This is a genomic window from Actinoallomurus sp. NPDC052274 (genome assembly GCF_040679475.1).
GTDB classification, from domain to species: Bacteria; Actinomycetota; Actinomycetes; order Streptosporangiales; family Streptosporangiaceae; genus Actinoallomurus; species Actinoallomurus liliacearum.
This window is the reverse complement of sequence record NZ_JBFAUT010000020.1, coordinates 1-111860: the sequence shown is the minus strand read 5'-3', so window position 1 is coordinate 111860 and position 111860 is coordinate 1. Positions and strand designations below refer to the sequence as shown.

The following is a 111860-nucleotide window of genomic DNA, read 5'->3' as shown; positions in this document are numbered from 1 at the left end:
TCAGACGTGGTCTTCTGGGGGCCGTTGGGTCGCAGCGAGGGAATCGGGGCGGTCGAGCGGTTCGTGCTGGACATCCGACACCACCCGGCGGGGACCGGCACGATGGCGCGCTGCTCAGCGGTGGACATGCCTGACGAATGGGCCCGGTACCAGTGGGTCTTCACCACGCCTGATGGAGGCCCCCGCCTGGCGGGAACGGATGTCGTCCATCTGCGACGGAGCCTCATCGACCAGGTCATCGTCTTCGCGGGGGAGATCGAGCCGTTCGCCTCCTGAGTCATCCTTCTGTCGCTGTCCATTTCCTGAACTTGTCCCCGTCGGCGTTCGGGGGCTGCTGTTCGCGGTTGGTCAGGCCGCGGTGTTGAGGGGGCGTCCGCCCCAGCGAAACCCCGCGACGTCGGCGATCATCCCCGGGATACTGGTCGCCCATGGATGAGGTCGAAGTCGTCGTCGCCCATTCCGAGCGCGCGACCCTGCGCGTCGGCGATGTGTTTCTGAAGGTGGACGCCAATCAGGCGCGCGTCGACGTCGAGGTCGAGGCGATGTCCCTCGCGCCGGTCCCGACCCCGGAGGTCCTGTGGCGCAAGCCGCCCGTGCTCGCGATCGCCGCACTCCCAGGGACGACGCTAGGACGCCTCGGCGGGCCGTCGACCGGGTCGCCGACGGCATGGGCCGCGGCGGGCGCCGCCATCCGGAAGTTGCACGATGCGCCGCTGCCGCCGCGGCCCGGCCGGGCTGGCCGGAGCATCATCGCGCTGGTGGCGGAGCTCGACGACGAGTGCGAGTGGCTCGTGACGAACGGCGTCCTGCCCGCAGACCTGGTCACCCGCAACCGCCAGGTCGCCGAGGCCGCGCTCCGGCCGTGGACTCCGGCGTTCACTCACGGCGACCTACAGATCGCGCACGTCTTCGTCGACGGCGACGAGGTCACGGGCATCATCGACTGGTCCGAGGCGGGCCAGGGTGATGCCTTGTACGACCTGGCCACCTTCACGCTCGGACACGAGGAGCACCTTGACGACGTCATTGCCGGCTACTGCACCGACATCGACCTCGACGTGATCCACGCGTGGTGGTCGTTGCGAAGCCTGCTGGCGGTTCGCTGGCTGGTCGAACGCGGTTTCGACCCGTTCGCGCCGGGTTGCGAGGTCGACGTGCTGAGATCCCGCATGTGAGGCTGCGCGGGCCCGGTACTGCTGCGAATGCGTTCTGGCGCATCGAGAAGGCCATCCCCCGGGCGATCGCCTGTCCATACAGCAGCGCGATCGTTCCTTCCACGACCCAGCGGTACACCCCCAGGCCGCCATGCCGGGCGAGGTGCGGGGTGATCTGGAACCGACGGACCTTGTCCCGGTAGACCTCGTGGTCGTAGCCGCGGTCGGCGTACAGGTGCTTCGCGCGGCGCAGTGGCTGACCGCGCTTGCCGCGGATCGGCGGGACGGCCTGGATAAGCGGCATCAGTTGGGTGACGTCGTTGCGGTTGCGCCCACGGCCCGCTGTTCCGCGCCTCCATCAACGGCAGCGGCGGGCCGCTGTCCAACGATGCGTGGCCTGTCCGTACGGAGGTGAGGCGAGCAGCAGCGCCACCCTTCGGACAGGAGAGCGGTCGCGTTCCGGGCGTCGCCGGTGATGACCGCGCCGGTCCCGGCAGCGCCCTGGTCGCGGGCGTAGTCGAGGTTGGCGCGGGCCGAGTGGGCCCAGCGGGTTCGCATTCGATCCCGATCGCGTCCCGTTCCAGGTGGACGGCTTCGACCAGGGTGGTGCCGATGCCGCACATCGGGTCCAGGACGAGTTCACCGGGGCGGGTGTAGGAGATGATGGCGGTGGCGGCCAGGGTGGGCAGCATCTTGGCCGGGTGCGAGGTGGCAGCGCCAACGATCGTTCGGGCAGGACAAGCGCGAAGCCGAGGACTTTGCGTTGAAGGTCGAGCACGACAGGTGCGCACGCGTGTTCGTCGACCCCAAAGAAGGCGAGATCCTCTTCAGGGCGTATGCCCTGGAGTGGCTCAGGCATCGAATCATTGCGGACAGCAGCAACGGAGCGGGAGACCGGACACGGCGGCTACAGCGTGCGGATCGGCGCACCATTCAGGAAGGCGGCGATGTCCTCCACCGCGTGCGAGTAGAAGACCCGGTAGCTCTGTTCGGTGACGTAACCCATGTGCGGTGACAGGAGCGTGCGCGGTGCGGAGCGCAGCCAGTGGTCTTCCGGCAGCGGTTCGATGTCGAACACGTCGAGGCCGGCCCCGGCGATCCAGCCTTCTTCCAGCGCTCTCCGGAGGGCGTCCTGGTCCACCAGCCCGGCGCGTGCGGTGTTGACGAAGAACGCGCTGGGCTGCATCGCCCGCAGCTCGGCATCCCCGACGAGGCCTTGGGTACGGTCGCTCAGCGCCATGTGCAGCGACACGATGTCCGCCGAGCCGAACAACTCGCGCCTGTCCGCCAGAGTCACCTCGTGCTCGGCGGCCCGCTCCGCCGTCAGGTTCGGGCTCCACGCGATGACGTTCATGCCGAAGGCCAGGCCGACCCGGGCCACCCGCGCGCCCAGTCGGCCGAGCCCCACGACGCCGAGCGTACGACCGTCCAGATCGAGGCCGACGGCCTCCTGCCAGCGCCCCGCCCGGATCCGGGCATCGTCGGCCGCGACGCTCCGTACGAGACCGAGGATCAGGGCCCAGGTGAGCTCAGCCGTGCTTCCGGCGCTGCCATGGGTGCCGGAGACGACGACACCGAGTTCCCGCGCCGTGTCCAGGTCGATCGAGGCATTGCGCATACCCGTCGTGACCAGCAGCCGCAGCCGTGGTAGCCGGGCGAGCACGTCGCGCGGGAACGGCGTGCGCTCGCGCATCGCCACGATCACCTCAAACTGTTCTAGCGCGGCCACCAGGGCGTCGGGGTCGGCGATGTGTTCCGCGAAGAACCGCGTCGAGACGCCAGGCAGCGCCTCCCAGTCCGCCATGGAGGCGGCCACCCGCTGATAGTCGTCCAGAACGGCGACCCGAACTTCACTCACGCGGTGCTGGTCCGGCGTGCAATTGCATCACTCCATGATCGTTGGTTCGTAAAATCTGGGATGGTGGGCCACAGGTTTAGGCTCACCAGTAGCGAATCCGTCCGGTGATGGCTGGCCGGCTTGTCGAACCGGGATCACCGTGAAATACACGCCGTCGTAGTCGTCATGGGTCGACATGCCCACCGTGAGGGCGCGTTCCGGACCGGCCGGACCGGCCATCGGGCACCACCGGTAACGATCACCAGGGGTGTTTCATTCGGTGACCGTGGCGATGAACGCGGAGAGGTTTGCGACGGTCCGCTCGATCTTCTCCTCCAGGGTGAGCGACTCGTGGAGCCGCGCGCCGGCACCGGCGTCCTTCTTGCCCCGCACGTACAGCGGGCAGGCGAGGTCGCTGCATATGTAGGCGCCTGTGGAGTTGCCCTGCTGTCCGGCCTTGCCTGCCTTCCGGGCGACCATCAGGGAAACGCCACCGGTGTGAGTCGTCACGCACAGCGAGCACATGCTGCGCCGCATTTGCCAGGAGGCGGGGCTCGGGCAGCGCAGGGCGAGCGCCACCAGGCGGCCGTCCAGCTCGGTGGCGAGGTAGGCACGGTCGGGGGCCTGGGGGTCTCTCCAGCCGAGGAAGTCCAGGTCGTCCCAGGGGCGCTCGGCCAAGTCGCGGGGGACGGGCAGGCGCTTCGCCTCGCCCTTGGTGCAGTTCACGAACGCGGTACGGATCTCTTGCTCGGTCAGCGACCTCATGGACGGTAGGCTAATTTGCCTAAAGCCATTAGGCAACTGCATAATCCTTGTCGGTGGCTGGGATAAGGATCTCGGCATCGTGGAGGGGGATCATGGTTCGAGTGGGGCTGACACCGGAACGCCTGACCCGGGCAGGGGCGGAACTGGCCGACGAGGTCGGCTTCGACCAGGTGACCGTCTCGGCGCTCGCCCGGCGCTTCGATGTCAAGGTCTCGAGTCTGTACTCGCACGTGAAGAGCTCCCAGGACCTCAAGACCAGGATCGCCCTGTTCGCTCTGGAGGAACTCGCCGACCGGGTCGCCGACGCCGTGGCCGGGCGTGCCGGCAAGGACGCCCTGGTCGCCTTCGCGGACGCCTACCGCGATTACGCCCGGGAGCACCCCGGCCGCTACGCCGCCGCCCGGCTCAGGCTCGATCCCGAGACGGCGGCCGCCAGTGCCGGCGTTCGGCACGCACAGATGACGCGGGCGATCCTGCGCGGCTACGACCTGACGGAGCCGGACCAGACGCACGCGGTCCGGATGCTGGGCGGCGTCTTCCACGGCTACGTCAGCCTGGAGATGGCCGGAGGCTTCAGCCATACCGCCGTCGACTCGCAGGAATCCTGGTCCTGGATCGTGGATTCCCTCGACGTCCTGCTGCGCAACTGGACCGCACACCGGCCATCAGATTGGGCGCGCCGCGCGTCCGAACAATCCGGATCAACAGGTTGAGGCAGTGAACACCGAGCACGATTCGATCATCACCACACCCGTCACCGCCGACATGCTGCGCGGCGCCCTCGACGTGGAGCGCACGGCGCACGGGATACTGCCGCACCGGCTGCCCCTTTGGGCTCGTCGGCAGATCCCGGACGACCAACTGGCCGTGGCCGAGGCCCAGCCGTCCGGCGTGCGGCTGGTCTTCCGCACCCGGGCCACCACCATCGAGTTGGAGACGCTGCCCACCAAGCGGGTCTACCGGGGTTTCCCGGCCCCGGCGGACGGCGTGTACGACCTGCTGGTCGACGGCCGTCTCGCCGCCCAGGCCACGGTGCCGGGCGGCAATCTCCGCACGATCGACATGGTGACCCAGTCCGCCGAACTGCGCGAAGGGCTTCCCGGCATCGCCCGGTTCACCGATCTGCCCGCGCGTGACAAGGCCATCGAGATCTGGCTCCCGCATACGGAGATCACCGAGGTGATCGCCCTGCGCACCGATGCCCCGGTCGAGCCGGCGCGGGGCGACGGGCGCAGGGTGTGGCTGCACCACGGCAGTTCCATCAGCCACGGCTCGAACGCGGCCCACCCGACCGCCATCTGGCCGGCTCTGGCCGCTGCCCAGGGCGGAGTGGAACTGGTCAACCTGGGCTTCGGCGGCAGCGCGCTGCTCGACCCGTTCACCGCCCGCGCGATGCGGGACACCCCTGCGGACCTGATTAGCATCAAGATCGGCATCAATGTCGTCAACAGCGACGTGATGCGCCTGCGCGCCTTCACCCCTGCGGTACACGGCTTCCTCGACACCATCCGCGAGGGGCACCCGACCACGCCACTGCTGGTCGTGTCCCCCGTCCTGTGCCCGGTCCAGGAGGACACCCCCGGCCCCCTCATGCCCGACTTCAATGGCGGGATCTTGCGGTTCAAGGCCACGGGCGACCCAGCCGAACGCGCCGCCGGGCGCCTGACACTCAACGTCATCCGCGACGAACTCGCCCGGATCGTCCAACAGCGGGCGGTCGGCGACCCGAACCTGCACTACCTGGACGGCCGCGACCTGTACGGCGAGAAGGACTACGCCGAACTGCCGTTGCCCGACGAGATCCACCCCGACCCGGCAGGACACCAACGTATCGCCGAGAACTTCGCGCGGCTCGCATTCGGCACCGGCGGTATGACCGGCGCACCGTTCGACTGCTGATGAGGGGGCCTTGACCGCCGGCATGCCGATCCAGCCATGACAGCCGGGGCGGCCTTGAAGGCACCGGGACGGTGGCGAGGGCGGTCCAGGCGGATGCGGACCTGAACCGGGTGGGAGAAGGTGGCGATCAGGTTCTTACCTGCCGGCTCGACCGCCACCGCAAGAACAGAAGATGGGAGGGCGGACGCGATCGCGTCCGCCCTCCCATCCGTCTACCGGCTCGAGATCCGATAGACGCCGCCTCTGGCGGTGTCGAAGGAGATGATCCCGTCGGCGATCGTGAACCGGACCGGCCGCCCGTGTCCGTCGGTGACCGAGACCCGTTCACCCGGCCAGGGGTCGGCGAGCTTGAAAGGCAGGCCCGCGTCGCTGGTGACGTCCGTCTCCTCGACGACGCCGTGCCGCCGAGCGCTGGAGATCTCGAACGCGCCCGGCTGTCGCAGCCGGTAGAAGGCGGCGTCCCTGCCGGCCGGCCACTCCGGGAACAGAACCGTGATCCCACGGTCGGTCTGTACCAACAGGTCGTTGACCGCCTCGGTCGTGCCGGACTTCTCGATTCCGTGGTACGGGTCGGCGACGCGCAGATTGGCGACCATGCTCTCGCGGAGCTGCGCGTCCAGCCTGTCGACCAGGGACTGCGCCGGATAGCCGACCCGTGCCGCCTGGGTGAACACCTTGACGAAGCTGTTCGCCTGTCCCCACGAGTTCATCACGTCGATGGTGTCGATCGCGATGTCGCGCTCCGCGGCGGGTCCGTTGATGCCGAGCACCCCGCCCGGGTGGATGAACTCCAGGTTGACGGTGTTGTCGCCGGGCCGGATGTCCCGGGTGTCGCCGCCCTGCATGGAGCCCGCGTCGACCAGCGAGTACACCGTGGTGCCGTCGTGCACGGATGTGGGCTGGGGCGCCAGGTGGTCCAGGATGTACTGCCACTTCTTCCGCTTGTCCGGGTCGAGGCCGAGGTCCCGGCTGCCCGAGATCAGTGTGGACAGCACGGACTTCAGCAGCCCGACGTCGGAGGAGGAATCACGCCCCCACGCGTTCTCCTGCGGTCCGCTCCACAGCACGTACCGCTTGGACCGGTCGTCCCACTCCAGGTAGTGCTCGAAGAACTCGGCGACCTCCGAGAGGAACGGGTACGCCTTCTGCCGCAGGAACGCGCGGTCCTGCGTGTACTCGTAGTACGAGACGAACTGGGAGGCGGCGAACAGCGAGCCGACGACCTGCTGGAGATACTGGTCGTCGGTCGTTGAGCCGAACGGGCCGATGCCGACGGGGAACAGCAGCCCACCCGGAACCCCGCCACTGGGGAACCGCTTGCCGATGTAGTCGGGCTTGACCCGGGTGAGATCGTGCTGGGCCCGCCGCCGGGCTTCAGGGACATAGGCCAGCATCGCGTCGAAGTACGGCTGTGCCAGTTCGGGCCGGTTGCTGGAGTACACGCCGTAGAACGGGCCGGCCATGTTGTAGTTCATGTGATAATCGCCGTTGAACGACGGGAAATCGGTCGTCGTCCAGATGCCGTACAGGCCGGGCGCGGTGTGCCCGGGGCGGCTGGCCGAGCCGATGAAGTACTGGGCCGCGTAGTAGTACTTCTCCAGGACGGCGTCGGGAACGTCGATGCCGGACTGCTGCCAGTAGGTCTTCCACCAGGCCACGTCCTGGTCACGCAGCCGGTCGACGCTCCGGGCGTTCTGACCGGCGGCCAGTTCGACCGCTTTGTCCTGCGGATTCTGGACGTTCTGGCCGCCACCGGTGACCGCTGTGACGATGCGCACCGTCTGCCCGGGCGCGATGGTGAAGGTGGTCGCCGCGGTCGAGCCGGAGGCCGACGGCGGGTCGACCGACCGCGCGCCGAGGATCCGGGTGGCCATCGCGGCGCGAGAGGTCCAGTGGGCGCCGGGCGCGGTCGCCCGTGCGGCCCACATCGTCGCGTTCTCCACTCCTGCGGTGCCGGTATAGGTGGAGTTGGCGTTGCCGGCGGCACCCGCCCAGGTGGACGACTGCAGCTTGACCGGAGCCTTGGCCTTCGAGGTGACCGAGGTGACCAGGTAGTCGGCCCCGGGCGCGACCCAGGTCGTCAGGTCGGGGGGGGGCACCGTCGATGGTCATGGAGGTGGTGACCTTCGCGTCGAGGATGTGCTCCTCCTCGTGGAACGCGCCGCTCGCCGGTGGCGCCTCCGGGTCCTGCTGCGTCTTGGGAAGCGGGTACAACGAGATCTGCCCGAACCGGGCGCGCGGATTGTCGATCGAGTCCTGGCTCGTCTCCTGCGTGGGCTTGGTGGCGAGGAACCGCAGATGGCGGGTCTTGAAGGGCGGGACGTCCCGGTCGATGACCGCGGCGGTGTTGTCGGTGATGCCGTTGACGTCGGTCCAGGTCGTACCGTCGTCGCTGCGCTGCAGGGTGACGTCCCTGGTGGTGTGGTCGTCATTGCCCGGACGGGCGGCCGAGTCGTTCTTGATCAGGTAGCGGGCGATGGTCTGCTCCGCGCCGAGGTCCAGCGCGATCCACTGGGGCTTGCCGACCTCGGAGCGCGCGCCGGGCCGCGTCAGGCGGACCGCAGCAGTTCGTGGAGCCGGGTCGTGTCGATGACGTGGGCCCGGGACGGGAACACCTTGTTCACCAGCACCTCGTGGGTTTCGATGTCGGGGTCGGCGACGCCGTCCGACAGGACGTAGACGCGATAGTCGCGGTCGGCGGCGTCGATGAGGGTGGAGAGGACGACGCCGCTGGTGCTGATGCCGGAGAGCACCAGGGTGTCGATGCCGCGATCGCGCAGTCGCTGGTCGAGGTCGGTGGTGGAGATCCCCCCGAAGCGGACCTTGCGTACCACGATGTCGCCCTCTTGGGGAGCGACACGCTCGTTGAGCTGGGTGGTGGAGTCCTGGTGGTGCATCATCTTGGCTGCGGCGACCGCGGCGAAGGTCTTGTTGGTCTCCGGGACGGCTGCCCAGTCGTCCTCGGTGAAGGCGACGCGGACGTACCCGATGGTGCAACCGGCGGCGCGGACCTCGGCGATGGCGTTGTCGACCCGCTCGAGCAGCGCGTCGCGGTCGGGGATGTGGGCGACGATCCCGTTCTGGAAGTCCATCGCCAGCAGGGCGGTCCGCTTGGGATCGATCGCCGGAACCGCAGTGGTGCTCACGCGTTGTTCTCCTTGGGTGGTGTTCCTGGTTGAGTGATTCTCGGTGCCGGTGCGCTGGTCGATATCGCGGCGGCCCATCAGCCGGCGGTCCAGGACCGTCAGCAGAAGGACCACGACACCCGCCCCGACCAGCACGACGCCGAGGGCGTGCAGGCCGTGGTCGCCGACCTCGCCGCGGAAGACGATGCCGGTGGCGACGGCCGAGACGATGGTTCCGAGGTACCCGAAGGTCCGGAACAGACCGGAGGCGGTGCCGATCTCCTCCGGCGAGGCCGAGAGGTAGAGGGCGGTCTGATTGCCGACCGTGGTGGCGGCGGAGGTGACGCCGAAGATCAGTGACACCGATACGATCGCGACCACCGGGCTGTGCGAGGTGAGCAGCACGATGCCGATGGACCCGACGAGCATGGTCGCCGCCGAGGCGATCAGCGGACCGCGCACCAGGTTGCGGCTGGCGAGCGGGCGCGACAGCAGCGCGGAGACCGCACCCATCGGCAGCAGCAGCAGTCCGGCGTCCTCGGCGGAGATCCCGCGTGCCGCCTCCATCCACTGCGTCATCCCGTACATCACGGTGTAGACGCCGAGCAGGGTGAACGCCTGCCGCAGGTAGGTCCGGCCGAGGGCGCCGTTGGCGGCGAGCCCGCGAAGGTCGAAGAACGGCCGGGTCGCCCGAAGCTCCCACCACACCGTCGGCACGGCGACCACGACGAAAACGGCGAGCGTGTACCAGTCGGCGCGCGGCAGCCTCATCAGGAAGATGATCAGCGAGGTCATCGCCGCGGCGAAGCCGAGGATCCCGGGCAGGTCGATCCGGTCGGCGACCTCGCGGAAGCCGCGCCGTCCGCCCTCGCGTACCGGGTCCTTGGGCACCCAACGCGCGGCCATCGCCATCGCGAGCGCGGTGACCGGGATGTTGATCAGGAACGCCCAGCGCCAGCCCGCGGCGCCGACCAACAGGCCGCCGATCGGCGGGCCGACGGCCGCCGTGGCCATGCCGGCGATCGCGATACCACCGAGCACGCCGCCCGGCGGCGCCTTCAGCCCGGCGTCCGCCGCACGGCGCCGGATCAGCACCATCGCCGACGGGAACCCCGCCGAGGTGCCGATGCCGACGAGCACGCGGGCGACGGTCAGCATCGCCAGGTTCTGCCCGAAGCCGCCGACCAAGCCGCCGAGCAGCACCAGGAGAATGCCGCCGAGGAAGACCCGGCGCGGGCCGAGCACCTCCGCCAGCTTGCCCGCCGTGGGCTGCGCGATGGCGCTGGTCAGATACAGCGAGGTGACCAGCACGGAGGCGCTCCCCACCGAAACGTGCAGGCCGGTGGCGATGGGCACCAGCGCGGTCGCGATGATGGAGCTGTTGATCGGGTTGAGGCTGGAGCCCACGTAGAGCGGCGCGGTGAAGGTCCAGGCGAAGGGATCGCGTTCGCGGTCGGGTGCCGGCGAGTCCGCCCGAGCGGGCCTGGGCTTCACGCTCCGCCGCCCAGATCCGCCGCGGCGAGACGTTCCAGCAGTTCGATGGCCTTCTCCAGGTCCTCAAGCTCCTCGGGGGCGACGACTTGGTCGATGGCTCGCGCCAGGAAGGACTCGCGGCCGGCCAGCAGCGAGGTGATGAGCTCGGTGGCGGAGGGATCAGCGCTGATCAGGGTCTTGCGGCGGTCCTGCGGGTCCGGCTCGCCGCGGACCAGCCTGGCGGCCTTGAGCACCGCCAGGCTCTGCGCGATGGACTGCGGGCTGACGTGCTCCAGCGTGGCGAGACGGGCCGCGGTGATCGGGCCCTTGTCCACCACGCTGCGCAGCACCGAGAGCTGGGTGATGGTCAGCCCGAGGGAGTACATTCCCGACTCGGTGCGCAGGCGTCCCCGCAGGCGCTTGACCGCGTGGTCGAGACGCTGCGCCGTCGCCGCTGACCGCGTTGTCCCGAGATCTTCCTCCATGGCCGCCACGTTAGCAGTTAGCCAAGCAACTTTGCCAAGTTGCTTGGCTAATTGCCCGTTGCGGCCAGACCTCCTCTCACGTTGTCAGACGTGTAATCATGTCTCCATGTCTCGATCGGGTCTCTCGACGGTCACGGTGGTCGACGCGCTGGTGGAGGCGCTGCGGGGGCAGATCCTCGACGGGCAGTGGCCTCCGGCGGCGCCGGTCGCCGAGGTGGAGGTGGCGCGGCGTTTCCAGGTGTCGCGGCCGACGGCCAAAGCGGCGGTGCGCACGCTCGTGTTCGAGGGCCTGCTTCGACAGGACTCGCACCATGCGGCCGTTGTGCCAGCCCTCTCCGCCCAGGACATCGAGGATCTGTACTTCGTCCGCATTCCGCTGGAGCTGGCCATGGTCGAGCGCCTCAGCCGGGCGAACGATGTCCGACTGGACGACGCGGAGAACGCGATCTCCGCCTTGGAGAGGTTGCCCGATGACGCGGTGACCAGCTCGTTCGTGGCCGCGGACCTGGCGTTCCACCGCGCCTTGGCCGCGGCGACCGGCAGCCGGCGCCTCGAACGCTCCTACAACGCGCTGGCGGGGGAGGTCCACCTGTGCATGATGCAGACGCGGCAGGCCCTCGGTCGTACGCTGATCGCCCGCGAGCATCGCCGGATCCTCCAGGCGATCCGTCGTGGAGACGGGCCCAGCGCGGTGGAGGCCGCCCGGCGGCATCTGGCCGGCGCACGGGATGCGCTGCTGACGCGGGCGGACCGGACGGTCTGAGGGAGTAGCCGACTCCGGGCGTGCGGCGGCCGCCGGGTGCGGGTATCCGGTCGTCGCCGCACGCCGCGTTCGGAACGTCAGGCCTGCCGAGTCCGCTGGCGCTGCCGGCCCAGACCGTCGATCTCCAGTTCGACGACGTCACCCGCCTTCAGGTAGTCGGCGGTGGCCGATCCCATCGCGACGCCGGCCGGCGTTCCGGTGTTGATGAGGTCGCCCGGCCGCAGGACCATGAACTGGCTGAGGTACCAGACGAGATGGTCGACTCCGAAGATCATGTCGGCGGTGGTGCCGTCCTGGCGCAGTTCGCCGTTCACCCACAGCTTGAGACGGAGATCCTGCGGATCGGCGACCTCGTCCGCGCTGAGTATCCACGGGCCCAGCGGATTGAAGGTCTCGCAGTTCTTACCCTTGTCCCACTGGCCGCCGCGTTCGAGCTGGAACTCCCGCTCCGACACGTCGTTGCTGATCGCGTACCCGGCGATGCAGGCGCGGGCCTGCTCGACCGAGTCGAGGTAGCGCGCGGTGGTGCCGATGACGACCGCGAGCTCCACCTCCCAGTCGGTCTTCTTCGAACCGCGCGGAATCAGCACGTCATCGTCGGGACCGACGACGGTGTCCGCCGTCTTGAGGAAGACGATCGGCTCCTCGGGCGGGGTGGCGCCGGTCTCGCGCGCGTGATCGGCGTAGTTGAGCCCGATGCAGATGATCTTCCCGACCCGATCGAGCGGAGGGCCGAACCGCCCCGGCTCGACCACCGGCAGCGTGTCGACGTCGAGCCGTTCCGGAGAGCTCACGAGCTCCATGTCGATGCTGTCGGTGAGCGGAGTCAGATCGTGCCAGAGTCCGTCGGAGCCGGACACGATGGGCCGCTCGGCTCCCGGCTCACCCGTACGCGCGAATCTCATGGTCAGTGTGGTCCTTTCGTTGAGAGAGCGAGGAACTCGGTCAGGTGTACCGCGCGGACACGTGAGCGGTGTCGGCGCAGTGCCTGGCGAAGCTGACGCAGGCACCCGGGGTTGACCGCGACCACCATGTCGACGCCGGCGGCCTCGATCTCGGCCACCTTGGCCTTCGCCAGGGTCCGGGATTCGCGTGGGCGGACCAGTGAGTACGTCCCGGCGGCGCCGCAGCAGGTGGCCGCCGAGGGCAGCTCGACATAGTCCGCGACACTCTGCAACAGTCGCCGCGGTTCACGCCACACGCCGAGGCCGTTGCGAAGGTGACAGGAGTCCTGCAATGTCACCCGGGCGGGCCGACCGTCGATCAGGACCGGCTGGAACCGCCGGTCCTGGACGTATTCGGAGAACTCCCGTACCCGCTCCCGCCCGATCACCGAGGCGAGATGGGCGGCGCATCCGCCCGAGGTCGTGACGATGGTGCCCGGTAGGTCGTGTCCGAGGCGGCGGGCCAACGCCGCGCCCCGTTCGGGTTCTCCGTTGTGCGCGTGCAGCGCGCCGCAGCAGCCTTGGTCCGGATCGGCGGCGAGGCCCGGTGCCAGCGCGAGCGCGGCACGGCTGACACGTGGGAACAGCGTCCGCTCGACGCAGCCGAGCATCAGCTGATCGGCGTCGTGGGCCTTCCGGCGGGCGGCCCGCCGGAGGATCCCGGCGAGTCGGTGGGCCGGGCGCAGCCTCACCAGCAGGACGAGGGCGCGCACGATCAGCGGACGGCGGCGTCCCTGCCACTGCGCGCCGCGCCACTGTTCGAGCAGTTGGCCGTACTCGACACCGGCGGGACAGACCGGCTCGCAGGCGCGGCAGCCGAGGCAGAGGGAGGACTGCTCGGCCAGGGTGGGATCGTCGGGGTCGAGCCGCCCGGCGTCGAGCGCTCGCATGAGGGTGATCCGGCCGCGGGGGGAGGAGGCCTCGTCACCGGTCATCGCGTAGGTGGGGCACGCCGGGAGGCAGAACCCGCAGGAGATGCAGCGGCTCAGCCGGTCGGCGTCGAAGAGGGCGGCCACTTATGATCCCAACTTTCCGGGGTTGAGGATGCCCGCCGGGTCGAAGGCGGACTTGATCCGGCGCAGCAGTGCCGTCTGCGCCGGTCCGAGCCGTTCGGCCAGATAGGGCAGTTTCGCCGCGCCGACGCCGTGCTCGCCGGTGATCGTCCCGCCGAGCGCGATCGCGGCTCGGAAGATCTCGCCGAAGGCGCGTTCGGCACGCGCGATGGCCTCGGTGTCCTCGGCGGAGGGCAGCACGCACGTCGGGTGGAGGTTGCCGTCACCGGCATGCCCGAATGTCGCGATCACGACATCGTGCCGGTGCGCGATGTCGTCGATGCGGGCGACCATCTCGGCGAGACGGGGCCGGGGCACGCTCGCGTCCTCGAGGATCGTCAGGGAGCCGAGCCGAGACAGCGCCGGAAGGGTGCAGCGGCGGGCGGCCAGCAGCGACTCGGCCTCGGCGACGCCACCGATCTCGACGGACAGGGCGCCGCTGTCGAGACACGCCTGCCGCATCCGCGCGAGGCTCGTGGCCACCTGATCGTCTCCGCCGTCGTCGCCGAAGAGCAGCATCGCGCCGGCCGTCGCGTGCAGCCCGAGGTGGGCGTAGGCGTCGACGGCGTCCATGCACCGTCGGTCGAGGAACTCCAGCGTCGCGGGCAGAACGCCGCGTGCGATGATCTCGCTGACGGCACGGCCCGCCGTCGCGAGGTCGGCGAAGTAGGCCAGTCCGGTTCCCGTCGTCGCGGGCGAGGGCAGCAGCGCGACGGTGGCCTCGGTGATGATGCCGAGGGTTCCCTCCGAGCCCGTGAGCAGCCGGGTGAGGTCGTATCCCGCGACGTCCTTCCACAGCCGGCCACCGGTGGCGACGATCTCACCGGTTCCGAGCACCGCGGTGAGGCCGAGGACGTAATCGCGGGTGACGCCGTACTTCAGGCCGCGCAGTCCGCCGGCGCAGGTGGCGATGTTGCCGCCGATCGTGGAGACGGTGTGGCTGCCCGGGTCGGGTGGATAGAACAGGCCGTGCTCGCCTGCCGCCTTCGCCAGTGCCGCGGTCGTCACGCCGGGCTGGACCCGCGCCAGTAGCTCTGCCGGGGCGAGCTCGTCGATGCGCCGCATCCGGGCCGTGGTCAAGACGATGCCGCCCTGTTGGGCCGAGGTGGCGGCGCACAGATTCGACCCGGAGCCTCGCGGAATGATCGGGAGGCGATGCTCGCCGGCGATGCGGACGATCTCGGCGATCTGCAGCGCGTCGTCGGGCTCGACGACCGCCTGTGGGTAGGCGTGGAACAGCGGCGTCGCATCCCGCGCGTACGCCTCGAGCACCCCGGGGTCGGTGCGCACGTTCTCGTCGCCGACGGCCGAGCGGAGCTGCCGCAGGACATTCGTGGAAAGAGATCGATCACTGAACATTGTCAGACATGTAAGCATGGCAGCATGTCGTCGTCCAGAGTCGGGAACGATCGACGCGGCAACGGACCCCGTCGTCTGCGCACCCCGCGACTATGGTGAACGGCGGTGGGAGGTGCCCATGACCGATCTGGAGCTCACCTGGCTGCGCTCCTGGCTGGAGGTCGTCGACTCCGGCGGCTTCGCCCGAGCGGCTGCGCGCATCCACTTGTCGCAACCCCGCATCTCGGCGCACGTCGCGAGCCTGGAGAAGGCACTGGGATGCCCTCTGATCGAGCGGCGTACCCGCCCGCTGACCTTGACCGACGAAGGCAAGCGGCTGCTTCCCCGGGCACGGTCGATCATCGCCGCCGTCGACGACACGGTGTCGGACATGCGGTCGACGACGTCGGTCGCGGGCCGGCTGACGATCGCCAGCTTCGCGAGCGCGAGCTCGGAGTTCCTGCCGCAGCTGCTGAAGCGGTTGCGTGAGAGGAACCCGCTGATCGAGGTGGGAGTTCTCGACGGCGACGTGCAGGTGATCGAGTCGACGCTGTCGGTACGGCGGGCCGCGGTCGCGATCCGGCCGTACCGGCCGGAACCCGCGGATCACGCTCTGGTCCGGCGGCCGCTGTGGCGGGAGCCCTTCGTGGTCCTGGCCCCCTCGCTCATCCCATCCTGGCGCAGGAGTCCATCGGCCTCGAAGAGATCGCCCGGTACCCCGTCATCACGATCGGCGATCCGCTGGACACACCCATCCTGGGGTACGAGGCGTCGCTGGCCATGCACGCCGGCCGGCTGGAGCCCGAGGTCGGGATCGTCTCGCACCAGCCGACCACGCTGACCGCCATGGTGCGCGCGGGACTCGGCCTCGGGCTGGTCAACCTGCTCGCGGCGACCATGGCTCGCCGCGACGGGCTCGAGACACGCCTGGTCGACGACCCCCACCTGTACCGCGACGTGGGTCTGTGGTGGCACTCCGAACGGCCGCTGAGCCGGGTCGCGCAGGCATTCATCGATCTCGCCGTCGCGAGCGAGCGGCCTCCCGGCACGCTTCCCATCCCTGACTGAGCCGTTCCGGGCCGAGTTCTGCCGTTGCCCGTGGGCGGCGCCGCCACCGTCGCCCGGCGTTATTCGTGTTGCGAATTCCTTGTATCCACAAGTCGTCGTTGTTACGGGCGCGTTTCCGGTGGCTGAATGTGTGCCGAACCCGAACCCTCAGGTCGGCGTTCGCCGCAGTTCAGGAAGGATACGGGATGGGATTGGACGACTCTGCCGACGCGTTCGGCGTGCTCTCGCCGGCGTTGGCCGACCTGCCGCGTGGTGACCCCGGCGCGGTCATCACATCCGTGGAGACCTATGCGCTGGCCGTCCCCCTCAAGCAGCCGATCGCCGATTCCACGGCGGGGCTGCGGTCCTGGATCGTCCCCGTGGTCGAGATCCGCACGGCCGACGGACGTGTCGGAACGGGCATCTCCGGGGTGCACTGCGCTCCAGAACTGCTGTGCGATGTCATCAGCCGCTACTACGCGCCCTCGTTGCTGGGAGCCGCGTCCGAGGACATCATCGGAACCTGGAAGCGGTTGTACTGGCTGCCCACCCACTGGCTCGGCCGGGCCGGCGTGGTGCACATGGCACTGGCGATGGTCGACATCGCGTTGTGGGATCTCGCGGCGCAACGGGCCGGGGTGCCGCTGTGGCGGCTGCTGGGCGGCAGCGCTGAGGCGATCGAGACCTACAACACCGACGGAGGCTGGCTGAACTACCCGGTCGACACGCTGGTGCGGGATCTGACCTCGCTGATCGACCGCGGCTGGCGTCGAGTGAAGATCAAGGTCGGCAAGCCCGACTGGCGGGAGGACGCCCATCGGGTACCTCATCTTCGAGAACCAGCAGGGGCAGGGCACCAAGGCGCCGGACCTGATGCAGAACCTGCTCACCCGCGGCGTCGACGGCATCATCATGCAGCCGGCCGACGCGAACGTCGCAGTTCCGCTCGTCAGGCAGGCGCAGGCCGCGAAGGCTCCGGTGCTCGGCTGGGCGATCCCGTTCGGGGCCGGAGCGACCGCCCCGTACGTCGGGCTGGAGGAGAAGACGGAGACCGAGGCCGCCGGCAGGGCCGCCGCCCAGTACGTCCAGCGGAACTTCCCGGGACAGCCCGTCAAAGTGCTGATCGTCACGATCACCGGGGTCTCCAGTTGCGCGAACGACCGCATGGGGCCATTCGAGAAGGGCGTCAAGTCCGTCGCGCCGGACGCCCAGAGCAACATCCTGAGACGGCAGCGTCTCGAACGGCGCCAGCAGAGCCGAGCCCACAACTAGCGAACGGAGGAGACCGCACATGGCCGCCACCCCACGACAAGTGTCCGAGTCCTACTGGCGCGCGGAAGAGAGCCGGGACATCGCGCGCATCCTGTCCCACTTCCACGAGGACGCCGTCTTCCATCCCGTATCCGGTCCGCTCCACGGTCACGCGGAGATCCGCACCTTCTACGATGCGATGGGTGACACCTTCCCCGGTCTGGAAGTCACCATCACCCACGAGATCGGCTTCGGTGACGAGGCATGCCTCGAATGGGAAGCGGTCCGCATCGACCACGACGGCGCGCGGATCCCGATTCGAGGCGTCAACGTCGTGCGGGTACGCGACGGCAGATTCGACTCGGTCCGCGCCTACTTCGACCCCACGCAGTTCCCGACGCCAGGAGGCGGCCGATGATCGACCTGCACACGACCGTACAGATCGGCGACACGGGGCTGCGGGTGCCACGGATCGGCCTCGGAACCGCCTCACTCGGCAACTTCCTGCGCCCGGTCAGCGACGAAGACGCCACGGCCGTCATCGCGCAGGCACTGGATCGCGGCATCCGTTACCTCGACACCGCCCCGCTGTACGGACACGGCCTCGCCGAACAGCGTGTCCGAGCGCGATCACCGGCATTCCCCGGGACGAGCTCGTGATCTCCACCAAGGTCGGCAGGCTCCTGCGCGAAGGCGCTCCCCGCGATGAGAGCCAGTACTTCAACGGGGAACCCTTCTACAAGGACGTCCCGTCCGCCGGGCCCGTGTGGGACTTCAGTGAGAACGGCGTCCGCCGGTCCGTCGAAGAGAGCATGCAGCGGGTCGGGGTGGACCGGTTCGACATCCTCCACCTGCACGACCCCGACGAGCACTTCGAGCAGGCGAGCACCACCGGGTACAAGGCGCTGAGCGAGCTCCGGGCCGCCGGCCGGGTTCAGGCGATCGGCGCGGGTATGAACCGCACCCCGGTCCTGACGGAACTCGTCCGTGAGTGCGACCTCGACGTCATCCTCCTCGCCGGGCGATACACGTTGCTCGACGAGAGCGGGATGGACGAGCTTCTTCCCACGTGCGCGCGGCGCAGCACCTCGGTCGTCGCCGGGGGAGTGTTCAACAGCGGCATCCTCATCGACCCGGAGCCGGGCACGACCTTCGACTACGTCCCCGCGCCCCCGGAGGTCATCGACCGCGCGCGCCGCATCCGCGGTATCTGCGACCGCCACGACGTTCCCATGGCCGCCGCCGTGCGGTTCCCGCTCGCCCACCCGCAGGTGTGCAGCGTGCTCCTCGGACCCAGATCACTCGACGAGCTCGACATGGACCTGGGGCTGCTGTCGGTCGACATCCCCTCGGCCCTCTGGGCCGACCTGCGCGCTGCGGACCTGATCCGGCCCGACGCACCCTGCCCAGAGTAGAGAGGCTCATCCGATGGATGATCGCACCGAGCGCATCGACGCCCATCACCACTTCTGGGATCCGCGCCGTTACACCTACCCGTGGATGGCCGGCCCGGAGATGGACCCCGTACGGAGAGCGTTCGGGCCGCGCGACATGCAGCCCCTGCTCGACGCCGCCGACATCACCGGGACCGTTCTCGTCCAGACCGTGTCGGACGAGAACGAGACCCGGGAGTTCCTGCACCTCGCGGCGTCGACACCGTTCGTCCGCGGAGTCGTCGGCTGGGTCGACCTCACCACGCCGGCCGTGGGAGACGCCCTGGACGCCCTCCTCACGGGCGATGGCGGCCGGTTCCTCGTCGGTATCCGCCACCAGGTACATGACGAGCCCGACCCGAACTGGTTGTGCCGTGACGACGTGCGCCGGGGCCTGCGCGCCGTGGCCGAGCGTGGTCTCGGCTACGACCTTCTGGTGCGGGCGCGGGAGCTCCCGGCGGCGGTCGAGACGGTCAGGGCGCTGCCGGAGCTGAACTTCGTCGTCGACCACATCGCCAAACCGGCGATCGCCGCGGGCGCCGACGAGCTATGGGCCGAGTGGATGCCGGTTCTCGCGCGATGCCCCAACGTGACGGTGAAGCTCTCCGGCATGATCACTGAGGCTGACTGGAGTTCCTGGACGGCCGATGATCTCCGGCCGTTCGTCACTCGTGTTCACGAGTGGTTCGGCGCGGACCGCCTCATGTTCGGATCCGACTGGCCCGTCTGCCTGCTCGCCGGCACGTACGAGTCCGTCATCGAGGGGCTGACCGCCGCCATCGGCACGTTGAGCGCGGCCGAGACCGCCGCGATCTTCGGCGGCACGGCTCACGCCTTCTACCGGCTGGGAGACCGGCCCAAGGACTGACGGGATGAGGCCGGACCCTCGGGGCCCGGCCTCATCCTGCCTTTTGCCGAGAGTTCGACGAAGAGGGCGCGGAAGTCGCCATGGCGGATGAGCACCCGCAAGGGGGCACGGCCCGGAGGCCATCCTCGGGCGACCTTCTCGGACCGCGACGCCGCGGCGTCCCCCTTACGCCGAGGCCCGCACCTCGATCAGCATGGCCTGTTCGGGGTTGAGCGTGGGCATGGGAACGCCGGTCCGGCAGAGGACCGCGCCGGGAAGTGCGGTCCACCCGTCCATCGCCTGGGCGACCCATGCCGGCGGCGCCGCCTGATGCGCGGAGGGGTGCCCGACGTCGGTCCGGATCCGTACGCGGTAGTCGCCGGCCGGGTCCAGGCCCGGCAGCCGCACCCGGCCTGACTGCGCCTCGGGGGACGTGACTAGGCGGGCCCAGCAGTACAGCGCGCTCGTCCGGTCGCGCGCGACCACGCCGTGCAGGATCGTCGCGTCCTCACCGGTGTCCGCGCGGACCACCCGGCCATGGTGCAGCAGCGGGCGGAACTCCCGATACAGGGCCGCCCATGACGCCAGCCGCTCCAGCTCCTCCGGGGAGCATCGCGTGAGGTCCGTCTCGATGCCGGCGTGCCCGAACAGCGCGGTGATCAGGCGGAACGAGTCCGTGGTCACCCGTCGCGTGGTGTGCGCCTCCGCAGCACCGACATGCGCGCCGACGAGCTCCGGCGGCAGCAGCTGGCCGGTCCAGCGCTGGATCGCCTGGCGTTCGACCGGGTCATTGCAGTCGGAGGCCCAGACACGGTCGGTGCGCGCGAGGATCCCCAGGTCGACCCGCCCGCCGCCACCCGCACACGACTCGATCTCCAATGCCGGAGGCCTCTCCTTGAGGGCGTCGAGCAGGCGGTACAGCGCCACGGTCTGCGCGTGCACCGCGGGTCGGTCGGTACCGGCGCCGTCACGGAACACCGCCTCGTGCAGGTCGCGATTGTGATCCCACTTCAAGTAGTCGATCGCGTACCGGCCGACGAGCGCGTCGACGCGTTCCAGGACGTAGGACCACGCCCGCTCGTCGGCGAGGTTCAGCACGTACTGGTGCCGGGCCGACGGGCCGAGACCGGCGGACGAGCCGAGGACCCAGTCGGGGTGCTCGCGGGCCACCCGGGACTCGAGATTGATCATCTCGGGCTCGAACCAGAGACCGAACTGCATGCCGAGCCCGTGGACGTGGTCGACCAGCGGCGCCAGCCCGTGCGGCCAGACCTTCTCGTCCACGAACCAGTCCCCGAGACCGGCGGTGTCGTCGCGCCGGCCCCGGAACCAGCCGTCGTCGACGAGCGGAGCGAGCGAATCGGGGATTCGGTCTCTCCCCCCGACGAAGGAGGGCTCATGAGCGCCGTCGCCGTGGTGACCGGCGCCGCCTCCGGCATTGGACGTGCCACCGCCGTGCGTCTCGCCCAAGAGGGCTACGAGGTCGCGATGATGGACCTGGACGCCGCCGGGCTGGCCAAGACGCATGCGTGGATCCAGGAGTCCGGTGGGCGGGCGCACCCCTTCCCGGTGGACCTGTGCGACCCGCTGGACGTCGGCGCGGTGACCCGGGAGATCGCGGTGACGGTCGGCGCCCCGCAGGTGCTGGTCAACGTGGCCGGCATCGGCGTGGCCGCGACCGTGCTGGAGACGAGCGACGAGGATTGGAACCGCGTCCTGGCGGTGAACCTCACCGGGCCCTTCCTCACCACACGGGCGACGCTGCCGTTGATGATCGACCGCGGCAGCGGGGTGATCGTCAACATCGCCTCAGTGGGCGGTCAGGTCGGCCTGGCCCGCCGCGCGGCGTACTGCGCGTCGAAGGCCGGGGTGGTCGGGCTCACCCGCGCGATCGCCGTGGACCACGCCCGCGAGGGAATCCGCTGCGTGGCGATCTGTCCCGGTACGGTGGAGACAGAATGGATCGCGAAGATCTTGGCGAACGCGCCGGATCCGGTCGCCGCGCGTGAGGCGATGGCGGAACGGCAGCTCGACGGCCGGATGGGATCGCCGGAGGAGGTCGCGGCCATGGTCGCCTTCGTCGCGGGCCCGGACGGCCGGTTCGTCAACGGAGCCGCTCTCGTCCTCGACGGCGGGATGACGGCGGCGTGAGCGCGCAGGCGGTCACCGGCGCATCACCGGGTCGGAGGGCGCCCTGGAGGCGCCGGTCGGGTCATCCTCGGGCGGCGTGACAGGCAGATTCTCCGTTATTCAATGGCAGCCACCGGGTCATCGGACCGACAGCGCGGACCCGCGAAGGGGGGACCTACGTGAACAAGCCCGAGACGCTCGTCGCGATGGCACAGGGACCAGCGGACCGATGAGCGCCGCGCCGTTCTCCGCCGATCGCGGTCTCGTCGTGCCGGAGGCGCCCGACATCCTGGGACGGCCGCTCATCGGCAACCCGGCCGGCAACGAGGAGGACGGCGGCGGGTTCGATCTGCGCCACACGCTCGGCGAGGCGGCCGGGCGGGCCGACGTCGCGTACCTGACCGACCAGCCGACCACCCTGGTCGCGCTGGTCCGCTCCGCCTTCGGCATCGGCGTGATCAACCGCCTCGCACTGCGGACCACCAGCACCGAAGGACTGGCCGTCCGCACCATCGACTCTCCCGCCGCCTGCCGGGAGGTCGCCCTGTTCTGGACGCGGCGGCGCGCGGACGCTCCCGGCGTCAAGGCGTTCTTGGACGCTCATGGACGAGCACCGCTGCCGCCCGGCGTCCAGGCGATCCCTGGGAACTAGCGGGGGAGCCGCAGCCCGGACATGCCTCCGTCGACCGCCAGGGACATCCCGGTGGTGGCGCCGGCGGACGGGCCGGCGAGGTAGAGCACGGCGGCGGCGACCTCCTCCGCCGTCACCAGGCGGCCGGTGGGTTGCCGCGCCGCCAGCCGGGCCTTCTCCGCGGACGGATCGTCGGCCTTCGCGAGCAACCGGGCCACCCACGGGGTGTCGACGGTACCGGGCGCGACGCAGGTGACGCGGATCCCCGCATCGATCAGGTCGGCCGCCATCGCCAGGGTCAGCGCGTGCACCGCGCCTTTCGACGCGGAGTACAGTGCGCGCCGCACCAGACCGGCCGTTGCCGCGATCGAGGAGATGTTGACGATCGCGGCGTGTCGACTGCGCCGCAGGTACGGCAGCGCCGCCCGGGAAGCCCGCGCGATTCCGGTGACGTTGATGTCGAGGACGCGCGCCCACTCGGCGTCGTCGTTCGCGGTGACGTCGCCGACGGCGCTGACGCCGGCACAGTTGATGAGGATGTCGACGGCGCCGAACGCGTCGGCGACCTCCTCGACCGCGGCGTCGAGCGACGCGCCGTCGGCGACGTCGGCCCGGACCGCGCGCACCCCGTCGGTCGACGCCGGCGGGTCGAGGTCCAGGACGCCGACACGGGCGCCCGCCGCACGCAGCGCCGACGCGCAGGCCGCGCCGATCCCCGATCCACCACCGGTGACGATCGCGACCAGGCCGTCGAATTCCGTCATTTCACTCTCCACGTTCATGAGGGGAAACCGAGTTGCTCGCGTAGGACGTCCAGCGCGCGATCGAACGAGGCACGGTCGAGGACGGCCCCCGCGTACGGGCCGCTCTCGATCGGCTCGGTGAAGAAACGCTCGGGCAGCGTGTCCTGCTCAGGGCCGAGGCCGCGCAGGCGGTTGACGCGGCGCTGCAGCGACAAGCGCCGCGCCCCGAGTCCGAGCACATCCGGGCGTTCTCCGGTGACCGCCTCGACGAGGTCCTCGACGTCTCGCAATCCGAGCGGCCGGGTCGGTGTCGCGGCGAACAGGCAGACGCCCAGCGCGTCGAGGCCGCTCCACAGGCGCATCAGGACCGCGGTACCGGCGGGATCCAGGCGCCCGAGCAGCCGGGGTGCCTCGACGCCGACGCGGCGAATTTCCGGGAAGCAGGCCGGCATCCCGCGCTCGGGGTCGAAGTCGAGATCGTGCTCGAGGATGTCGTAACGCGGCCCGACCGGCGCCACGGCGTACCCGAGACCGAGATTCGGCTGTACCCGCGGATCGAACGGCGGTAGCTCCACTCCCTTGACGACCATCGGCGCGTCCGCGGTCACGCGGAGCCGCGCCGCGCCGTCACCCGGCCCGGCGCCGTCGTCACGCCCGAGGGCGAGGCGTTCCACGGTGTCCGGGATCGCGTCGGGCGGGATGCCGGCGGCGGCGAGGGTCCCGGCCAGCGACACCGGGTCGAGGCCGAGCTGCAGGCAGCGCGCGTTGAGCGTCCACGGATCCGGGCCGCCCGCGCCGGGGCCGAGCGCGGCCAGTGACTCCTGGTGGACCGCCGCCCCGGCGTAGACCTTGACGCAGTCGGTCGGGCAGCCGGGACACGCGGCGACCCGTTCCAGCGCCGGCGCGGCCGTCGGGTCGACACCGCCGGCGGTACGCGTGTCGGTGAAGTTCGCGACGTTCGCGTACCCCGGCTCACCCCGCCAGACCGCGAACCCGGGTGCGCCGCGCTGCCAGGCGGTCAGGGTGTTCTCCGGGACGGCGTCCGCGTACGCCGCCGCGATCCGGGTGAGCGCGTCCGGGTCGGCGACGTACGGCACGGACCCGCCGACGCAGACGACGGCCTTGACCCGCTTCCCGCCGAGCAGGGCACCGAACCCGTGCCGTGGCAGCGGATGGTCGCGACACGTGACCACCGTCGCGTACCGGACGCCGTGCTCGCCCGCGGGACCGATGACCGCGACCACCGCGTCCGTACCGTGGCGGCGGGTCAGCGCATCGGTCGCCGCACCGGTCTCCATGCCCCACAGGCCGCCGGCCGGGACGAGTGTGACGGTCCCGTCCTGGACGAGCACCGTCACCGGCTCGGGTGCCCGGCCGTGCAGCACGATGCCGGTCAGGCCGGTCCGGCGCAGTCCGGCCGCGAACGGGCCCTCCGCCCGCGTGTCGGCGATTCCGCCGGACAGCGGCGACAGGCCGATCGCGGTGATCCGGGACAGCCCGGGCCCGGCCACGCCGGCGACGGGTCCCGCGACGAGCGCGACGGGCGCGTCGACCGGGTCGACGTCCTCGCCGCCGTCCGACAGCACGACCAGCAGTCCCTCCAGCGCCTCGAGCGGTCCACCGCGCACGTACGCGGCTGCCGCCGGATCGGACGCGACGGTCCAGGCCGTGCGCGCGGAGAGGTCGACATGTACTACCGCCATGCGACGCCGTCCGGGACCGAGCAGCGAGCCGGGTGCTCCGCGATGATCTTCATGGTGCGTCCTTCACGGTGCTGCGCTGGGCGCCGAGCCCGTCGATCTCCACGACCACCGTGTCGCCGGGACGCAGGTACGGGAAGCGGCCGGACAGGGCCACGCCCTGTGGTGTGCCCGTGTTGATCAGATCTCCCGGCTCCAACACGGTGTGCTGGGAGAGGCTCCAGATCAGGTGCGCCACGTCGAAGATCATGTCGGCGGTCGTGGAGTCCTGCCGGGGTTCGTCGTTGACCGACGAGCGCAGGCGTAGCCGGTTCGGGTCGCCGACCTCTTCCGGCGTGACCAGCCACGGCCCGAGGGGGTTGAACGTCTCGCAGGACTTGCCCTTCGACCACTGCCCACCGGAGACCGTGAGCTGGAAGTCGCGCTCGCTGACGTCGTTCGACGTGACGTACCCCGCGACGTGCTCGAGCGCGTGCTCGGGAGAGTCGAGGTAGCGGGCGGTGCGCCCGATGACGACGCCGAGTTCGACCTCCCAGTCGGTCTTCGTCGAGCCGCGCGGGATCAGCACATCGTCGTAGGGCCCCACGACGGTGTTCGGGGCCTTGTAGAACAGGATCGGTACCTCGGGCGGCGGCGCGCCGGACTCGGCCGCGTGCGCCGCGTAGTTCTGGCCGATGCACAGGACCGCGCCCGGCCGCGCGATCGGCGCGCCGATTCGCAGTCCGGTGATGTCGATCTCGGGCAGCGTCTCGACCGCGATGCCGGCACCGTCCAGGGCACCGGCGGCCAGGAACGCCCCGTCGACGTCGGCGGTGACACCGGACAGGTCGTGATACCGCTCCCCGGTGTGGGCGACCGGGCGCTCCGCGCCGATCGGCCCCACCCGCATGTACTTCATTTCCCCTCCAGCATGTAGGTGCGCGTCGCGGTGGTGGCGAAGACGTCCTCCGGCCGTCCGCCGAGGATGGTCTCGATCGCGTCCACGACCTGCTCGTAGCTCGCCGCCACCTCACAGACCGGCCAGTCCGAACCGAACATCAGCCGGTCCGGACCGAACAGGCCGAGCGCGGTCTCCACGAACGGCCGCAGGTCGTCCACCGTCCACGTGGCCCAGTCGGCCTCGGCGACCAGCCCGGACAGCTTCACGATCACGTGCTCCCGCTCGGCGAGCGGCGCGATCAGGGTCCGCCATTCGGCCAGTCCGTCCAGACCCGCCGCGACGCGTGGCTTGCCGAGGTGGTCCAGCACGAAGGTCGTGTCGGGCACCGCGTCGACCGCGCGGACCACCGCCGGCAGTTGCGATGGCCGGACCACCAGTTCGTTGACCAGACCCGCGCGGGCGACCGTTCGCAGACCGGCCCGGACCGAGGGCCGATCCAGGAAGTCGTCCGGGTGCCCTTGGACCTGGTCGCGGATCCCGGCCAGGTATCGGCCGCCGGGCCCGGCCCGGTGTGCTGCCAGCGTGTCGGCGAGCGCGCGGTCCTCCAGCGCCGCCCAGCCGACCACGGCCGCGATCTCGGGAGCGCTCTCCGCGAGCGACAGGAACTCGCGGGTCTCCGCGTCGTCGCAGCGCCCCGCCTCGACCAGCACGGTCGCGTCGACACCGGCCGCCCGGAGGTGAGCCCGCAGGTCGTCGATCGTGTAGTCACGCCGTATCAGGGTCAGTGACGGATCCGCGAGCCAGGCGTAGTCGGCGGTCCACAGATGGTGGTGCGCGTCGATGATCACGGTGTGGGGACTCCGTCCGGAAGCAGGCCGGCATCGATCAGGTCACGCCACAGCCGCCCGGGGATCTCGACCGAGGCCATCGCGACCGCGTCGTCCACCTCGGCCGGCGAACGCATCCCGATCACGACGCAGGCCACGCTCGGATGGCCGAGCGGGAACTGCAGCGCGGCCGCGCGCAGCGGTACGCCGTGCTCATCGCATATATCGCGGATCGCCCGCGCCTTGGTGAGCAGCGAGTCTGGCGCCGGCCGGTAGTCGTAGGTCGCGCCGTCGACCGGATCGGCCAGGATGCCGGAGTTGTAGACACCACCGGCGATGATCGAAAGACCCCGCGCCCGGCACTCGGGCAGGAGGTCGCCGAGCCCGGACTGGTCCAGCAGCGTGTACCGGCCGGCGAGCAGGAAGCAGTCGAAGTCGCCAGTGCGCGCGAACGCGGTCAGCATCGCCGACTGGTTCATGCCCACCGAGATGGCGCCGACCTGCCCTTCGGCGCGCATGTCGACGAGCGCAGGTCGTGCCGCGCCGATCGCGTCGGCGTAGTGCTCGTCGGGGTCGTGGATGTGCAGGATGTCGGCGCGGTCCATGCCCAGGCGCGCGAGGCTGTCGGCGTACGAACGGCGGATTCCCGCGGCGCTGAAGTCGAAGCGCGGTGTCTCGGGCGTCGACTCGGCCCACATACCGCCACCGCCACCGCCACCGTCACCGTCATCGCCTCGCACGAGCACCCGGCCCACCTTCGTGGACAGGGTGAACGCGTCCCGGTCCCGGTGGGCCAGCGCCGCACCGGCGCGACGTTCGGACCGGCCGGCGCCGTACAGCGGCGCGGTGTCGAAGTACCGGATGCCGTGGGCCCAGGCCCGGTCGATGGTCGCCATGGCGACGTCATCGCCGACGGACCGATACAGCCCGCCGATCGGGGCGAGGCCCAGGCCGAGCCGGGTGACGGTCACACCCGTAGAGCCGATCGGGACGATCTCGAACGGATTCATGCGGCGGCCTCCGGCAAGGCGTGGATGAGGCGGATGATGGCCTGGCTCATGCGGTCGTAGTCGTGGTCGTTGACCAGCTCACCGCGGAGCGCGAAGTCCCCGACGACGGCGATCCGGTCCGCGAGCGTGACCACCTCGGGCAGGTCGGAGGAGATCAGCAGGATCGCCAGGCCCTCCTCGGCGAGACCGGCGATCAACTCGTGGAACGCGGCCTTGGTCCGTACGTCGATGCCGACCGTCGGCTCGTCGATGACGAGGATGTCGCAGGCGGCGGCGAGCCACTTGGCGAGGCTCACCTTCTGCTGGTTGCCGCCGGAGAGCCGGCCGGCGAGCTGACGTGGCGAGGCCGCGCGGATACCGAGCTTGTCGACATACTCCGCGACGAGATCGCGTTCGGCCCGATCCCGCAGGAACCCGAGTCTCGCCAGCCGGCGCCAGACCGTGACGCCGACGTTGCGGGCGATGGTCTGCTCCAGGAACAGGCCCTCTTCCTTGCGGTTCTCCGGAACGTACCCGATGCGGTATCGGCGGACCGCCTCCCCGACGCTCCGGATCCGCGCCGGTGCGCCCTTCACCCGGACCTCGCCGGAGGTGATCCGGTCCAGACCGAGCAGCGCCTTCGCGAGTTCGGTACGGCCGGCGCCGACGAGCCCGTAGAGTCCCAGGATCTCGCCGGGCGCGACTGCCAGGGAGATGTCCCGATGGCCGCGATCGGTGGAGACGTCGCGCAGCTCCAGCGCGGGGGTGGCGTCCGGGTCGACGCGCCGGGCGTTGAGCGTGACCGCGGCGTGCGCCCGCCCGACCATCAGGTCGACGATCGCGTCCCGCGTGTAGTCGGCCAGCGGCCGTGCCTCGGCGACGCTGCGCCCGTCACGGAGCACGGTGACCGTGTCCGCGACCGCGAACACCTCTTCCAGCTTGTGGCTGACCAGGACGACGGAGTGTCCCGCGGTGGTCAGCTTGCGGACGATCGCGTAGAGCCGGTCGGCCTCGTCGCCGGTGAGCGACGCGGTCGGCTCGTCGAGCAGCAGTAGCCGGCTGTCCACCGACAACGCCTTCGCGATCTCGACGAGCTGCGCCTGCGCGACCGACAGTTCACCGGCCGGCGTGTCCGGATCCAGATCGAGATCGAGCAGATCGAGGCAGCGACGGGCCTCAGCGCGGATCTCTCGCCGCTGGACCAGGCCGAGCCGGCTCGGCAGCCGGTGCAGCACGATGTTCTCCGCGACGGTGAACGTGGGCACCAGGTTGCGCTCCTGGTGCACGACGCCGATGCCGGCCCGGAGCGCGTCGAGCGGTCCGGTGAACGCGACGTCGGCACCGTCGATCGAGATGTGCCCGTCGTCCGGCCGGTGCACGCCCGTGAGGATCTTCACCAGCGTGCTCTTGCCCGCGCCGTTCTCGCCGAGCAGCGCGTGCACGCTGCCGGGCCGCACCTCCAGCGTGGCGCCGTCGAGCGCGCGTACGCCCGGGAAGACCTTGACCAACCCCCGCGCCGACAGTTTCATTTTCTGCTCCGAGTGAGCTTCTGGCGGACCGCGCCGACCAGGACGGCGCCGAGCACGACCGCGCCGACGATCAGATCGACCCAGCTCTGGCCGATGCCGAACTGCGCCTGGGTGACGTCCACGAGGCGGACCAGGAACGCGGCCAGGCACGTGCCGAAGACGGCCACCACGCCGCCGGCCAGCGCCACACCGCCGATGATCGGTGCCGCGAAACTGCGCAGCAGCAGGTCATCGCCGACGCTGGCGTTGACCGAGCCGGACAGCGCGAGCGTCAGGACGGCGGCGACACCCGCGAGCAGGCCCGAGATCGTGTGAGCGAGCACGATCGACCGGTCGTTGGACACGCCGGACAGGCGTGCCGAGAACGGGTTGCCGCCGCTCGCGAGCAGGTGCCGGCCGGCGACCGTACGGGCGAAGAACAGCCCGACCGCGACCGCGACGACGACGGCGATCAGGAAGATGACCGGCAGTCCGAGCACTGAGGCGCGGCCGAGATCGACCAGGCCGGGGGAGTAGCCCTGGAACGTGTCCGGGCCGTGGACGCCGTAGCGCAGGCCGTCGACGATGGTCATCGTCGCGAGCGTGACGATGAACGCGTTGATCCTGGTCAACACCACGAGGAGACCGTTGACCGCGCCGACCACCGCCCCGAGCAGGAGCGACGCGGTCACCGCCACCGGCGCCGGCCAGCCCTGCGCGATCATCAGCCAGGCGCCGGCCATCGCGCAGAAACCGGTCAGTACGCCGACGGAGAGGTTCATCTGGCCGATCGCGAGCACGACCATCTGCGACAAACCGATCACGATCGGCACCGCGAGGAAACGGAAGAACGCGCCGAGAGTGCCGCCTTGGAGCAGGTTGCCGTGGGTCGCGATGGTCAGCGCGCCGAATCCGGCGACGGCGAGGCAGACGAGCGTGAACTCCGGCGCTCGGACGATCCGTCGGCCGCCTCCGCCCGCCCGCGACGGGGCGACGGCCGCGGTCATGCCCGCACCCCGCGCCGCTCGGCGAGCACGTGCCGGGCCCGGTCCAGCGACAGCGCGGCCAGCAGCACCAGGCCGATGTAGAGCTGGAGTTGATTGATCTGGAACTGCAACAGGTTCAGCCCCTTGTAGATGACCTGGGTGATGCCGGCGCCGAGCAGCGTGCCGAGCACGCTGACCGCGCCACCGGCGAGCAGGGTGCCCCCGAGCACCGGCGCGAGGAACGACGGAAGCAGGAACTGGCCACCGACGCTCGCGGAGAACGCGCCGTTCTCCGCGGCGAGCAGGAATCCGGCGAACGCGGCGAGGGCTCCGGACAGCGCGTGTGCCTGGACGATCCGCGCCTGGACCGGGATGCCGGACAGCTCCGCCGCCGTCTGGTTCGAGCCGGTCATCAGGATCTCCCGGCCGATCCTCGACCAGCGGAAGACGAGCCCGACGATCAGCAGGGCGACCAGGGCGAACGGGACGAGCAGCGGTATCGGAGGCCCGCACACGTCACCGGTGCAGTAGTCGGCCATCGTGTCGGCGCCCAGGCTCGCCATGCCGGCCGGTTGACGGGCGAACGCGACCCCCTGAGTGAAGTGCGAGTACAGCAGCGACACCAGGCCGACGAGCGCGAAGTCCATGGCGAGCGTGACCACGAACGAGTTGACGCCGGTACGCGCGATGAGCAGGCCGGCGAGCGCGCCGAGCGCGGCCCCGGTGGCGAGCCCGGCCAGCAGGTCGAGCGGCAGCGGCGCACCGGTCTTGTCGTAGAGCAGGCCGGCGGCGAACGCACTGATCGCGGCGACTCGGGGAACGGCCAGGTTCATGTGGCCGAGCGAGAGCACCGCGAGCTGGGACAGCCCGACGACCAGGTAGACGCTGATGTCCGACTGCAGCGGGACGAGCGTGAGCCGGGTGTCCAGGAAGGTCGGTCGCAGCGATGTGAACAGGGCGATCAGCACCACCAGCACCGCCAGCAGGCCGAGTCGGGGGTTGGCCCAGAGCGGCATCCGGCCGGCGCGGCCGCCGGGCGGCGCCGGGTCCGGCGCGGGGCCCGGGACCTGCGCGTCACCCGATGGCGGTGGAGCGTTGCCCGCGGGGCCGAGCCGATTCATCACTGCACTCTCCGATCGTCGATCGCGTCGCGGTCCCAATCGATGCCGAGGCCGGGAGCCGTAGGGGCGAGGGCCTCGCCGCCGTGGACCTGGATCTCCCGCCGGGTGATCGCCCGCAGTTGGGGGATGTGTTCGAGGTATCGGCTGTTCGGCACCGCGCAGCACAGGCTGATGTGCAACTCCATGAGGAAGTGCGGGCACACCATGACGTTGTGCGCCTCGGCCAGGTGCGCGACCTTCAGCCACGGCGTGATGCCACCGACCCGCGCCACGTCGACCTGGAGGACGCCGGCGGCACCGCGCCTGAGGTATTCGGCGAACTGGCTGATCGAGTACATCGACTCGCCGACCGCGACCGGCACGCTGGTCGCGGCGGCGAGCGCGGCGTGGCCGGAGACGTCGTCGGCGGGCAGCGGCTCCTCGAACCAGTAGGGGTCGTACGGCTCCAGCAGCCGTGCGCGGCGAATCGCGTCGGCGGCGGTCTGCGACTGATTCGCGTCCACCATGATGTCGAAGTCCGGGCCGACCGCGTCCCGTACCGCGGCCAGCCGGTACGCGTCCTCGGCGGGCGGCCGGCCGATCTTGATCTTCACGCCGGGCAGGCCGGTCACCTGGCTCGCCTTCGCCCCGGCGACCAGTTCGTCGGCGCTCAGGTGCAGCCAGCCGCCCTCGGTGTCATAGAGCGGGATCCGGTCCTTCGCGCCGCCGGCGAGGATCCACAGCGGAGCGCCGGCGGCGCGGCACCGCCAGTCCCACAGCGCGGTGTCGACGGCGGCGAGCGCGAGCGAGGTGATGGCGCCGACCGTGGTGGAGCGGTTCGCGGCGTACAACTCGTGCCAGATCGCCTCGACCCGGCGCGGATCGGCGCCGATGAGGTGGTCGAGCATGCTGTCCCGCAGCAGCGCGAGAACCGCCTTGCCGCCGGTGCCGATGGTGTACGAGTACCCGGTGCCGGTCCCGCCGTCGTCGGTGGTGATGTCTACGAAGATCGTCTCCTGCTTCACGAATGACTGGACGGCGTCGGTGCGGACCCGTTCGACGGCGAGGTCGATGAGGTACGCCTGGGCGCTGGTGATGCGAGGCAAAGGGACTCCTCGGGCCGGCTCGCGGAACGACGGAAGGCCGTCCCGGGAGCGTCGGGGCTTACTTGGCGGGGCAGTTCAGGTACTTGGCGTCGAAGTCGGACTTCAACGTCTTCGTGGTGGCCTGGCGCTGGGTGTCGTAGCTGCCGGCGTTCTTCTTGTCGACCACGAACGAGCCCGAGTCGATGGCGAGGCCCGCCTGCTTCATCGTGCAGCCCGTGGACAGCTTCATCAGGGCGTAGGAGCCGACGTAGGCCTGACCGACCGGGTTCTGGACGACGGTCGCCGCGACCGAGCCGTCGCGAATGTCGGCGAGCACGGTCGGATCGTCGTCGATCGCGACGACCTTGATCGGCAGGTGGGCGTGCTTCACGGCGGCGGCGGAGGCTACCGCGGGGTTGTAGGCGGTGTTGACGATGCCGCCCAACCGCGTGCCCTTCGCGGCGATCAGGTCGGCGACGGCCTTCTGCGCGGTCTGCAGGTCGGTGTCGATGTCGGTGCGCGTCTCGACGAGCTTGACCTGTCCGTGGGTCTCGGCGACGGCCTGCCGCACACCGGCCATACGACGCTGGGTGTTGGAATCGGTCTTGTTCCCGGTCAGGTGGACCAGGTTGCCCTTCCCGCCCATCGCGGTGATCGCCGCCCGGGTGGCCTTGTACGCCGCCTGCTGCACGTCCGTGGCGAGACAGAAGTCGGCGTCGTCGGCCGAGCCCGCCGGGCACGATCCGAGCGAGGCCACGTGGAAGCGCTGGCGCTTCAGGCTGTCGAACGTGGTGTTGATGTTCTCCGGCGCGACCCCGAACACCCCGAACGCGTTGTACCCCTGCGCGGCCAGGGACGTAAGGACGTTGTTCTGTTTCGTCTGGTCCCAGCCGGAGTTCTCGTTGAAGGTGACACCTCCGAGACCGAAGTCGGCCTTGGCCTGGGTGCCGGACGTCTTCCACGGCTGGAAGTAGGGGTGCGAACCACCGGAAACGAGCGCGACTTTCACCTGCGCCGGCTTCAACGCGGTTGAGGACGCCGTCGTGTCGCTTCTCTTGCTGCAGCCGGTCACCGAGACGGCCAGCGCGAGCGTCGCGGCGATCGACCCGAGTCGAACCAAGGGTGACATGACACACCCCTCCTGGATGGGGATCGTGGATCCTATAGGAAGTTTCGTAGATGTATACTCAGCAACATGAACCAGGTCAAGGGTCTGCTCGTGGGAAACTCGGCCGCATGACAGGCCGCGCTCGGATCTCTCCGGTACGGCGTTCGACGCTGGGCGACGACGTCTACGAAGCGATCAAGACGCTGGTCATGGAGCACACGCTCGCTCCGGGTGACCGCGTCAACATCGACGCACTGGCTCGCGAGCTGGAGGTTTCACCGACGCCGGTCCGGGAGGCGCTCGCCCGGCTGGAGTCCGACGGGCTGGTCCGCAAACGCGCGCTCGCCGGTTATACGGTGAGTCCGCTGCTGACCAAGCAGGAGTTCATCGACATGTTCGATATGCGGCTCGTGCTCGAAGGCACGTCCGCGCGGTGGGCCGCCGAACGCGCCGATGACGCGACGCGCGACGCGATCGTCGCCGAATCCGAACAGGCGGCGCCGCTGGACGGCCCGACTCCAGGCGACCGCTCCTCCTACGCGGCGTTCACCGCACTCGACGCGCGCTTCCACGACCTCGTCGCGAGCGCCGCGGCCAATCCGCTGCTCCGCGACGGCATCACGCGACTGCACGCGCACCTGCACCTTAACCGGCTCTACTTCCCGTACGCGAAGAGCGGAGCGACCGGCGACGAGCACCGTCGCATCGCGGCCGCGATCCGGGCCGCCGACCCGGATGCGGCGGAGGCGGCCATGCGCGCCCACCTGGTCGAGGGGCGCAAACGTCACCTCGTGGCGTTCGACTGACCGACGCCCCGCTCGGCCCCCTCATCGAGGCGGTCCCGCCCGCGTGCGGCCGGGCCGGACGGCCGCCGCGGGCCCCGGCCGTCTGTACCCTTGCGCGTTCCGAAACGCCGGTGTTACACCGGAGGGCGGAGGAACCTTCCTCCGCATCGACGACGTCTTATCTGGCATGTTCGCGACATTGACCGGGCTTGGTCTGTCCGCATCGGCCGGTCTGAACGCCTATATCCCGATCCTGGTGGTCGGCCTGCTCGCCCGCTTCACCGACGTGATCGTGCTGCCGCACCAGTTCGCGTGGATGGACAACGGATGGGCGCTCACGGCCGTGGCGGTCCTGCTCGCCGCGGAAGTCGTTCTCGACAAGGTCGCCGTCGTCGACCATGTCAACGACGCGATACAGACATTCGTACGGCCCGCGGCCGGCGGCGCCGTCTTCGCCGCCTCGGACGCGGCCGCGCGGATCGACCACTCCGGGTGGATGTCCGATCACCCGTGGGTGGGCTGGGCGCTGGGCATCGTCGTCGCGCTGTGCGTGCACGTCACCAAGGCCGGCGTGCGTCCCGTCATCAACGTCGGCACGGTCGGTGTCGGAACGCCCTTCGTGAGCGCGGCGGAAGACGCGATGTCACTGACGGTGAGCCTCGTCGCGCTCCTGATCCCGGCGCTCGTCATCGTGTTCCTGATCGTGTTCGTCCTGATCGGATGGCGATTGACGCGAAGGATTCGCAAGCGGCGTAAGCCGGAGAAGCCGATGAGCAGAACGCCCAGCGGGGCCGGCGATAGCTGATCCATGAGCCCTGGGATCGCCGCCCAGGCCGGGATGGGCGCTCCCGCTCCAGTCACCCGCGCGCCGATCTCGGGGGGCGGCCACGCTGTTTAACCTGGCGTGAACACCGCAGGCGCGATCATTGCGGCGGATCCACCGGTCCCGTGGCCAGAGGTGGCTCCCGCGCCCTTCGCGCGCGCCGTTCGACCAGACAGACAGAGGGGGAGCGAATGCCTTCCAGCCGCCGTGCCGTGCTCGCGGCCATGGCAGCGGGCGCGCTCGCCGGATGCGCGGGTCCGGCCAGGACCAGGGACGGCGCGTCCGCTTCCGGCCGGCCCGGCGCCGGGACCGGAAGCGGTACACCGAGCCGTACCCCGCGCACCGCCGGCTCGGCGGCGGCGCCTGCGGTGACACGTGCCGACATCGTGGCTCGCTACGGCCGTCTCAAGCCGCGTACCTGGGGTTTCGACGCGCCCGGCGTGGTGCACGAGCTGCCCACCACCCGGCGCGTCATCGCGCTGACCTTCGATGCCTGCGGCGGACCAGGCGGCAGTGGCTACGATCGGAAGCTGATCGACTTCCTCCGCAGGCGAGAGATACCGGCGACCCTCTTCCTCAACTCCCGCTGGATCGACGCCAACCCCGCGATCTTCCGCCGGCTGGCCGCTGAACCGCTGTTCGAAATCGCCAATCACGGCACCCGGCACCGCCCGCTGTCGGTCACCGGGCGCTCCGCCTACGGCATCGCCGGCACGCGCAACGCCGGAGAGGTGTACGACGAGGTCGCCGGGAACCACGTGAAGCTGAGCCGTCTCCTGGGCGCCCCGCCGCGGTTCTTCCGGTCCGGCACCGCGTACTGCGACGACGTCGCGGCACGTATCGTCACCGACCTGGGGGAGCGCTTCGCCGGCTTCACCGTCAACGGCGACGCGGGCGCCACCTTCACTCCCGAAGAAGTCCGTCGAACCGTTACGGCCGCCCGCGGCGGCTCCATGGTGATCTGCCACATGAATCAGCCGACGGGTGGTACGGCCCGGGGCATCGCGGCGGCCGTTCCGCACCTGCTGGCCTCCGGGTACCACTTCGTCCGTCTCTCCGACGAACTGCACTGACCGGCGGTGGCCGCCAATGCGCCGGCCGCTAACGCGCCGGCCTGGCCTCGCGGGGCAGCCCGAGCACGCGCTCGCCGATGATGTTGCGCTGGATCTCGTTCGACCCGGCGTAGATCGTGTCGGCTCGGGAGAACAGGTAGAGCCGCTGCTCGTCGCTCAGGTCGTACGGCGCGCCGTCGGCGACCATCCCGGCCGCGCCGAGCACGTCCATCGCCAGCTCGCCCAGTTCGCGGTGCCAGACGCCCCAGACCAGCTTGGAGATCGATGATTCGGGCCCGGGGGCGCCGGCCGCGATGCCGTCCATCGTGCGTACGGCGTTGAGCCGCATGACCTCCAGGCCGATCCAGGAGCGAACCAGCCGGTCGCGCAGCAGCGGGTCGTCGGCCGCGCCGGTCTGCCGGGCCAGGGCGATGATCCGCTCCAGCTCGCGGCGGAAGCCGACCTGCTGGCCGAGCGTGGCCACGCCGCGCTCGAAGCCGAGCGTGGCCATGGCGATCCTCCATCCGTCGCCGGGGGCGCCGACGATGTTCGCCGCGTCCGTCACCGCGCCGTCGAAGAAAACCTCGTTGAACTCGCTCGTCCCGGTCATCTGGACGATCGGCCGGATCTCCACGCCGTCCTGGCGCATCGGCACGAGGAGATAGGACAGGCCGTGGTGGCGGGCCGACCCCGGCTCGGTGCGGCAGACCGCGAAGCACCAGTCGGCCTCCATGGCCAGCGAGGTCCACACCTTCTGGCCGGTGATACGCCAGCGGTCCCCGTCCAGCTCGGCGCGGGTCTGCACGTTGGCCAGGTCGGAGCCGGCGTTCGGCTCGGAGTAGCCCTGGCACCAAAGCTCCTCGGCGGCGACGATCGGCGGCAGGAACCGCGCGCGCTGCACGTCGGTGCCGAACGCGATGACCGTCGGGCCGAGCAGGTTCTCCCCGATGTGGTTCACCCGGGCCGGCGCGTCGGCCAGCGCGTACTCCTCGTAAAAGACGACCTGTTCCGCAACGCCCGCGCCACGCCCGCCGTACTGCTCGGGCCAGCCCAGGCAGGTCCAGCCCGCGGTGGCCAGGTGCCGCTCCCAGGCCAGCCGTACGTCGAACGCCTCGTGCTCACGGCCGGGTCCGCCCAACCCGCGGGCGCCGGCGAACTCGCCCGACAGATTGTCCTCGAGCCAGGCCCGCACCTCGGCCCTGAAGGTCTCACTCACGCACATCACTCTACCAAACAGTTGTTAGATACAATGATATTGTGATCACCACCGCTGAGCAGGAGGAGCTGCGGCGCACCGTGCGCGCCCTGCTCGAACGCAACCCCCCGGCCCGGTCGGCGCCCGACGCCGAGGCCGGGTACGACGAGCCCGTGTGGCGGCTGCTCGCCGACCAGGTGGGCGCCTTCGGCCTCGCCGTCCCCGAGAGGCACGGCGGGGCGGGCTTCTCGTACGCCGAGAGCCATGTGGTGTGCGAGGAACTGGGCCGCGCGCTCGCCGCGGTGCCCTACCTCGGCTCGGCCGTGCTCGCGGCCGACGCGTTGCTCGCCTGCGGCGCGACCGAGCATCTGCCCGGCCTCGCGGACGGCAGCCGGGTCGGCGCGCTGGCCTGGGCCGAAGGCGGCACATGGGATCCGGCCGCGATCCGCGCCCGGATCGACGGTGGGCGGCTGACCGGGGTCAAGGAGCATGTGCTCGACGGCGCCCGCGCCGACCTGTTCGTCGTCCCGGCGCTCGGCCCCGGCGGCGAACTCGGCGTCTATGCGGCCACCCCGGACGCGCCCGGCGTCCGGGTCGAGCCGCTGGTCACGCTCGACCGGACCAGGCCGCAGGCCCGGGTGGTCTTCGACGGGACGCCCGTCACCCGGCTCGGCGCGGACGGGGCCGCCGTGCTGGAGCGGCTGCTCGCCGTCGCCGCCACCGCGCTCAGCGCCGAGCAACTCGGCGGCGCGGCGCGGTGCCTGGAGATGACGGCCGAGTACGTGAAGACGCGCGAGCAGTTCGGCCGGCCGATCGGCTCGTTCCAGGCGGTCAAGCACCGATTGGCCGACCTGTACGTGCTGGTGGAGTCGGCCAGGTCGGTCAGCTACGACGCGGCCAGGGCGCTGGCGGAGGACGCCCCCGACCTCGCGGTGCGCGCCGCCTCGGCGCAGGCGTACTGCGCCGAGGCGTTCTCCACCGTGGCGGCCGAGACCATCCAGTTGCACGGCGGGATCGGCTTCACCTGGGAGCATGAGGCCCACCTGTACTTCAAGCGGGCCCACGCGGCGGCGAAACTGTTCGGCGACGCCGCCTGGCACCGGGCCCGCCTCGCTCCTGTCGTGCTCGGGGGTTGACGGCGCGGCGTTCGGAGCCGCTGGGTGATCACGGGCGGCCGGGCTCAGTCCGCGTCACCAGATAGCGGGCCGGAACCTCGCCGCCGCCGTGCACCGGGATGTCCGCCCCGGTCAGGTAGGAGGCGAGGTCGGAGGCCAGGAACAGACAGGTGCCGGCCACGTCGGAGGGCCGGGCCATCCGGCCCATCGGGATGATCTCGGCCAGTGCCGCGCCGCCGTCCTCGCCGTACGTCGAGGCCGCCGCCTCGGTCATCACCAGACCGGTGGTGATGTGGTTCACCCGCACCTTCGGCGACCACTCCAGCGCGAGCGCTCTGGTCAGCATGAGCAGGCCCGCCTTGGCCGCCGAGTACGCCGCGGTGCCCGGCTGGGGGTCCACGCCGGACACGCTGCCGATGTTCACGATCGAGCCGCCGGTCTCCTGCTCCCGCATGACCTTGTTGGCCGCCTGGGCCACATAGAACGGCGCGAGGAGGTTGAGCGCCACGATCCGCTCGACGAACCGCGGCGAGACGGTCGCGGCGTCGGAGTTCGGGGAGCCCCCAGCGTTGTTCACCAGCACGTCCAGCCGGCCGAGCAGCCCGGCCACGGTCTCCACCAGGCGGGCAGCCTCCGCCGCGTCCCGGATGTCGGCGGCGACGAAACGCGCCGAACGACCGCCTGCGGCCGGCAGGCGCTCCGGCTCGTTGCGGCCGCACACCACCACTTCGGCGCCGGCCGCGAGAAACGTCTCAGCGATCACGAAGCCGATGCCCTTGGTGCCTCCCGTGACCAGCACCGCCCGCCCGGCGAGATCCACGTTCACCTTCATCGCGGGGCGAATGTCAGGCGCCGTAGACGGGCGCGGGCCTGGTGGCCCGGGCGAGCAGCTTCGCCACCTCCGGGCCGATCTCGGCCGGCGCCCAGCGGGCACCCTTGTCGGTGACGGGGCCGCGCCGGAAGCCCTCCATCACGCAGATCCTGCCGCCCTCGACCTCGAAGACCCGTCCGGTCACGTCCTTGGACTCGGCCGAGCCGAGCCACACGACCAGCGGGGAGACGTTCTCCGGGGCCATGGCGTCGAACGCGCCCTCCTCCGGGGCCGCCATCGTCGCGGCGAAGACCTGCTCGGTCATCCGGGTGCGGGCGGCCGGGGCGATGGCGTTCACGGTCACGCCGTACCGGCCGAGCTCGGCCGCCGCGACCAGGGTGAGGCCGATGATGCCCGCCTTGGCCGCCGAGTAGTTGCCCTGTCCCACGCTGCCCAGCAGCCCGGCCCCGGAGGAGGTGTTGACCACCCGGGCGTCCACCGGGCGGCCGGCCTTGGCCTCGGCCCGCCAGTGCAGCCCGGCGTGCTTCAGCGGCAGGAAGTGGCCCTTGAGGTGGACCCGGACCACCGCGTCCCACTCCTCCTCGGAGAGGTTGACCAGCATCCGGTCGCGCAGGAACCCGGCGTTGTTGACCAGCACGTCGAGGCCGCCGAAGGTCTCGATCGCGGTGGCGACCAGGCGCCGCGCGCCGTCCTCGGTCGCGATGTCGGACCGGTCGGCCACCGCCTCGCCGCCCAGGGCGCGGATCTCGGCGGCCACCTCCTCGGCCGGTCCCGCCGCTTCACCCTCGCCGGACAGGCCGACCCCGAGGTCGTTGACGACGACCTTCGCGCCCTGGCGGGCGAACTCCAGCGCATGCGCGCGCCCGAGACCGCGGCCGGCGCCGGTCACGATCACGACTCGGTCCCTGCAGATCATCGTGGGCTCCCCAATCGACCCGGGCGGCGGCATCGTGCACGTCGATCCGCTCTGCTACCGTTTCTAACAAATGTTAGATCGAAAGGCATCCTATGGGAATCTCGACCAGCAGTCACGGCAGGGGCGTCGTCGAGGTCGTCATGGACGTCCCGCCGGTCAACGCGCTCACCGTTCAGGGGTGGTTCGACCTGGCCGACGCCGTACGGCGGGCCGGGCGTGCCCCGGAGACCCGCGTGGTGGTGCTGCGTGCCGAGGGCCGCGGGTTCAACGCCGGCGTCGACATCAAGGAGATGCAGGCGACCGCCGGCTTCGACGCCCTGGTGGGCGCCAACCGTGGCTGCTATGAGGCGTTCGCCGCGGTGTACGAGTGCGAGGTCCCGTTGATCGCCGCGGTGCACGGCTTCTGCCTGGGTGGCGGCGTCGGCCTGGTGGGGAACGCCGACGTTGTCGTGGCCGCCGAGGACGCCTACTTCGGGCTGCCGGAGGTCGAGCGCGGCGCGCTCGGCGCCGCCACCCACCTCGCCCGGCTGGTGCCCCAGCACCTGATGCGCGCCATGGTCTACACCTGCCGCAACGTGACCGCGGCCGAGCTGCACGCGTTCGGCTCGGTGCTGGAGGTCGTGCCACGCGAGCGGCTGCGCGACACCGCGCTGGAGGTGGCGGCGCAGATCGCCGCCAAGGATCCGTACGTGATCCGCCGGGCCAAGGAGTCGCTGAACGGCATCGACCCGGTCGACGTGAAGCGCGGCTACCGGTTCGAGCAGGGCTTCACCTTCGAGCTCAACCTCATGGGCGCCGGCGACCGGCACCGGGACGGGTTCGTGGCCGAAAGGAGCAGCTGATGGGCGTCCTCATGACGGCCGAGGAGGTCGTCGGGTCGCTGGCGAACGGGATGACGGTCGGGATCGGCGGCTGGGGCTCGCGGCGCAAGCCGATGGCGCTGGTCCGGGCCATCTACCGGTCCGCGCTGAAGGACCTGACGGTCGTGTCGTACGGCGGACCGGACGTGGGCCTGCTGTGCGCGGCGGGGAAGGTGCGCAGGGTAGTAGCCCCGTTCGTGACGCTCGACTCGATCGCCCTCGAACCGCACTTCAGAGCGGCGAGACAGAGCGGCGCGATCGAGTTCACCGAGTACGACGAGGGCATGTTCATGTTCGGCCTGATGGCCGCCGCCCACCGGCTGCCGTTCCTGCCCACGCGGGCGGGGCTCGGCTCTGACGTCATGCGGGTCGATCCCGGTCTGCGCACCGTTCGCTCGCCGTACGAGGACGGCGAGGAACTGGTCGCGGTGCCCGCGCTCCGCATGGATGCGGCGCTGGTGCACATGGACGTGGCCGACACCCGGGGCAACGGCCGTTACCTCGGCGCCGACCCGTACATGGACGACCTGTTCGCCAAGGCGGCCGGCCGCTGCTACCTGTCCTGCGAGCGGATGGTCGAGCCGGGGAGGCTCGAAGGACCGCCGCAGACGTTGCTGGTCAGCCGCATGCACGTCACCGGCGTGGTGGAGACGCCGAACGGCGGCCACTTCACCGACCTGGCCCCCGGTCCGGGCCGCGACGAGGCGTTCCAGCGGCACTACGCGACCTCGGCGGCGGAGCCGCGGGCATGGGCGGCGTTCGCGGACCGGTTCCTCACCGGCGACGAGGCGGCCTACCGGGAGGCGGTACGCCGGTGGCGCGAGGAGGAGAGGACACGATGAGCGCGGGCAGGGGCGCGGGCGCCACGGGCGTGACCCGTGCGGAGGTCTGTGTGGTGGCCTGCGCCGAGGCGTGGCGCGGTGACGGTGAGATCCTCGCGGCGGCGATGGGCGTCTGCTCGGTTCTCGGGGCCAGGCTGGCCCGGCTCACCTTCGAGCCGGGACTCCTGACCACCGACGGCGGCGCGTTGCTCACCGCCGAACCGGTGCCGTTCGGTGCGCCCGCCGGTGCCGTGGAGGGGTGGCTGCCGTTCCGCGAGCACCTGTGGCTGGTGCAGAACGGGCGGCGCCACGTGATGATGGGCGCCTCCCAGATCGACCGGCACGGCAACACCAACATCTCGGCCATCGGCGACTGGGCGCAGCCGAAGTCGCAGCTCCTCGGGGCGCGCGGAGCCCCCGGAAACACGATCTGCAACCCGACGAGCTACTGGATCCCGAAGCACTCGACCCGCGTCTTCGTGCCGAAGGTGGACATGGTCAGCGGCGTCGGCTTCGACCGGGCGGCCGAGCTGGGAGCCGAGGCGTCCCGGTTCCACGGCCTGCGCCGGGTGGTGACCGATCTCGGCGTGTTCGACTTCGGTACGCTGGACGGGGCGATGCGCCTGGTATCGGTGCATCCGGGGGTGGCCGTCGAGCAGATCGTGGCCGCCACCGGCTTCGAGCTCGTCATCGACGGCGATGTGCCGGAGACCCGGCAGCCCACCGACGAGGAGGTCCGCCTGATCCGCGAGGTCCTCGACCCCGGATCGCTGCGCGACCGTGAGGTCAGGGCATGATCGAGCAGGCACTGGACACCCGGCTGACCCGCCTCGTCGGCGTCCGCCACCCGGTCGTGCAGACCGGCATGGGCTGGGTGGCGGGCCCCCGGCTGGTCTCCGCGGTGGCGAACGCGGGCGGCCTGGGCATCCTGGCCTCGGCCACGATGACGCTCGACCGGCTCGCCGCCGCGATCGAGGAGGTCCGCTCGCGGACCGACGCGCCGTTCGGGGTGAACCTGCGCGCCGATGCCGCCGACGCGGGCGAGCGCGTCGACTTGCTGATCAAGGGTCGGGTGAGGGTCGCCTCGTTCGCCCTGGCCCCCCGGCAGGAGCTCATCGCCAAGCTGAAGGACGCCGGGATCGTGGTGATCCCGTCCGTCGGCGCCCGGCGGCACGCCGAGAAGGTCGCCGCGTGGGGCGCCGACGCGGTTCTGGTCCAGGGCGGCGAGGGCGGCGGCCACACCGGTGCGGTCGCCACCACCCTGCTGCTTCCCCAGGTCGTCGACGCGGTCGACATCCCCGTGATCGCCGCGGGGGGATTCTTCGACGGACGCGGCCTCGCCGCCGCCCTGGCGTACGGCGCGGCCGGTGTGGCGATGGGCACCCGGTTCCTGCTGACCTCCGACAGTTCGGTCCCCGACCCGGTCAAGCGGACCTACCTCGGCATGTCCGACACCGTGGTCACCCAGCAGGTGGACGGCCTGCCGCATCGGGTGCTGCGCACCTCCCTCGTGGACGGGCTCGAACGGGCGGGATTGGTGTCCGGGCTGGTGCGGGCGGTGCGCAACGCGGCCCGGTTCAAGAAGATCTCCGGCATGTCGTGGCGGGCCATGATCCGCGACGGGCTGGCGATGAAGCGCGGCAGGAAGCTGGGCTGGTCGCAGGTTCTGATGGCGGCCAACACGCCGATGCTGCTCAAGGCGGCGATGGTGGACGGCCGCCCGGACCTCGGGGTGATGTCCTCCGGCCAGGTCGTGGCGCTCATCGACGACCTGCCCTCCTGCGAGGAGCTGATCGACCGGATCGTCACCGAGGCCGCCGGTGTCCTGCGCGGCCTGCCGGACCTGTGCCGTCCGGCCGCCACGGACCGCTGACGGTGGCGAGGGAGGAGATCACTCGGGCGCGGTGGTCGGCGGGGGCGCCCCAGGCCGAGCGCAGCGCGCGCGCCTTGCGGATCAGCAGGCTGGGGTCGTACTCGTCGGTATAGCCGATCGCCCCGTGCACCTGAAGGGCGATCCTGGCCGCCGTGTACGCCGCCTCCGAAGCGGCGACCTTCGCCGCCGACACATCACGGGGGAAGTCCGGCGTGCCGTGTGCGAGGGCCGCGCCGTGCACCAGCGGACGGGCGTACTCCAGCGATACGAGCGCATCGGCGAGGTGGTGCTTGACCGCCTGGAACTCGCCGATGGGCCGCCCGAACTGCCGTCGCGTCCTCGCGTACTCCACCGACACCTTGAGCAGCCGGCGTCCCACGCCGACGAGCTGGGCGGCGCACGCGAGCACGCCCGTGTCGTACGCCTCGGCCGCCGCCGCCGTCACCGCCGGGCCCGAGGCCCGCGCTTCGCTCCGGCCGACCGCGAACAACCGACGGGCCGGATCCAGGGACCGGCGGGCAGGGGCCGGCGACGCCAGGTCCGAGGCGGGAGCACGGGTGGCGTCCGGTACGGCCGCGCGCAGCTCCCCGCCGTCGACCGCCAGCACGAGGTCGGCGACGTCCGCGTCCAGGACGTACGGCACGGCGGGGGGCAGCGCGACCGACACGACGGCGGCGCCCTCGGCGATCCGGGGCAGCCACGTCGCGACGGGCGACGCGTCACCCAGCCGGCCCAGCAGCGCGGCGGCGGCGACGGTCTCGACGTACGGCCCGGGCACGCCGTGCCTGCCGAGTTCGTGGAACGCGGTCACCAGCTCGACCGGGAGCGGCCCGGCGCCGCCGGCCGACTCGGGGACGGCGAGGGCGAGGACCCCGGCGTCGGCCAGCGAACGCCACAGCGCCAGGCCGGGTTCGTGGGTTCCGACCGCCCAGTCGCGGATCGCCGACGGCGCGTCCGCCTCGCTGAGCATCTTGTCCAGGGTCTCGCCGAACAGCCGCTGCTCGGCGTCGAGGACGAACTTCACTGCCACCTCCACATCCGTCGGTGCCGCCAGGTCTCCCGCGCCGCCGCGGCGTGGGTTCACCGCTTCGCTCTGGGCAGACCGAGCACTCGTTCGGCGACGACGTTGCGCTGGATCTCGTTGGTCCCGGCGTAGATCGGGCCGGCCAGGGAGAAGACATAGCCCTCCAGCCACTCGCCGTCCAGCTCACCGTCCGGGCCGAGCAGGTCCAGGGCGGTCTCGTGCAGCGCCACGTCGAGCTCCGACCAGAAGATCTTGTTGATGCTGGACTCGGCGCCGACGTGATCGGTCCGTGAGACGGTCTCGTAGCCCTTCAGCCGGTAGGCGCGGGCCTTGATCCAGGCGTCGGCCACCCGGTCGCGCAACGCGGTGTCGGCCGGGTCGGCACGCTCGCGCCACAGCTCCGCCAGCCGGTCGGCGGCGGCCAGGAACCGCCCCGGGCTGCGCAGGGTGAGCCCGCGCTCGTTGCCGGTCGTACTCATCGCGACCCGCCAGCCGTCGCCCGGCTCGCCGATGACGTCGGCGTCGGGCACGAACACGTCGTCGAGGAAGAGCTCGGCGAAGGCGGGCTTGCCGTCGATGCGGCCGATCGGACGCCGGGTGACCCCCTCGGCGTTCAGCGGGAACATCAGGTAGGTCAGGCCGCGGTGCCGCTCGGCCTCCGGGTCGGAGCGGAACGGGCCGAAGCCCCAGTCGGCGAAGGCCGCCCGCGAGCTCCACGTCTTCTGGCCGTTGAGCAGCCAGCCGCCGTCGACCCGGGTCGCGGTGGCGCGCAGCGAGGCGAGGTCACTGCCCGCACCGGGTTCCGACCATGCCTGCGCCCAGATCACCTCGCCGGAGGCCATCGGCGCCAGGACGCGGGCGAGCTGCTCGGGTGTGCCGTGCTGGAACAGGGTCGGCGCCAGCAGGTTGATGCCGTTCTGGCTGACCCGGCCGGGGGCGCCGGCGGCGTAGTACTCCTCCTCGAAGACCAGCCACTCCAGCGGGGTGGCGTTCCGCCCGCCGTACTCCTCGGGCCAGGACACCACCGACAGGCGCGCGTCGTACAGCTCGCGCTCCCAGGCACGGTGTGCGGCGAAGCCCTCCTCGATCTCGAGCGAGGGCAGCGGGGTGGCGGGGACGTGGGTGCGCAGCCAGTCGCGCACCTCGGCGCGGAACGGTTCCACAGGCGACAGGTCAAGATCCATCGGCGGCGGCCTTCATGCTCTCGATTCTTTCTAACAAGTATTTGATAGAGTAACTCACGTGAAGTTCGGCGAGGAAGATGGCCCGGCCGTCCAGGCCGGGGTCCGCGAGGGGCGGGGCATGCGGCCGACCTACGTTCCCGGCCACGGCCTGCTGCGCGACCGCGCCGCGGTGGTGACGGCCGCCGCCGGCACCGGTATCGGCGGCGCGTGCGCCCGCCGGATGCTGGAAGAGGGCGCGCGGGTGGTGATCAGCGATGCGCATGAACGGCGGCTCGGGGAGACCCTGGCCGAGCTCGAGAAGGAGTTCGGGGGCGCCGCGGTGACCGCGGTGCCGTGCGATGTCACCTCCGAGGAGCAGGTGCAGAATCTGTTCACCGCGGCCGAGGGGCGGTTCGGCCCGGTCGACGTGGTGGTCAACAACGCCGGACTCGGCGGTACCGCTCGGCTCGTGGAGATGACCGACGCGCAGTGGAGCCGGGTGCTGGACGTGACGCTGAACGGCACCATGCGCTGCACCCGCGCCGCGCTGGCGCGGATGCTGCCGCGCGGCCGAGGCGTGATCGTGAACAACGCCTCGGTCGTCGGCTGGCGGGCCCAGGAGGGGCAGGCGCACTATGCGGCGGCCAAGGCCGGCGTCATGGCGCTGACGAGGTGCGCAGCCATCGAGGCCGCTCCCTACGGCGTGCGGGTCAACGCGGTGGCCCCGTCGCTGGCCATGCACGCGAACCTGGCCAAGGTGACGACGGAGGAGCTGCTGGCGGAGCTCACCGCGAAGGAGGCCTTCGGCCGCCACGCGGAGCCCTGGGAGGTGGCCAACGTCATGGTCTTCCTCGCGAGCGACTACTCCTCCTACATGACGGGGGAGGTCGTCTCGGTCTCCAGCCGGCACCCCTGAAAGGGCGACTCTCCGATGAGCCCACGACGCAGAGACGCGGAGAGCACCGCGGCGGCTCGGGCGGAACGGCGGGCCGAGCTGCTGGCCACGGCGGCCGAGGTGTTCGCGTCACGGGGCTACGCGGCCACCACGGTCCGCGAGGTGGCGGAGGCGGCCGACATGCTGGGTGGCAGCCTGTACTACCACTTCGACTCCAAGGAGTCGATGGTCGACGAGATCCTGACGGCGCTCCTCACCGAGTTGTGGACGGCGTACGACAAGGTGATCGGCTCCGCGCTCGGCACGCGGGAGACCTTCCAGGCGCTGATCACCGAGTCGTTCCGCATGATCGACCGGTTCCGTCCGGCCGTGGTGATCTACCAGAACGAATCCAAGCTTCTGGCGTCGAACCCCCGTTTCTCCTACCTGCACGGATCTCGGCGGCGTTTCCGCGAGATGTGGATGTCGGTGCTGGAGCAAGGGGTCACGGACGGCGTCTTCCGCGCGGATCTCGACCTCGGCCTGCTCTACCGCTTGACCCGTGACAACGTCTGGCTGGTCGCGAACTGGTACCGCGGCGACGGACGGCTGTCCGCCGAAGAGATCGCCGGCCAGTACACAGCGATGGTCCTGGAAGGGATCCTGAGAACCTGAGGAGTTTCGATGGCGGAGGCGTACATCGTCGAAGCGGTGCGCACCCCGGTGGGCAAGCGCGGCGGCGGCCTTTCCGGCGTGCACCCGGCCGACCTCGGCGCCCATGTACTGACCGAGCTCGTGTCCCGCTCCGGTGTCGACCCGGCGGCGGTGGAGGACGTGGTCTTCGGCTGCGTGGACGCTGTCGGCCCGCAGGCCGGGGACATCGCCCGCACCTGCTGGCTGGCCGCCGGACTGCCGGAGGAGGTGCCGGGCGTGACCGTCGACCGGCAGTGCGGCTCCTCACAGCAGGCGGTGCACTTCGCCGCGCAGGCCGTGTTGTCGGGCACGAGCGACCTCGTGGTCGCCGGCGGCGTGCAGAACATGTCCCAGATCCCGATCGCCTTCGCCTCCCGTGGTGCCGCCGACTCCCTCGGCTTCACCGAGGGGCCGTTCGCCGCCTCACGCGGCTGGCGGGCCCGCTACGGCGAACAGGACGTCTCTCAGTTCCGGGGCGCTGAGATGATCGCCCGCGACTGGGACATCTCCCGGGAGGACATGGAGGCGTTCGCCCTCGAGTCGCATCGGCGCGCGATTCAGGCGATCGACGAGGGCCGCTTCCAGCGGGAGATCACCCCGATCGAGGGCGTCACGACCGATGAGGGGCCCCGCCGCGACACCTCTCTGGAGAAGATGGCCGGCCTGAGAACCCTGGAGGAGGGAGGACGGCTCACCGCCGCGGTCGCCTCGCAGATCTCCGACGGCGCGGCCGCCCTGCTGATCGCCTCCGAGGCGGCCGTGGAGGCGCACGGCCTGCGTCCGCGGGCCCGCATCCACCACCTGTCGGCTCGTGGTGAGGACCCGATCCGCATGCTGTCCGCCCCCATCCCCGCCACCGCGTACGCCTTGAAGAAGACGGGCATGTCGATCGACGACATGGACACCGTGGAGATCAACGAGGCGTTCGCCTCGGTCGTGCTCGCCTGGCTGAAGGAGACCGGCGCCGCTCCGGCGAAGGTCAATCCCAACGGTGGCGCGATCGCCCTCGGCCACCCGCTGGGCGCCACCGGCGCCCGGCTGATGATCACCCTGCTCCACGAGCTGGAGCGCACCGGAGGCCGGTACGGTCTGCAGACCATGTGCGAGGGCGGCGGCCAGGCCAACGTCACCATCATCGAGCGCCTGTAGGCGAAGGCCGCCGCGGCGCGAGCCATCATCGATACTCGAACGCCGCCGACGTCCTCCCGCGCGGAGCGTCATGGTGCCGAGGTGAGGAATCGATCGATCTCGTCGCGGTCGGGCGCCGTCGCCGGGCCCTGCCGCGTCACCGCGATCGCGGACGCGGCGTTGGCCCGCCGCGCGGCCTGCACCGGCGGCAGGCCGTCCGCCAGCGCGGCGACGAACACGCCGACGTGCGCGTCCCCGGCCCCGTTGCTGTCGATGGCGGCCACTTCGAAGGCGGGGAGGTGCCGGATTCCGGAGCCCGGGGTGTTGAGAAGGCAACCGTCCGGGCCCATGCGGACCACCACACCGGCCCGGCCGGTGCGCTCGGCCAAGGCGGTGGTCGCCCGCTCCGGGTCGGCCTCGCCGGTCATGGCCGTGGCCTCCTGGAGATTGCAGCTCCACCAGTCGGTGCGCGCGAGCACCGGCTCGAGGACGGCGGCGGGGATGTCGGCGACGAGCGGGCCGGGATCGACGATCACGGTCGCGTCGTCGGGCAGTGTGCCGAGCCAGCGGGCCAGGGCGGTGCGGTTGGCCGGGAAGACCAGGCCGTAACCGGAGACGTAGATCGCGTCGGTCGCGTCGACGCGTATCCCGGCCAGTTGTTCGTAGGTCAAGGTGGCCTCCGCCCCGACACTGGTGGCGAACGTTCGTTCGCCGCCGCCGTCGACGAGCGCGACGTCGAAACCGGTGTCTACGCCGGCGGTCGCCTCCTGGAGGATCGAGACGCCGGCCGCGGCGAGGCGTGCGCGGGCGAGTTCGCCGAACGGTCCGCTGCCGTGCGCGCCGCCGTACGCGACGGGCAGGCGCTGGCGGGCGGCCGCGACCATGACGTTGTACCCGCCACCAGGGGTGACCTGACTGGAGGTGGCGAGGACGTCTCCGCCGGCCCGCGGCAGCGCGGGGATGTTCATGACCAGGTCGATCAGCACGTTACCGACGTGCACCAGCCGCTCGATCCGGGAGTTCACGAGGCCGCCCCGCTCACGGACCGGGCCGGCTCGGTCACCCGTGCGGTGCGGGCGGATCCCCTCGCGACGTGGAGGAGGAGGTAGATGGCGGCGGCGACGGCGAAGGCGATGAGCCAGCCCAGGCCGTTGCGGGCGGGCCAGGTCTTCGACAGCGGCCCGGCGAACCACACGTCGGTGTCGGACGTCTCGGCGACGGTGAACAGCAGGCCGGTGGCGATGCCCGCGACCCACGCGACGAAGGCGGACCATGCCACACCGCCGCGGTTCCAGTAGACGCCGGCGCGGGTGGTGTCCATCAGCCCGGCGGGGTCGTAGTCGCGCCGGTTGATCATGTCCACGAGGAAGACGGCGACCCAGGAGGTGATGGCGACGGCGAGCAGTGAGATGAAGGTGATGAACGGACCGTAGAAGTTCTTGGCGATGAGCATCAGGTAGACGCCCCCGGCCAGGGTCAGCACGACGTCGATGCCGACGGCGACGGTGCGACGGAGCCGGACGCCCAAGGTGATCATCGTCAGGCCGGCCGAGTAGACGGACAGGTGGTTGGACAGGAGCAGGCCTCCGAAGGCCGCGAGCAGGTACGGGATGGCCATCCAGGACGGCAGCATCGCCTGGATCGCCGCGACCGGGTCGGAGGCGGCGGCGAGCGTGTGGTCGCCGGTCGACAGCAGCCCGCCCAGCGTGATGAGAAGGACCAGTGGAATGCCGGCGCCGGCCGAGGCGGCCGCCACGATCCGGCCGCCGGGGACTCTGCGGGGCTGATAACGGGCCATGTCGGCGCCGGCGTTCGCCCAGCCGATGCCCGTGCCACCGGCGATGATCCCGATTCCGGCGATCATGGCGCTGGCCGGTGCGGCGTGTGCGTGCAGGACCGCGTGCCAGTGCACCTTGGTGACGAGGAACCCGGCGACGACCAGGTTGAGGGCGCCGAAGACGTACGTCGCCTTCTGCTGGATCCACACCAGGGTGGCGTGGCCGAGCCCGGACACCAGAAGAGTGAGGGCCACGAAGGCGAGCAGGCAGACGATGGTGAGCGCCCAGTTCGCCCCGACTCCGAAGGCGATGTGCAGGATGGCGAGCAGCGCGTACGCGGCGGTGGTGGTGTTCACCACCTCCCAGCCGACCCGCGACAGCCAGGACACCAGCGTCGGGCCCCGGTTGCCCCGGGGGCCGAAGACGGCGCGCGACAGGGTCATGCTCGGCGCCCCGCCCCATTTGCCGGCGACGCTGATCAGGCCCACCAGGGCGAACGATCCGAAGGAGCCGATGGCGCCGACGAGCACCGCCTGCCAGATGTTCAGGCCGCGCAGGGCGACCAGGGTCGCGCCGAGCGGCAGCGCGAGGATGGAGATGTTCGCGGCGAACCACACCCAGTAGAGCTGAAGGGGATTACCGCGGCGTTCGTCGTCCGGGACCGGTTCGATGCCGCGGGTCTCGACGGCACCGACCTTGTTGTCGCTGGCGCTTGGCATGGGAGAACCTTCTCTTGGAACGGGGGAGGGGCCGGTCACGGGCGCAGCGCGAGGAGCCGGCCCGCGAGGTCGTCGAGGGGGAGCGCGTTCACCGTGCGGATCGTGTCGATCGCGTCGCCGGGAAAGCACTCCACGCCGTGGCACGCGCCGGCGATGGCGCCGGCGATCGCCGCGATGGTGTCGCAGTCACCGCCGAGGGACGCCGCCCACAGGCACGCCTGCCATGGGTCGTCCGGGTACACGGCCAGGACCGCGAACGCGGCCGGCACCGACTCCTGGGTGGCCAGGCTGGTGCCGACGAGGCGATAGATGTCGTCGGCGGCGGCCTCCGCGGGCCGGCCGGCGACCAGCTCGGTGGCCCACCGTATGCGGGAGGCGATGTCGGCGGCGGCCACCCAATGACCGCGGCGGACGCCGGCCGTGGCGGCGTCCACCGCGTGGCGGGTGGCCTCCTTCACGTCGGCTCCGTCGATTCCCGCGCTGACGGCCGCCGCGACGGCCGCCGCGCCGGCCAGCGCGACGCTCGTGTTGTGGGTCACCGAACTCGCCTCGACGACACTGTCGACGAGCGCGGTCAGGTCGCTCCCGGCCGTGATCCCGACCGGTGCGATCCGCATGGCGGCACCGTTCGTGTCGCCGTAGCGGCCGGCCTCCTCGACCGGCGCGCCCGCCGCGACGGCGGCCACCGCGCGCTTCGTCGACGGGCCGAGCAGGTCCAGCGATCCGCGGCTGCGCATCTCCTCCTCCCATTCCAGGAGGGATCGGGCCAGCGCGACGGGGTCCACATGGCCGGCGCCGTCGATCAGCAGTCGCGCGAGGAGAAGGGCCTGCTCGGTGTCGTCGGTGACGGATCCCGCGGGCATGCCGGCCGCGAGGGGATGGTCGGGCGCCGCGGGACGGAACCCGGTGAGCATGCCGTAGACGTCCTTCACCTGCTGCCGGGAGAGCGACTGCGTCGGCATGCCGAGTGCGTCGCCGATCGCCAGGCCGTACAGGGTTCCGCTCGCGCGTTCCCCGGCCCGCGTCACGATTCGCTCCCGAACCGCAGGTGCAGTTGGAACCGCAGTGGGTCGAGAAGGCTCTCGACGTGCTCCACGAGCTCTCCGGTCGCGGTCCACGAGACGCGGCGGGCCCTCAGGAACCACTCACCGGCCGGGCGTCCCAGCTCGGCGGCGTCCGTCTCGTCCAGAGGCCCGGCCGACACCCATTCCTCGCCGCGATCGGCGAGGAGTCCGACGGAGGCCAGGGTGGCGGTCAGGGATCCGCCGATCAGGCCGTGGGCGGGCAGGTCGAGCAGGCCGTCGACGCCGGGGATCCTGCTGCGCTCCAACGACACCGCCGGCCCCTGTGTCAGCGTGCGCACGCGGTCGATGGCGAAGAACGACGGCGAGTCCACGCCCAGCCGCTCCGCGAGGTCCGGGTCGTCCACTCTCTCCAGGCGCAACAGCTTCGTCTCGGTGGGCACGCCCTGGTCGGCCAGTGCTCTGGCCCAGCCCAGGCGGTCGTCGAGCGGCCGCCCGTCGAAGGTGACGAACGAGCCCCTCCCGGAGTGGGTGGCGATGAGGCCTTCCCTGCTCAGCTCGGTCAACGCGGAGCGGATCGTGTTGCGACTGACCGAGAACCGGGCCGCCAGCGCGTGCTCGCCGGGCAGTCGGCTGCCGCGCTTCAGCCGGCCCGTACGGATCTCACGCGCCAGAGTCTCCGCGATGCTCTGGTGCTTGAGTACATGCACGTCGTCGGCCATGTCCACCTCTGTTCTCAAACCTGTTCAAACATGTTCAGCGCAGGCTACGCTCAAGACGCCGGTTCGACAAGGGGTCGGCGCCGGGGCCGGTGGGGTCCGGTCGGCCGCGAGGTGGGCGCTCCTAGGATTCACAGTTATCAGTTACGCGCAATCGTCCCGGTCAGCGACTTATCCCATCCCTATGCTGCGGAACGCCGACGGCGCCCGGGGCGAGCGGCGAGATATGAGATCGGAGCGGCCGTGCACGACTTCCTCCATACGTTCTTCGACTGGTCGGAGATCGCTGGCGTTCTGCCTTCACTCCTTGTCGAGGGACTGCGGAACACACTCCTGATCGCGGTGTTGGCGATCATGTTCGGCCTGATCGGCGGCATGCTGTTGGCGGTTCTGCTGCTGTCGCGCAGGCGGCTGGTCCGGCTCCCGGCCCGGATCTACGTGGACGTGTTCCGGGGACTGCCCGCGATCGTGACGGTGAGCCTGATCGGCCTGGGACTCCCGGCGGCCGGCATCCGGCCGTTCGGACGCAACCCGCTCGGGTACGCGGTCGTCGCCGTCGGTCTGATCTCCGCGGCGTACTGCGCGGAGATCTTCCGTGCGGGCATCCAGGCGGTGCCCGCCGGGCAGATGCAGGCGGGCCGCAGCCTCGGGATGTCCTACCTGAAGACGATGCGGCTCGTCATCGTGCCGCAGGGCGTGCGCAACGTCCTGCCCGCGCTGACCGGTCAGTTCATCGTGGACATCAAGGAGAGTTCCCTGGTCTACCTGCTCGGTCTCGGCGCCGGGCAGCGCGAGCTGTACTTCATCGCGCAGGAACGCCAGGCCGCCAGCTACAACGCGTCCGCGCTGGTCGCAGCGGGACTCTGCTACCTCGCCGTCACCATCCCGCTGACGTACCTCGTCAACTGGCTCGACCGGCGGATGCGAGAGGGCCGGCCCGTACAGGCGAGCGCGGAGGACCTGCGGCCCGAGCCGGCGCTCGCGGAAGGATCAGCGTGATGACGACACCCGTCCGTCCTCCCGGCCCGGCGATCAGTGTCCGGGACCTGCGCAAGTCGTACGGCCGCAACGAGGTGCTGCGCGGCGTCACCTTCGACGTGACGCCCAGCGAGGTGCTGTGCGTCCTCGGCCCTTCCGGGTCGGGCAAGTCGACCATGCTCAAGTGCCTCAATCTGCTGGAGACGCCCACCGCGGGCAGCGTCGTCGTCGGCGGCATGACCCTCACCGACCCCGGCGTGGACATCGACGCCGCGCGAACCCGCATCGGGATGGTGTTCCAGCACTTCAACCTCTTCGGCCACCTCACCGCGCTGGACAACGTCACCCTCGCGCTCCGGCACGTCAAGAAGCTCTCCAAGGCGGAGGCGGAGGAGATCGGGCGCGCCCAGCTCGAGCGGCTCGGGCTCGGCCACCTGGCCCGTCACCGGCCCGCGAACCTGTCCGGCGGGCAGCAGCAGCGCGTGGCGATCGCGCGGAGTCTGGCGATGAGGCCCGAGGTGATGCTGTTCGACGAGGCGACCTCCGCGCTCGACCCCGAGCTGGTCAAGGAGGTGCTGGCGGTCATGCGCGAGCTGGCCGGATCCGGCATGACCATGGTCGTCGTCACCCACGAGATCGGCTTCGCCCGGGAGGCCGCCGACCGCGTGATCTTCATGGACGACGGGCTGATCGCCGCGGACGGCGCGGCCCGCGAACTTCTGGACGACCCGCCGAGCGCTCGCTTCCGCGAGTTCCTCGCGCAGGTCCTCTGATTCCCCCAACCCCCGAAGGAAGAACGATGATCAGAAACCGGGTGCTCGCGGTCGGCGTGGCCGCCGCGCTGTCCCTCACGGCCTGTGGCGGCGGCGGAGCCTCGAAGAACGACCCGTACGGCCTGGAGACCGCGGGCACGATCGAGGCGGCGGTCTCCACCGACCAGCCCCCGTTCGCGTCGGCGTCCAAGGCCGGCGCCCCGCAGGGGTACATCGTCGACGTCACCAACGAGGTCGCCAAGCGGCTCAAGCTCAAGGTGAACTACAAGGCCAGCACGGTCCCCGCCGCGCTGCAGGGCCTGACCTCGGGACAGTACGACCTCGCCGCCAGCGGGCTCGGCGTCACCGCGGAACGCCAGAAGCAGGTCTCCTTCACCAAGGCGCTGTACTGGAGCACCACCGCCGTCGTCACGCGGACGGACGAGAGCGCGTCCCAGGTCACCGACTTCCGCGGCAAGCAGGTCGGCGTGGTGACCGGCACCGTGCAGGAGGCGTTCATCGCGCAGAAGATGACCGGGGCCCGGAAGGTCCAGTTCCCCAACCAGAACGCCGCCGTCTCGCAGCTGCTGTCGGGCAACCTCGACGCGTTCGTGGTCGGCGGTCCGGACGCCGAGGCCTACCTCAAGCAGTACAAGAAGCTGAAGATCGCGACCTCCGCCCCGGTCGACCACCCGACCTCGATGGCGGTGCAGAAGAAGAACACCAAGTTCCTCCAGGCGGTCGACGCGCAGCTCACCGCGATGGTCGGCGACGGCACCTTCCTGCGGCTCTACAAGAAGTGGTTCACAGAGGCGCCGGCGGACGACCTCGTCTCCGTGTGGCCCGCCCTGAAGAGCCAGCTGGGGAGCTGAGCCGGCGACATGACATCGGTGAACACGGAGCCGGCGGCGGATCGGATCCCGCTGCCGGACGGGGGCTCGGTATGGCGGCGGGTCGTACGGACCCCGATGCGCGACGGCGTCGAACTGGTGGCCGACGTCTACACCACCGACCCGCGACCGCGGCGGCGCCCGGTGCTTCTGGAACGCACCCCGTACGGGCGGCGGACCCGTCGCGAGTCGGACGGTCTCGGCCGCGACGGCCGGTCGATCATGCCGGACGAGTCCGCCGCCTACTTCGCCCGGCAGGGGTTCAACGTCGTACGGCAGGACTGCCGGGGACGCGGGGACTCCGGCGGGACGTTCGTGAAGTACCTCGGCGAGGCGGCGGACGGCTATGACACCGTGGAGTGGATCGCCGCGCAGGACTGGTGCGACGGACGGGTCGCCACCACCGGTGTCTCCTACTCCGCCCACACGCAGACCGCGCTCGCGGCGCTGTCCCCGGCCCACTTGGCGGCGATGTTCGTCGACTCCGGCGGATTCGCCAGCGCGTACGAGGCCGGGATCCGCATGGGCGGCGCCTTCGAGCTCAAGCAGGCCACGTGGGCGTACCGGCACGCGCTGAACAGCGTCGCCGCTCAGCGGGATCCGGTCGTGGCCGCCGCCCTGCGCTCCCAGGACCTGCGCGCCTGGTTCCGCGCCACGCCGTGGCGGCGCGGCGCGTCGCCGCTCCGGGCGACGCCGGAGTACGAGGACTACCTGCTGCACCAGTGGGAGCGCGGCGCGTTCGATGAGTTCTGGCAGCAGCTGGGGCTGTTCGGCCGGGGCTACTACGACCAGTTCCCCGACGTGCCGAGCATGCACATGGTGAGCTGGTACGACCCCTATGTCCGGACGGCGGTCGAGAACTTCCAGCGGCTCGGCGCGGTCAAGTCCAGCCCCGCGTACCTCGTCGTCGGGCCGTGGACCCACGGCGCGCGCAGCGTCCGCCACGCCGGGGACGTCGACTTCGGCTCCGAGGCTACCCTCGACGGCAACCTCGCCGCCGACTACTGGGAGTTCCGCGCCCGCTGGTTCGCCCGGCACCTCGGCGTACGGCCGGATGACGCGGCGGCTCCCGAGGAGGAGCCGGCCGACCCGCCCGTCCGGTACTTCGTGATGGGCGGTGGCAGCGGGCGGCGAACCGCCGAAGGCCGCCTCGACCACGGAGGGCACTGGCGCACGGCCGGAGACTGGCCACCGCCGGAGTCGACCCGGCTGCGGCTGTACCTGCGGCAACGGGGGGAACTGAGCACCGAGCCGCCGGCCGAGGGCATCGACGACCGGCTGGAGTACGACTTCGACCCCGCGCACCCGGTACCGACGATCGGGGGGCAGATCACCTCGGGCGAGCCGGTGATGGTGGGCGGGGCGTTCGACCAGACCCCGACGGAGACGACCTTCGGCTGCGAGCCCCCGTACCTCCCCCTGGCGAGCAGGCCCGACGTGCTGGTGTTCCAGAGCGAGCCCCTGGAGCGGGACTTCGTGCTGGCCGGACCGGTGGAGGTGCGCCTGTCGGTCTCGTCGAGTGCCCCGGACACCGACTTCACGGTCCGGCTGATCGACGTGCATCCGCCGAACGACGACTATCCCAACGGCTACGCGATGAACCTGACCGACGGGATCCTGCGCTGTCGCTACCGTGACTCCTACACGGAACCGTCGCCGATGCGGCCGGGTCAGGTGTACTCGATCGCCGTGACCGCGCCGGACACGGCCAATCTCTTCGCGGCGGGGCACCGGATCCGGCTGGACGTGTCCTCCAGCAACTTTCCGCGCTTCGACGTCAACGCGGGAACGGGCGGGCCGGAGGCCACGGAGCGGCGGCGCGTGGTGGCGATCAACACCGTCCACCTGTCCCCGGAGCACCCCTCGTGGCTGTCGGTGCACGTTCTTCCGGAGTGAAACGGGACCGTGCCGGTTCGCACCCTAATATGCAGCCGTGGTGGTAACGCTCGACGTCGACGAGGCCCTGCCCGTGCACTTCACGGCCGGGGCCTCCCCGCTGTCTGAGCTGCTGGCCTGCCTGCACACGCTGGCCGAGCCGGAGCATCACCCGGAGTCGAGAGTGTGGCTGGCGTCGACGCGGGAGCGGCTACCCGAATCCATCGTCCAGCGGCTGAACCACTACGCCCCGCTGTGGGCGCGGTACCGCTGCCGGCTGTTGTTCCCGCTGCGCGCGCCGCTCGACCGCGATCTGCCCACCGAGCTGCGCACCCTGTCCCGCCTCGACGAGCGGATGTTCGTCTCGCTCGCGGCGAGCGGGATCCGCGGAACGAGCTTCGAAGGCGCCGACGACCTGTACGACGCCGCGCGGCAGCAGGCCTTCATCAGGGCCAGCGAGCGCCACTCCTTCTCGCGCGGCGAACTCGCGCGCGCTCTGATCGACGATCCCGACGCGTTCCGCGCCGGACTGGTCGAGACGCTCGAAAGCTGCGTGGACGCCTTCTTCGAGGCCGAGTGGCGGCGAGTCGGCCCGCACCTGAAGGACACGGCGGCGCGGGTGCGCGGCCAGCTCCGCCGGGATCCGCCGGCCACCGTCCTGGCCTCGGTCACCCCGACGGCCAGTGTCACCGAGCGGCCGGTGCGCGTTCGTTACGACAAGCTGCAGTCGGCGTTCGGCAAGGTCAGCGACCATGGTTGCTTCCTCGTTCCCACTCTGCACGGCTGGCCGCACCTCATCCTCAAGCTGGACCCCGGCCTGCCGTTCGTCGTGCATTTCGTGGGCGGTGACTGGGAGCAGCGCCCTTCGGTCCCGCAGTCCCTGATCCGCGACCGGCTCGCCGCCATCGCCGAACCCGGCCGCTTCGAAATGTGCCGTCACCTGCTCGGTGAGCCGATCACGACATCCGAGCTGGCCGTCCGGATGGGCATCTCCGAGCCTCAGGTCTCCCGGCATCTGAAGCGCCTGCGCCAAGTCGGTCTGGTCACCTCACGCCGTGAGGGCCGCATGATCTACCACCGCCTGCACGCCCAGCTGCTTCTGGGACTGGGCTCCGACGTACTGACGACGATCATGCGTTGACCGCGCCGGCCGGGACGTTCCCGGCCGGCGGATCCGTTTCGCCTGCTACATCAGCCCCGCATCGTGCCGGCCGTCCCATGAGACATGGAGAACGGTGACGTCGCCATGAGGCCACGGGTGGCCATGGCCGGCGGACACCACTTGCAGGTCGTTACGAAGGTGGTCGTGCAGGCGGCCGGAGTTCAGGATGTCGGGCGAAAGCCGGGCTCCGTCGCTGCTGACGACGATCTCCTCAACCGGGCCGAATTCCCCCGAGGCCGGCTTCAGCTCGGCGAACGCCCCTACGGACGGGTTGTTCCACGCGCCAGGCGAGCCGAGAATCGCCTCCTGCGCGGACCAGCGCTCACGGTCACCGGCACCTGGATGCTCGCGCAGCCAGCCGTCCCAGTCGCGTCGTGCCGCCGGCGTCAGCGCGTCGCCCGCCACGGAGTGCCAGGAGCGCTCACGAAGCCATACCTCGCTGTCCGCGCTGATGACCCACCGTCCGGAGGGAGAGGTCATCGAAAGATCGACGACCGCACACGTCGCCATGGGCTGCCGGAACGGACCGCGTGAGGGAACGTGCAACCGGCGATGAGCCGCCTCGACCCCGTCCAGGGCGCTCGGGCGACGCCGGAGTTCGGCCGCGAGGGTGTCAACGGCGTGGTGTCCCATTTCCGCGGCGTCCGCGCCGTTGTTCGCGTTCACCGCCGCGTCCATCACCGCGACGCGGAGCATCGTGTTCGGGAGAGGAGAGACGACCCAGTGGTCCAAGCTGGATGTGCCCGGGTGGATCGGCTCAGCCCACACGGATATTCGCCAGGGACCGTAACGCAGTTCTCCACGCACTGGTGACCAGCCCGGCACCTTACGCATGTCGTGGACCGCCACCAGCGCAGGCTGTGCCGTCATGGCCATGTGATCCTCACCTTCGCTCAGCATGAACACCAGGTGACTACTGTCCGGCCGGGAGGTATATGGGCATAGCGGAGAATCTTTGGACTTGCGGGTCCAAAAATCGGTTCCTACCGTCGTGGCAATGAGCAACCGACTGGAGGGCCGGACGGCCCTGGTAACGGGTTCCACGAGCAACATCGGTCGTTCGGTGGCCCGCGTGTTCGCGGCCGAGGGGGCGCACGTGATCGTCTCCGGTCGCGACGAGGCGCGTGGCGAATCCGTCGTGGCCGCCATCCGTGCCGACGGCGGCCGGGCGGACTTCGTACTGGCCGACCTGGACGGCAGCGCACAGGCGAGCCACGCGCTCGCCGGCGATGCGTTGACGGTGCTCGGCGGGCGCCTCGACATCCTGGTCAACAACGCCGGGATCTACCCCCCGGGCACCACGCTGACCACCGACGACGAGACCTTCGACCGGGTCTATGGCGTGAACGTCAAGGCGGCGTTCTTCCTGACCCAGGCGATCGCCCCGGTCATGGCCGCGCACGGTGGCGGTTCGATCATCAACCTCGGCAGCTGGGTGGCCCGGCTGGGACTTCCGGCGGGCGCCCTGTACGCCTCGACGAAGGGCGCGGTGGAGACCCTGACCCGGGCGTGGTCGGCGGAGTTCGCCGCGCAGGACATCCGGGTCAACGCGGTCTCGCCCGGCGTGATCCGTCCGCCGGACCTCGCCACCGAGCACGAGTTCCCCGGCGAGACGTTGATGCTCGGCACGCCGGCCGGCCGCGCGGGCCACCCCGACGCGATCGCGTCCGCCGCGCTCTACCTGGCGTCGGACGACGCCGCGTTCGTGCACGGCACCGTCATCGACGTCGACGGCGGGCGTCTGGGCGTGGCGGTCGTCGCCGGCGCCTGACCGCACGCCCGCACCAGCGCCGTTCCCCACCCGCAGGCGTCGGGCGCGGCTCGGCGCCGCCGCGGTCAGGCGAGGAGCCGGTCCACGGCGGCGTGGAGGTCGGCCGGCGCGGTGACGCCCACAGCGCGGACGATATTGCGCTCATCGACGAGCACGTTCGTCGGGACTCCGCGGATACCGACCCGGGCCGCGTACGTGCCGGTCTCGTCCAACAGCACGGTTCCTTCGATGCCCCACACCTTCGCGAAGTGGCGTGCTTCGCGGCGGGCGTCCCGGCTCTCCCACACGTTGATGCAAATGATCTCCAGCCCCGACCGGGCCGTACGGCGGCGCAGTCCCTCCAGAACCGGCGCCTCCGCGTTGCAGGGGCCTCACCAGCTAGCGAAGAAGTTGATCACATATTTCTTCTCCGCCCACTCCCGGGTGGTGCGGATCCGTCCGGTGCGCAGGTCGGGCAACGCGAAGTGGGGAAGGGCCCGTCCGACCGCCGCGTGCCTCGTCGGTGGCGCCGGCCCGGGCAGCCACGGCCGGTCCACGACGGTGAGCGTGCCGCTGCCCGCGTTGGACACCAGCAGGCGGCCCGCGCCGCCTTCCACCACGCAGTCGCCGGGCCCGTACTCGACCTGGATCCGGTGGGTTTCGGTGCCGGTATCGGCGTCGAGCACGCTGATCGTGCCGGCCCCCCGGTTGCACACGTACACCCGGCGGCCCTCGCGGGAGACGGCGACGCCTACCGGAGCGCGCTCGACCGGGAACCGCCCGCCGATCCGCCCCTCGGGGAGTGAGAGCAGCGTGACCGTGTTGTCCAGCGAGTTCGCCACGTACAGCCGGTCGAACGTCGGGTCGGCGCTGACCTTGCAGGGGCCACGTCCCACGGGGATCCGGCCGAGCGGGCGCAGGGTGGTCGCGTCGAAGACGGTGAGCGAGGCGGCCATGAAGTTCGCGCAGTATCCACGGTCGCGCCGCAGGTCGATCGCGATGCTGCCGGCACCGAGTTCGGCGGGAATGGAACCGATCGGCTCGAGGCGGTCGGCGTCGATCACGCTGATCGTGGATCCGGCGGTGTCACCACAGAAGATCCGCCGGAGGCCGAGATGGTGTCCCAGGCCCGCCGGATAGGCTCCGACGCCGATCTCCGTGAGCCGGTCCCCGGTTCGCGCGTCCAGCACGGTGACGGTGTCGGACCGGGCATCCGCGGTGAACAGCCGGCCGGTCGGCGCGTCGAACACGATCGGTATGGGCTCCCGCCCGACGCCGGCGTGCCATATCGGCGTCATCCGGTCGAGGTCGATGGCGGTCACGGCGTTGCTTCGTGAACACGCCACGAACGCACGCCCTCGCCCGTCGACCGCGATGGCCTCCGGCCCCATGCCGACTCGCAGGTGCGCCAGGACACGATGAGTGCGATCGAGCCCGCACGAGGTGCCTGCCACCGGCTCCCCGGCGTCCATAGGGCTACGCGTAGCCCGCCGAGCGGCACCGGAAACAGGGCCGCACGCAAAAAGAAGGACGATCGTCGGCGATGCGCCGTGTCCGGCTCGGCGACCGGCCCGCGCCCGACTATTCCTCCGACCCGGGTTCCACACCGGTCGCCGCCTCGGACCGGGCGGCGGTGGCGACATCGCGCGGGTAGGTACGCCGGGCGCCGAGAAGGATCACGGCGTTCGCCCGAGCGGCGCGAGCATGAGCAGCAAGGCGTACCGCAGACCCTGGGCCTGGTTCCGGTCCCCGCCGAGCAGGTCGGCCACGAACCCGAAGACCACCGGGGCGATGGCCTCGGCGCCCATCCACAGGAAGGTTCTGACGCTCTCGGCGCGTCCCCACAGGCGGAAGTGCGGGTCTCCGGCGCATATCGATGGTGGACCCAGGGCAGGACGTCGCGGTGGGGGAGTCCGGACGTCCATGCCTTCCGGGCGGAGTTCGGGATGCCCCCGGCGTGTTCCGCGCCCTCGCGCGTTCGGCGTCCTCGACGGTGTTCCGGGACGAGCGGGGACGGCCGGCCGCAGGTAGGGCCGACCGTCACCGCGGAACCGGCGGGCCGGTCAGACGGTGGCCTCCACCAGGGCGTTGACCTCCGGGAGGACGGCGTCCGAGACCCGGATCCGTCTTTCGATCAGCCCGTTGGCGTGGAACAGATCGGCGGCCCGCTGCTGTTCGGCGACGAAACCGTCGTCGACGGGGCGCAGCCCCCATGGCCGGGTACGGAGCGCGTGCTCCCAGGCGTCCAGATCCCCGCCGTCGTCGGCGGCGAACAGTTCGGCCGCGGCACGCGGGTTCTCGCCGGTCCAGGCGTCGGCCTCCTGGAGCGCGGCGACGATCGCGGCGAGTTCGTCCCGCCGCTCGGTGGCGAAGGACCGGCTCGTGAACCAGAGCGATCGGTGGCTGAACAGCCCGTCCGTCTCGATGACCGTACGGACCGGTGCCCGCTGCTCGACCTCGGTGAGGTACGGGTAGGAGCCGACCCAGGCGTCGACCCTCCCGTTCAGGAAGAGCTCCGCGGCGTTGCCGTAGGCGTCGACCGGCTCGATGTCACTCCACGTCAGCCCGGCCTGTTCCAGGGCGAACAACAGCAGTGTGGTCTGCCAGGACCCGTGACCGAGCGCGACCCGGCGGCCCTTGAGATCGCGCGGGGTGGTGATCGGTGAGTCCGCCGGTACGACGAGCCGGCCGTTCTCGACGCGTGGTCCGGAGACGGCGACATAGACGACGTCGTGGCCCTTGGCCTGGGCGGTGACGGGCGGTGTCGATCCGGTGCCGATAAAGTCGTACCCGCCGTCGAACAGGTGGTCGCCGTGGGCCGAGGGCAGGCCCTCGGTGGGCGCCGGTCGCTCGCCGGCGGGCAGGGACCGCAGATCGACCCACTGGACGTCGGGGACGGCACGTTCCAGGATGCCGCGGTGCCGCAGCACCCACAGCGAGTTGTTCTGCGGGAAGAAGCCGACGCGCAGGCTCATGACAGTCGTCCTTTCAGCAGGGGCAGTACGTGGCGGCCCACGCGGCGGGCCTCCTCCAGATGGGGCACCCCGGCGAGGATGAAGGCGTCCACGCCGAGGCCGATCAGTTCGTCCAGACGCTCGGCGACCTGGTGGTAGTCGCCGACGAGCCCGAACAGCGGACCGGGCCGGAGCCGGTTGAAGCCGCCCCACACGTTGGGCTGGACCTCCAGGTCGCGGAAGGAGTCACCGGCTCCGGCGGTGAAGCCCTGGCTGCGCCGCCAGCCGACCGACTCGCTCGCCTGCGGTGTCCGCGCGGCCTCGCCGATCCGCTCCCACCCGCGGCGGACCTCCTCCCATGCCTCGTCCTCGGTCTCCCGGGCCAGGACGTCGACCCGTACCGCGAACTTCGGCGGCGTGTCGGCGTGCCGGCGGACGAGGTCGAACTTCTCGGCCAGGGCGTCGAACGGCTCCAGCCAGGACAGGTAGTGATCGGCGTGGCGCCCGGCCGCGGCGATGGCGGCCGGCGAGGAGCCGGAGAAGTAGATCTCCGGGAACGGCTGGCCGCGCAGTTCCTCGGGCAGCACCGCGCCCTCGACCCGGTAGAAGCGGCCGTCGTGGTCGTACGGGCCGTTCCACACGCCCTTGAGGACGTCCAGGAACTCCGAGGTCCGGGCGTAGCGATCGTCGTGCTCGACCTTGTCGCCCCACCAGAGCTGCTGCGGCCCGCCCCCGCCGGAGATGATGTTGTAGACCACCCGGCCGCCGGTGGCGGCCTGCAGGCTCGCCGACATCCGGGCCGCCTGCACCGGGTGCAGGAACCCGGGCTGGAAAGCGATCATGAAGCGGTACGCGCGGGTCTCCCGGGCGAGCGCCGCCGCCGCGGCCCACGGATCGTCCGTCTGCGGGAAGGACGGCATGAGGCCACCGACGAACCCGGCCTGCTCGGTCGCCCACGCGACCTCGGACATGTAGTCCAGCGGCCCGTAGCCGTCCGGCCCGCCCTCCCGTCGGCCGGGACCGAGGCTCCCCGGCAGGTACGGCCCGAAGCCGCCGCGGGTGATGTCGCCCAGCCGCAGCGCCGGGGCATCGCCCTCCATGGCGATCCGCCAGTAGATGTCAACCGGCATGCTCGATCTCCTTCTCCAGCAGCGGCAGCACGCGCTGTCCCAACCGGTAGGTGTCCTCCGCGGGAGCGGCCAGGTCGAGGAGGAACTCGGTGATGCCGCGATCGCGATGGCGCCGGATCTCGTCGGCGAGTTCGCGTTCGGCCCGGTCGGTGGCGGCGAGCTGGGCGGGAACCGTGAGGCGTACGGCGGCGGCGACGCCCTCGGGGATCAGGGCCGGATCGTCCTCGGGGCCGAGCACGTGGACGTCGGCGTGGCGGGCCGACAGTTCCAGGGCGGGCGCTGACGTGCCGGACAGGTACACGCGTGGGAACGGCCGCGGCGTCCGCGATGGGGGCAGCCCGCCGTCGAGCACCTGGAAGTACTCGCCCTCGTAGGTGTATCCCTGCCGGTCCCAGACGCCCTTGGCGATGGTGAGGAACTCCTCGGCGCGCGTGTAACGAGCCGGTCCTTCGAGGAAGTCGCCGTGGGCGCGGGCCACCGCGGGGTCCAGGTCGACGAGGAGGCGCCACCCGAGCCGTGCGCCGGTGTACCGCTGCAGCGAGGCGGACAGCTTCGCCGCGTAGACCGGGGTCGCGATCGCGGGATGGAACTCGGCGATCACCTCGATGTGCCGTGAGTCGCGCAGCAGCTCGGCCGCCACGATCAGCGAGTCGCGGCCGTCGGGGTCGAACGGCACCAGCGCGCCGTCCCATCCGGCCAGTTCGGCGCCGCGGCCGACCAGGTGGTGCTCGCCCTGAGGCCCGGGCGGGCGCGGGTCGGTCACGAACTCGGGCAGCACCACCGGGGTGCGGCGACGGGTCGGCACGACCACGTGGAAGCGGGTCATCTCACTGCTCCTTCCGAGGCCGTCGGCACCGGCCGGTGATCCGATTCGCCGTGTCGTTCGGGTGGTGCTCCGCCGCCCTCCGGCGCCGCCGCCTCGCGAACGCCGAGATCGGCGAGCAGCCGGCGGCGCAGCGCCGTGAAGGATGGGTCGGTGACGTCCCGGGGCCGGTCCCCGGTGACCGTCTCGTCCGTGACGAGGTTTCCGTCCTTGAGCACGGCGACCCGGTCGGCGAGCCGGACCGCCTCCTCCACGTCGTGGGTCACCAGCAGCACGGCCGGCCGATGGGTGCGGACGAGCTCGCCGACGAGGTCCTGCATCCGCAGTCGGGTCAGCGCGTCCAGGGCGGCGAACGGCTCGTCGAGCAGCAACAGCTCAGGCTCCCTGACCAGGGCACGCGCCAGCGCCACGCGCTGTGCCTCCCCGCCGGACAGGGTGTGCGGCCAGGCTCGCGCGTGCTCGGCCAGGCCGACCTCGGCCAGGGCCCGCAGCCCCCGGTCCCGGACCTCCGCCGTACGCTTCAGGCCGACGAGCACGTTCCCGAGAACGCGCTTGGACGGGATCAGCCGGGGTTCCTGGAAGACGATGGTGCGGACCTTCGGCACCAGCACGGTTCCCGAATCCGGGCGTTCCAGCGCGCCGAGGATCCGCAGCAGCGTCGTCTTGCCCGTTCCGCTGGCGCCCAGCAGCGCCACGAACTCTCCCCGCCGGATGTCGAGGTCCAGGCCGTCCAGCACCGAGCGGGAGCCGAAGGTCCGGCGCAGCCCCTCGACGTGCACCGCGACGCTCATCGTGCCTCCCCTCGCGGACGCCAGGGCATCAGCACGCGTTCGGCGCCGCGTGCGACCAGGTCGGCGACCAGCCCGAGCAGTCCGTAGATCAGAACGCAGACCGACAGGATGTCCGTGCGCGAGAAGCTCTGCGCCTGGGTCATCAGGTAACCGAGTCCGGAGGTCGAGTTGATCTCCTCGGCGGCGATGAGGGCGATCACGCTGAGCGTCATGGACAGCCGGAATCCGGCCAGCAGTGACGGCAGCGCCCCGGGCAGCACGACCTCCCGTACGGTCGCCCAGCGGCCGAGCCCGAAGGAGTCCATCGCCTCCACCAGCCGCCGGTCGACGGACCGTACGCCGCTCGCCGTGGACACGTACATCGGGAACGTGGTGGCGACCGCGATGAGGATCACGCGGGCCGTCTCGCCGATGCCGAACCAGACCATGAACAGCGGCACCAGCGACAGGAACGGCAGCGCCCGCAGCAGTTGCAGCGGCGAGTCGAGCAGCTCCTCTCCCAGCCGGGAGAAGCCGGTGACCACCCCCAGGACGAGTCCGGCGGTGAGTCCGCAGGCCAGGCCCAGCACGGCTCTGGTGAGGGAGACCCGGAGCGCGGCGGTGAGCTGACCGTCGGCCCACAGTTCCCGGGCCGCCTTGGCGACGGTCGCCGGTGAGGCGAGCACGTCCGCGCTCAGCACCCCGGTGGCCGAGGCGATCCACCACGCGGCGACCAGCGCCACCGGCCCGGCGACGCGCAGGCCGAGCGTCAGGCCGCGCCGGCGTGGCCGCGAAAGGCGGGGCCGCGGCGCGACCAGCCCGGGATAGGCGACGCTCACGACCCGCTCCCGGCGAGGGACAGGACGTGGGGCCGTACGTTCACCGTCGTCGGGATGATCTTCTGCTCGGCGAAGAAGCGAGCGACCTCTCCGAAGTCGGTCACGTTCGACGAGCCGATCCGGTCCGGCGCGGCGGTCTGCGCGAGATCCTGAACCGTGAGCTGCCGCGCGGTGCCGCTGACCGCCTGGGGCCCCGCGTCGGTGAAGACGTTGACGTACGAGGCCGGGTTCTGGGCCTGCCGCCCCCCGGCGTCGTGCAGGTACTGGTAGAACGCCTGGACGACGGCGGGATGCGCGTCGGCGAAACCGTTGCGCACGGCCCAGACCGAGTAGTTCTGGGAGCCGATCTGCCCGCCGGTGACCAGGAAACGCGCGCCGGTGGAGGCGATCTCGGGGATGGAGTAGGTGGACCAGACGGCCCACGCGTCGACCTGACCGGAGTTGAAGACCGGCGCCGTCTGCGCCGGGTTCAGGTAGACACGGGTCACCCGGGCGGCCGGGACCCCCGCCGAGGCCAGCGCCTTCAGCAGCAGGTACTCGGCGGTGCCGCCCTTGTTGACCGCCACCTTCTTACCGGCGAGGTCGCGCACCGAGGCGATCGGCGAGCCCTTGCGGACCAGGATCCCCTCTCCGGTCTTGTTCGGGGCGATCTGCGCGAACAGCTTGAAACCCGGATGCTGGGCGAGCGCGGCGATCGCCGAGGTGATCGAACCCTGCGCGACGTCGAGCTTGCCGGCGTCGAGTTCCTGCGCGGCGGGTGCGAACGGCCCGGAGCTGCCGGTCCAGGCGACCTTGGCGTGCGCGGCGGCGAGCGCCTTGGCCAGGCTGCCGTCCTTCTTGCCCAGCGCCAGCACCCCCGCGTTGCCGGGGTCGGGGATCCTGATGGTGACGGTCGAGTCGCCCGCCGAGTCGTGCTTCGACGAGCCACCGCACCCGACGGTGGTCAGCAGGAGGGCGAGGGCTCCGGCCAGCGGGGCGGCGAAGAGGCGTGTCATGGCTGTTCCTCGGTGATGAAGGGGAGGCCCGCGGTGAGCTTGCGCGCCTCGGTCAGGGGTGCGGGGTCGGCCCAGGCGGTGACGTCCACCGGGGCGTCGTGGAATCCGTGGCGGCGCAGGAAGTCCTCCTGCTCGGCCAGCAGGGCGAGGCGGTCGTCGTCGAGGGTCGCGTGCAGGTGGCGGTGGTAGTCGCCGCGGTAGGCGGCGGCCACTCCGACCGGTCCCGAGCCGGTCTCCGCCTGCAGGATCCGCCCGACCTCGGCCGCGTGGTCCTTGGCCCAGTCGGCGGCCCCCAGCAGCACGGCGAGGAACCGGACGACCAGCTCCGGATGGTCGTCCAGCAACCGCTGGTCGACGGTGATCGGGCGAGGGGTGCCGTTGTTGATCCGCGACCGGGGGTCCGGGAGCGCGTCCAGATCGATGGCCACCTCGGCGCCGTATCGCGCGGCGGTCTCCACGGCCACCGCGCCCTTGGTGTAGACGGCGTCCACTCGCCCGTCGCGCAGCGCGGCCAGCTCGGTCTCCCATTGACCGGGCCGGTCGCCCGCGAGTTCGACCAGCTCGCAGTCGTCCAGGCTCAGCCCGGCCTGCGCGAGGGCGCCGTCGAAGCCGCGCAGCGCCATCGCCCGCCAGAAGTCGATCTCTATCGCGCGACGCGGGACGGCCAGCCGGCGCCCCTTGAGATCCGCCGGGCCCTCGACCCCCGAGTCGGGCCGACCCACGATGACCTGGCGCTCCTCGATCCACGTCAGGCCGATGAGCCGGGTCGGCGCGCCGGTCGAGCGGGCCCAGAGCGCGGGGACGTTGCCGCCCTCCCGGATCAGGGTGGCGAGGCGATGCCGGAAATGCTCGCCTCGTACGCCCTCGGCGTCGGCCTCCTGCAGGGAGCGGACGGTGACGCCGTCCCGGGCGAACTCGGCGGCGAGCCAGCCGCGGTCGGCGGCGATTCCGGTGGCCGTGGGCACGGGACAACGGGTGAACCAGAGCGTGGTGGGAGGAGCGGTGACCATGACCGTGAGGATTCACTACTTTTCCTACCTATTCAACATAGATCCCATGATGTGGGAAGATCTCTCCGAAGTCTCGTTAGTACGCGCACCGTGTCGCCGGGAGATGAGGAGATGGTTGCTGCGATGTGGGCAGGTCGCCGATGCCCGTGACCAACGGATCCGCGGGTGCTCAGGCGGTGCACCGGGCCCTGAACGTGCTCGAGTGTTTCCGCGACAACGCGCAGTCGATCAGCGCCTCCGACATCGCCCGCCGGCTCGGTCTCAGTTCCTCCACCGCGCACCGTCTCGCGCAGGCCCTGGCCGAGGCCGGCTTCCTCGAGCGGGACCTGCTCACCGCGCGGTACCGGCTGGGGCCCTCGGTCCTCGAACTCGGCCTGCTCTCCTACCACCAGCGCGGGCTGCATCAGGTCCTGCCGGAGCTGGACCATCTGTCGGAGCTCACCGGTGCCACCGTCGACCTGGCCATCCGCAGCGGGCGACACGCCGTCCTGGTCGCCGGCGGCACCGTACGGCGGAGTTCCACCGGCGTCGGACTGCGCCGCCCGCTGTACTCCACCGCGCTGGGCAAGGTGCTCCTGGCCTGGGCGCGCCCCGGCGAGGACGACCTGTCCGACGTCGGTCCGCTCCGCGCGCTGACCGACCGCACCATCGTCGACCCGGCCCGGTTGCGCGCCGAGATCGACCGGGTGCGGGCCCGCGGTTACGCCCTCAACGACGGGGAGTCCGCCGAAGGCGTTCGCACGGTCGCTGTGCCGCTGCTCGACCGCACCGGGTACGTCCGCTTCGCCCTCGCCGTGCGCTCGACCCCCGAGGTGATCGGCGACGCCCGCATCCCATGGCTTCTCACCAGGGCCAGAGCCTGCGTCCGGGCCTTGGAGGTGCTCCTGCTCACCCCTGCCGAACGCGGCCACGCCGACCCGGAGCCGACGCCCTGAGCGACGAGGCCGCGGATCCCGGACCGCCCGACCATGATCAGGTACGGATCGTCAACGGACCTGGCAAAAGTCCATGAGGCGCGGCCCTACGGCGGTGTGGACGTGATGACGTCGATCTCTGAGTCGAACTCACAAGGAGCTCAGATGATCAAATCTCTCGGCAGGCGCGCCGCCGCCGTCGCGACGGCGGTGCTCGCGGCCGGTGGCCTCGGCGCCGCATGGCAGACGACCGCGCGGGCCGCCACGTTCTCCGCCCCCTTCACCTGCAACATCGGCGACCTCGGACAGACGGCGGCCGTCCTCAACGGCTGGCTGAGCCCACCCGGGAACACCTTTGACGGGCCGGCGCGCTTCCTGCTGCACATCTCGAACCTGAACCTGCAGGCGCCGTTCCCGATCGACTCGTGGAGCGGCGCCGCCTGGGTCAACGTCACCGGCGCCGAGAACACGACCTTCCAGGTGACCGGCTCTGGGGGCGCGGTCCCGGAGCAGGGCGCGCTGGCCGGCGACCTGGCCGGCGACTGGGCGCCGACCGCGGCCGGGACCCACCTGCTGAGCGTCGGCGGCATCGAGATCACCGCCAACAGCTCGCAGGCCGGCAGCGTCGCCGTCCAGTGCGTGCCGAACGGCACACCGATGGCCGAGGTCATCCAGGTCGCCGCACCGTACCGCGGGCAGTGGGTCCGCCCACCGGTTCCGCTCTTCCACGTCGGACCGTGGTACCGCCCGGGCATGATCCTCCAGCGTCCCGTGTGGGTCCGGCCGGGCGAGCATCGTCCCGGCTGGAACGGCCCCGGCTGGTACCGCCCGCCGGTGTACAACCGGCCGGTCGGCCCGGGAGGCGGCTGGTACCACCCCGGCACGCCGATCCGCCACGGCGGCTGGTCGCGCCACCACTAGTCCGCGGTTTCCGGGTCTCCTCGGCGACAAGATCTTTTATGCTCGGCTCGCGGTGCCGCAGCAGTCGCCGAGGATCGGACAGGAGCGGACATTGGCCAAGACCTATCGCGTAGGAACCGGCACGAGATTGGTGAACCACGTCTTCCGGGCGATGACCCGCCTCGGGCTGGGCAAGGGCTATCGGCACGTGCTGACCGTGCGGGGCAGGACGACCGGCCGACCGTATTCCATCCCGGTCGACGTCATGCGGAACGGCGACGGGCGATGGCTGGTGGCCGCCTACGGCATCACCAACTGGGTGCACAACGCCCGTGCGGCAGGGGAGGTGGAGATCGCCCGAGGGCGTTATCGAGAGACCTTCCGCGTCGCCGAACTGGCTCCCGAAGACAGCGTTCCGGTTCTCCGGCAGTACCTGCGCGAGGTGCCCATCACCCGTGCGTACTTCGACGTCACACCCGACTCGACCGACGAGCGGTTCGCCGCCGAGGCTGCTCGCCATCCGGTGTTCCAGCTGATCTCCGACACCGCGCACGCGTGAACCCGTGCCCCGACAGCGCCGTACGCCAGGCCGGCGTACGGCGCCCCTTCACAGCCCGAAGGTCTTGCCGATGATGTCGCGCTGGATCTCGCTGGTCCCGCCGTACACGGTCGACACGACGGTGGACCGCAGCAGACGTTCCATGCCGTACTCGGTCGCGTAGCCGTAGCCGCCCATCATCTGCATGCCGTCCAGCGCCATGGCCTTGGCGAACTCGGTGGCCTTGAGCTTGGCCATGGACGCCTCCCGGGGGAACATCCGGCCCGGTTCCGCGTCGATCCTGCGGGCGACGTCGTGGACCAGCAGCCGCGTGCACTCCAACTCGGTCGCGTGGTCGGCGAGCCGGTGCCGCAGCGCCTGGAAGCTGCCCACCGGCCGGCCGAACTGCCGGCGTTCGCGTACGTAGGACACCGTGTCGTCGAAGGCCCGGCGCGCGGTGCCGAGCATCATCGCCGCCAGGATCATCCGTTCGAGGTTCAGCCCCGCCATCAGCTGCCGCCAGCCCTGGCCGACCTCTCCGACGACGGCGTCCTCCGGGAGGAGGCAGTCGGTGAAGTACAGGTCGTTGACCTCGCGCCCGCCCATCGTCTCGATGCCGTGGACGGTCAGCCCCTCGACGCCGGCGGGGACGGAGAACATGGTCAGGCCATCGTGCTTGTCGCCGGAGTTCGACGTGCGCGCGACGAGCAGGATGTGTTCGGCGATGTGGGCGTTGGAGCACCAGGTCTTCTGCCCGTTGATCACCCATCCGCCGGCACGCTGTTCGGCCTTACAGGTCAGCGCGCCCACGTCCGATCCGGCGCCCGGCTCGGACATCGACACCGCCAGCACCTCGCCGCGCAGGAAGTCGCCGAGCACCCGGCGTTTCTGCTCCTCGGTGCCGAACCTCTCGTACGACGCCGCGGTGATCGCCGAGGTGGCGAACCCGCCGATCGGCGCCTGCCAGTAGCCGGTCGTCTCCAGGAACAGCACCAGGTCGGTCATGCCCTGACCCGCGCCGCCGTACTCCTCCGGCACGGCGATCCCGAGCCAGCCCAGGTCGGCCATCTTCTCGTACAGTTTCGCGCTGTGCGGCGCGCGGCCGCCGTCGGTGTGCTCGAGCCACTTCTCCCGGGTGCCGACCTCGTGCCGGCAGAGGCCCTCGACGGCGGCGACGAAGTCGCGCTGCTCATCGGTCAAGATCATGAGGTTCGTCCTCCCGCGTAGAGCTCGTCGATCTCGGCGGCGTAGCGCTCTTCGATCACGCGTCGCTTGAGCTTGAGCGTCGGCGTGAGCTCCCCGCTGTCCGGACCCCACGGGTCGCCGAGCACGCGGAACGCCTTGATCTGCTCGGGCCGGGACAGCACGCCGTTGGCCCGCTGGACCGCGGCGGCGAGCTCCCGGCGGATCAGCGGGTCGGCGGCGAGCGTCGCGAGGTCCATCGTCGCCAGGCCCCGCGCCTCGGCCCAGGCCGGCGCGGCCTCCTCGTCCAGCACCAGCAGCGCCGTCACGTACGGGCGGCGATCACCGATCAGCACGGCGTGGCCGATCAGCGGGTGTCCGCACAGCAGGGACTCGGCGACGCTCGGGGCGATGTTCTTGCCGCTGGAGGTGATGATCAGCTCCTTCTTGCGGCCGGTGATCCGCAGCATGCCGTCGGCGTCGAACGCGCCGAGGTCGCCGGTCGCCAGCCAGCCGTCGGAGTCCACGGGGGATTCGATCCGCCCGTCCGGCCGCAGGTAGCCGAGGAAGACCAGCGGTCCGCGGACCTCGACCTCACCGTCGGCGGCCAGGCGTACCTCCATCCCCGGCAGGGGCAGGCCGACGGTGCCGGGCCGGTAACGGTCGGGATAGGTCGTGGTCGCCGCTCCCGTCGTCTCGGACAGGCCCCACACCTCGGTGATCGTCAGGCCGAGACCGCCGAAGAACTCCAGCGCCTCGGCCGAGATCGGAGCGGATCCGCTGCCCGTGCGGATCGCCTCGGCGAGCCCGAGCCGTTCCCGCAGCGGGCCGAGCACCGTCCGGTCGGCCTCCGCGTGCGCACGGGCGAGCTCTCCGGGCACGTCTCCGCCGTCGGCCCGGATCCGGTAGACCTCGCCGGCGAGCTCGCGCGCCCGCTCGATCACGCCTCGGGTCCCCTCGTCCAGGCCGGACAACTGGTGCTGGACGCCTGCGGCGAACTTCTCCCAGACGCGGGGCACGCCGAAGAACCCGTGCGGCCGCACCGCCCTCAGCGTCTCGGGAAGCCGGCCGGCATCCTGGCAGATCGTCACGTGCCCCGCGGTGTAGACCGGCAGGTACATGCCGAGCACCCGCTCGGCCACGTGCGCCAGCGGGAGGTAGGCGACCTGCCGCGGATGGAGGGGGCCGGGCTGCATCAGCTGCTGCGCGGCGCACTGGTAGAGCACGTTGCGGTGGGAGAGCACCACGCCCTTCGGATCGCCGGTCGTGCCGGAGGTGTAGATCATCGCCACGGGGTCATCCGGCTCGACCCGTTCGAAGTCGTCCGCCGCGGGAGGCGTCGCCGCCAGCTCGGCGTAGGGGGTGAGGTGATCACGGGCGCCGTCCAGCACCACGACCGCCTTCAGCCAGGGCATCGCGGCCAGCGCCGACTTCCACCGGTCCAGCTCGGCGGCGCCCTCCAGCACCACGACCGTCGCGGCGCTGTGCCGTGCGATGTGACGAATCTGCTCAGGACTCAACGTGGCGTACGTGGTGCACGGAACGGCCCCGAGCTCGGCCGCGGCGAAGTCGACGACCCAGTGCTCCGGGCGGCTGGACATGTCGATGAGCATCCGGTCACCGCGCCGCAGCCCGAGCGCGCGCAGCCCGCTCGCCACGGCCAGGACCCGGTCGCTCAGCCGTCGCCAGGTCCAGGTGCTCCCGTCCGCTCCGGTGACGGCGGGGAGGCCGCCGTACTCGGTGGCGTTGCGCCGCAGTAGCCGGGGCACCGTCTGTGTCCCCATCGCCGCGTCCACGTCGGCAGCCGTGATCATCCGTCGCTCCCTTCACCGGGTGCTCCGCGCGAACCCATCACAAACCCGAACGAGGTTCAGTGTCAATAGAAGGACCGAATAGTCACTTACTTAATTCGTCATCGCTCCAGGTAGACGCGTCTGATCGTGTGACGAGGCGGCGATTCCGTTCTTGCGTCGGTCGTTACACTCGGCCCATGTCGAGTCAGCGCCGAAGGCCGAAGGACCGCAAGGCGGCGATCGCCCTCATCGCCGCGGAGCGCTTCTGCGCCCGCGGTTACCACAACGTCGCGCTGGAGGACATCGCCAAGGAGGCCGGCATCACCGGCCCGGCGATCTACCGGCACTTCCCGACCAAGCAGACGTTGCTCGCCGCAGCGGTCGAGGAGCTCGGCGCGCACTTCGCGGAATGCGTCGCGGCCGGTGCCGGGGGAGACGCCCCGGCCGACAGCCTGGACGCCGCGTTGCGGGCGCTGGTGCGCTTCAGCTTCGACCGGCGCACGATGGCCCGGCTCTACCAGTGGGAGAGCCGCTACCTCGACGCCGGCCGGCAGGCCGCGCTCGCCGGCCCGTTCGCGAACGCCGTGCGCGCGCTGCGCGAGATGGTGTGCGGTGCCCGGCCCGGACTGCCGAAACGCGACGCCGCGACGCTGGTCACCGCGGCGCTCAGCGTGATCGCGAGTCCCTCCACCCACCGGGCGGCCCTGGCCCGGGGCAGGGCCGAACGCACCATCCTCGAGTGCGCCACCGCCGTGATCGCGGCGAACCTTCCCCCCGCGCCGTCGCGGCGGACACCGCCGCCGCGTTCCCGCGCGGACCGGTTCGCGCTGCTGCCCCGCCGGGAGCGGCTGCTCGTCGAGGCCGTCCGCCTGTTCCACGAACGGGGTTACCACCGGGTCAGCATGTCCGAGATCGGGGAGGCCGCCGGGATCAACGCCTCGAGCGTGTACTCCCACTTCGCGAGCAAGACCGATCTGCTGGCCGCCGCCTACTACCGGGCCACCGGCCGCCTGGAGCAGGCCGTCGCCGAGGCGCTGGGCGACGCCGGCACGCCGGCCCAGGCGCTGCGCCGGCTGATCGACACCTATGTCAGGAGCACGTTCGAACAGGCGGATCTCGCCGGGGTCTACCTCTCCGAGAGGGAGAACCTGGCCCCGGCCGACCGCCGGCGGCTACAGGCCGCCCAGCGACGGCACGTGGACACCTGGATCGGTCTGGTGGCCGAACTGCGCCCGGAGGAGGAACCCGCCGCGATCCGCTACCGCGTGCACGCGGCGTTGAACGTGGTGACCGACCTCGCTCGGTCGGCGAGCCCGTCGGCGACCGAGGCGAGGACCATCGCGTTGCTCCACCCGATCCTGGAGCCGTCGGGCGGCGGGGTCAGCCGGACGGTCGAGGCTCGCGGTCGGCGAGGGCGGTGAAGATGCGCGCGCACTCGGCGACGAGTTCGTCCTCGCTCATCGCGAGCGTGCCGGACAACCATGCGGTCAGGATCTGCGCCAGGCCGCCGACGACGAACTGGGCGGCGAGTTCCAGCCGTGGACCGTCGGGGATCCCGTAGGACCGACGTGCCTGCCCGCTGAGCAGTCGTGCGAAGAACCTGGAGGACTCCAGGCGTCGCCTCGCGAGCACGGGATCCGTCAGCGTCACGGAGAACAGCACCCGTCCACGCCGGGGATCCCCGGCCACCGCGCGGACGAGTCGCTCGAGCCCGGCCCGGATCTTGGCTTCGGCCCGTGGCCCGGCGGCCTCGACCGCGGCCAGGGTGGTGGCGGCGATGGTCTGCACGACGTGCTCATGGACGGCCGACACCAGCTCGTCGCGGTCGGCGAAGCTCTCGTAGAAGTAGCGCGGGGTCAGCCCCGCCCGCCGACACACGTGGCGGACGGTGAGCTGTTCCTCCTCGGCCGCCCCCAGCAGGTCGAGTCCCGCCTCGATCAGCTGGGCCCGGCGTTCCGTCCTGCGATCGGCGCCGGTCATCCCCCCGTAGACCCGCATCTCCGAAGCAGCCATGCGGCCATCTTGACAGATCGTCCACGCGGGAGTCTGATCTGGAAACAAGCGTTTCCAGATCCTCTGGGAGAGGTCATGCCCACCACCGAACCGGTTCCGTTCGACGAGAAGGCGATCGTCGGAGCGGCGCTCCTGGCGGGCGGCGCCAACGTGATCATGCAGCTGGCCCGGCCCGGCGTCGGCTACGGCGTGATCGAGAGCCGCGTGGAGAGCGGGCAGTTGCACCGCCATCCGATCAAGCGCGCACGGACGACGTTCAGCTACCTCGCCGTCGCCCTCATGGGCGACCCGGGGGAGCGGGCCGCCTACCGCAAGGCCGTGAACAAGGCCCACGCGCAGGTGCGCTCGGGCCCCTCCAGCCCGGTGCCCTACAACGCGTTCGATCCCGCCCTGCAACTCTGGGTCGCCGCCTGCCTCTACCGGGGGCTCGAGGACACCTACGAGGCGTTCATCGGTCCGATGACCCCTGCGGTACGGGACCGGCTGTACGAGTCCGCGGCGCCCCTGGGCACTACTCTGCAGGTGCGGCCACGCGACTGGCCCGCCGACCGCGAGGCCTTCGAGGAGTACTGGCGCGAAGAACTGGCGAAGGTCTCGATCGACGAGCCGGTGCGCCGCTACCTGCTGGGGCTCGCCGACCTTCGGTTCCTGCCCCGGCCGATCGGCACGCTCCTTGGAGGGTTCAACCGATTCGTCACCGTCGGCTTCCTGCCGCCGGAATTCCGGGAGCACGTGGGCCTCGCGTGGAACGCCCGAGCCCAACGCCGGTTCGACCGGCTCACCGCCGCCATCCGGGTCCTGTCCCGCTTCCAGCCGGCCGTGGTTCGCCGCTTCCCCTTCGACCTGTTGTTGTGGGACGTGCGCCGGCGCATCCGCACCGGCCGCCCACTGGTGTGACGAGGCGGCCCGGTCAGCCGGCGGTCCGCGCGCGCAGGCCACCATCGCGGTCATCGAGTCGGTCCTCGCCGAGCGCGTCGGGCAGGCGGGCATCGACTCGTTGCGGCAGGCCCTGACCGCCGACTGGGGTGAGCCACCGCTCGTCGCCGCCCCTTGAGCGGGCGCGGGCCGGGCCGGGAGGCCGGGTTCACACCTGGTCGAGGGTGACCAGTCGTTCGATGCCGCGGGCGGCGAGGTAGGCGGCGTCGGTACTGCGGCTGCGGAGCACGACGGCGGGGCGGGTGCCCGCGGCGACGAGCTTCATGAAGGGCTCGAAGAATCCGCTGTAGTCGGCCGCCGGGATCATGTCGTCGGGCAGTACGAGCGCGGTCGTCCGGACCCGCGGCGCCGGAGGGTGGGCGTCGAAGTCGGCGATGACCTTGCGGATGGTCCTGCCGATCGGCTTGATCTTGCGGTCGTTGGTGAACAGGCCGAGGTCGTATTCCAGGTCGACGTACCCGCTGAGCTTCGGGTTCAGGTCGTGGGAGTCCCACCAGGTGATGCCGAACAGGTGATCGCAGTCGGCCATCGAGCGGATCGAGCGCTCGGTCCAGGACGGGATGTCGGCCGCGTTCATCCACACGGTCGACACGCCGGTCTCCTCGATCCAGACCTTGCGGTCGAGGTCGGTGTGGAACGCCTTGATCAGTTCGATGAAGAACTCGGAGTAGTGCGTGGACGCGGTGGACAGCGACCCGTACCGCTGGATCACCTGGGTCCAGCCGGCCCAGGTGTGGTTGGCGGTCATCGTCCCGGCGGTCGCGAGTCCGTGGCGGGTCCAGTAGGCGTTGTTCTGCCAGGGCCAGTGGTCGATGCCCGAGACGTGGATCCTGCCCGGCGCGACCTTCTCGCAGGTGTCGAACAGGGCGGTGTGCCAGGCGTCGCCCTGTGCCTGGGTCGCCGTCATGCCGAGCGGGATGGCGAACCAGTGAATCTCGTTGGACAGGTCGAAACCCATGAACCGGCGGTGCCGCCCGATTCGTTCGGCGATCCGGCCGAGCAACCACTGCTCTCGCTCGATCGCGACCGGATCGGTCAGGACGTTACGGACCTTTCCGTTGCCGTTGTCGATGAGGTACGGCGGAACGAAGAGCACTCCGCTCACCGCGCCGTTGAGAACGGTCACCTGGACGTCCAGGTGCCGATCGTCGGCGAGGTCGAGCAGCTCCTCCAGCCGGTCGAGCTGCTCACCGCGCACGTAGGTGGCGTTGGGCTGGAGCTCCGACCAGAGAAGCATGATCCGGATGTGGTCCATCCCCAGGGAGGCGATGTCGTCGAGGTCGGCCGCGATCGACGCCCGCTTCCAGTCCGACCAGGAGAACCACCAGTTCTCGCTCGGTACGTAGTTCACGCCGAACCGGACCGGACGGTGTCGGCCGCGGTCGGCGGGCGCCGGGGCGCCGGTGCGCGTCGCGGCCGCGGCGTTCGCCGTGGCCGGGTTCAGCAGCGTGGAGATCGCGGCGGCGCCCGCCGTCGCGCCGAGGAATCTCCTGCGGGCCATCGGCGACCGGTCTTCAGCGGATGCGGAGGGGAGTTCGGGCACGAGGGACTCCTTCGGACATCAGCGACTAAACCGGTTTAGCACAACAGGGAAGCCCCATCTCAGTCAAGCGTCGGTCAAACGTGACGGAATGCGCGCCGGCACCCTGGTCTGCTCGCCCTTTCCCGCGACGGATCCGATCCGCGCGGTACGCGGTCGCATCGGGGCGGAAGCGGTGAGCGGCGCCCGGTCCCGCTCGCCGGTCCCGTCGAACCGATGACCGCGCCCGCCGCCGGGTCCTCGTGCCCGGGACGCGCCGGTCCCGGGACGGCCGGCCCCCGGGTCGGCGGTGGGGGAGGTGTCGACCGGATGGCGGAATCGGATGTCCGAAATCTTCTCGTAACACCCATTGACATCGCCGAAACGGCGAGTACGGTGTGATCTCAACGATCACGTGAACGTTAATGTTCGCCTCCGAAGCCATCGATTCGGCTGCCCTCGCAGTCGACTCGGCCGCCGGATCCTCGGCCGACCCCCCGTTCCGACCACACCCCCTACGTGAACGTCCGCCCGAAGGGAACGTCCTGTTGACGACCACGCCCTATGCCGATCCACGGCTGCTCGACCCGAGACTGGCCAAGTTCAACCCGCTGCGCCGGATCCTCGTGCACGACGACTTCAACAGCGGCACCCACGGATGGGTCGAGCTGATCGGCAACCACGATGAGCACGGCGACCTCGACACCGTCGATGAGCACATGTCCGACTTCCGGCCGCCGCAGCTCAGTTCCTGCAGCTTCTTCGACGTGGGCACGCATGGGGCCATGTCGGGCACGTACGCGTTGAAGGTCGCGACCCGGCCCGTCACCGGGCACACCGGGGTCGCGATCCGCAGGCTCACCATGTCGGGTCGCGGCAAGGTGCAGTTCGAGACGTACCTGGCGTACAAGGCCGAGGCGGCCTCGGCCGAGAACGGTGCCGCGACCGCGCCCGGCGGCGGGCGGTGGGACGCGAACAACCATCCGTCGGAACAGCAGTTCGGCGCGTTCACCGTCGCGACCGACATCTGTGACGGTGTGCGCTACCACAACGTGGTGCGGTACCTGAACACCGATCTGGACCACCGGGTGCGGCACCAGTGGGTGTATCCCACCGTCCCCGAGCCGACCCCGCGCGAGCACTTCGAGGGCAAGATCAAGCTCGAGCGGACCGCGGACTTCACCGCCCCGAACCCCGACGACTGGAAGCCGTTCGGCGAGCAGGACATGTGCTTCAACGAGGTCCCGACCAAGGTCAACTGGCACTACCTGCGCTGGGTGATCGACACGAGCACCCGCAAGAACGTCGAGCTCCAGGTCAACGACGTCGTCCACGACATGTCCGATGTGCCGGTTCCGCCGTACGACGAGGAGTACGGGTCGCTGCAGAACCTGCTGAACTTCTACGTCTCCGTCCGTACGCACACCGATGTCCGGAACTTCCTGTATCTGGACTCGGTGCTGATCTCGGTGGACTGGTAAGGAACCAACGAAAATGCGACAGTCACTCACCGCGGTCATCGAGCGCAACACGACGCTGACCGGCGAGTTCACCACCGAGCCCTACGAGGCGGCCTGGGCCGGCGAGGCCCGCTGGTTCGTGCGCGTGCTCGACTCCACCGGGCGTTCCCCTCGTGTTCTCGTGCGTACGCAGATCTCTCCGGACGGCCTGCACTGGTGCGATCTGGACGGGGTCGACCAGATCGTCACGCCCGGCGACGGACCGCTGCACAGCTGGGCGGCGACCGGCTTCGGCGGTTGGCTCAGGCTGCGCGGCACCGTCGTCGGCGAGCAGGGTCCGGAGGACGGCTCGCGGGACGAGGCCGCGGCCGTCAAGGTCCTGATCTACCTGGCGTTGAAAGCATGACCGGGGCGGCGGCATGAGGAGAGCGGACAGGCCGGAGACCGGCGCGCGCGTCGGGCGCCGGGACTTCCTCGCCATGGCGGGGCTCGGATCCACGGCGGTGCTCCTCTCGGGCTGCGGCATCGGAGGCGGCGGTGGTGGCGTCCCGAAGGGGGCGTTGCGCGCCGCGTTCGGCCAGCCGGTCACCGACCTGGATCCCTACAACGCCGCGACCGCGGTCGATGAGGCGTCACTGATCGTCAAACGCCTGGTGTTCGACACCCTGGTCCGGCGCCAGGGCGACCGGCTGGTCCCCGGGCTGGCGAGCGGCTGGAAGCGTACGGACGACACCACGTGGGTGTTCACGCTGCGCGGCGGCGCTCGGTTCCACAACGGGACGCCGGTCACCGCCGCCGACGTCGTGGCCTGCCTGAAGCGCACGAAGTCGGTCGCGTCCGCGCAGACACCGCTGTGGGCGTCGGTCGCCGGCGCCGAGGCCCGGGACGACCGCACGGTGGTCTTCCACACCGACGGCCCGCTCGGCTCACTCCCGGTCAACCTCACCCTGCTCTTCGTCGTCCCGGCCGCCCGGGTCGCCGACCCGGAGCAGAAGCGCCGCCCGATCGGCTCCGGACCGTTCCGCGTCACCGGGTTCACGCCGTCGACGTCCGTCGAACTGGCGCGGTTCGACGGTTACTGGGGCGGCCGGGCCGATCTGCCCGGGATCTCGATGCCGTACATCGCCGAGACCTCATCGGCGATCACCGCCCTGCGCAACGGCGACGTCGACCTGCTCTGGCCGATCCCGCCGGACCAGTTGCCCGAGGTCACCGGGGTGGGCGGCGTGACCGTCGAGTCCGTTCCCTCGTGGACGTACTTCCTCAACTGGTTCAACTGCTCGCGCCCGCCGTTCAACGACCCCAACGTCCGCCGGGCGATGTGCCAGGCCGTCGACCTGCCGCAGATCGTGCGGTCGCTCTTCGGCCGTGGGGGACAGCAGATGCGCGCGCCGATCCCGTCGACGGTCGCCGGGTACGCCGCGCAGGAGCCCTGGAGGCACGATCCGGCCGCCGCGAGGCGCCTGCTCGCCGACGCCGGGCTCGGCAGGGGCTTCACCACCTCCATGATGTGGTTCGACGCCACGGGTCCGCTCGCCCGTGAGCTCGCCGAGTCGATGATCTCCTCGTGGGCGGAGATCGGGGTCACGGTCCGCCCGCAGAGCATCGAGAAGGCCCAGTGGCTGGAGCGCCTGAACAGTCTCGACTGGGACATGAACCTGCAGACGAACACGGTGACCACGGGCGACGCCGCGTTCACCGTCGGGCGGCTGTACACGTCCAAGGCCCACCGGATGGGCTACAAGAACCCGGCCCTCGACCAGATCCTCGCCCGTGCCGCGGCGGCCCCCTACGGGCCGGACCGCGACGCTCTCTACGGCGAGGCGTGCAAGATCATCTGGTCCGACGCCGTCGGGCTGTTCCCCGTGACCCTCGTCACCGGGTACGGGCGCTCGGGCCGGCTCACCGGCTTCACCCCGGCCCCGAACAACCAGCCCGACCTCGCGGCGGTGGGGCGCCGATGACACCGTGCCGGAGGATCCGATGAGCCCACGACGCCGTACGACGCTGCGCGACATCGCCGCGTCGCTCGACCTGTCCGTCAACACCGTCTCCCGGGCGCTCGCCGACAAGGACGCGGTCGGCGTGGAGACGCGGCGACGCGTCAAGGCCGAGGCCGAGCGACTCGGCTATGTGCCCAACACGATGGCCCGATCTCTGGTCCTGCAGAACGCGATGACCCTCGGGCTGGTCATCACGAACCCGTCCAACCCGTTCTACGCCCGACTGATCTCCGCGATCGAGGAACGCGGCCGCACCCGCGGCTACTCGCTCATGCTGATGGTCACCGAGGACTCGATCGACAACGAGCGCCGCGCCGCCGAGGAGCTGATGCGCTGGGGCGTCGACGGGGTGCTGGCCATCCCGGTCCAGCACGGTGCCGAGCACTGGGAGGGGCTCCGCAAGTCCGGCATCCCCCTCGTTCTGCTCAACCGTCATCTGCCCGGCCTCGACGTCGACCTCGTCGGCGTGGACTACTACGCGGGCGCCCGCGCGGCGACCGAGCACGTGCTGAGCACCGGCGCCACCGAGCTGTATCTCGCCGAGGAGAACCTCGACATCTCGCCGGTCTCGGAACGCATCCGGGGGTTCCACGACACGCTCGCGGCCCACGGTCTCAGCGCTCCCGACGACGCGGTCGTCCGCGTCGACTCACCCGGAGGGGGCGGCGTCTCGGTCCCGTTCGATCCCGGTCCCGCGTACGAGATCGGCGCCGCCCTCGCCCGGAGAGCCGGTCCCGGCGCCGTCGTACTGGCGGGCAACGACTATCACGCCCTGGGTCTGTACCGCGCGTTCACCGAGCACGGTCTGCGGGTCGGCGTCGACGTGGGCGTCGTCGGCCACGGCGACCATCCCTTCTCGGCGTACCTCGACCCGGCGCTGACCTCGGTCCGGCTGCCCGCCGCCGAGGTGGGGCGGGCCGGCGTCGACCGGCTGCTCGAACGCGTCGAGACCGCCGGGCGGGCAGAGGACGGCGAGGCCGCCCCGGCGAACACGCTGCTGCCTCCCGAGCTCGTCGTACGCGCGTCCGTCCCCCGGCCCGCCGGAGGTGAGCACTGATGGGAGTGTTCGTGGCCAAGCGTCTCGCCCAGGCCGTGGTGGTCGCCTGGGGCGCGCTGACGCTGGTCTTCATCATCGTCCGGGTCGTGCCCGGCGACCCCGCGAAGCTCATCCTCGGCCCCGACGCCTCGGCCGACCAGGTCAAGAACGTGCGGGCGGACTTCGGCCTCGACCATTCTCTGGGGCAGCAGTACCTGGAGCACCTCGGCGGAGTCCTGCGCGGCGACCTCGGCGACTCCTGGCGGCTCGGCGGGTCCGCGCTCGGCGACACGCTGGCACGCTTCCCCGCGACCCTCACCCTGTCCCTGGCCGCACTCGTACTGACCGTGCTGCTCGGCTTCCCGCTCGGCATGCTGTGCGCGCGCCGGCCCGGAAAGGTGCTCGACCTTCTGGTGTCCACCGGGTCGCTGGTCGGGCAGGCCGTCCCGTCGTTCTGGCTCGGCATCGTCCTGATCCTGCTGTTCGCCCGCGAACTCGGATGGCTGCCCGCCACCGCGGACGGGTCGTTCGCCGGGGTCCTGCTCCCGGCGTTCACCCTCGCGCTGCCGTTCATCGGCTGGCTCGCCCGCCTGGTCCGCAACGGCGCCCTGGAAGAGGGCGCCAAGGACTACGTGCGCACGGCCCGCGCCAAGGGCGTACCGGAGGGACTGGTCCAGTACGTGCACGTGGGCCGGAACATCGCGGTCCCGGTCGTCACCGTGCTCGGCCTCCTGATGGGCAACTTCATCGCCAACGCGGTCATCATCGAGGTCGTCTTCTCCTGGCCGGGCATCGGGTCGCTGATGGTCGACGCGATCACGAACCGCGACTACGCCGTCGTCGAGGCCGCGGTCCTCACGATGACGCTGTCCTACATCGTCCTGAACCTCCTGGTGGACGTCGTCTACTTCGCCCTCGACCCGCGCCTCACCCCGGAGACCACATGAGCGAGCGCAGCGAGCGAATCGATAGCACAGTGCCTCTGGTCACTCCTCCGACGAAGGAGGACGCATGACCAGTATGAGTATCCCGGCCGGTGGAGTGGCCGTGGAATCGCGCACCGCCCGGCGCCGCGTGCCGGTACGGGTCTGGGTCGGCATCACGGTGCTGGCGGTGTTCGTCCTCGCCGCGCTCGTGGGTCCGCTGCTGCGGCCGTACGACCCGGTCGCGACGGATCTGCCGAACCGGCTCCTCGCCCCCGGCTCGCACACCCACGGGGGCGGGATCGCCTGGCTGGGCACCGACCAGGTGGGACGCGACCTGCTCGCCAACCTGCTCGCCGGGGCCCGCATCACGCTCCTCGTCGCCGGTGCCACGGTCATCGTGGGGGGAGCCGCCGGTCTCGTCGTCGGGCTGCTCTCGGGGTACTTCGGCGGACCGTTGGACACGATCCTGTCGCGCATCGGCGACGTGCAGCTCGCCTTCCCCTCGATCCTCCTGGCGATCCTGCTCGCCGGCGTCCTCGGCCCGAGCATCACGAACATCGTCATCACGCTCGCGATCACCCGCTGGGTCATCTTCGCCCGCGTCGTTCGCGCGTCGGCCATGTCGACGCGGCGGCTCGAGTACGTCGACTCCGCGCGGGTCCTGGGCTGCGGGCACCTCCGCATCCTCCTCCGGCACGTGCTGCCGTTCTGCTGGCAGCCGCTGCTCGTCGCGGCGACGGTCCAGGTCGGCCTCGTGATGGTCGCCGAGGCGTCGCTGAGCTTCCTCGGCCTCGGGGTGCCGGTCGACACGGCCTCCTGGGGCGCGACGGTCTCCCTTGGACGCGACTACCTGGGGTCGGCGTGGTGGATCTCCACGGTGCCGGCCGCCGCCCTCGCCCTCGTCGTCACCGCGGTCGGCGTGGTCGGCGACGGCTTCCGTGATCTGTCCGACCCCCGGTCCCAGATCTGAACGAGAGGAGCGACCCGATGCCTTCCACCATCGACGAGGTCGCCGGGGCCACCGACGCGCCCCCGATCGCGCGGCTGCGCGACATCCACATCGGCTTCGGCGCCCACGGGAGGGAACGCCCGGTCATCCGGGGCGTCGAACTCGACCTCGTACCGGGACGGGTCACCGCTCTGGTCGGGGAGTCCGGCAGCGGCAAGTCCATGACGACCCTCGCCCTCATGGGGCTGCTGCCCAAGGGGGCGCGCGTCAGCGCCGGGTCGGTCGAGATCGACGGGCAGGACACGGCCGGGTTCACCGACGCGCAGTGGAGGCGGCTCCGGGGCCCGAAGATCGCGATGGTCTTCCAGGACCCGATGGCCGCCCTGAACCCGTCCTTCACGGTCGGGTGGCAGGTGGCCGAGACGTTCCGGCGCCACCGGGGCGTCTCCCGCCGGGCCGCCCGGGACCAGGCGGTCGCGCTCATGCGGACCGTCGGGATCCCCGACGCCGAACACAAGTACGACGCCTACCCGCACGAGTTCTCCGGCGGGATGCGCCAGCGCGCGGTGATCGCCATGGCGCTGGCCCTGGAGCCCGAGATCCTGCTGGCGGACGAGCCCACGACGGCCCTCGACGTCACGGTGCAGGCGCAGATCCTGCGGCTGCTCACGGCCCGGCAGGCCGAGGCGCGGATGGCGATGCTGCTCGTCTCGCACGACCTCGGGGTGGTCGCCAGCGTCGCACAGCACGTGGCGGTGATGTACGCCGGCCGGATCGTCGAGGCCGGGCCCCTCGACGAGGTCTACACCCGTCCGGCGCACCCGTACACGCGCGGGCTGCTCGACGCCATGCCGGATCCCGGCCGGCCCGGCCGGCTGGTGCCCATCGGCGGGCAGCCTCCCGTCCCCGGCAGCGTACGGACCGGCTGCGCCTTCGCACCACGTTGTCGCTTCGCCACCGACGTGTGCCGGACCGACGCCCCCGAGCCGGTGCCCGTCGCCGGGGCCGGCACGGCGACCTCCACCGGCCACACCGCCGAATGTCACCACACCGCCCGAGTACTGGGGGCGAGCTCTTGAACACCGCACAGGCGAGCCTGCCCGAGGCCGAGACCGCCCTCCTGCGAATCCGCGGGCTGCGCGCCGGATATGCCACGAGAGGCCGCTCCGGGTTCGGCCGGCGTCGCGTCGACGCGGTCGCCGGCGTCGACCTGACGGTCCGGGCGGGTCAGACCGTCTGCGTCGTGGGGGAGTCCGGATGCGGCAAGTCGACTCTGGCCCGATCGATCGTGGGGCTGCTGGATCCGTTCGGCGGGACGATCTCCTTCGAGGACGTGGACCTGTCCGCGGCCGGGCGACGTGAGCGGCACCGGATCGCCCGTGACCTGCAGATGGTCTTCCAGGACCCGTACACCTCCCTGAATCCGCGGATGCGTGTCGCCGACGTCATCGCCGAGGGCTGGCGCGTGCACCGGGGTGTGCTGGCCACCAGCGAGCACGCCGCCGAGATCGACCGCCTGCTCGCACTCGTCGAACTGGACTCCTCCTATGCCGGACGCCGGTTGCACGAGTTGTCGGGAGGTCAGTGTCAGCGGGTGAGCATCGCGCGGGCACTGGCCCTGCGACCGAAGCTGATCGTGTGCGACGAGGCCGTCTCCGCCCTCGACGTGTCGGTGCGCGCGCAGATCCTCAACCTGCTCATGGAGCTCCAGGAGGAGCTGGGGATCGCCTACCTGTTCATCTCCCACGACCTCGACGTCGTCCGTCACATCGCGGACGAGGTGGCGGTGATGTACCTCGGCACCGTCGTCGAGCACGGCACGGCCGCGCAGATCTTCGAGAACCCGCGGCACCCCTACACCCGGGCGTTGCTGTCGGCGGCCCCGTCGATCCACGACCGTCCGGGTGGCACGGGTGAGCCGGCCCTGATCGGCGAGGTCCCGTCGCCGACGGCGCCGCCGTCGGGGTGCCGGTTCCGGACCCGGTGCCCGATCGCGGCCGACGTCTGCGCCACCGACGTGCCCGAGTTGCGGGTCCACGGCGACGGCGACCACGCGGCGGCGTGTCACTTCGCCGGCGAGCCGCCTCGTGACGCCGTGCCGTAGGCCCTGTCTCAGTCCATGGCCGCTGGGCCGGGCTCTCCGGCGTCGACAGGGTCTTCGGGCGCGGTGGCCAGCCGGAAGGTCTTGATGGCCAGGTGCAGCAGGAGACGGTCCGCCCCGGAGTCCAGGTCGAGGCCGGTCAGCGCCTTGATCCTGGACAGCCGGTAGTACAGGGTCTGCCGATGTACGGAGAGGGCCTCGGCGGTGCGCTGGGCATGACCGGCGTGGTCCAGGTAGATCTCGGCGGTGCGCAGCAGGTCGGCGCGCGCGGGCTCCAGGAGGGGGAGCAGGGCCGGGTCGGCGGGCGGTGCCGTCGGTGTCGCCATCGGGGGCGCGGCGATCAGCCGGTAGGCGCCCAGTCCGTCCCAGCAGGCCACGGGTCCCAGCCGGGGTTCGGCGCGCGCCGCCCGTACCGCAAGCCGGGCCTCCCGCCATGAGTGCCGCGCGTCGGGCAGGTCCGTCCTGGCGCCGCCCACGCCCGCGAGCGTCCTATCGGAGCCGGCGATCGAATCGAGGAGTCCGGCGGCGATCGTACGGGCGGGGGCGGTCTGGGCGGGGTCCGGCAGCGGCACGAGGAGCGCCAGGCCACTCGGGCTCCGCCGGCTCAGCACGCCGCCGGGGAACCGGATCGGAGTGGCTCGCGGGGCGGGGCTCACCCAGACCACGGTGACGGACGCGGACGCCGACACCGGATGCCGCAGCGCGCCGAGGGTCCGGGCGGCCTCGGCGCGGTCCGCGGCCGAGCCCGACAGCAGCCGCGCGAACGCCCGCGGCGCGGCCTCCGCCTGCCAGAGGTCGGCGGCCAGCAGCCGTCCGGCCCGGGTCGCCAGGGTCATCACCCGGGTCATGCGGGGATCGGCGGGGTCGACGGCGCCGTCGTCCAGCAGCCACAGGTAGCCGTAGACGGCGCCCTCGTGCCGGGCGGGCAGGCACAGCCGCGCGCGGATCCCGGCCGCGGGGTCGGCGGGGGTGCGGGTCGGGCCGGTCGCGCGGGCGATCCCGAAACCCTCGAACCAGGCGCGGACCGCCGGGGAGGAGCGGCGGCGCAGGATCGAGCGGGTGCGCACCGGGTCGAGGTCGTCGTCGTGGGAGCTGAAGGCGATGAGGGTGAACTCGCGGTCCTCCAGCGTCACCGGTGCCTGAAGGAGCGCCGACACCTCGTCGACCAGGCTCTGGTAGTCGCTCATTTCATACAAATGTACAAGGCGTGGTGGTCAGGGTCGTGACCGCTGTCGATGGTGGCCGAACCGCCCGGCTCGTACCTTCGAGAGCATCGATGATCCCCGCTTTGACCTGGGAGGTTGCCAGTGCTGGGCCCTGTCTTGCTCGCCGCCTCGCGCAGTGACCGGATCCATCGGATCGTCAGCCGGGCCCCCGTGACCCGGCCCGTCGTCGACCGTTTCATCGCCGGGAACGGGCTGCCCGAGGCACTGGAGGTCGTCGACGCGCTGACCGCCGACGGCATCGAGGTCACCCTCGACCACCTGGGCGAGGACATCACCGACGCCGCCCAGGCCCGTCGCAACCGCGACGCCTACCTCGCGCTGCTGGACGCGCTCGGCGGCAGGGGGCTGGGCGGGCGCGCCGAGGTCTCGGTGAAGCTGTCGGCGTTCGGCCAGGGCCTGCCCGGCGGCCATGACCTGGCCCTGGCGGGCGCGCGCAGGGTCTGCGAGGCCGCCGCGGCGATCGGTACCACCGTCACGCTCGACATGGAGGACCACACCACCGTCGACTCCACCTTGGCGATCCTCGCCGAGCTGCGCCGCGACTTCCCGCGGACGGGTGCCGTCCTGCAGGCGTACCTGTCGCGTACCGAGGACGACGCACGGGCACTGGCCGTCGAAGGGTCACGGGTGCGCCTGGTCAAGGGCGCCTACAAGGAGCCGGCCTCCGTCGCCTACCAGAGCAAGCGGGACGTGGACCTGGCCTACGCGCGCTGCCTGCGGATCCTGATGGCCGGAGACGGCTACCCTATGATCGGCTCGCACGACCCGCGGATGATCGAGCTGGCCCTCCGGCTCGCCGAGAGGGACGGCCGCTCGCCCGACACGTACGAGTTCCAGATGCTCTACGGCATCCGCGACGCCGAGCAGCGCCGGCTGGCCGCGGAGGGGCGGCGGATCCGCGCCTACGTGCCCTACGGCGCCGACTGGTACGGCTACTTCATGCGCCGCCTGGCCGAGCGGCCGGCGAACCTCGCCTTCTTCCTGCGCTCGTTCACCACCCGCCACTGACCCCCCAGGAGGTTCCCATGGACGCCATCACCCGCGTGCCCGCGCCGGTCAACGAGCCGGTGCACGACTACCGGCCCGGCAGCCCCGAGCGCGCCCGGCTGGAATCCGAGCTGGCCGCGCTGTCGGGCGGCGACGCCGAGCTGACCTGCACGATCGACGGCAAGGAGCGGATGGGCGGCGGCGAGCGGATCCCCGTCGTCCAGCCGCACAGCCACCGTGAGGTGCTGGGCACCACCGCCAACGCCGACCACGCCGACGCGCGGGCCGCCCTTGACGCCGCCCGCCGGGCCGCCCCCGGCTGGCGGGCCCTCGACTTCGACGACCGGGCGGCGATCCTGCTGCGCGCCGCCGACCTGCTGTCGGGGCCCTGGCGGGAGCGGATCGCCGCCGCCACGATGCTGGGCCAGTCCAAGACCGCCCAGCAGGCCGAGATCGACGCGCCCTGCGAGCTGGCCGACTTCTGGCGGTTCAACGTGCACTTCGCCCGCCAGATCCTGGCCGAACAGCCCGTCTCGTCGCCCGGCGTGTGGAACCGCGCCGACCATCGCCCCCTGGAGGGCTTCGTCTACGCGGTCACCCCGTTCAACTTCACGGCGATCGCCGCGAACCTGCCGACGGCGCCCGCGCTCATGGGCAACACGGTGATCTGGAAGCCCTCACCCACCCAGCAGTTCGCCGCGCACTTCACCCTGCGGCTGCTGGAGGAGGCCGGACTGCCGCCCGGCGTGATCAACATGGTCACCGGGGACGGCCGTGCCGTCTCCGACGTCGTGCTGACCGACCCCGACCTGGCGGGCGTGCACTTCACCGGCTCGACCGCGACCTTCCAGCACCTGTGGCGCACCGTCGGGGAACACCTCACCGGCTACCGCACCTACCCGCGCCTGGTCGGCGAGACCGGCGGCAAGGACTTCATCGTCGCGCATTCCTCCGCGGACCCGGCGGCGCTGGTCACGGCCCTGATCCGCGGCGCGTTCGAGTACCAGGGGCAGAAGTGCTCGGCCGCCTCCCGCGCCTACGTGCCGCGCTCCCTGTGGGGGCGGATCAGGGACGAACTGGTCGCCGAGACCGAGGCACTGACCATGGGGGACGTACGCGACCTTCGCAACTTCGGCGGCGCGGTGATCGACGCCCGGTCCTACGGCCGGCTCGAGGACGTCCTGGAGCGCGCCGCCAAGGACCCGTCCATCGACGTCCTGGCGGGCGGGACCTGCGACGACCAGGTGGGCTACTTCGTCCGCCCGACCGTCCTGGTCTGCGACGACCCGGGCCACGAGGTGTTCCGCACGGAGTTCTTCGGCCCCATCCTCGCCGTCCACGTCTACGACGACGCCGACTACGAGCCGATGCTCGCCCAGCTGGAGTCGGTCAGCCCGTACGCGCTGACCGGGGCGGTCTTCGCCCGGGACCGGGTCGCCATCGCCCGCGCCACCGAAGTGCTGCGGTTCGCCGCCGGCAACTTCTACATCAACGACAAGCCCACCGGCGCGGTCGTCGGCCAGCAGCCCTTCGGCGGCGGACGCGCCTCGGGCACGAACGACAAGGCCGGTTCCGCCCAGAATCTGCTGCGCTGGACGTCCACCCGGACCATCAAGGAGACCTTCGTCCCGCCGGCCGGCCACCGCTACCCGCACATGGGCTGACCCGCCCCATGAGCCACCGGCTCCGCACAACGGCGTGCGGGGCCGGTGTCGGCCGCCCTGGACTCCGAAGCCACCGGCGAACGTTCCCGGGCCGCCGGGCTCCGACCGGCGAAGGCCGACACACCCGTGGGCGTCACAGCATGACCGCTCCCACGACGGCCGCCGACGCGATGACGAGAAGGGCCACGACGTTGGCCGTGATGTCCGTTCTCAGGGAGCGGCGTTCGGCCACGCGGTCCAGGGTGAAGACGGCCGGGTCGGCCGGCGTGTAGTGGACCGTGACCTCCCGGCCGTGTGCGTCGGCCGGGTCCGGAATCCCCGAAGCGCAGTAGGCGGTGACGACCGCGCCCTCGCGGGTGGTGAACGCCACGACCGGCGTGATGGTGGTGGAGGTGCTGCCTTCCGCATCGGTGCTGACATCCTTGAGCACCGCGATGACCCGGCCCTGGACGGCGACCATGGAGGCCAGCGTCTCGCGACGGCGGTGCGTGTCGCGCACGTTCCCGGGCAGGTGGCAGGCGATGACGACGGCCCACGGCCCGCAGAAGCCGATCAGCGCCCAGGGCCAGCCCCGGTCGATCGCGGCGACGACCACCACCCCGATGTAGATCAGGAAGACCGCGAAGTTCGGCCAGCCCAGTCCGCGGCCGCCTTCCTGGGGGTGGCTGGTGAACCGGAAGGCGTGCGGTCTCCCGCGCGGGTAGTGGATTCCGATCTCCCGGCCCGTCCACGCGGCGGTGATCATCTCGCCCCGCTCACCGTCGTTCGTCACGATGACCTCCTGCCCGGTGGACGGGGCACGGTAGGAGACGACCACCGATATCCCGCCCTTCCGGGAGCCGCCGTGCCGGGGCTCCCGCACCCGCTCGATCCGCCCCCTGACCCGGACCGTCCGCTGGTCCCGGGTCATCCCTGCCAGCGACCGCCCGTAGCCGAGCAGCGCCGCCGTCCCCAACACCGCGCACCACAGCGCCAGATATCCGTGCCAGCCCATATGTCTTCCTCCTGCCACTTCGGGAACGGTCTGCCGGACACACCGGTGCCGGTCCTCCCGGCCTTGACGCCGGCCGACGGGCGGTCTCCCGCGGGTACCGACCGGGCCCCTGGTGTCAGCGCGCCGGGCTGCGTCGCACCACCTCGCCCTGTCCGTCCGCTTCCATTGAGGCCGTACCTTCGGGGCCGGTAACGGTGACCCTGATCGTGAGGGAACCGGTGACGCGGTCGGCGGTGAGCTGCCAGGTCTGTGGGGAGTCGATGCCGAGGGTGGTCCTGGCCTCCTCGACCAGGGCGGGGACGCGGTCGTAGGGCAGGGAACGCGGGTCGAAGTGCGGGGCCCCTGTGCCGGGGGGAACGAAGACGACCGACAGCAAACGTTCCTGTACGACGAGGGTGAGTGCCTGGTGCGTGTCCTCGCCCTTGGCGAGCGAGTCGACGGCCCGGCGCAGTTCCCCCTTGTCGAGCATCGACCGGCCCTGGCCGAGGGCGACCGTGCCGGACGCGGACGTCACGATGGTGGTGGACGACGTGGAGGAGACAGACGGCTTGGAAGAGCGCGGCTGCACGGCGCCGCCCTGGTCGGCCAGGTCGGCACGGAAGAGCAGGATCACGGCGGCAGCACCGAGCAGCAGGCCCAGGAGCGTGACGAAACCGCCGGCACGGCCCTGCGGGGGATCGCTCACCAGAGCCGGCCCGGGCGCCGAGTCGATGCGGGCCCCGGCCACCCGTTCCTCCCACTCGGGTGTCGGCCGCTTCACGATCCTCACCCGCCACGGCCGGTCCGGCGCGTACTGGACCACCAGGACGCTGCGCGGCCGGTAGTCGGGGAGGTCGACGAGGTTGATGTCTTGCGTGATCTCGACGCGGTACGCCGACGCGTCGTCCGGTGCGACGGTGAGATCGAACCGCACCGGTACGTCACTGCCCTCACCCCCGACGGCCTCCAGACTCTCGATCATCGCCAGAGCCGTGCGGGGTACGACGGCCGCCTCCCGGGCACGCTGCGGCACACCGGCGAGGAAGACGAGCAGGCCGTAAACCGCGGGCAGGCCCAGGCCCGTGACGATCAGCGGCACCCTCTCGATGACAATGCCGACGACGAGAGCGGCCAGCGACGTCCCGATCACGCTGCCCGTCAGGAATCCTCGGGCGAGGTCGACGGGAGCCTGGTGCGTGGGCGGCGTGCCCGTCGTGATCGTCACACGGGCAATTGTGCTGGTCCCCGGTGACGGCCGACAGACCTTCAGGTGATCTTCCGCGAGCCGGCATTCACACTGCGGACGCCGGCGCGGCCGCCCACCGGCAGCAGCCCGCCGAAGGCGAGGGCATAGGCGGTGAGTACCCAGTTGAGGTTCGCCTGGGCCATGTCCAGGCCCTTCTGGATCCGCGGTGCCGCCGCGGTGGCCGGCCAGGCGGCCGACTTCCGGACTCGACCTGATCACGCCGAGCGACTGAGTACCGCACCGGAGCGGTGCTCAGTCCGGTGAGGTGTGCCGGCGCCACGACGACCTCGCTTTCGGGTCTACAGTCGCGTAGCGAAGCGAGTGAAGAGTGAAGGGTGTGGCATGGGGGGACTGCAGTCCGGGGGCGGAACGAGTGCCGTCGCCGCGTCGGCGCACGCCGGGTGCGAGCGGTTCCGGCTGACCGATCCGTTCATCACCCGCAGGACCCGCAAGGCGCTGGCCGCGCGCGTCGGCCACCCCGACACCGGCGCCGGGATCCCCGAGGCCCGGTGGACGCGGGCGATGACCTTCGAGAGCCTCGTGCACTCCGAACTCTTCGTCTCCGCGCTGCTCACCCAGGCGGTCGGACGGCTCGGCCTCGCCCGCCCGGACGCCGTCCGCCGGCGCGACTGCCATGGCGACCTCGCCGACACGGCCGACGAACTGGCCCGGGCCCACCGTGAGGCGGAGTCCTCCGGTGCGGCGACCATGCTGACCGCGCTCGCCGTCCCGTACCTCGACCTCGAGTCCGTCCCCGACGCGACCCCCGTCCAGCCGGACTTCGCGATCGTCTGCCCCCGGGAGGAGGACGGCCGTACGGGCGGCTCCTGGCTGATCATGGGGGACGCGAAGGACTACGAACGGGTCCGCGCGCGCATCGACGACGGCCGGATGCTCAAGGGCTTCCTGCAGGTCGCGCTGGGCGCCGAGTCCGCCGCCGCCTGGAGCGGGCTGCCGACCGGCATGCGCGTGCACCGCCACGGTGCGCTGGCCGTACCGCGCAACGCCTTCTTGCAGCCCGAGGTCGTCGTGGAGCTGCTGGACGACCACCGGACCGAGGTCCGCGCGAGGGCCGATGAGCGGCTGAAGGCCAAGGCCGAGCTCGGCGCCGGGTTCCCGGCGGAAACGGAACTCGTCCCGTACGTCGCCCGGCTGACCGCGAACTTCGATCCGCGCGGCTGCGTGACCTGCAACCTCTTTTCGTACTGCCGGTCGGAGCTGCGCAATTCCGACGACCCGCGCGCCATCCTCGCCGAGATCGGGATCGACCGTCTCCGGCGTCCCGCCGTGGCGGGGCTCGTGACCGGTGAGAGCACCGACGGGCCCGCGCCGCGAAGCATCGTCGACCAGGTGCGCTCCACCGTCACGGGCCTGCCGTCCTGGACCGGGCGGCTGCGCATCGACCCGTGCGGCCTGCCGGGCACCGTCGACCTCGTCCTCGTGAAGTCGGACGCGTCGGCGCTGGGAGTGCACGGTGTGGCCGTGCGGAAGGTAGGGGCCGACGGACCGGCCGCCTGGGTTCGGCGGGTGTTCCCCGACCCGCAGTCCCCGTTCACCCGCCGGGCCGTGATGCGGATCCTCGGCGCGGCCGTCCGCGAGCTCCGGGAGGCGGGGGTCGGGCCGGTTCACCTGGTCGTCCCGGACCGGTCCACCGCCGACCTGCTGGCCACCGCCGCGGACTCCCTGGCCGGGGTCGAGCTCAGCCGCCTCCGTTGGCACCACGACCTGGACAGCGGCCGCCCGGCCCTCACCTTCGACGGGGAGCCGGCCACGCTGCCGGAGCCGCTGCACGACGACGAACGGCTCGCGGTCAGCTTCCTTCTGGAGGAGGACCGGGCCCGCGCCATGAGCCTGCGCACGCCCATCGTCGACGTACGGGCCGTGCTCGCCACCCACGTGACGCCCGGTGGCCCGGCCGCCGACGCCGGCCGCCTGGACTACCTCCTCACCTGGGCGGAGGCCACCGACCCGCTGGACCACCGCGAGGTCTCCGACGTCATCGCGCAGCAGCCGGAGACCCCCGGCGCCCGGCTGTCCAACGTCGTGTCCGACGCGATCGACAAGGCGCGGCGCGAGGAGGACCCGGCGGCGTACGAGGCGCTCGTCGGCGCGGCTCTGGACTACCGCGTCCAGGTGCTCGAGAGGGCGCAGCGCGTGCTCGGGGGAGTGGGGGCATCCCGCCTGCGTGAGGTGCACCGCGTCCTGGAGGCCGACGCGCAGGAGGTCTGGGGCCGCCGTGTCGCACTGCAGGCCTCCGACCTGGTCCGCTTCTCCCGGATGTACTCGCACTGGCGCAACGCCCATGTCGACCTGCTGGACGCCGATCGCAAGTGCTTCGACCAGCTCACCTGCCTCGTCGACACCTCGGTCGCACGCGACAGGGCGGCCGACGCCGGGATCCGCGAACTGGCCCTGGCGACCGTGATCGGCCTCGACCCCGTCCGGCTCGACGTGCAGTCACGGCGTCTGGGCGACGGGGCGGAGGTCGTCGCCCTGCACGTGGGTGATCGTGCCGTCGTCGAGCAGCCGGCCACGACCTTCAAGATTCAGCGAGGGTCTTTCAAGCTCGGGCGGTTGCCGATCGGGGCGCTCAGGCGTCTCGACGGCCTCGAGGGACTCCTCTGGGACCCCGAGGTCGTCCCCGACCTGGCGGTCGGCGACACCCTGGTCCTGGCGGACGCCACCTGGTTCACGCGGTTCAAGTCAGGCCATGAGCTCGCGGTGAAGCGGCCGTCCCCGGACGACCGGTCCGCTCCGAAGGTCACCTGCACCCCGGAGGCCTACGCCGAGGACCCGGAAGAGCACCAATGGTGCTGTCGGCCGCACACGGTCGCCGAGGCGGAATGGGCGGACACGCTCGCGGAGCGCCGATCCCGCGGTGAGCTCAACCCGGAGGTCTGGCCGCCGCTGGTCGACGAAGAACGGTTCGACGTCAGAGCGCCTGAGGAGGTACCGCTCCTCGTGGTGCCCATGCCCGTCCCCGACGATCTGACCATCGACGACCTGGACTGAACGGGAATGACGATCACCTTCTCGGCCCCCGCCGTACCGCCTGAAGAGGCGCTCCACCACGAGTCCGCGGCCGAGGGCAACATCGAGGCGGCGCAGCGAGCCATCTCCGCGCTGCTGTCGGCCCTCGAGGGGACCGCCCAGTACGACAGGATCCTGCTGCGCGCCGCCGCCGGCGCCGGGAAGTCCTACGCGCTCGTGCGCATGGTCCGCGAAGCCCTCGCCCATGAGAACTGCGCCAGGGTGGGCGTCACCGCGTTCGCGAACAAGCAGGTGTTCCCGCTCGCCGGCGAACTGGGCAGAGAGCTGGGCGCCTCCCGGGTCTGCCTGTTCGTGGCCAAGGACCGGCTGCCCGAGGTGCCGCAGGACGTGCTCGACCAGGTCTCCGTCGCGACCTCCGCCGGCGGCGTCCCCGACACGTGCGACGTGGTCCTCGGAACCTCCCACAAGATGGGCGCGTGGGGGGAGCCACAGCGGTTGCTCGACCGCCTCGGTCCCGGCGTCAACGCCACGCTGCCGTTCGACGTGCTGTTCGTCGACGAGGCCTGGCAGCTCCCCCTGCACCGCTACGCGACGGTCCAAGGACTCGCTCCGCTGTCCGTCGGGGTCGGCGACGTCGGCCAGCTGCCGCCGATCGACCCCGGCCAGAATCCCTGGCGCGGCGACCCCGGCTACAACCCCTACCGCGCCTGGCCGACCGCCTACGAGGGCGACGAGAAGACCTTCGCCGTGGACCTGCCCGCGGTATGGCGCCCGACGGCCGCGCAGCTTCCGCTCTGGCGCGCCTTCTACGGTGACTGGGACCGGCTGGACTGCGTGGCGGCCCCGGGCGACCGGACCGTCGAACCGCCGGCCATGACCGGACCCGCCGCCGCGGTCTGGGCGTCCGTCGCCACCGGCACGCCGACCCTGCTCGAGGTCGAGGGCCTCCCGGACCCCGAGGCGCCGGACATCGACCCGGACCTGCTCGGGGTGGTCGAGGAGGTGCTCATGCCCCTTCTGGAGGGCGGGTTCGCGATCACTCGCCGACGGTACGACGGCGTCGGCAGGCCCCTGAACGAGGAGCGGATCACGTCCGGCGCGCCGTCCGGGGATCCTCTGATCGTCGTCCTCGCCACGCGCAACCAGGCCGTGGACGACGCGACCGCGATGGTCGAACGCCTCACCGACAAGTACGGTCTGCCGGAGGGCGTGCTGCTCGCCTCGACGGTGGACTCCTGGCAGGGGCAGACCAACGCCATCACCGTCGCCGTCCACCCGCTGTCCGGCGCCGACCGGCTGGACGAGTTCAACTCGGCGTTCGGCCGGCTCGCCGTCACCTGCACCCGGGCCACCCACGGGCTGCTGATGGTGGCCCGAGCCGGTCTGGACGAGTTGCTGGGCGAGGCTCCGGCCCGGCCGGGTACGCCTCTCGGCGAGCCCGGAAACCGGTCCCTTCCGCGCCAGACCCACCAGCGGATCCTGACGACCTTCAGCCGCGGGACGTGGCGGTTCGGTCCCACGTCACCGTGAACGGGAATCCCCTGACTGGCGATCGGCCCACGGCGGCCATACGTCGCCCGCGCCGAATGAGCGACGCTCGCCCTACCTGATCCTGTTCCCGGTGGGTGACGAGCGCGGCCCCGGCCACCACCGCGACGCTTACGCTCGCCTGGAGTCGCGGGCCACGGACAGGCCCCAAAGCACCAGCGGCACCTGCAGGGGCAGGCGTCCGTACGCGGCCGCACGGTACGGCAACGCGCGGTGGCGCCAGTCGTAGGCCATCTTCACAGCCGAGTGCGGAGCGGGATGCCATGGTCGTTCACGCTATCTCGGCGGGTCGTCCGGGGCGCCGCCGTCTTGTGCTCTGGACGCAGATCAACGCCACAGACCGTGCGGAGAAGCAATAAAAAGGGGCAAGGGGATTATCCACTCCTTGCCACTACCAACGTATAGCGCATGGGGGGCCTTGCCACAAGGCCCCGGTCGTACCGCACAATTCCCCTTCGACACCGGGACGTACGGAAAGTGGGGGCTGCGGAGTGCGCGTCGTGTTGGTGACCTACGGGTCGCGCGGGGACGTCGAGCCGATGACGGGGCTGGCGCTGCGGCTCCAGGCTCTCGGCGGCGAGGTGCGGGTGTGCGCGCCGCCGGACTTCGCGGAGCTGCTGGACAGTGCCGGCGTGCCGCTGAGCCCCGTCGGCTGGCCGATCCGCGCGCTGGCGACGGGGGCCGTCTCCGGCAAGGCGCGGGTGGGCCTGTCCGACATCGCCGCCGAGCTGACCGCCATGGCCTACGAGACGGTCGCCGGGGCGGCCGAGGGCTGCGCCGCGGTGGTGGCCACCGGCTCGTTCCCGGCCGTGGCCGGTGCGCGGGCGGCCGCCGAGAAGCTGGGCGCGCCGTTCGTGTTCACGTCCTTCTCCCCGTGCTACCTGCCGTCGCCGCACCACCCGCCTCGCCCCCGGCCGGGCCAGGTGATCCCCGCGGAGGTGACCGACAACCGGGAGCTGTGGGACCTTAACGCGGAGCACATGAACGCGCTGTTCGCCGAGACGATCAACACCCACCGGACCTCGGTCGGCCTGCCGCCGGTGGACGGCACCCGCGACCATGTCTTCACCGACCACCCGTTCCTGGCGGCCGACCCGGTCCTGGGCCCGTGGCAGGAGACGCCGGAGCTCGACGTGGCACAGACCGGCGCATGGATCCGGCCGGACGAGCGCCCGCTGCCGGCCGGCCTGGAGGCGTTCCTGGCCGCCGGCGCACAACCGGTGTACGTGGGCTTCGGCAGCATGCCGATGCGGGGCGCGAACGCGCAGGAGGTCTCCCGGGCCGTCATCGAAGCGGTCCGGACGCAGGGTCACCGCGTCCTGCTCGGGAGCGGCTGGGCCGACCTGGCCCTGATCGACGACCGGGACGACTGCTTCGTCGTCGGCGAGGTCAACCAGCAGGCGCTGTTCCGCCGGGTGGCCGCGGTCGTGCACCACGGCGGCGCGGGCACCACGACGACGGCGGCCCGCGCCGGGGTACCGCAGGTGATCGTGCCCCAGGTCGCAGACCAGCCGTACTGGGCGGGCCGGGTGACCGAGTTGGGCATCGGCACCGGACACGACGGTCCGACGCCGACCGCCGAGTCCCTGTCGGCCGCGCTCAAGATCGCTCTGGCCCCCGAGACCGGTACCCGCGCGGCCACCGTGGCCGAGACGATTCGCACCGACGGGGCGGAGCTGGCCGCGAAGCTTCTGCTCGACATGATCGGCCGGAGCGGGCCCGCGGTGTCCGCGGGCTGATCCCCCGCAGATCACAGAATCCGGTCGATCGCGAACAGCGGTGGACAGCGCGCCGGCCGGCCTTGGATGCTGCATGACGCGAAACTGGTCGCCGTGGACGTCGCCACTGGGACAGTCCAGTACGCTACCGTCCCGCTGCCGGGCGACCGCTCCATCAGCGGCCTGACCACGGACGATAAGGGCCACGTGTGGGGCTTCTCGACCTGTAGGATCTTCGAGTTCGACCCGGCCACTTCAAGACCCCGGGCGATCTTCGCTCGGGGTCTTCTCGCAGGTCACGCGCGGTGGGCAGGGGGTGGACCGCCGGCCTTCCGCTTTCCGGGAGTGACATCGCCCCTGCTGACGCGGTAGGCCCCGCCGGCCGGTGCGGGAGCCTCTCGCCGGCTGGCCGGCTCCGCGGCCTGACGGAACCGGAAGAAGCGCTCACCACCGCCACCGCGTGCGGCGGACCTGACCACGGCGAGCGTGGGGGACGCAGACGCCGGTCGATGGGCGGTCAGGACGCGATGGCGGTGGTGAGCGAGCTTGCGGCGTGTGGGGGCGAAACCGCCGCATGGACGACGAACGCGCCGGCCGTCTCCGGTGCCGAGGGGGCCGGTGCCGTGGTTCGGCCGGTCGCCGAGACGCCCTGTCCCGTACCGCACCTAGGGGGCGGCGTGGTCTTCGGGAAGGCGGCGCGGCGCTCGGGGAACGCGTTCGCGGTCATGCCTCCGGTATAGACCGACGCCGCCGGGGAAACGGACTAGATTCACGAATGATGAATCAAGGGGATGTATCGGACACTCGTTCGCTACATTGAGGGCGTGGAACTACGGCAGCTAGCGTCGTTCCTGGCGGTTGTCGAGGAAGGGCAGTTCGCCCGCGCCGCCGCCCGGCTGTTCCTGTCGCCGCCCGCGGTGACGGGCCACATCCAGCGGCTTGAACGCGAGCTGGGCGTCCAACTCCTCGAACGCTCACCGATCGCACTGACACCGGCGGGCGAGCGCCTCGTGCCGCACGCCCGTACGATGCTCGCCGCAGCCAACGCCGCCTCCGACGCCATCAGCGATCTGCGTACCGATGAAGATCTTCCGCTGCGTGTCGGGGTGATGGCCCCCGGGTCCGCCGAGCTGACGCCCGCCATCCTGCGCGCCTTCCGCAAGGTGCAGCCGAACACCCCATTCAGCGTCGAGAACATCACCTTCGCCGAGCACACGAGCGCGCTGATCGAGCGCAAGGTCGACGTCGCGTTCGTACGCCCGCCGCCTGACGACGAGCGTCTCCGCGTCGACGTGCTCACCACCGAACCCCGCGTGCTCATCGTGCCCTCGACCGGCCCGGTCGCCGACGCGGACGCCGTACGCCTGAGTGACGTGCTCGATCTGCTCTTCGTCTGCCTCCCGGAGTGTGCGCCTCGGGTGTTCACCGACTACCTGTACTTCTCCTCGGCCCGCAACGGCATGCCGCCGCGCTGCGGCGTCGACGAGGTGGCGACCATCCAGGACGTGCTCACGAGCGTGTCGGCCGGGCGGGGGACCGGCGCCGCGCTGCACTCCTTCTCGCGCCTCTACCGCTGGCCCGGCATCAGCTTCGTGCCCGTGATCGACGCGCCCTGGGCACAGAGCGCGCTGGCCAGCCGCCGAGACGACACGCGCCCTCAGGTGCAGGCCTTCCGCGCGCTGGCCGCGCGGCTCGCCCGTGAACTCGGCCCCAGGCTCGCGTCCGCCTCCGAGCTGATCAGGTCAGCCCCCGAACCGAAGGCGTAGCCGATCGATCTGGCACGCATCTGGCACGGAAATCGGCACGCTCCGCTCGGAGGGCTGGAACATGGATGCCGACTGACCTCCTCCCCGCTGTCCCAGTCCCTTGGTGCGCCGGGGACACAGGAGGCACGATGTCACCCGACGTGTTTCCCCGGTTTGGCCAGGTCAGAGCCCGGCAGAGCTAGCGCTCCCCTCATGCAGGGCGGGCGCCCTGAACAGAGAAGCGGCTCCAGTGGGGCCGCTTCTTCGGTGTCCGGATCGCAGCGAAGGCCGTCGGGGTCATCTTTCGTTCGCCGACGCACCCGAAAGTGTTCGCCGCCGAGCATCGCCGTGCCGGCCGCCGCCGTGGAACAGTGAGATCGCCCGGCTCAATGACCGGTACGACCTCATCGGCTTCGATCCCCGTGGGGTCAACTACAGCACCAAGACGACCTGCGAGGGTACGCCTCCTCCCGATGTGGGACCCGGGCCACTGACCAAGGCGTCGGCCAAGCGGATCTACGAGGCTGTGGCGGCGGACAACGCCGCCTGCGGGCGGTCCGATCCGGCCTTCCTCGGGCAGCTGACCACCGCGAACGTGGCCCGGGACTGGATCGGGTGCGGGCCGCACTCGGTGAGCGCAGGTTCAACGGAACTTCGCGCGTATGGCGGCGTGGCTCGCGCGCTACCACACGACGTACGGCCTGGGCGCCACCGCGCAGCAGGTGCGGGCCGCGGTCTTGAAGCTGCGCCACGACTATGACGCCAACCCTAATAAGACGTTCACCGACCTGAACAGAACCATCGACGGTGCCTCGATCGCCCAACTGGCCGGCACGACCTCACCCCAATGGCCGCAGGCCGGCCGGGCGCTCGCCGAGCTGCGGGACGCGACCAGCTCCCAAGCACCGCCCACCGTCAAAAAGATCTTCGGTGCCGAACCGGCCAAGCCCGTCCCCGGCGCACCCGAGACGCAGAACATGACGATGAACCGGGCGACAGTCTGCAATGAAGATCAGAGCCGGCACGGTTTCTCCGCCGCCTGGACCGCCTACCAGCAGCGCCTCAAGCGCAACCCGGTGACGGCCTTCTACTTCGGCGCCGGATGCGCCGGATGCGCCGGATGCGCCGGATGCGCCGGATGCGCCGGCTGGCCGCTGCCCGTACAACAGACCCGGGCGCACCGCACTGGGGGATCGCTGGTCCTGTCCGGGCACCGTTACGACACGATGTCCGCCTACAAGTGGACCCTGCAGACGCAGGCCGCCATCGGCGGCAAGATCTACACCGTCGACGACGACGTCCACGTATCGGCCACGCGCGTGCCCGAATGCGCCGCAGACGTGGTGGCCTACTTCACAACGGCACCGCCAACCCGTTCCCGTTCATGGAGCTGCAGGACGTCCAGGAACTGTCCAACTTCTTCGAACGCCGCGTCTCGGCCTACCAGATCGCCGTCGAAAGGACCGTCAGCCTCGACGAGGGGCATCGCCCCCGGCAGGCACGGGCCGGCCGCGCGGGGATCTGTGAGGGCGGCGGGGTCGCGTCGCCGCCAGGAGCAGCCCGCCGGTCAGGATGCCGCCGCTGCCGAGCGCGGTGAGCTGGGCGATCGGCGCGCCGGTGAACGGCAGATGGCCGCCGTGCCCGCTGTTCGAGGACGGCGCGGCGGCGGTCGGGGAGCTGCTGGAGGACGAGGGTGATGGCGTCGGGGAATCGCCTCCGTCGTCGCCCGGTGGCGACTTCGACGGCGTCGGAGAGGTCGGCGGCGTCGGGGTGGTCGTCGGGGGCGGTGGTGTCGTGCCGCCCTCGCCGATCTCTCCCATCGGCACCTGGGTGAGGGCGAGCATGGCCTGGGCGGTGGCCCGGCGCCACTGGTCGAGCTGGTTGTCGGGGATTCCGCCGCTCTCGGCCTCCTTGAGCGACTGGGGGGTGTAGGCGATCGCGCCGATGTGCTTGTCGGCGGCGCCGGCGTTCGTGGTGGTGAGCTGCTGATCGCCGACGAAGGCGGCGGCCTTGTCGGCGGCGTCGGTCCTGCCCGCGGCGGCGAGGGCCTGCCCGGCCAGGCCGGTGCTGTTGGTGTTGGAGTACTCCGTCACCACCGACCCCTGGAAGGAGCCGTCGGGTTTTTGCACCGACAGCAGCCAGGCGACGCCCTTGTCGACGGCGGCCTGCGTGCCGTCGGCTCCGGCGGTGTGGGCCGCGAGCAGGGCTTGGACGGCCATGGCGGTGGTGTCGACGTCTTGCACCTGGTCCTTGGCGGGTGCGCCGGCGCACGGCGCGCCGCCGGCCACCGGGTACAGCCGGAAGCCCCCGCCGTCGCACTGCTGTTTGACCAGGAAGTCCACCGCGGCCTGGGGCACGCCCCCGCTGCGGGCCAGTCCGATGACGGCCAGGGATTGGTCGAACAGGTTCCCGCCGGTGGCCGCCGAGCCGGGGTTCTGCGTCTTGATCCAGCCTTCCTCACCTCCGGCGTCCGCGCCCGCGAGAAGGTCGAGGGTACGCTGCCGCATGTCGTGGCCGCCGAACTTCGTCGGATCGGCGCCCGAGGCGATGGCGGCGACCAGCACCTTCGCGGTGGCGCCCGCGATCTTGTATTCCGGCATGCCCCAGTCGACGCCGGTGGCGTAGGAGTCCACGTGATCGGCGAGGTTCGCGGTCACCTTGTCCGCGGTCGCGGCTTCGGTGCCGGCCGAGCGCAGGGCCAGGAGCGTGTCGATGGTCAGCCCCCAGTCGACGGGGGTGAACGGGCCGGGCATGGCGTCGTCGCTGAGCTGGCCTTTCAGCCATGCGGCGGCCGAGGCCGCAGCCGTGGCGTCGGCCGAGGCCGTGGCGTCGGCGCTCGCCCGCGCGACGAGGTGTGGGGCGATGCCGGCGAACGCCAGGGTCAGGCCGGCGAGTGCCGGGAACAGCCGGGTACGGAGCGGCATCAGCCGGGGCCCTTCCGGGAGAGAGCGGCTCGTGGCCGCTCCGTTTCATGCTCGTTGGCGGTGAAGGTCACGGGAGCGTCGAACGCCGCGCGGCGGGAGGCGCGGCGCAGTACGGCCAGGACGGCGGGGCCGACGAGGAGGATGGCGACGACATTGGTGATGACGCGGCCGGTGTCCCAGCCGAACGTGGAGGTGACGAGCGTGAAGATCACGAAGCGGTGCAGGTTCGCACCGACCGGCGCGCCGGGGATGTAGGACAGGTGGGTCGCGATGCCGGTCGTATACGGCCAGAACCACATGTTCATCATGAAGCCGAAGAAGTACGCCGATACGGCTCCGTAGGCGGCGAGCATCGCGATCTCCGCCCGGCCACGGACGTTGCGGGGCAGCAGACCCGCGCCGAGCCCGACCCAGGCCGAGGAGATCATCTGGAAGGGCAGCCACGGCCCGACCCCCGCGGTGAGCAGCGCCGAGGCGAACAGCGACGTCGCCCCGAGCACGAACCCGAAGCCCGGGCCGAACACCCGCCCGGCGAGGACCAGCAGGAAGAACACGGTCTCGATGCCGGCCGTGCCGGCGCCGAGCGGCCGTAGCATCGCGTTGACCGCGGACAGCACCCCGAGCATCGCGACGGCCTTGGTATCGATTCCGCCGACCGACATCTCGGCCAGCACGATGGCGATCAGCACCGGCAGCGTGAGGATGAAGATCAAAGGGGCGTCGGCGGTGTGCGCCATGGCCTCGGGCTTCGGCGCGGCGAACAGCGGCCAGAAGAACATGGCCGCCCCGGCCGCCGAGGCGAGCAGCAGCACGACGGCGGTCCGCGGGGTGATCCGTACCGGGTTCACGTGGCCTCCTTCACCGGAGGGGAACCGGGGATATTGCGTTTTCGATTCGCTCACTCCGCTCGCTCATGCCAGTGCCCGTTCCACTTCGGCGACGGACAGCCAGGGCTGCGGGCTGAGGATCTTGGCGACCTGCGGTGCGAACGCCGGTGACGACACGATCACGTCGGCGGTCGGACCGTCCGCGATCACTTCGCCTTCGGCGAGGACGACGACGCGCGCGGCGACGCTCGCGACGAACTCCACGTCGTGGGTGGCGACCGCGATCGCGTGCCCTTCGGCGGCGAGCTCGGTGATGACCTGCCCGAATCGTCGTTTGGCGTGGTAGTCCAGGCCCCGGGTCGGCTCGTCGAGCAGGACGGCGGGCGGCGCGGCGACCAGTTGGATCGCCAGGACGAGCGCGAGGCGCTGGCCCTCGGACAGGTCACGCGGATGCCGGTCGCCGTCGATGCCCGCGGCGATCCGGTCCAGCAACCGCCGGCACGTCCCCGGCGCCGCTCCGGACTCGGTGTCGGCCTGGGCGCACTCGGCCTCGACGCTGCCCAGGTAGAGCAGGTCGCCGGGGGTCTGCGGCACGAGTCCGACGATGCGGCGGGCGGTCCGTGCGGGTGCGGTCTTGGGGTCCCGCCCGCCGACGGTGACCGTGCCGCCCTGGCGGGGCCCGGACCCCTGCAGGGCCCACAGCAGGGAGGATTTGCCGGATCCGTTGCGGCCCATGACGGCGGTGACCTCGCCCTGATGCAGCGTCAGGTCGATGCCGCGTACGGCGATCACCTCTCCGTACCGGACCGCGACCTTGCGCGCGCGGAGCGCCGGCGCTCCGATCGCATGAGCACGGTCCGGTGCCTTGTCCGCGAGACGTCGCCGGAGCGCGGGCGCCGCACGGCGGGCGTCGCGTACGGACAGCGGCAGGGGATCCCAGCCGGCGAGGCGGCCGAGCTCGACCACGGGCGGGGCGACCTCGGAGCCCGCCAGGACCTTCGCGGGCGGCCCGTCGCGGACGACGCCGCCGCCGGGAAGGTGAACGATGTGGTCGGCGTACTGCACGACGCGCTCCAGGCGGTGCTCGGCCATGAGCACCGTGACGCCCAGGTCGTGGACGAGACGGGTGATCGCCGCCAGGACGTCCTCGGCGGCCGCCGGGTCGAGCGCGGAGGTCGGCTCGTCCAGCACGAGCACGCGCGGGTGCGCGGTGAGGACCGAGCCGATCGCCACCCGCTGCTGCTGACCGCCCGACAGGGCGCGCAGCGGCCGGTCCCGCAGCTCGGCGATGCCGAGTAGGTCCAGGGTCTCCTCGACGCGCTTGCGCATCACCTCCGGCGGGACGGCGAGCTGTTCCATGCCGTAGGCGAGCTCGGCCTCGACGGTGTCGGTGACGAACCCGGCGAGCGGGTCCTGCCCGACCACGCCGACCAGGTGGGCGAACTCTCGCGGTGGACGGCTGCTGGTGGCGACTCCGGCGACGGTGACGCGGCCCCGCAGGTGCCCGCCGGAGAAGTGCGGGACCAGCCCGTTGACCGCCTGCAGCAGCGTCGACTTGCCCGCCCCCGTACGGCCCGTCACGACGCACAGCTCGCCCTCGCCCACGCTCAGCCGTACCCCGGACAGCACCGGCTCGCGCGCTCCGGGGTAGGTGATGGTGACGTCGTCGAACTCGATCACGCGGCGGCCTCCACGGGCTTGAGCGGTGGCGGTGGCGCCGCCCACGCGGGCAGCGCGGCCACGACGACCGCCGTGACCGGCAGCGGCGCGAGGACCGGCCACCGCAGCGGGGACAGCGAGGGGTTGAGGCTGGTCGCGCCGTACCGGGCGGTGAGGTACAGCAGCGCGCCGGTTCCGATGCCGGCCGCGGCGACGAGGACTTCGGCGGTACGCCAGCGGTCCGGCCGGTAGACGGTCGTGCGCACCCCGCGCCCGCCCAGCAGGAACCCGCCCGTCGCGACGGCGAGGCCGGTCAGCAGCATCGGCAGGCCCAGATAGGGCGGCGCGCCGGCGTCCAGCAGTCCGTAGACGCCGGAACAGACGCCCAGCAGACCGGTGATGACGAGCAGGCCGGTGACCAGCCGGATCCGGCGGGGCACGCCGCCCGTCCGGCCGTACCCGCGCGAATCCATCGCGGCGGCCAGCAGCAGCGACCGGTCCAGCGCGTCCTCCAGCACGGGGATCACGATCGCGCGCAGCGCCCGCATCCCGCGCTGCGCGCCGCCCCTCAGCAGCCGCGCCCGCCGGACGCGCACGACGCTCTCGGTCAGCTGCGGAGCCACCGACAGCGCGACGATCACCGCGACCCCGACCTCATGCAGCGCCGCCGGGAGCGCCTTGAGCATCCGTTTCGGGTTGGCCAGGGCGTTCGCCGCACCCAGGCAGACGAGCATCGTGGCCAGCCGCAGCCCGTCGTACAGCCCGCCCAGCAGCTGCTCGGCGGCGACCGGCCCGAACAGCCGGATGCCCGCCGCCCACGCGGGCAGCGGGATCTGTGGCAGGGCGAACAGCACGTGGTCGCCCTCACCGCCGCCGAAGACGACGCGGAACGCCACCCGCATCACGACGATGAACGCGCCCAGGACCAGGTACATCCGGAACGCCAGCGCCCAGGGCGCGTCCCCGCGCCGGTAGACGACCACCAGGGCCGCCGCCGCGATCATCATGATGAGCAGCAGCGGGTTCGTCGTACGGCTCGCCGCCGCCGCCAGGCCCAGCGCCCACAGCCACCACGCGCCCGGATGCAACTGCCGCGGCAGCCTCACGAGCGACCCCGTCGCAGCCGCGCCCCGTACGCCGCGCAGATCACCAGCGTCAGCAGCACCCCGACGCCGAGCAGCGTCCAGCCGAACGCCCCACCGCCGTCGTGCTCGGTCGCGGCGACCGGCTCCTTCGGGTCGTCACCGCCCGTCCACCCCGGCGCCTCGGCCGGCGTGTCCGTCGGGCCCGGCGTCCGGACGGGGATCGCCGGTGCGCTCGCGGACGAAGTCCCGGACGGCGCCGCCGACGTCGGCCCGCCACCCGACCCCCGCGTCGCGGAGCCGCCACCCGGCGCACTCGACCCGGCCGAACCGTTCGACCCTGACGAGCCCGTCGAGCCCGTCGAGCCCGTCGAGCCGGTCGAGCCGGTCGAGCCGGTCGAGCCGGTCGAGCCGGTCGAGCCGGTCGAGCCGCCGGACGCGTGACCGCCCGTTGAGGCCGGTCGAACGGGCGCGATCCGCGGCGGCGGGTTGGTGGAGGCGGTCCGGTTGTGGGAGAACGACCAGCCTTCGAAGCTGCCCGCCGGGGGCGTCCGGTTCTTCACCCCCCATTCGCTGTAGTGCCAGGAGCCGCCGTTCGGGGAGTACCAGTAGGACCAGTACGCGCTGGCGGGCGGGGTGTCGATGCACGGCTCGGTGTCCGGGCCGGGCCTGCCCTCGATCCGGCAGATGAAGCCCAGCCCCCAGCGGGAGGTGCCGGTGACCTGGATCCCGGCGTGCTGCAACGCGTCCAGCCCGGTGGCCTGCGCACCCGGCGCGCACCGGACGATCGTGGTGCCTCCGAGGTCCTGGAAGTCGATGACCACGGTGACGCCGTTAGCGTCCGGGCAGAACCCGGCCTGGCCTGGCCGGGCCACGGCGTTCGCGGGCACGACCGGAACGATCGTGCCCGCGACCAGCATCAGGGCCGCGAGTACCTTCATCCGCGCACGCGAGTAGGGCGCACCGGCGTCACCCGCGGCGGCGGGTTGGTGTCCGGGCCGGCGTTCGTGGAGAACGACCAGCCCTCGAAGCTGCCTTGGGCGGGCACGTACGTACTGGCGCCCTGGTTGCTGTAGGTCCAGGTGCCGCCGTTGCTCGCGTGCCAGTAGGACCAGTACGCGCTGGCGGGCGGGGTGTCGACGCAGGGCTCGGTGGCCGAGGTCGGCTTGCCGTTGATCCGGCAGACGAACGCCAGACCCCACCGCTGCGTTCCGGTGACCGTGAACCCGGCGTTCTGCAACGCCGCCAGCCCGCTGGCCTGGGCACCCGGCGCGCAGCGGATCTCCGTGGCGCCGCCCAGCGCCTGGTAGTCCACCACCACGGTGACGCCGGTGCCGCCCGGGCAGTAGCCCGCCGTCCCAGCCCGCGCCGGTGTGATCCCGGTCGCGGTCGCGGGGGAGGGGGTGAGCGCGCCGACCAGCGCTCCGGTCGAACAGACGACGGCCAACAGCTTTCGCATCCTTGCCCCTTCGGCAACGGCCTACCGGGGCGCCAGGGCACCAGGGCACGCGAAACCCCCGCGGCGCTGCGCGCCGACGGGGGCGGAACGGACCTGGTAGCCCGGACTCCACCCTGTAGACCTCGACAGATGTGAGTCGATCACTGATCCCCGGGCGGGCATTCCGGCTCACGATGGACAGGCCACCGTCTACGGTTGCGGGTCAGCGCCGGGTTTCGACCGGCTTCCCCCGCTCGGGAACCTATGTAGTTATCCGTCCGACCTGATGCGAAAGATCACGTCTGGTGGGACACGACTGGAATGTAACCCATCCGATCCCCTTCAGCGTTGACCGCAACCGGCCAGCAGGCGTCGGGCCCGGCGAATCCCCTGGTCGACGGCGCGACCCTAGCTGCATGCTTGATGTAACTGCGACTTCTTTGCAATAGTGGTCGCATGTCGACGTACACGCTGCCGGACCTGCCCTATGACTACGCGGCGCTGGAGCCCGCGATCACCGGGGAGATCCTGGAGTTGCACCACGCCAAGCACCACGCCGCGTACGTCAAGGGCGCCAACGACACTCTCGATCGGCTGGCCGAGGCGCGGGAGAAGGAGCAGTTCGGCGGGCTGGTCGGGCTGGAGAAGACCTTCGCGTTCAACCTGTCCGGGCATGTCCTGCACTCGATCTTCTGGCAGAACCTGTCCCCGGACGGCGGGGACCGCCCCGACGGGGAGCTGGCGGCGGCGATCGATGAGCACTTCGGGTCCTTCGACGCGTTCGCCAGGCAGTTGTCGACCGCGACGTCCACGGTGCAGGGGTCGGGGTGGGGCGTGCTGGCGTGGGAGCCGCTGAGCGGCCGTCTGGTGGTGGAGCAGGTCTATGACCACCATGGCAACGTGGGGATGAACACCACGCCGCTGCTGGTGTTCGACGCCTGGGAGCACGCCTACTACCTGCAGTACCGCAACGTCCGGCCCGACTACGTGCAGAAGCTGTGGTCGCTGGTGAATTGGACGGACGTCACCGCGCGCTTCGACGCCGCCCGGGCGAAATAGGCCGCGACGCCTCCCGAATCGGCTTCATGCTCCGAAACATGTCCCAGCCGGTTCGGGAGGCGTCGCCTCACCGTCTTTCAGTGGAGCCTCGTGTGCGCATCGACCTCACCCTCCACCAGGGCGCGTCCGCGCTGGACGCCACCGACGTCCTCGCCGGCCTGTACCGGGACGCCTTCTGCGCTCCGCCGTGGAACGAGGAGGAGTTCAATGCCGTGAGCTTCACTGGGCGGCTGCGCGCCGACGTCCAGCGGCCTGGCTTCGTCGCCGTGATCGCCGAGAGCGCCGGGCGGCCGGTCGGTTTCGGAACCGCCTGGTGGACCCGGGCGCCGTTTCCCACCGATCGGCGCTACGGCGAGGTGGCCGCCGCGCTCGGGTCCCAGCGGGTCACCGGCTGGCTGATCGGCGCGCGGAAGATCGACGAGCTCGCGGTGTCGCCGCACGCTCAGGGCCAGGGCATCGGACGGTGCCTGCTGGACAGGCTCACCGGGTTGGACGAGGGCCGGGGCACCTGGCTGCTGACCTCGACCAGATCCCCGGTGACGGTGCCGTTCTACCGCAAGTGCGGCTGGCACCAGATCACCCACCCGCGCGAGGGCGAGGAGGCGATCGTGGTGTTCCTGTCGCCGCATCATCCACAAGCGCCGTCCCACGGGGTCGCCGCCGAGGCCCGGAACGGCTGACGAGGGGAGAACGCGACCATGGTCGAAGCCGATCGGCTCCGCGACTACTAGCGCAAGAGCGGCGCATCGCCGGGCGACGACTGCCGGCGCTCCGTGCCTGGTGGGCCCGGTGCGTCGAAGCGGTCAGGACCCGATCACCCCGGTTCCGGCACGCCGCACGCATGGGTACGGCGCTGGCGCTGACCATGTTCCTGGCCGTCGGACTGCACCTGTCTCACCCGCACTGGCTGGTCGTGACCGTACTGTTCAGCCTGCGCGACTCGTCGCGATGATCTTCGCACAACTGCTGTTTCCGGCCGGGATCCAGCGGCGGATAGCCGAGCGGCTGGCCCGGTTGCTGCACACCCATGCCGTTCTCGCGCGTGCGGTCGCCGAACCGTCCAAGGGGCGCGAGTGCCGGATCCGCGGCGCGGACCGGAAGGCGGCGTCGGCCGCCGCCACGCTCGAAGCGACCGGCACCAGGCTCAGGCGGAAGGCTGCGTCACCCGACGAACAGATCTCGCGCATCGGTGAGACGGGCAGAGCCGCGCGGCGGCTACGAGAACGCCTGACATCGCCGGCGTCCTTCGCCGCCGTCCCGGTCGGTGCCATCGCTACCGCCGCGCGTGAAGTCGCCGACCATCTTGACCAGGGCGCCGACGAGGCTCTCGCCTTTCCCTACCCGGGTTCGGCAACGCCGCAGGCCGAAGTCGGCATCCGCGATCAACGCTCACCGGAGCCGCCCGGCCGGCGCCGGGCCGGACTCGTCGGCCACCTCGCCCCCGGTGCAACTTCGGCGGAGCCTGCGGGTGCTGCAGGCACTCGCGACTTCGTGTACGGGCTGATCGCTGACGCCGAGCGACTCAGGGAACTAGCCGCGCGACGGTGACCGGCCGGCCCGGCGGAGGGTGACCGCGCGACGCATGGGCGGCTTCGGTCGCGTCGATGGCAGCTCGTGAGGAACAGGGAACCGGGGAACTGGGTACCGCCCGGCGGCGGCCGGCGCTGGGCATCGGTGCTCGCCGGACGGCGCGCGGACCGGGCCCTGCCGGTCGATCCGGTGCTCGGCTGCTTCCGCGACGAGCCGGCCAACGAGATTTGGCGCTTTGATCCAATTTGTCCTGGCCGGCGACAACCTCGGAACGCCGTTTCGCTCGCGGGGAACCTCCGCGGCGTTCGCCAGGTGGAAATTCTGTTCGCGATCCCGACGTACGCCTTCCTCCTGGCTGTGCTCCTGCTCATCGCGGTGGGCACGGCGCACGCAGCCGCCCACGGGTTCGCCGCCGAGGCGCGAATCGATCACCGGAGCCATGCCGGAGAGTAAAGCTCTCTCGTCTGCGTTGACACCGGTACGAGAGGTGGGAAGCTCGAAATAGGGGCACTGGCCTGCGGATATTCCTATTTCCGGCAGGCGTTGGGTGATT

At 71.2% G+C, this 111860-nt stretch carries 105 protein-coding genes, 6 pseudogenes and 1 riboswitch (1 of these 112 running past the window's edge); of the genes and pseudogenes, 55 read left to right on the top strand and 56 right to left on the bottom strand.

Annotated features, from left to right (window positions below; all coding sequences use genetic code 11):
• Positions 1 to 276, top strand: partial view of a nuclear transport factor 2 family protein gene (locus AB0K82_RS19210; protein ID WP_364398552.1) — the 3' portion only. Its footprint begins 102 nt before the window's first position; only the last 276 of its 378 coding nucleotides appear in the window; the start codon falls outside the window, past its left edge; it ends in the stop codon at positions 274 to 276.
• Between the two features lie 152 nt (positions 277 to 428).
• A complete protein-coding gene (locus AB0K82_RS19205) occupies positions 429 to 1175 on the top strand; it encodes a phosphotransferase (protein ID WP_364398550.1) in 747 nt (248 codons plus the stop codon).
• Between the two features lie 76 nt (positions 1176 to 1251).
• On the opposite strand, the pseudogene AB0K82_RS19200 reads toward AB0K82_RS19205, so the two are convergent.
• From AB0K82_RS19200 to AB0K82_RS19185, 4 genes and pseudogenes are all read right to left on the bottom strand, one after another.
• A pseudogene (locus tag AB0K82_RS19200) lies at positions 1252 to 1488 on the bottom strand (IS5/IS1182 family transposase); the annotation flags it as partial.
• A 229-nt stretch (positions 1489 to 1717) separates the two neighbouring features.
• A pseudogene (locus AB0K82_RS19195) lies at positions 1718 to 1945 on the bottom strand (DNA methyltransferase); the annotation flags it as partial.
• A gap of 116 nt (positions 1946 to 2061) precedes the next feature.
• Positions 2062 to 3012 (bottom strand): D-2-hydroxyacid dehydrogenase family protein, encoded by a 951-nt coding sequence (locus tag AB0K82_RS19190; RefSeq protein WP_364398549.1) that lies wholly within the window; start codon positions 3010 to 3012, stop codon positions 2062 to 2064.
• A 252-nt stretch (positions 3013 to 3264) separates the two neighbouring features.
• Positions 3265 to 3756, bottom strand: a complete 492-nt coding sequence (locus tag AB0K82_RS19185; RefSeq protein WP_364398547.1) for an FBP domain-containing protein — start codon at positions 3754 to 3756, stop codon at positions 3265 to 3267.
• A gap of 92 nt (positions 3757 to 3848) precedes the next feature.
• Between AB0K82_RS19185 and AB0K82_RS19180 the strand changes: the two genes are divergently transcribed.
• Together AB0K82_RS19180 and AB0K82_RS19175 are read left to right on the top strand one after the other, a co-directional pair.
• On the top strand, positions 3849 to 4469 hold the full coding sequence (locus AB0K82_RS19180; RefSeq protein WP_364398546.1) for a WHG domain-containing protein: 621 nt from the start codon (positions 3849 to 3851) through the stop codon (positions 4467 to 4469).
• A gap of 52 nt (positions 4470 to 4521) precedes the next feature.
• A complete protein-coding gene (locus AB0K82_RS19175) occupies positions 4522 to 5655 on the top strand; it encodes a GDSL-type esterase/lipase family protein (protein ID WP_364398604.1) in 1134 nt (377 codons plus the stop codon).
• Positions 5656 to 5867: 212 nt separating this feature from the next.
• Here AB0K82_RS19175 and AB0K82_RS19170 read toward each other — a convergent pair whose 3' ends face one another.
• The 4 genes and pseudogenes from AB0K82_RS19170 to AB0K82_RS19155 all read right to left on the bottom strand — a co-directional run bounded on the left by AB0K82_RS19170 (position 5868) and on the right by AB0K82_RS19155 (position 10738).
• Positions 5868 to 7754: a hypothetical protein gene (locus AB0K82_RS19170; RefSeq protein ID WP_364398544.1), complete on the bottom strand. Its 1887-nt coding sequence runs from the start codon at positions 7752 to 7754 to the stop codon at positions 5868 to 5870.
• 232 nt (positions 7755 to 7986) lie between these two features.
• Positions 7987 to 8118 (bottom strand): annotated as a pseudogene (locus AB0K82_RS19165) (hypothetical protein); the annotation flags it as partial.
• An 86-nt stretch (positions 8119 to 8204) separates the two neighbouring features.
• On the bottom strand, positions 8205 to 10274 hold the full coding sequence (locus AB0K82_RS19160) for an MFS transporter (protein ID WP_364398542.1): 2070 nt from the start codon (positions 10272 to 10274) through the stop codon (positions 8205 to 8207).
• A complete protein-coding gene (locus AB0K82_RS19155) occupies positions 10271 to 10738 on the bottom strand; it encodes a MarR family transcriptional regulator (protein ID WP_364398540.1) in 468 nt (155 codons plus the stop codon). Before AB0K82_RS19155 ends, AB0K82_RS19160 begins: the two co-directional genes overlap by 4 nt.
• 106 nt (positions 10739 to 10844) lie before the next feature.
• Between AB0K82_RS19155 and AB0K82_RS19150 the strand changes: the two genes are divergently transcribed.
• Positions 10845 to 11501 carry a GntR family transcriptional regulator gene (locus tag AB0K82_RS19150; protein ID WP_364398539.1) on the top strand — a complete coding sequence of 219 codons (657 nt, stop codon included), beginning with the start codon at positions 10845 to 10847 and terminating at the stop codon, positions 11499 to 11501.
• Between the two features lie 77 nt (positions 11502 to 11578).
• Here AB0K82_RS19150 and AB0K82_RS19145 read toward each other — a convergent pair whose 3' ends face one another.
• From AB0K82_RS19145 to AB0K82_RS19135, 3 genes are read right to left on the bottom strand one after another with little or no spacing between them, the layout of a single operon-like run.
• Positions 11579 to 12406 carry a fumarylacetoacetate hydrolase family protein gene (locus AB0K82_RS19145; protein WP_364398537.1) on the bottom strand — a complete coding sequence of 276 codons (828 nt, stop codon included), beginning with the start codon at positions 12404 to 12406 and terminating at the stop codon, positions 11579 to 11581.
• Positions 12407 to 12408: 2 nt separating this feature from the next.
• A complete protein-coding gene (locus tag AB0K82_RS19140; RefSeq protein WP_364398535.1) occupies positions 12409 to 13461 on the bottom strand; it encodes a (Fe-S)-binding protein in 1053 nt (350 codons plus the stop codon).
• Entirely contained in the window at positions 13462 to 14856 is a 1395-nt protein-coding gene (locus AB0K82_RS19135; RefSeq protein WP_364398533.1) for an FAD-linked oxidase C-terminal domain-containing protein, read from the bottom strand.
• A 16-nt stretch (positions 14857 to 14872) separates the two neighbouring features.
• On the opposite strand from AB0K82_RS19135, the pseudogene AB0K82_RS19130 reads away from it, so the two are divergent.
• From AB0K82_RS19130 to AB0K82_RS19100, 7 genes and pseudogenes are all read left to right on the top strand, one after another.
• Positions 14873 to 15903, top strand: a pseudogene (locus AB0K82_RS19130) (LysR family transcriptional regulator).
• A 185-nt stretch (positions 15904 to 16088) separates the two neighbouring features.
• A pseudogene (locus tag AB0K82_RS19125) lies at positions 16089 to 16484 on the top strand (hypothetical protein); the annotation flags it as partial.
• A 214-nt stretch (positions 16485 to 16698) separates the two neighbouring features.
• Positions 16699 to 17154, top strand: coding sequence for a substrate-binding domain-containing protein (locus tag AB0K82_RS19120; RefSeq protein ID WP_364398602.1), 456 nt, complete (start codon positions 16699 to 16701; stop codon positions 17152 to 17154).
• A 19-nt stretch (positions 17155 to 17173) separates the two neighbouring features.
• Positions 17174 to 17551, top strand: a complete 378-nt coding sequence (locus AB0K82_RS19115; RefSeq protein ID WP_364398531.1) for a nuclear transport factor 2 family protein — start codon at positions 17174 to 17176, stop codon at positions 17549 to 17551.
• Positions 17548 to 17793 carry an aldo/keto reductase gene (locus AB0K82_RS19110; RefSeq protein WP_364398529.1) on the top strand — a complete coding sequence of 82 codons (246 nt, stop codon included), beginning with the start codon at positions 17548 to 17550 and terminating at the stop codon, positions 17791 to 17793. The genes AB0K82_RS19115 and AB0K82_RS19110 overlap by 4 nt, the downstream gene beginning before the upstream one ends.
• Positions 17790 to 18548: an aldo/keto reductase gene (locus tag AB0K82_RS19105; protein ID WP_364398601.1), complete on the top strand. Its 759-nt coding sequence runs from the start codon at positions 17790 to 17792 to the stop codon at positions 18546 to 18548. The genes AB0K82_RS19110 and AB0K82_RS19105 overlap by 4 nt, the downstream gene beginning before the upstream one ends.
• Before the next feature lie 13 nt (positions 18549 to 18561).
• Entirely contained in the window at positions 18562 to 19434 is an 873-nt protein-coding gene (locus AB0K82_RS19100; RefSeq protein WP_364398527.1) for an amidohydrolase family protein, read from the top strand.
• A 165-nt stretch (positions 19435 to 19599) separates the two neighbouring features.
• Here the strand turns inward: AB0K82_RS19100 and AB0K82_RS19095 are convergent, their stop codons facing one another.
• Entirely contained in the window at positions 19600 to 20883 is a 1284-nt protein-coding gene (locus tag AB0K82_RS19095; RefSeq protein ID WP_364398526.1) for an alpha-galactosidase, read from the bottom strand.
• Between AB0K82_RS19095 and AB0K82_RS19090 the strand changes: the two genes are divergently transcribed.
• Together AB0K82_RS19090 and AB0K82_RS19085 are read left to right on the top strand one after the other, a co-directional pair.
• Positions 20812 to 21564, top strand: coding sequence for an SDR family oxidoreductase (locus tag AB0K82_RS19090; protein ID WP_364398524.1), 753 nt, complete (start codon positions 20812 to 20814; stop codon positions 21562 to 21564). The genes AB0K82_RS19095 and AB0K82_RS19090 overlap by 72 nt on opposite strands.
• A 208-nt stretch (positions 21565 to 21772) precedes the next feature.
• Positions 21773 to 22195, top strand: coding sequence for a LysR family transcriptional regulator substrate-binding protein (locus AB0K82_RS19085; protein WP_364398522.1), 423 nt, complete (start codon positions 21773 to 21775; stop codon positions 22193 to 22195).
• Here AB0K82_RS19085 and AB0K82_RS19080 read toward each other — a convergent pair.
• The 10 genes from AB0K82_RS19080 to AB0K82_RS19035 are packed head-to-tail and all read right to left on the bottom strand — an operon-like array spanning position 22192 to position 33121.
• On the bottom strand, positions 22192 to 22938 hold the full coding sequence (locus tag AB0K82_RS19080; protein WP_364398521.1) for an SDR family oxidoreductase: 747 nt from the start codon (positions 22936 to 22938) through the stop codon (positions 22192 to 22194). The genes AB0K82_RS19085 and AB0K82_RS19080 overlap by 4 nt on opposite strands.
• 14 nt (positions 22939 to 22952) lie before the next feature.
• Positions 22953 to 24620 (bottom strand): aldehyde ferredoxin oxidoreductase N-terminal domain-containing protein, encoded by a 1668-nt coding sequence (locus tag AB0K82_RS19075; RefSeq protein ID WP_364398519.1) that lies wholly within the window; start codon positions 24618 to 24620, stop codon positions 22953 to 22955.
• Between the two features lie 49 nt (positions 24621 to 24669).
• Positions 24670 to 25515, bottom strand: coding sequence for a fumarylacetoacetate hydrolase family protein (locus tag AB0K82_RS19070; protein ID WP_364398517.1), 846 nt, complete (start codon positions 25513 to 25515; stop codon positions 24670 to 24672).
• On the bottom strand, positions 25512 to 26345 hold the full coding sequence (locus tag AB0K82_RS19065; RefSeq protein ID WP_364398515.1) for an amidohydrolase family protein: 834 nt from the start codon (positions 26343 to 26345) through the stop codon (positions 25512 to 25514). Before AB0K82_RS19065 ends, AB0K82_RS19070 begins: the two co-directional genes overlap by 4 nt.
• Positions 26342 to 27334 carry an aldo/keto reductase gene (locus AB0K82_RS19060; RefSeq protein WP_364398513.1) on the bottom strand — a complete coding sequence of 331 codons (993 nt, stop codon included), beginning with the start codon at positions 27332 to 27334 and terminating at the stop codon, positions 26342 to 26344. Before AB0K82_RS19060 ends, AB0K82_RS19065 begins: the two co-directional genes overlap by 4 nt.
• Positions 27331 to 28842 carry a sugar ABC transporter ATP-binding protein gene (locus AB0K82_RS19055; RefSeq protein ID WP_364398511.1) on the bottom strand — a complete coding sequence of 504 codons (1512 nt, stop codon included), beginning with the start codon at positions 28840 to 28842 and terminating at the stop codon, positions 27331 to 27333. The genes AB0K82_RS19060 and AB0K82_RS19055 overlap by 4 nt, the downstream gene beginning before the upstream one ends.
• Positions 28839 to 29828 (bottom strand): ABC transporter permease, encoded by a 990-nt coding sequence (locus AB0K82_RS19050; RefSeq protein ID WP_364398509.1) that lies wholly within the window; start codon positions 29826 to 29828, stop codon positions 28839 to 28841. The genes AB0K82_RS19055 and AB0K82_RS19050 overlap by 4 nt, the downstream gene beginning before the upstream one ends.
• Complete coding sequence (locus AB0K82_RS19045) at positions 29825 to 30928, bottom strand: ABC transporter permease (RefSeq protein ID WP_364398507.1); 1104 nt, start codon at positions 30926 to 30928, stop codon at positions 29825 to 29827. Before AB0K82_RS19045 ends, AB0K82_RS19050 begins: the two co-directional genes overlap by 4 nt.
• Complete coding sequence (locus tag AB0K82_RS19040; protein ID WP_364398506.1) at positions 30928 to 32013, bottom strand: mandelate racemase/muconate lactonizing enzyme family protein; 1086 nt, start codon at positions 32011 to 32013, stop codon at positions 30928 to 30930. Before AB0K82_RS19040 ends, AB0K82_RS19045 begins: the two co-directional genes overlap by 1 nt.
• A 58-nt stretch (positions 32014 to 32071) precedes the next feature.
• On the bottom strand, positions 32072 to 33121 hold the full coding sequence (locus AB0K82_RS19035) for a substrate-binding domain-containing protein (protein WP_364398505.1): 1050 nt from the start codon (positions 33119 to 33121) through the stop codon (positions 32072 to 32074).
• Between the two features lie 107 nt (positions 33122 to 33228).
• On the opposite strand from AB0K82_RS19035, the gene AB0K82_RS19030 reads away from it, so the two are divergent.
• The 3 genes from AB0K82_RS19030 (at position 33229) to AB0K82_RS19020 (ending at position 35781) form a co-directional block, all read left to right on the top strand.
• Entirely contained in the window at positions 33229 to 33906 is a 678-nt protein-coding gene (locus AB0K82_RS19030; RefSeq protein ID WP_364398503.1) for a GntR family transcriptional regulator, read from the top strand.
• A gap of 43 nt (positions 33907 to 33949) precedes the next feature.
• Positions 33950 to 34690, top strand: coding sequence for a DUF4126 domain-containing protein (locus tag AB0K82_RS19025; RefSeq protein ID WP_364398501.1), 741 nt, complete (start codon positions 33950 to 33952; stop codon positions 34688 to 34690).
• A 209-nt stretch (positions 34691 to 34899) separates the two neighbouring features.
• Positions 34900 to 35781, top strand: a complete 882-nt coding sequence (locus AB0K82_RS19020; RefSeq protein WP_364398499.1) for a polysaccharide deacetylase family protein — start codon at positions 34900 to 34902, stop codon at positions 35779 to 35781.
• A gap of 28 nt (positions 35782 to 35809) precedes the next feature.
• On the opposite strand, the gene AB0K82_RS19015 is transcribed toward AB0K82_RS19020, so the two are convergent.
• Positions 35810 to 36982 carry an acyl-CoA dehydrogenase family protein gene (locus tag AB0K82_RS19015; RefSeq protein ID WP_364398497.1) on the bottom strand — a complete coding sequence of 391 codons (1173 nt, stop codon included), beginning with the start codon at positions 36980 to 36982 and terminating at the stop codon, positions 35810 to 35812.
• A 35-nt stretch (positions 36983 to 37017) separates the two neighbouring features.
• Between AB0K82_RS19015 and AB0K82_RS19010 the strand changes: the two genes are divergently transcribed.
• Positions 37018 to 38091 (top strand): acyl-CoA dehydrogenase family protein, encoded by a 1074-nt coding sequence (locus tag AB0K82_RS19010; RefSeq protein WP_364398496.1) that lies wholly within the window; start codon positions 37018 to 37020, stop codon positions 38089 to 38091.
• Positions 38092 to 38119: 28 nt separating this feature from the next.
• On the opposite strand, the gene AB0K82_RS19005 is transcribed toward AB0K82_RS19010, so the two are convergent.
• Together AB0K82_RS19005 and AB0K82_RS19000 are read right to left on the bottom strand one after the other, a co-directional pair.
• A complete protein-coding gene (locus tag AB0K82_RS19005; RefSeq protein WP_364398494.1) occupies positions 38120 to 38902 on the bottom strand; it encodes an SDR family oxidoreductase in 783 nt (260 codons plus the stop codon).
• Positions 38903 to 38915: 13 nt separating this feature from the next.
• Positions 38916 to 39818 carry an SDR family oxidoreductase gene (locus AB0K82_RS19000; protein ID WP_364398493.1) on the bottom strand — a complete coding sequence of 301 codons (903 nt, stop codon included), beginning with the start codon at positions 39816 to 39818 and terminating at the stop codon, positions 38916 to 38918.
• Between the two features lie 92 nt (positions 39819 to 39910).
• On the opposite strand from AB0K82_RS19000, the gene AB0K82_RS18995 reads away from it, so the two are divergent.
• From AB0K82_RS18995 to AB0K82_RS18980, 4 genes are read left to right on the top strand one after another with little or no spacing between them, the layout of a single operon-like run.
• Positions 39911 to 40660 (top strand): enoyl-CoA hydratase family protein, encoded by a 750-nt coding sequence (locus tag AB0K82_RS18995; RefSeq protein WP_364398492.1) that lies wholly within the window; start codon positions 39911 to 39913, stop codon positions 40658 to 40660.
• Positions 40660 to 41520, top strand: a complete 861-nt coding sequence (locus AB0K82_RS18990; RefSeq protein WP_364398490.1) for a CoA-transferase — start codon at positions 40660 to 40662, stop codon at positions 41518 to 41520. The genes AB0K82_RS18995 and AB0K82_RS18990 overlap by 1 nt, the downstream gene beginning before the upstream one ends.
• A complete protein-coding gene (locus AB0K82_RS18985) occupies positions 41517 to 42296 on the top strand; it encodes a CoA-transferase (protein ID WP_364398488.1) in 780 nt (259 codons plus the stop codon). The genes AB0K82_RS18990 and AB0K82_RS18985 overlap by 4 nt, the downstream gene beginning before the upstream one ends.
• Entirely contained in the window at positions 42293 to 43372 is a 1080-nt protein-coding gene (locus AB0K82_RS18980; protein WP_364398486.1) for a nitronate monooxygenase, read from the top strand. The genes AB0K82_RS18985 and AB0K82_RS18980 overlap by 4 nt, the downstream gene beginning before the upstream one ends.
• On the opposite strand, the gene AB0K82_RS18975 is transcribed toward AB0K82_RS18980, so the two are convergent.
• Both AB0K82_RS18975 and AB0K82_RS18970 read right to left on the bottom strand, forming a co-directional pair.
• On the bottom strand, positions 43305 to 44402 hold the full coding sequence (locus AB0K82_RS18975; RefSeq protein ID WP_364398484.1) for an acyl-CoA dehydrogenase family protein: 1098 nt from the start codon (positions 44400 to 44402) through the stop codon (positions 43305 to 43307). The genes AB0K82_RS18980 and AB0K82_RS18975 overlap by 68 nt on opposite strands.
• Positions 44403 to 44452: 50 nt before the next feature.
• Positions 44453 to 45580 carry an acyl-CoA dehydrogenase family protein gene (locus tag AB0K82_RS18970; protein WP_364398482.1) on the bottom strand — a complete coding sequence of 376 codons (1128 nt, stop codon included), beginning with the start codon at positions 45578 to 45580 and terminating at the stop codon, positions 44453 to 44455.
• A 118-nt stretch (positions 45581 to 45698) separates the two neighbouring features.
• Between AB0K82_RS18970 and AB0K82_RS18965 the strand changes: the two genes are divergently transcribed.
• Genes AB0K82_RS18965 through AB0K82_RS18955 form a run of 3 tightly spaced genes read left to right on the top strand, consistent with a single transcriptional unit; the run spans position 45699 to position 48275 of the window.
• Positions 45699 to 46475 carry an SDR family oxidoreductase gene (locus AB0K82_RS18965; RefSeq protein WP_364398599.1) on the top strand — a complete coding sequence of 259 codons (777 nt, stop codon included), beginning with the start codon at positions 45699 to 45701 and terminating at the stop codon, positions 46473 to 46475.
• 15 nt (positions 46476 to 46490) lie between these two features.
• Positions 46491 to 47108 (top strand): TetR/AcrR family transcriptional regulator, encoded by a 618-nt coding sequence (locus AB0K82_RS18960; RefSeq protein WP_364398480.1) that lies wholly within the window; start codon positions 46491 to 46493, stop codon positions 47106 to 47108.
• Positions 47109 to 47117: 9 nt separating this feature from the next.
• Positions 47118 to 48275 (top strand): acetyl-CoA C-acetyltransferase, encoded by a 1158-nt coding sequence (locus AB0K82_RS18955; protein ID WP_364398478.1) that lies wholly within the window; start codon positions 47118 to 47120, stop codon positions 48273 to 48275.
• A gap of 68 nt (positions 48276 to 48343) precedes the next feature.
• On the opposite strand, the gene AB0K82_RS18950 is transcribed toward AB0K82_RS18955, so the two are convergent.
• The 4 genes from AB0K82_RS18950 to AB0K82_RS18935 are packed head-to-tail and all read right to left on the bottom strand — an operon-like array spanning position 48344 to position 52495.
• The gene (locus AB0K82_RS18950) at positions 48344 to 49279 is read right to left on the bottom strand and encodes a PfkB family carbohydrate kinase (protein ID WP_364398476.1); all 936 of its coding nucleotides are present in this window, start codon (positions 49277 to 49279) and stop codon (positions 48344 to 48346) included.
• Positions 49276 to 50751 carry a cytosine permease gene (locus tag AB0K82_RS18945; protein WP_364398474.1) on the bottom strand — a complete coding sequence of 492 codons (1476 nt, stop codon included), beginning with the start codon at positions 50749 to 50751 and terminating at the stop codon, positions 49276 to 49278. Before AB0K82_RS18945 ends, AB0K82_RS18950 begins: the two co-directional genes overlap by 4 nt.
• Before the next feature lie 35 nt (positions 50752 to 50786).
• Entirely contained in the window at positions 50787 to 51779 is a 993-nt protein-coding gene (locus tag AB0K82_RS18940; protein ID WP_364398472.1) for an ADP-ribosylglycohydrolase family protein, read from the bottom strand.
• Positions 51776 to 52495 (bottom strand): GntR family transcriptional regulator, encoded by a 720-nt coding sequence (locus AB0K82_RS18935; RefSeq protein WP_364398470.1) that lies wholly within the window; start codon positions 52493 to 52495, stop codon positions 51776 to 51778. The genes AB0K82_RS18940 and AB0K82_RS18935 overlap by 4 nt, the downstream gene beginning before the upstream one ends.
• 240 nt (positions 52496 to 52735) lie before the next feature.
• Between AB0K82_RS18935 and AB0K82_RS18930 the strand changes: the two genes are divergently transcribed.
• Genes AB0K82_RS18930 through AB0K82_RS18910 form a run of 5 tightly spaced genes read left to right on the top strand, consistent with a single transcriptional unit; the run spans position 52736 to position 58128 of the window.
• The gene (locus tag AB0K82_RS18930) at positions 52736 to 53491 is read left to right on the top strand and encodes an amino acid ABC transporter permease (protein WP_364398468.1); all 756 of its coding nucleotides are present in this window, start codon (positions 52736 to 52738) and stop codon (positions 53489 to 53491) included.
• Positions 53491 to 54243, top strand: a complete 753-nt coding sequence (locus AB0K82_RS18925) for an amino acid ABC transporter ATP-binding protein (protein WP_364398466.1) — start codon at positions 53491 to 53493, stop codon at positions 54241 to 54243. Before AB0K82_RS18930 ends, AB0K82_RS18925 begins: the two co-directional genes overlap by 1 nt.
• Positions 54244 to 54269: 26 nt before the next feature.
• Entirely contained in the window at positions 54270 to 55094 is an 825-nt protein-coding gene (locus AB0K82_RS18920) for a transporter substrate-binding domain-containing protein (RefSeq protein ID WP_364398465.1), read from the top strand.
• A 9-nt stretch (positions 55095 to 55103) separates the two neighbouring features.
• Entirely contained in the window at positions 55104 to 57008 is a 1905-nt protein-coding gene (locus tag AB0K82_RS18915) for a CocE/NonD family hydrolase (RefSeq protein WP_364398463.1), read from the top strand.
• Between the two features lie 37 nt (positions 57009 to 57045).
• A complete protein-coding gene (locus AB0K82_RS18910; RefSeq protein ID WP_345346353.1) occupies positions 57046 to 58128 on the top strand; it encodes a DUF5937 family protein in 1083 nt (360 codons plus the stop codon).
• Positions 58129 to 58173: 45 nt separating this feature from the next.
• On the opposite strand, the gene AB0K82_RS18905 is transcribed toward AB0K82_RS18910, so the two are convergent.
• Positions 58174 to 59055: a hypothetical protein gene (locus AB0K82_RS18905; protein ID WP_364398461.1), complete on the bottom strand. Its 882-nt coding sequence runs from the start codon at positions 59053 to 59055 to the stop codon at positions 58174 to 58176.
• A 91-nt stretch (positions 59056 to 59146) separates the two neighbouring features.
• On the opposite strand from AB0K82_RS18905, the gene AB0K82_RS18900 reads away from it, so the two are divergent.
• Positions 59147 to 59920: an SDR family NAD(P)-dependent oxidoreductase gene (locus tag AB0K82_RS18900; RefSeq protein ID WP_364398459.1), complete on the top strand. Its 774-nt coding sequence runs from the start codon at positions 59147 to 59149 to the stop codon at positions 59918 to 59920.
• A 65-nt stretch (positions 59921 to 59985) separates the two neighbouring features.
• Here the strand turns inward: AB0K82_RS18900 and AB0K82_RS18895 are convergent, their stop codons facing one another.
• The 10 genes from AB0K82_RS18895 to AB0K82_RS18850 form a co-directional block, all read right to left on the bottom strand.
• Positions 59986 to 60207: a hypothetical protein gene (locus AB0K82_RS18895; RefSeq protein WP_364398457.1), complete on the bottom strand. Its 222-nt coding sequence runs from the start codon at positions 60205 to 60207 to the stop codon at positions 59986 to 59988.
• A gap of 84 nt (positions 60208 to 60291) precedes the next feature.
• Positions 60292 to 61221, bottom strand: coding sequence for a hypothetical protein (locus AB0K82_RS18890; RefSeq protein WP_364398455.1), 930 nt, complete (start codon positions 61219 to 61221; stop codon positions 60292 to 60294).
• 354 nt (positions 61222 to 61575) lie between these two features.
• Positions 61576 to 61707, bottom strand: a complete 132-nt coding sequence (locus tag AB0K82_RS18885) for a hypothetical protein (RefSeq protein WP_364398453.1) — start codon at positions 61705 to 61707, stop codon at positions 61576 to 61578.
• 255 nt (positions 61708 to 61962) lie between these two features.
• Positions 61963 to 62874 carry an ABC transporter substrate-binding protein gene (locus AB0K82_RS18880; protein ID WP_364398451.1) on the bottom strand — a complete coding sequence of 304 codons (912 nt, stop codon included), beginning with the start codon at positions 62872 to 62874 and terminating at the stop codon, positions 61963 to 61965.
• The gene (locus AB0K82_RS18875) at positions 62871 to 63983 is read right to left on the bottom strand and encodes an LLM class flavin-dependent oxidoreductase (RefSeq protein WP_364398449.1); all 1113 of its coding nucleotides are present in this window, start codon (positions 63981 to 63983) and stop codon (positions 62871 to 62873) included. The genes AB0K82_RS18880 and AB0K82_RS18875 overlap by 4 nt, the downstream gene beginning before the upstream one ends.
• The gene (locus tag AB0K82_RS18870) at positions 63973 to 64809 is read right to left on the bottom strand and encodes an LLM class flavin-dependent oxidoreductase (protein WP_364398448.1); all 837 of its coding nucleotides are present in this window, start codon (positions 64807 to 64809) and stop codon (positions 63973 to 63975) included. The genes AB0K82_RS18875 and AB0K82_RS18870 overlap by 11 nt, the downstream gene beginning before the upstream one ends.
• A complete protein-coding gene (locus AB0K82_RS18865; RefSeq protein ID WP_364398446.1) occupies positions 64806 to 65597 on the bottom strand; it encodes an ABC transporter ATP-binding protein in 792 nt (263 codons plus the stop codon). Before AB0K82_RS18865 ends, AB0K82_RS18870 begins: the two co-directional genes overlap by 4 nt.
• Positions 65594 to 66415, bottom strand: coding sequence for an ABC transporter permease (locus tag AB0K82_RS18860; RefSeq protein ID WP_364398444.1), 822 nt, complete (start codon positions 66413 to 66415; stop codon positions 65594 to 65596). The genes AB0K82_RS18865 and AB0K82_RS18860 overlap by 4 nt, the downstream gene beginning before the upstream one ends.
• Positions 66412 to 67410 (bottom strand): NrtA/SsuA/CpmA family ABC transporter substrate-binding protein, encoded by a 999-nt coding sequence (locus AB0K82_RS18855; protein ID WP_364398443.1) that lies wholly within the window; start codon positions 67408 to 67410, stop codon positions 66412 to 66414. Before AB0K82_RS18855 ends, AB0K82_RS18860 begins: the two co-directional genes overlap by 4 nt.
• The gene (locus AB0K82_RS18850; protein ID WP_364398441.1) at positions 67407 to 68420 is read right to left on the bottom strand and encodes an ABC transporter substrate-binding protein; all 1014 of its coding nucleotides are present in this window, start codon (positions 68418 to 68420) and stop codon (positions 67407 to 67409) included. Before AB0K82_RS18850 ends, AB0K82_RS18855 begins: the two co-directional genes overlap by 4 nt.
• Positions 68421 to 68566: 146 nt before the next feature.
• Here AB0K82_RS18850 and AB0K82_RS18845 point away from each other — a divergent pair, with 146 nt between their 5' ends.
• From AB0K82_RS18845 to AB0K82_RS18835, 3 genes are all read left to right on the top strand, one after another.
• Positions 68567 to 69355 (top strand): IclR family transcriptional regulator, encoded by a 789-nt coding sequence (locus AB0K82_RS18845; protein WP_364398439.1) that lies wholly within the window; start codon positions 68567 to 68569, stop codon positions 69353 to 69355.
• 144 nt (positions 69356 to 69499) lie between these two features.
• Positions 69500 to 70255: a hypothetical protein gene (locus AB0K82_RS18840; RefSeq protein ID WP_364398437.1), complete on the top strand. Its 756-nt coding sequence runs from the start codon at positions 69500 to 69502 to the stop codon at positions 70253 to 70255.
• Between the two features lie 91 nt (positions 70256 to 70346).
• Positions 70347 to 70793 carry a nitroreductase family deazaflavin-dependent oxidoreductase gene (locus AB0K82_RS18835; RefSeq protein WP_364398435.1) on the top strand — a complete coding sequence of 149 codons (447 nt, stop codon included), beginning with the start codon at positions 70347 to 70349 and terminating at the stop codon, positions 70791 to 70793.
• 48 nt (positions 70794 to 70841) lie between these two features.
• Here AB0K82_RS18835 and AB0K82_RS18830 read toward each other — a convergent pair whose 3' ends face one another.
• Positions 70842 to 71978: an acyl-CoA dehydrogenase family protein gene (locus tag AB0K82_RS18830; RefSeq protein ID WP_364398434.1), complete on the bottom strand. Its 1137-nt coding sequence runs from the start codon at positions 71976 to 71978 to the stop codon at positions 70842 to 70844.
• Positions 71975 to 73768 (bottom strand): AMP-dependent synthetase/ligase, encoded by a 1794-nt coding sequence (locus tag AB0K82_RS18825; protein ID WP_364398432.1) that lies wholly within the window; start codon positions 73766 to 73768, stop codon positions 71975 to 71977. Before AB0K82_RS18825 ends, AB0K82_RS18830 begins: the two co-directional genes overlap by 4 nt.
• 176 nt (positions 73769 to 73944) lie before the next feature.
• Between AB0K82_RS18825 and AB0K82_RS18820 the strand changes: the two genes are divergently transcribed.
• On the top strand, positions 73945 to 75168 hold the full coding sequence (locus tag AB0K82_RS18820) for a TetR/AcrR family transcriptional regulator (RefSeq protein ID WP_364398430.1): 1224 nt from the start codon (positions 73945 to 73947) through the stop codon (positions 75166 to 75168).
• Here the strand turns inward: AB0K82_RS18820 and AB0K82_RS18815 are convergent.
• Entirely contained in the window at positions 75128 to 75760 is a 633-nt protein-coding gene (locus AB0K82_RS18815) for a TetR/AcrR family transcriptional regulator (protein WP_364398428.1), read from the bottom strand. The genes AB0K82_RS18820 and AB0K82_RS18815 overlap by 41 nt on opposite strands.
• Positions 75761 to 75835: 75 nt before the next feature.
• On the opposite strand from AB0K82_RS18815, the gene AB0K82_RS18810 reads away from it, so the two are divergent.
• A complete protein-coding gene (locus tag AB0K82_RS18810; RefSeq protein WP_364398426.1) occupies positions 75836 to 76657 on the top strand; it encodes an oxygenase MpaB family protein in 822 nt (273 codons plus the stop codon).
• Between the two features lie 187 nt (positions 76658 to 76844).
• On the opposite strand, the gene AB0K82_RS18805 is transcribed toward AB0K82_RS18810, so the two are convergent.
• A complete protein-coding gene (locus AB0K82_RS18805) occupies positions 76845 to 78239 on the bottom strand; it encodes a hypothetical protein (RefSeq protein ID WP_364398424.1) in 1395 nt (464 codons plus the stop codon).
• 524 nt (positions 78240 to 78763) lie between these two features.
• Between AB0K82_RS18805 and AB0K82_RS18800 the strand changes: the two genes are divergently transcribed.
• The 8 genes from AB0K82_RS18800 (at position 78764) to AB0K82_RS18765 (ending at position 86693) form a co-directional block, all read left to right on the top strand.
• A complete protein-coding gene (locus AB0K82_RS18800) occupies positions 78764 to 79696 on the top strand; it encodes a DUF6772 family protein (protein ID WP_364398422.1) in 933 nt (310 codons plus the stop codon).
• 13 nt (positions 79697 to 79709) lie between these two features.
• The gene (locus AB0K82_RS18795) at positions 79710 to 80081 is read left to right on the top strand and encodes a hypothetical protein (RefSeq protein ID WP_364398420.1); all 372 of its coding nucleotides are present in this window, start codon (positions 79710 to 79712) and stop codon (positions 80079 to 80081) included.
• Between the two features lie 13 nt (positions 80082 to 80094).
• Complete coding sequence (locus AB0K82_RS18790) at positions 80095 to 81639, top strand: ABC transporter substrate-binding protein (protein ID WP_364398418.1); 1545 nt, start codon at positions 80095 to 80097, stop codon at positions 81637 to 81639.
• A gap of 19 nt (positions 81640 to 81658) precedes the next feature.
• The gene (locus tag AB0K82_RS18785; protein WP_364398416.1) at positions 81659 to 82735 is read left to right on the top strand and encodes a LacI family DNA-binding transcriptional regulator; all 1077 of its coding nucleotides are present in this window, start codon (positions 81659 to 81661) and stop codon (positions 82733 to 82735) included.
• Positions 82735 to 83661, top strand: coding sequence for an ABC transporter permease (locus AB0K82_RS18780; RefSeq protein ID WP_364398414.1), 927 nt, complete (start codon positions 82735 to 82737; stop codon positions 83659 to 83661). The genes AB0K82_RS18785 and AB0K82_RS18780 overlap by 1 nt, the downstream gene beginning before the upstream one ends.
• Positions 83662 to 83725: 64 nt before the next feature.
• Positions 83726 to 84610, top strand: coding sequence for an ABC transporter permease (locus AB0K82_RS18775; RefSeq protein ID WP_364398413.1), 885 nt, complete (start codon positions 83726 to 83728; stop codon positions 84608 to 84610).
• A gap of 17 nt (positions 84611 to 84627) precedes the next feature.
• A complete protein-coding gene (locus AB0K82_RS18770) occupies positions 84628 to 85668 on the top strand; it encodes an ABC transporter ATP-binding protein (protein ID WP_364398411.1) in 1041 nt (346 codons plus the stop codon).
• Positions 85665 to 86693, top strand: a complete 1029-nt coding sequence (locus AB0K82_RS18765; protein ID WP_364398409.1) for an ABC transporter ATP-binding protein — start codon at positions 85665 to 85667, stop codon at positions 86691 to 86693. The genes AB0K82_RS18770 and AB0K82_RS18765 overlap by 4 nt, the downstream gene beginning before the upstream one ends.
• Before the next feature lie 8 nt (positions 86694 to 86701).
• Here the strand turns inward: AB0K82_RS18765 and AB0K82_RS18760 are convergent, their stop codons facing one another.
• The gene (locus AB0K82_RS18760; protein ID WP_364398408.1) at positions 86702 to 87877 is read right to left on the bottom strand and encodes a helix-turn-helix domain-containing protein; all 1176 of its coding nucleotides are present in this window, start codon (positions 87875 to 87877) and stop codon (positions 86702 to 86704) included.
• A gap of 120 nt (positions 87878 to 87997) precedes the next feature.
• Here AB0K82_RS18760 and AB0K82_RS18755 point away from each other — a divergent pair, with 120 nt between their 5' ends.
• Both AB0K82_RS18755 and pruA read left to right on the top strand, forming a co-directional pair.
• A complete protein-coding gene (locus AB0K82_RS18755; RefSeq protein ID WP_364398406.1) occupies positions 87998 to 88924 on the top strand; it encodes a proline dehydrogenase family protein in 927 nt (308 codons plus the stop codon).
• A gap of 17 nt (positions 88925 to 88941) precedes the next feature.
• Positions 88942 to 90567, top strand: a complete 1626-nt coding sequence (gene pruA / locus AB0K82_RS18750) for an L-glutamate gamma-semialdehyde dehydrogenase (protein ID WP_364398405.1) — start codon at positions 88942 to 88944, stop codon at positions 90565 to 90567.
• 133 nt (positions 90568 to 90700) lie between these two features.
• Here the strand turns inward: pruA and AB0K82_RS18745 are convergent, their stop codons facing one another.
• The 3 genes from AB0K82_RS18745 to AB0K82_RS18735 form a co-directional block, all read right to left on the bottom strand.
• The gene (locus AB0K82_RS18745; protein ID WP_364398403.1) at positions 90701 to 91561 is read right to left on the bottom strand and encodes a DUF3592 domain-containing protein; all 861 of its coding nucleotides are present in this window, start codon (positions 91559 to 91561) and stop codon (positions 90701 to 90703) included.
• Between the two features lie 115 nt (positions 91562 to 91676).
• Positions 91677 to 92765 (bottom strand): hypothetical protein, encoded by a 1089-nt coding sequence (locus tag AB0K82_RS18740; RefSeq protein WP_364398401.1) that lies wholly within the window; start codon positions 92763 to 92765, stop codon positions 91677 to 91679.
• Positions 92766 to 92806: 41 nt separating this feature from the next.
• On the bottom strand, positions 92807 to 92929 hold the full coding sequence (locus tag AB0K82_RS18735) for a hypothetical protein (RefSeq protein WP_364398399.1): 123 nt from the start codon (positions 92927 to 92929) through the stop codon (positions 92807 to 92809).
• A gap of 199 nt (positions 92930 to 93128) precedes the next feature.
• Here AB0K82_RS18735 and AB0K82_RS18730 point away from each other — a divergent pair, with 199 nt between their 5' ends.
• From AB0K82_RS18730 to AB0K82_RS18710, 5 genes and pseudogenes are all read left to right on the top strand, one after another.
• Positions 93129 to 95798: a hypothetical protein gene (locus AB0K82_RS18730; protein ID WP_364398397.1), complete on the top strand. Its 2670-nt coding sequence runs from the start codon at positions 93129 to 93131 to the stop codon at positions 95796 to 95798.
• A 6-nt stretch (positions 95799 to 95804) separates the two neighbouring features.
• Positions 95805 to 97307 (top strand): hypothetical protein, encoded by a 1503-nt coding sequence (locus AB0K82_RS18725; RefSeq protein ID WP_364398396.1) that lies wholly within the window; start codon positions 95805 to 95807, stop codon positions 97305 to 97307.
• A 518-nt stretch (positions 97308 to 97825) separates the two neighbouring features.
• Positions 97826 to 99064 carry a glycosyltransferase gene (locus AB0K82_RS18720; protein WP_364398394.1) on the top strand — a complete coding sequence of 413 codons (1239 nt, stop codon included), beginning with the start codon at positions 97826 to 97828 and terminating at the stop codon, positions 99062 to 99064.
• 803 nt (positions 99065 to 99867) lie between these two features.
• Positions 99868 to 100809 carry a LysR family transcriptional regulator gene (locus AB0K82_RS18715; RefSeq protein WP_364398392.1) on the top strand — a complete coding sequence of 314 codons (942 nt, stop codon included), beginning with the start codon at positions 99868 to 99870 and terminating at the stop codon, positions 100807 to 100809.
• Positions 100810 to 101450: 641 nt separating this feature from the next.
• Positions 101451 to 102092, top strand: a pseudogene (locus AB0K82_RS18710) (hypothetical protein); the annotation flags it as partial.
• 162 nt (positions 102093 to 102254) lie between these two features.
• Here the strand turns inward: AB0K82_RS18710 and AB0K82_RS18705 are convergent.
• From AB0K82_RS18705 to AB0K82_RS18680, 6 genes are all read right to left on the bottom strand, one after another.
• A complete protein-coding gene (locus tag AB0K82_RS18705) occupies positions 102255 to 103712 on the bottom strand; it encodes a prenyltransferase/squalene oxidase repeat-containing protein (protein ID WP_364398390.1) in 1458 nt (485 codons plus the stop codon).
• The gene (locus tag AB0K82_RS18700) at positions 103712 to 104560 is read right to left on the bottom strand and encodes an ECF transporter S component (RefSeq protein ID WP_364398388.1); all 849 of its coding nucleotides are present in this window, start codon (positions 104558 to 104560) and stop codon (positions 103712 to 103714) included. The genes AB0K82_RS18705 and AB0K82_RS18700 overlap by 1 nt, the downstream gene beginning before the upstream one ends.
• A gap of 63 nt (positions 104561 to 104623) precedes the next feature.
• Positions 104624 to 106219, bottom strand: coding sequence for an ATP-binding cassette domain-containing protein (locus AB0K82_RS18695; protein ID WP_364398387.1), 1596 nt, complete (start codon positions 106217 to 106219; stop codon positions 104624 to 104626).
• The gene (locus AB0K82_RS18690) at positions 106216 to 107304 is read right to left on the bottom strand and encodes a CbiQ family ECF transporter T component (protein ID WP_364398385.1); all 1089 of its coding nucleotides are present in this window, start codon (positions 107302 to 107304) and stop codon (positions 106216 to 106218) included. The genes AB0K82_RS18695 and AB0K82_RS18690 overlap by 4 nt, the downstream gene beginning before the upstream one ends.
• Positions 107301 to 108221 (bottom strand): ABC transporter substrate-binding protein, encoded by a 921-nt coding sequence (locus AB0K82_RS18685; RefSeq protein ID WP_364398383.1) that lies wholly within the window; start codon positions 108219 to 108221, stop codon positions 107301 to 107303. Before AB0K82_RS18685 ends, AB0K82_RS18690 begins: the two co-directional genes overlap by 4 nt.
• The gene (locus AB0K82_RS18680) at positions 108218 to 108739 is read right to left on the bottom strand and encodes a hypothetical protein (protein WP_364398382.1); all 522 of its coding nucleotides are present in this window, start codon (positions 108737 to 108739) and stop codon (positions 108218 to 108220) included. The genes AB0K82_RS18685 and AB0K82_RS18680 overlap by 4 nt, the downstream gene beginning before the upstream one ends.
• A gap of 135 nt (positions 108740 to 108874) precedes the next feature.
• A riboswitch (cobalamin riboswitch) is annotated at positions 108875 to 109020 on the bottom strand.
• 154 nt (positions 109021 to 109174) lie between these two features.
• On the opposite strand from AB0K82_RS18680, the gene AB0K82_RS18675 reads away from it, so the two are divergent.
• The 4 genes from AB0K82_RS18675 to AB0K82_RS18660 all read left to right on the top strand — a co-directional run bounded on the left by AB0K82_RS18675 (position 109175) and on the right by AB0K82_RS18660 (position 111760).
• A complete protein-coding gene (locus AB0K82_RS18675) occupies positions 109175 to 109777 on the top strand; it encodes a superoxide dismutase (RefSeq protein WP_364398381.1) in 603 nt (200 codons plus the stop codon).
• Positions 109778 to 109857: 80 nt separating this feature from the next.
• Positions 109858 to 110457: a GNAT family N-acetyltransferase gene (locus AB0K82_RS18670; RefSeq protein ID WP_364398380.1), complete on the top strand. Its 600-nt coding sequence runs from the start codon at positions 109858 to 109860 to the stop codon at positions 110455 to 110457.
• Positions 110458 to 110725: 268 nt separating this feature from the next.
• Positions 110726 to 111325: a hypothetical protein gene (locus AB0K82_RS18665; RefSeq protein WP_364398378.1), complete on the top strand. Its 600-nt coding sequence runs from the start codon at positions 110726 to 110728 to the stop codon at positions 111323 to 111325.
• Between the two features lie 126 nt (positions 111326 to 111451).
• Complete coding sequence (locus tag AB0K82_RS18660) at positions 111452 to 111760, top strand: hypothetical protein (protein WP_364398376.1); 309 nt, start codon at positions 111452 to 111454, stop codon at positions 111758 to 111760.
• Positions 111761 to 111860: the final 100 nt, after the last annotated feature.

Coding starts and splice junctions, on each gene's coding strand:
- AB0K82_RS18830 (WP_364398434.1), bottom strand. CDS start 71,978: ATGATCTTGACCGATGAGCAGCGCGACTTCGTCGCCGCCGTCGAGGGC.
- AB0K82_RS19150 (WP_364398539.1), top strand. CDS start 10,845: ATGTCTCGATCGGGTCTCTCGACGGTCACGGTGGTCGACGCGCTGGTG.
- AB0K82_RS19145 (WP_364398537.1), bottom strand. CDS start 12,406: ATGAGATTCGCGCGTACGGGTGAGCCGGGAGCCGAGCGGCCCATCGTG.
- AB0K82_RS19070 (WP_364398517.1), bottom strand. CDS start 25,515: ATGAAGTACATGCGGGTGGGGCCGATCGGCGCGGAGCGCCCGGTCGCC.
- AB0K82_RS18870 (WP_364398448.1), bottom strand. CDS start 64,809: ATGACCCGCTTCCACGTGGTCGTGCCGACCCGTCGCCGCACCCCGGTG.
- AB0K82_RS18980 (WP_364398486.1), top strand. CDS start 42,293: ATGATCGAGCAGGCACTGGACACCCGGCTGACCCGCCTCGTCGGCGTC.
- AB0K82_RS18665 (WP_364398378.1), top strand. CDS start 110,726: ATGATCTTCGCACAACTGCTGTTTCCGGCCGGGATCCAGCGGCGGATA.
- AB0K82_RS19015 (WP_364398497.1), bottom strand. CDS start 36,982: ATGTGCGTGAGTGAGACCTTCAGGGCCGAGGTGCGGGCCTGGCTCGAG.
- AB0K82_RS18875 (WP_364398449.1), bottom strand. CDS start 63,983: ATGCCGGTTGACATCTACTGGCGGATCGCCATGGAGGGCGATGCCCCG.
- AB0K82_RS18920 (WP_364398465.1), top strand. CDS start 54,270: ATGATCAGAAACCGGGTGCTCGCGGTCGGCGTGGCCGCCGCGCTGTCC.
- AB0K82_RS18810 (WP_364398426.1), top strand. CDS start 75,836: ATGCCCACCACCGAACCGGTTCCGTTCGACGAGAAGGCGATCGTCGGA.
- AB0K82_RS18790 (WP_364398418.1), top strand. CDS start 80,095: ATGAGGAGAGCGGACAGGCCGGAGACCGGCGCGCGCGTCGGGCGCCGG.
- AB0K82_RS18680 (WP_364398382.1), bottom strand. CDS start 108,739: ATGCGAAAGCTGTTGGCCGTCGTCTGTTCGACCGGAGCGCTGGTCGGC.
- AB0K82_RS18705 (WP_364398390.1), bottom strand. CDS start 103,712: ATGCCGCTCCGTACCCGGCTGTTCCCGGCACTCGCCGGCCTGACCCTG.
- AB0K82_RS18990 (WP_364398490.1), top strand. CDS start 40,660: ATGGGCGTCCTCATGACGGCCGAGGAGGTCGTCGGGTCGCTGGCGAAC.
- AB0K82_RS18935 (WP_364398470.1), bottom strand. CDS start 52,495: ATGGCCGACGACGTGCATGTACTCAAGCACCAGAGCATCGCGGAGACT.
- AB0K82_RS18685 (WP_364398383.1), bottom strand. CDS start 108,221: ATGAAGGTACTCGCGGCCCTGATGCTGGTCGCGGGCACGATCGTTCCG.
- AB0K82_RS19035 (WP_364398505.1), bottom strand. CDS start 33,121: ATGTCACCCTTGGTTCGACTCGGGTCGATCGCCGCGACGCTCGCGCTG.
- AB0K82_RS19045 (WP_364398507.1), bottom strand. CDS start 30,928: ATGAATCGGCTCGGCCCCGCGGGCAACGCTCCACCGCCATCGGGTGAC.
- AB0K82_RS19135 (WP_364398533.1), bottom strand. CDS start 14,856: ATGTTCAGTGATCGATCTCTTTCCACGAATGTCCTGCGGCAGCTCCGC.
- AB0K82_RS18850 (WP_364398441.1), bottom strand. CDS start 68,420: ATGGTCACCGCTCCTCCCACCACGCTCTGGTTCACCCGTTGTCCCGTG.
- AB0K82_RS18795 (WP_364398420.1), top strand. CDS start 79,710: ATGCGACAGTCACTCACCGCGGTCATCGAGCGCAACACGACGCTGACC.
- AB0K82_RS18925 (WP_364398466.1), top strand. CDS start 53,491: ATGACGACACCCGTCCGTCCTCCCGGCCCGGCGATCAGTGTCCGGGAC.
- AB0K82_RS19175 (WP_364398604.1), top strand. CDS start 4,522: ATGCTGCGCGGCGCCCTCGACGTGGAGCGCACGGCGCACGGGATACTG.
- AB0K82_RS18675 (WP_364398381.1), top strand. CDS start 109,175: ATGTCGACGTACACGCTGCCGGACCTGCCCTATGACTACGCGGCGCTG.
- AB0K82_RS18780 (WP_364398414.1), top strand. CDS start 82,735: ATGGGAGTGTTCGTGGCCAAGCGTCTCGCCCAGGCCGTGGTGGTCGCC.
- AB0K82_RS18815 (WP_364398428.1), bottom strand. CDS start 75,760: ATGGCTGCTTCGGAGATGCGGGTCTACGGGGGGATGACCGGCGCCGAT.
- AB0K82_RS18785 (WP_364398416.1), top strand. CDS start 81,659: ATGAGCCCACGACGCCGTACGACGCTGCGCGACATCGCCGCGTCGCTC.
- AB0K82_RS19085 (WP_364398522.1), top strand. CDS start 21,773: ATGAGCGCCGCGCCGTTCTCCGCCGATCGCGGTCTCGTCGTGCCGGAG.
- AB0K82_RS19155 (WP_364398540.1), bottom strand. CDS start 10,738: ATGGAGGAAGATCTCGGGACAACGCGGTCAGCGGCGACGGCGCAGCGT.
- AB0K82_RS19185 (WP_364398547.1), bottom strand. CDS start 3,756: ATGAGGTCGCTGACCGAGCAAGAGATCCGTACCGCGTTCGTGAACTGC.
- AB0K82_RS18865 (WP_364398446.1), bottom strand. CDS start 65,597: ATGAGCGTCGCGGTGCACGTCGAGGGGCTGCGCCGGACCTTCGGCTCC.
- AB0K82_RS19115 (WP_364398531.1), top strand. CDS start 17,174: ATGGCCGCCACCCCACGACAAGTGTCCGAGTCCTACTGGCGCGCGGAA.
- AB0K82_RS18760 (WP_364398408.1), bottom strand. CDS start 87,877: ATGAGCGACTACCAGAGCCTGGTCGACGAGGTGTCGGCGCTCCTTCAG.
- AB0K82_RS19075 (WP_364398519.1), bottom strand. CDS start 24,620: ATGGCGGTAGTACATGTCGACCTCTCCGCGCGCACGGCCTGGACCGTC.
- AB0K82_RS18965 (WP_364398599.1), top strand. CDS start 45,699: ATGCGGCCGACCTACGTTCCCGGCCACGGCCTGCTGCGCGACCGCGCC.
- AB0K82_RS19180 (WP_364398546.1), top strand. CDS start 3,849: ATGGTTCGAGTGGGGCTGACACCGGAACGCCTGACCCGGGCAGGGGCG.
- AB0K82_RS19080 (WP_364398521.1), bottom strand. CDS start 22,938: ATGACGGAATTCGACGGCCTGGTCGCGATCGTCACCGGTGGTGGATCG.
- AB0K82_RS18960 (WP_364398480.1), top strand. CDS start 46,491: ATGAGCCCACGACGCAGAGACGCGGAGAGCACCGCGGCGGCTCGGGCG.
- AB0K82_RS18915 (WP_364398463.1), top strand. CDS start 55,104: ATGACATCGGTGAACACGGAGCCGGCGGCGGATCGGATCCCGCTGCCG.
- AB0K82_RS18900 (WP_364398459.1), top strand. CDS start 59,147: ATGAGCAACCGACTGGAGGGCCGGACGGCCCTGGTAACGGGTTCCACG.
- AB0K82_RS18945 (WP_364398474.1), bottom strand. CDS start 50,751: ATGCCAAGCGCCAGCGACAACAAGGTCGGTGCCGTCGAGACCCGCGGC.
- AB0K82_RS18885 (WP_364398453.1), bottom strand. CDS start 61,707: ATGGGCGCCGAGGCCATCGCCCCGGTGGTCTTCGGGTTCGTGGCCGAC.
- AB0K82_RS19000 (WP_364398493.1), bottom strand. CDS start 39,818: ATGATCTGCAGGGACCGAGTCGTGATCGTGACCGGCGCCGGCCGCGGT.
- AB0K82_RS18770 (WP_364398411.1), top strand. CDS start 84,628: ATGCCTTCCACCATCGACGAGGTCGCCGGGGCCACCGACGCGCCCCCG.
- AB0K82_RS18855 (WP_364398443.1), bottom strand. CDS start 67,410: ATGACACGCCTCTTCGCCGCCCCGCTGGCCGGAGCCCTCGCCCTCCTG.
- AB0K82_RS18995 (WP_364398492.1), top strand. CDS start 39,911: ATGGGAATCTCGACCAGCAGTCACGGCAGGGGCGTCGTCGAGGTCGTC.
- AB0K82_RS19050 (WP_364398509.1), bottom strand. CDS start 29,828: ATGACCGCGGCCGTCGCCCCGTCGCGGGCGGGCGGAGGCGGCCGACGG.
- AB0K82_RS19060 (WP_364398513.1), bottom strand. CDS start 27,334: ATGAATCCGTTCGAGATCGTCCCGATCGGCTCTACGGGTGTGACCGTC.
- pruA (WP_364398405.1), top strand. CDS start 88,942: ATGGACGCCATCACCCGCGTGCCCGCGCCGGTCAACGAGCCGGTGCAC.
- AB0K82_RS19110 (WP_364398529.1), top strand. CDS start 17,548: ATGATCGACCTGCACACGACCGTACAGATCGGCGACACGGGGCTGCGG.
- AB0K82_RS19030 (WP_364398503.1), top strand. CDS start 33,229: ATGACAGGCCGCGCTCGGATCTCTCCGGTACGGCGTTCGACGCTGGGC.
- AB0K82_RS19100 (WP_364398527.1), top strand. CDS start 18,562: ATGGATGATCGCACCGAGCGCATCGACGCCCATCACCACTTCTGGGAT.
- AB0K82_RS18820 (WP_364398430.1), top strand. CDS start 73,945: ATGTCGAGTCAGCGCCGAAGGCCGAAGGACCGCAAGGCGGCGATCGCC.
- AB0K82_RS18775 (WP_364398413.1), top strand. CDS start 83,726: ATGACCAGTATGAGTATCCCGGCCGGTGGAGTGGCCGTGGAATCGCGC.
- AB0K82_RS19055 (WP_364398511.1), bottom strand. CDS start 28,842: ATGAAACTGTCGGCGCGGGGGTTGGTCAAGGTCTTCCCGGGCGTACGC.
- AB0K82_RS18970 (WP_364398482.1), bottom strand. CDS start 45,580: ATGGATCTTGACCTGTCGCCTGTGGAACCGTTCCGCGCCGAGGTGCGC.
- AB0K82_RS18955 (WP_364398478.1), top strand. CDS start 47,118: ATGGCGGAGGCGTACATCGTCGAAGCGGTGCGCACCCCGGTGGGCAAG.
- AB0K82_RS19090 (WP_364398524.1), top strand. CDS start 20,812: ATGAGCGCCGTCGCCGTGGTGACCGGCGCCGCCTCCGGCATTGGACGT.
- AB0K82_RS18725 (WP_364398396.1), top strand. CDS start 95,805: ATGACGATCACCTTCTCGGCCCCCGCCGTACCGCCTGAAGAGGCGCTC.
- AB0K82_RS18985 (WP_364398488.1), top strand. CDS start 41,517: ATGAGCGCGGGCAGGGGCGCGGGCGCCACGGGCGTGACCCGTGCGGAG.
- AB0K82_RS18730 (WP_364398397.1), top strand. CDS start 93,129: ATGGGGGGACTGCAGTCCGGGGGCGGAACGAGTGCCGTCGCCGCGTCG.
- AB0K82_RS19005 (WP_364398494.1), bottom strand. CDS start 38,902: ATGAAGGTGAACGTGGATCTCGCCGGGCGGGCGGTGCTGGTCACGGGA.
- AB0K82_RS18825 (WP_364398432.1), bottom strand. CDS start 73,768: ATGATCACGGCTGCCGACGTGGACGCGGCGATGGGGACACAGACGGTG.
- AB0K82_RS18735 (WP_364398399.1), bottom strand. CDS start 92,929: ATGGCCCAGGCGAACCTCAACTGGGTACTCACCGCCTATGCCCTCGCC.
- AB0K82_RS19205 (WP_364398550.1), top strand. CDS start 429: ATGGATGAGGTCGAAGTCGTCGTCGCCCATTCCGAGCGCGCGACCCTG.
- AB0K82_RS18745 (WP_364398403.1), bottom strand. CDS start 91,561: ATGGGCTGGCACGGATATCTGGCGCTGTGGTGCGCGGTGTTGGGGACG.
- AB0K82_RS18840 (WP_364398437.1), top strand. CDS start 69,500: ATGATCAAATCTCTCGGCAGGCGCGCCGCCGCCGTCGCGACGGCGGTG.
- AB0K82_RS18880 (WP_364398451.1), bottom strand. CDS start 62,874: ATGAGCCTGCGCGTCGGCTTCTTCCCGCAGAACAACTCGCTGTGGGTG.
- AB0K82_RS19020 (WP_364398499.1), top strand. CDS start 34,900: ATGCCTTCCAGCCGCCGTGCCGTGCTCGCGGCCATGGCAGCGGGCGCG.